The organism is Cellulomonas sp. NPDC058312 (assembly GCF_042880135.1).
GTDB lineage: Bacteria > Actinomycetota > Actinomycetes > Actinomycetales > Cellulomonadaceae > Cellulomonas.
Genome location: NZ_JBHVZE010000003.1, coordinates 1 through 111,978, shown reverse-complemented (window position 1 = coordinate 111,978; position 111,978 = coordinate 1). Strand labels below are relative to the sequence as shown.

Below are 111,978 nucleotides of genomic sequence, written 5' to 3'. Positions count from 1 at the left end.
GGACTTCTCCGGGCTGCGCCGGCCCACCGCCGACAAGCACTCCACCGGGGGCGTCGGCGACAAGATCACCCTGCCGCTCGCGCCGCTGGTCGCGGTGTTCGACGTCGCGGTGCCGCAGCTGTCCGGCCGCGGCCTCGGCCACACCGGCGGCACCCTGGACAAGCTGGAGTCGATCGCCGGCTGGCGCGCGGCGTTGTCGAACGAGGAGATGATGGCGCAGCTCGACGGCGTCGGGGCCGTCATCTGCCAGGCCGGCTCCGGCCTCGCGCCCGCCGACCGCAAGCTCTACGCGCTGCGCGACGTCACCGGCACGGTCGAGGCCATCCCGCTGATCGCGTCGTCCATCATGAGCAAGAAGATCGCCGAGGGCACCGGCGCGCTGGTGCTCGACGTCAAGGTCGGCTCCGGCGCCTTCATGAAGGACCTGGACCGCGCCCGCGAGCTCGCGCGCACGATGGTCGACCTCGGCACGGACGCGGGGGTCAACACCGTCGCGCTGCTCACCGACATGTCGACGCCGCTGGGCCTCACCGCGGGCAACGCGCTCGAGGTCCGCGAGTCCGTCGAGGTCCTCGCCGGCGGCGGCCCCGCGGACGTCGTCGAGCTCACCGTCGCCCTGGCCCGCGAGATGCTCGCCGGCGCCGGGAAGACGGACGTCGACGTCGAGGCGGCGCTCCGCGACGGGCGCGCGATGGACGCCTGGCGCCGGATGATCGCGGCCCAGGGCGGCGACCCCGACGCCACGCTGCCGGTCGCGCAGCACACCGAGCAGGTGCTCGCGCCCGCCGACGGCGTGCTCAGCCGGCTCGACGCGTACGCGGTGGGCATCGCGGCGTGGCGCCTCGGCGCCGGTCGCGCCCGCAAGGAGGACCCGGTGCAGGCCGGCGCCGGCGTCGAGCTGCACGCCAAGCCGGGCCAGACGGTCCGCAAGGGCGAGCCGCTGATGACGCTGCACACCGACACCCCGGAGCGCTTCGCCCGCGCGCTGGACGCCCTGGAGGGCGGCTACGAGGTCGGCGGCGCGTACGAGGCGACCCCGCTGCTGCTGGACCGCGTCGACGCGCACTGACCGCGCCCGCCCTAGCCCGCGGCGCCGCCCGACCCGGCGGCCCCGCGGGCTCGCGCGCGTCCCGCCATACTGACGAGCGGTCACGACTCGCGGGCTCCCACGGACCGCGACCAGCGTGTCGTGACCACTCGACCACCCGAGGAGCAGACGTGAGCAGCAGCACGACGTGGCGGACGGGGCAGCTGACGTCGCTGCTGCGGGTCGTGCGCGGGCGGACGGTGCCGGCGGCCCCGGCCCCGGCCCCGCGTGCGGCGGCGGGTGCGGGGGCCGGAGAGCTCGCCGATCCGGCGTCGCTGCCCGCCGCGCCCGTGCCTGCCGGGCTGGACGCGCTGGTCGACGGCCTCGACCCGGCCCGGCGCCGGCAGGTTGTCGCACCGCTCGACCTGCGGGCCGGTCGCACCGTCCGGTGGGGGACCGCCGCCGCGCGCCAGGTGGACGGGACCACGTGCGGCGCGGCCGTGCTCGGCGTGCTCGCCGCCGCCGGGGACCCGGTCCTCGCGGCGTGGCTGGTCACCGGGCGGCTGCCCGACGGGGTCGTCCCGCCGGAGCTCGACGGCCTGGTGCTGCCGGAGCCCGCGGACCCCACCGACCCCGACGCGCCGGTGTGGTTCCGGTCGCCCGACGACCGGGTGGTGCACGCCGCCGCCACCGGCACCGAGGCGTCCGCGACCCGGTGGGCGCTGCTCCAGGCGGCCCTGCACCGGCGGAGCACGACGCGCGCCGTCGCGGGCGTGCTGCCCTGGCCGCGGAGCCTCGGCACCCCGCCGTGGGGCGCGGCCCGGGTGGCCCGGTTCGGCCGGGTCCCGGGCCTCCGGTACCGCGCGGTGATGGTCGACGACACCCGGACCGACGAGGTCGCCGACCTGCTCGCGCGCGTGGACGCGGCCCTCGACCGCGGGGTGCCCGTCCCGCTGTACTCCGGCGGCGACCTCCGCGACGGCATCGCCGCCGCGCTGCCCCGGCACGTGGTGCTCGCGGTCGGCCGCACCGCCGACGACTACCGGGTCTACGAGCCCGGCGCGGGGGCCGTGCTGCCGCTGCCCCGCGCGGCGCTGCTCGCCCCGGACGGCCCCGTGCCGGCGCTCGGCGCGTGGACGCACCTCACCTGGGCCCTGCTGCCGGTACGCGCCTGCTGACGGGTCCGGGCCGGTGGCGCCCGGCGGCCTCCCGCGTGACGATGGAGGCGTCCTGCCCCGTCGACGTCGAGGAGCCGACATGAGCACGGTGCCCGGTGACCCCAGCTGGACCGACGCGGGCCTCGCGGAGCCCGCGCTGACCGACCTCCCCGAGGTCGAGCCCGACGACGACGCGGACGCCCGCGAGGGTGGTTACGCGCCCGACGAGCCGCGCCCCGACCTGGTGGGCGAGGCGGACCCCGGGGACGTGGCCGAGCAGTCCGCGCCGGTCCCGGACGACGAGCGCGACGACTACCCCTGAGCGGCGCCCGCGATGCGGGGATATCGGACCCCGGGAAGTAGCGTTGCCCCCATGACCGTGACCTTCGAGCAGATCGTCGCGCTGCCCAAGGTCCTGCTGCACGACCACCTCGACGGCGGCGTGCGCGCCGCGACCGTCGTCGACCTCGCCGCGCAGACCGGGCACGCCCTGCCCACCACCGACGTCGACGCCCTCGCGGCCTGGTTCCACGACCAGGCGCACAGCGGCTCCCTCGAGGCGTACATCGACACGTTCGTGCACACCGCCGGGGTCATGCAGACCGCCGACGCGCTGCGCCGGGTCGCCCGCGAGGCCGTCGAGGACCTGGCCGCCGACGGCGTCGTCTACGCCGAGGAGCGGTTCGCCCCCGAGCTGCACCAGTCCGGCGGGCTGTCCCTGCAGCAGGCCGTGGACGCCGTCCGCGAGGGCCTGGCCGAGGGCGAGGCCGCCGCCGCCGCGCAGGGCCGCACCATCCGCACCGGGCTGCTGCTGTGCGCCATGCGCCAGTCGGACCGCGCGGACGAGATCGCGGCGCTGGCCCTGGCCAACCGGGACCGCGGCGTCGTCGGCTTCGACATCGCCGGGCCCGAGGCCGGGTTCCCCGCCAGCGGCATGGGCGCGGCGTTCGCCCAGCTGCGCGGCGCCCGGTTCCCCGTGACCGTGCACGCGGGGGAGGCGGCGGGCGCCGAGTCCGTCGAGCAGGCCGTCGACGTCGGCGCGCTGCGGCTCGGGCACGGCATCCGGCTGACGGACGACATCCGCACCGGCGAGGACGGCGAGCCCCGTCTCGGCCGCCTCGCCCACTGGGTGCGGGACCGGCGGATCCCGCTCGAGGTCTGTCCCTCGTCGAACATCCAGACCGGCGGCGCGACGTCCGTCGCCGACCACCCCGTCACGACCCTGCTGCGGCTCGGGTTCGCGGTCACCGTGAACACCGACAACCGCCTGCAGTCCCGCACCAGCCTGAGCCGCGAGCTGCATCTGCTCGTCACCGAGGCCGGCTGGACCGCGGACGACCTCCGGACGGTCACCCTGACCGCCGCGAAGCACGCGTTCCTCCACGAGGACGCGCGCACCGACCTCGTCGACCGGGTCATCCTGCCCGGCCACGCCCCGCACGGAACAGGAAGGCACCGCGCATGACCGCCTCGTTGGACGCCGCAGGACTCGCGAAGTTCGTCGACCACACGCTGCTCAAGCCGGAGGCGACCGTCGCGGACGTCGAGGCGCTGATCGCGGAGGGCGTCGAGCTCGGCGTCTACTCCGTGTGCGTCTCGCCGTCGTTCCTGCCGCTGGACGCGAAGGGCCTCAAGGTCGCCACGGTCTGCGGGTTCCCGTCGGGCAAGCACCACAGCGACGTCAAGGCCGCCGAGGCCGCGCGCTCCGTCGCCGACGGCGCGGACGAGGTCGACATGGTCATCGACGTCGGCGCCGCGAAGGCGGGCCGGTTCGAGGCCGTGCAGGCGGACATCGCCGCCGTCCGGGCCGCGGCCCCCGCGCCGACCGTCCTCAAGGTCATCATCGAGTCCGCCGCGCTGACGGACCACGAGATCGTCGAGGTCTGCAAGGCAGCCGAGGCCGCGGGCGCCGACTTCGTCAAGACCTCCACGGGCTTCCACCCCGCCGGCGGGGCGTCCGTGCACGCCGTCGAGATCATGGCCGCGACCGTCGGCGGCCGCCTCGGCGTCAAGGCGTCCGGCGCGATCCGGTCGACGGCCGACGCGCTGGCGATGATCGAGGCCGGCGCGACGCGCCTGGGCCTGTCCGGCACCGCCGCCGTCCTGGGCGGCTTCGAGGCCGACGGCGGGTACTGAGCCGCCCGGCCCGTGCACGACGACGGCCCGCCTCCCGCTCGCTGCGGGGGGCGGGCCGTCGTCGTGCGGCGTGTGCGGGGCAGTCAGAGCCCCAGCGCCGCCGCGACGTCCGCGCGGACCTGGTTCAGCCGCGCGCGGGCCGCGCGGCGGGCCTCGCCGACCGACTCCGGCGACGCGTGCTCCTCGACCGGGATCACGACCTCGAGGTAGCACTTCACCTTCGGCTCGGTGCCGGAGGGGCGCACGATGACGCGGGTGTCGTCCTGGGTCAGCAGCCGGATGCCGTCGGTCGGCGGCAGTCCGTCGCGGTCCGCGTCGGAGCCGGCGGCGAGGTCGACGACCTGCATCACGGGCGACCCGGCCAGCAGCACCGGCGGGTGCTCGCGCAGGCGCTGCATCGTCTCGGGGATCTGCGACAGGTCCGTGAACCGGGCCGACAGCTGGTCGGTCAGGTGCAGGCCGTGCCGGCGGGCCAGGTCGTCGAGGACGTCCGTGGTGGTGCGGCCCTCGACCTTGAGCCGCGCGGCGAGCCCGGCGAGCGTGAGGGCGGCGGAGATGCCGTCCTTGTCGCGGACGAACGCGGGGTCGACGCAGTAGCCGAGCGCCTCCTCGTAGCCGAACACCAGGCCGTCGACGCGCGAGATCCACTTGAAACCGGTGAGGGTCTGCGCGTGCCGCAGGCCGGCGTGCGCAGCGATCCGGCCGAGCAGGCGGGACGACACGATCGAGTTCGCCAGCACGGGGGCGTCGTCCGCGCCCGGGGCGCCGGGGGTGCCGAACTTCTCCGCGACGACGCTGCCGAGCAGGGCGCCGGTCTCGTCGCCGTGCAGCATCCGCCAGCCGTCCGACGCCGCGGACTCCGTGCCGGTGTGGGTGCGGGCGCGCAGGTCGATGATCGCGGCGCCGCAGCGGTCCGCGTCGGGGTCGAGCGCGATGACCAGGTCGGCCCGGACCTGCGCGGCGAGCGCGACGGCGAGGTCGATCGCGCCGGGCTCCTCGGGGTTCGGGAACGCGACGGTCGGGAAGTCGGGGTCCGGCTCGGCCTGCTCGGCGACCACGTGCACGTCGGTGAAGCCGGCCTCCGCGAGGACGCGCTGCGCGGTCGCGCCGCCGACGCCGTGCATCGGGGTCAGGACGATCCGCAGGCCGGCGGCGGCGGCACGGGCCGCGTCCGAGGTGTCCGCGAGGGCGCCGACCTGGGCGACGTACGCGTCGACGATCTCGGGACCGGCCGTGGTCCAGCCGTCGGTGGCGCGCGGGACCGCGGCGACCGACGGCACGCGGGCGATCTCGGCGGCGATGGCGCCGTCCATCGGCGGGACGATCTGCGCGCCCTGGCCGGAGTCGGACACCACGCGGCCGCCGAGGTAGACCTTGTAGCCGTTGTCCTGCGGCGGGTTGTGGCTCGCGGTGACCATGACGCCTGCGTCGGCGTCGAGGTGCCGCACGGCGAACGCGAGGACCGGGGTCGGCAGGTACGGCGGCAGCACGACGACGTCGATGCCGACGGCGGTGAGCACCGCGGCGGTGTCCCGGGCGAAGTCGACCGAGCCGTGCCGGGCGTCGTGCCCGACGACCACGCGGGGCGCCGGCGTGACGCCCTCGAGCTCGCCCAGCAGGTAGGCGCCCAGACCGGACGCCGCGCGGATCACCACGGCGCGGTTCATCCGGTGCGGACCGCCGCCGACGGCGCCGCGCAGGCCCGCGGTGCCGAACTGCAGCAGCCCCTGGAACCGGTCGGCGAGCTCGTCGCGCGCGGCCTGCACCTCGGTGGCGACGTACTGGTCCGCGAGGCTGTCGCCCGGGTCGTCGGGGACCGGCTCGGCCTCGGCGCGCTGCAGGAGCGCGGTCAGCTCGGCCGCGGTGCGGGGGTCGGGGTCGTCGGCGATCCAGGTCCGGACCTGTGCGGCCAGCGCGGCCCAGGCGTCCTGCTCGGTGGACTGGCTCATCGGATCGGGTCTCCCTCCGGGGCGCGGCGGCCCCGACCTGTGGTGCGGCGTTCGGGTGGTGCGGCTGCCGCGGCCCCGCGGGTGGGCGGGGCCGCGGCGACGGTCAGATGCGGCCGACGATGTCCGCGAGCAGACGGCTGATCCGCGGGCCGGCGGCCTTGCCGGCCTCGATCACCTCGGCGTGGGACAGCGGCTCGTCGCCGACGCCGGCGGCGAGGTTCGTCACCAGGGAGATGCCGAGCACCTCCATGCCGACGTGGCGCGCGGCGATGGCCTCGATCGTGGTGGACATGCCGACCAGGTCGCCGCCGAGCACGCCGGCCATCTTCACCTCGGCCGGGGTCTCGTAGTGCGGGCCGCGGAACTGCACGTAGACGCCCTCGTCCAGGCTGGCGTCGACCTCGCGGGCCACGCCGCGCAGCCGCGCGGAGTACAGGTCGGTCAGGTCGACGAACGTGGCGCCCTCCAGCGGGGACACGGTCGTCAGGTTGATGTGGTCGTTGATGAGGACCGGCGTGCCCGGGCCCCACGACGGGTTCAGCCCGCCGCAGCCGTTCGTCAGCACGACCGTCGAGCAGCCCGCGGCGGCGGCGGTGCGGACGCCGTGCACGACCCGGCGGACGCCCTTGCCCTCGTACAGGTGGGTGCGCGAGCCGAGCACCAGCGCGTGCTTGTCGGTCGCGGCGATCCGCACCGAGCGGATCGTGCCGACGTGGCCGACGACCACGGGGGCCGCGAAGCCGGGGACGTCGGTCGCGGCGATCTCCGCGACGGTCTCGCCCAGCAGGTCGGCGGCGCCGCCCCAGCCGGAGCCGAGCACGAGCGCGACGTCGTGCTGCGCGACACCGGTGGCCTGCGCGAGGTACGCGGCGGCGTCGGCGGCGACGGCCAGCGGGTCGGTGGTGAGGTCGTCGAGGCGGGCGTCGTCGGCCATGCGGGTGCTCCTCCTGGGGGCGGCTGCTGCGGTGTCGAGCCTGCACCCGGGCGCACGAGGGCGTGTGCGGGCGCAGCAGTCGAGCCTACCGGCCCGCGCCCCGCGCCCACCTCCCCCGGAGGTCCCGCCCGCGCCCGCGCCGCCCCGCCCCGCCGCCCCCCGCGCCCCCGCGTCCGCCGAGATGGCAGTCCTCGCCTGTGGCGACCCGCGGCAGCAGACGCGCGGACTGCCATCTCGGCGAGCTGGGGACCGGGGACGCGCGGACGGGCGGCGCGGCGCGGCGTGGTGGGGGTGCGGTGGCGCGGGGAACGGGGAGGATGGGAGGCGTGACGCAGCCGACCCCCACGCCCGCGCCCGCCGACCCCGACGCCACCGCGGCCGAGACCGTCGCCTCCGGTGCCGAGGCCCCCGCCACCCCAGCCGCCGGGCCCGCCACCGGCCCCACGGCCCCCGCCGCCGCGCCCTCGACCCCCGTCGGCGGCCTGCCCGACCGGACCGCCCCGCGGGTGGTCGTCGTCGGCGGCGGTCCGGGTGGCTACGAGGCCGCGCTGGTGGCCCGCCGCCTCGGCGCGCAGGTCACGGTCGTCGAGCGGGCGGGCCTCGGCGGCGCCGCGGTGCTGACCGACGTGGTGCCGTCCAAGACGCTGATCGCGACCGCGGAGTGGATGACCATCGCCGAGCGCGCGCCGGACCTGGGCATCCGCCTGGACGTCCCGGCCGGCCCGACGGAGGAGGAGACCCCCGGCCCCGACGGCGACGGGGGGCGGCGCCGCCGGCACAGCATCGACATGGCGGTGGTGAACGCCCGGGTCCGGGACCTCGCGCTCGCGCAGTCGCAGGACATCCGCGGCCGCCTGGAGCGGGAGGGCGTGCGCACGGTCATCGGCCACGGCCGGCTGGACGGTCCGGAGCGGGTCGTGGTGACCGGTGACGACGGCACGGAGGCGCTGGAGGCCGACGTCGTCCTGCTCGCCACCGGCGCGACCCCGCGCACGCTGCCGGACGCCCCGCCGGACGGCGAGCGCATCCTCACCTGGACGCAGCTGTACCACCTGGACGAGCTCCCCGAGCGGCTGATCGTGGTCGGCTCGGGCGTGACGGGCGCGGAGTTCGCGGGCGCGTACGTGTCGCTGGGCTCGCAGGTGGTGCTGGTCTCGAGCCGGGACCGGGTGCTGCCGGGGGAGGACGCCGACGCCGCGACGATGCTGGAGGAGGTGTTCCGGTCCCGCGGGATGGAGGTCGTCGGGCGCTCGCGGGCGGTGGCGGCACGACGGACGCCGGACGGCGTGGTCGTCACCCTCGCGGACGGCCGGGAGATCGAGGGCTCGCACGTGCTGATGGCCGTCGGGTCGGTGCCGAGCACGGGCGACCTGGGGCTGGCCGAGTCCGGCGTGCGGACGACGCCGTCGGGGCACATCGAGGTCGACCGGGTGTCGCGGACGTCGGCCCGCGGGGTCTACGCCGCGGGGGACGTCACGGGCGTGCTGCCGCTGGCGTCGGTCGCGGCGATGCAGGGCCGGATCGCGATGTCGCACGCGCTGGGCGACGCGGTCGCACCGCTGAAGGTCAAGGGCGTCGCGGCGAACATCTTCACCGCCCCGGAGATCGCGACGGTCGGGCTGTCCGAGCAGGCGCTGATCGAGCGCAGCGCGCACTTCGTCACGCACACCCTGCCGCTGGCCCGGAACCCGCGGGCGAAGATGCTGGGCGTCCGCGACGGCTTCGTGAAGCTGTTCGCGCACTCGACGGCGGGGACGGTGCTCGGCGGGGTCGTGGTGGCACCGCGGGCGTCCGAGCTGATCTTCCCGATCACCCTGGCGGTGTCGCACAGCCTGACGGTCGACGACGTGGCGAGCGCGTTCACGGTCTACCCGTCGCTGTCGGGCAGCATCGCCGAGGTCGCCCGGGTGCTGCACCAGACCGAGTAGCCGGGCGGGCGGGTCGGGTCCCGGGGCGGGGGGTCAGTCCCCGAGGCGCACGGTGGTGACCACCGCGCGGTGGTCCGAGGACGTGTCGTCCAGCACCCGCGCCTCGCCGAACGTCACGCCGCGCCCGAGCACCCAGTCGATCCGGACGTCGGGCGCGTCGCTCGGGTGGGTGCGCACGTCCGGGTCGCCCGCGGTGTCGACGGCGCTGGACCACCCGGCGGCGTCGAGGGCGTCGAGCTCGGGGGAGCCGGGCTCGGCGTTGAGGTCCCCGGCGAGCACCGACGGGCCGTCGTCCGGCACGGCGGCGTCCAGCGCGGCGAGCTGGTCGAGGCGGGTCGGGGTGTTCGACTCCCGGTGCTGGAGGTGCACGGACGTGACCCGCACCGGGGTGCCGTCCGGGCCGACGGCGAGCGCGGTGAGCGCCGAGCGCTGCTGCGGTCCGGCGCCGTACGGCAGGTCGACGACCCGGACGTCGGTCAGCGGCTCGCGGGACAGCAGCGCGTTCCCGAACTGCCGGTCCGCGGCGGGCGCGAACGCCACGTGCATGCCGAGCCGGTCGCCGAGCCAGGTCGCCATGTCGGCCCCGCCGCCCAGCACCCAGCCGCGCGCGACCTCCTGGAGGGCGACGACGTCGGGCTGCTCGGCCTCGATGGTCCGGGCGATCTGCTCGAGGTCGACGGCGGTGTCCGCGGCGACGCCGTAGTGCAGGTTCCAGTCGAGGACGACGAACGTGCCGGCGTCCCGGTCCACCGCGGGCGCGGGGGTGAGCACGACGCCCTGCCACCAGCCGACCGCGAGCAGCGCGACGGACGGCAGCACCAGGAACCGGAGCGCGTTGGCGCGCAGGGGCGGGGCGGGCTCGTGCGCGGGCGGCGCGGCGGGGCTCCACCAGCGCAGGCCGCCGGCGGTGACCAGCGCGGCCGCGACCACGACGACCCAGGCGTTGTCGACCCCGAGGGGGACGTCGTAGTCGAGCAGGTAGACCAGCAGCACCCCGATGAGGCTCAGCCCCACGCCGGCGGTGGCGAGGGCGGTGCGCGGGACGCCGGGGGGTGCCGGGCGCCGGGTCTTCAGCGCGACGGCCAGCACGACCCCGGCGGCGGCCTCGGCGAGCACGAGCGCGACCAGCGCGACGACGCCGGAGGTGAGCATCGTGACCGCCACGGCGACGGGCAGCACCGCCGCCGAGGTCCAGCGCGCGGGGCGCCCGAGCGCCCCGGGGAGCAGCAGCAGCCACGCCGTGAGCGCCGACGCCAGGACCACGGCGGTGCCGGCGACGGGCAGCGGCAGCCCGGACTGGGAGGCGGCGAACGCGGGGTTGGCGAGCACCATGACGACCAGCGCGAGCGCCGGCCCGAGCACCCAGGTGCGGCGGGCGCGGCCCGTGGGCTCCTGACGGCGGGCGACCGCAGCCAGCGCGACCGCGACCCCGACGAGCGCCACGGCCACGGCGGTCCCGACCACGCCGCCGCGCCACAGCGGGTCCCAGGTGCCGAGGGCGAGCTGCAGCGCCGCGGACAGCCCGGTGCCGAGCGTCAGCCCGAGCGCGGCCTGCCGCCCGCCGGTGGCTCGGCCCGCGACCAGGGTGGTCGCCAGCACCAGCGCGGCGACCGCGAGCGAGGCGGTGACCAGCCCCGCGGCGAACCGGGCGCCGTCGTGCACGGCCTGCGTGACCAGGCGGGCGAGGCCCAGGGCGACGACGACCGCGAGCACGGTGCGGCCGGACGCGCTCCCGGGGACCCGCCGCCCGGTCGCGAGCAGGGCGACCGCGGTGACCAGCCCGGCGGCGGCGAACGTCACGAGCGCGGTCAGCGCGACGGTGACCGTGCCGACGGTGAACGCCCGGTCGAGCACCGGCCCGGCGGCGCGCACGGCGTCCACGGCGAGCACGGTGACCAGCGCGAGCAGCGAGACGCGGGTGGCGACGCCCGCGTCCGGGGGGAGGGGGCTCCCCGTGGGCGGCGTGGCGGGCGGCGCGGACGCGGGGACGCTCATCCGGTCAACCTACGACCCGGCGCACCGCGGGGGCGAACCCGCCCTCGGGCGGCTCAGCGCCCCGCGGGGTCCTCGACCTCCGGCGGGAGCCCGGCGCGCAGCACGGGCCAGGCCTCGGCGAACGCCGGCAGCAGCGGCAGGTCGGCGACGTCGTCGAGCGGTACCCAGTCGACCGCGAGGCTCTCGTCGTCGGTCGGTCGCGCGTCCACCGGCCCGTCGGCCACGGCGACCACCGTGGTGTACGACCAGTCGGTGTGGTCCAGCACGTGCTCGCCGACGACCCGCACGGACGCGGGCTCGATGCCGGCCTCCTCCGCGGACTCCCGGAGCGCGCCGTCGACCGCGGACTCCCCGGTGTGCCGCGCGCCGCCCGGCAGCGCCCAGGTGCCACCCTGGTCGCTCCACAGGGCGCGGTGCTGCAGGACGACGGCCGCGGGGGCGTCGCCCGTCGCGGGTCGGGCGAGCAGCAGCCCGGCGGCGCCGGCGGTGCCCCAGTGCCGACGGCCGCAGCGGCACTCGACCCAGCCGTCGCCGGGGTGCCGGGGGCGGTGCCGCAGGCGGTCCGCCGAGGCGCCCCCGACGGCGGGCTGGTCGGTCACCGGGTCAGTCGACGATCTCGCAGATGGCCGAGCCGGCCGCGACCATCCCGCCGACCCCGGCGGACAGGGACGCGACGGTCCCGGCGCGGTGCGCGACGAGCGGCTGCTCCATCTTCATCGCCTCGAGCACGACCACCAGGTCGCCCTCGGCCACCTGGTCGCCCTCGCCGACGGCGACCTTGACGATCGTGCCCTGCATCGGGGAGGTGAGCGTGGTCCCCGACGGGGCGACGGCGCCGCTGCGGCCGCCGTTGCGGCGGGGGGCCGGGCGTCGCGGGCCCGCCGAGCGCCCGCGTCCCGCGCGCAGGGCCAGCGCGGCCGGCAGCACGACCTCGAGCCGCTTGCCGCCGACCTCGACGACGACGCGCTCCAGCTCGGTCGGCTCGGGGTCGTCGTCGGAGGTCTGCGTGGTGACGGCGGGGGCGCCGGTCAGCGTGGGGAGCACGTCCGCGAACTCCGTCTCGATCCACCGGGTGTGCACGGTGAACGGCTGCTCGGGGTCGGCGGGCACGAACGCGGGCGCCTCGAGGACGGCCCGGTGGAACGGGACGACCGTCGGGATGCCGGCGATCTCGAGCTCGGCGAGCGCGCGGCGGGCGCGCTCGACGGCCTGGGTGCGCGTGGCGCCGGTGACGACCAGCTTCGCGATCATCGAGTCGAACGCGCCGGAGACGGTGTCGCCCTCCACGACGCCCGAGTCGACGCGCACACCCGGGCCCGCCGGGAAGCGCAGGGTCGAGATGCGGCCGGGCGCGGGCAGGAACCCGGCGGCCGGGTCCTCGCCGTTGAGGCGGAACTCCAGGGAGTGGCCGCGGGTCTCGACGTGGTCGTAGCCCAGCGGCTCGCCGTCGGCGATGCGCAGCTGCTCCCGGACCAGGTCGATGCCGCTGATCTCCTCGGAGACCGGGTGCTCGACCTGCAGGCGGGTGTTCACCTCGAGGAACGAGATGGTGCCGTCCGCCGCGACCAGGAACTCGCAGGTCCCGGCGCCGACGTAGCCGGCCTCCTTCAGGATCGCGATCGACGCGTCGACCAGCTGCGCGCGCTGCGCGTCGGAGAGGAACGGCGCGGGGGCCTCCTCGACGAGCTTCTGGTGCCGGCGCTGCAGCGAGCAGTCGCGGGTGGAGACGACGACGACGGTGCCGTGCTCGTCGGCGAGGCACTGGGTCTCGACGTGCCGCGGGCGGTCGAGGTAGCGCTCGACGAAGCACTCGCCGCGCCCGAACGCCGCCGTGGCCTCGCGGACCGCGGAGTCGTACAGCTCGTCGATCTCCTCCGACGTGCGCGCGACCTTGAGGCCGCGGCCGCCGCCGCCGAAGGCCGCCTTGATGGCGACGGGGAGCCCGTGCTCGGCGACGAACGCGTGCACCTCCTCGGGGCCGGCGACCGGGTCGGGGGTGCCGGCGACGAGCGGCGCGCCGGCGCGCTGGGCGATGTGCCGGGCGCTGACCTTGTCGCCCAGCCCGCGGATCGCGGACGGCGGCGGGCCGACCCACACCAGGCCGGCGTCCAGCACGGCCTGCGCGAACTCGGCGTTCTCGGACAGGAACCCGTAGCCGGGGTGCACGGCGTCGGCGCCGGACCGGCGGGCGACGTCCAGCAGCTTCGCGATGTCGAGGTACGTCTCGGCGGCGCGGGCGCCGTCCAGGGCGTACGCCTCGTCCGCGACGCGCACGTGCAGCGCCTCGCGGTCGGGGTCGGCGTAGACGGCGACGGAGCCGAGACCGGCGTCCCGGCAGGCTCGGGCGATGCGGACGGCGATCTCGCCGCGGTTGGCGACGAGGACCTTCGAGATGCGGGGCACGGCTCACGGTAACGCGAGGGTCCCCCGCGGGACACGCTCGCGGGGGTGTGCGCCGCGAAGACTGCGGAACCGGCTCAACCAGCGCGTGGTGCGTTGGAGGTTTCGTCAACCCATACCGGCACGAGGTCCCGCAAGGCGGGCGCGCCCTTGTCCGGAGCGGACAACCCCCGCGGCGCCGCGGTCAGGACGGCAGCAGGGTCCACAGCGCCGTGACCGTCACGTCGCGCCGGGCCAGGAGGTCGCGCAGCAGCGGCAGGCTGAGGCCGACGACGCCGTGGTGGTCGCCCTCGACGCCGCGGACGAACGACCCGCCGAGCCCGTCGATCGTGAACGCCCCCGCGACCCACAGCGGCTCTCCGGTCGCGACGTAGGCGTCGATCTCGGCGTCGGTGACGTCCGCGAAGTGCACGACGGTCGTGGACGTCGCACCGACCTCGACGGGCTCGCCGCCGACGTCCCGGCCGTCGTCGCGCGCGTCCACCAGCCAGTGCCCGGTGTGCAGTCGGCCCGACCGCCCGCGCATCGCGCGCCACCGGTCGGCGGCCTCGGCGGCGTCGGCGGGCTTGCCCAGCACCTCGCCGTCCAGCTCGAGCATCGAGTCGCAGCCGAGCACGAGGGTGCCCGGGTGGCCGGGCGCGACGTCCCGGGCCTTGGCCTGGGCCAGCAGCAGCACGGCCTGCGCGGGCGGCACGGCGCCGGCCGCGCGCAGCACCGCGGGCTCGTCGACGGCGGACACCGCGACGCGGGGCTCGATGCCCGCGGACCGCAGCGTGGCGAGCCGGGCGGGGGAGGCGGAGGCGAGGACGAGGGTGGTCACGCCGCGAGCCTAGGCGGGCCGAGCGGCGCAGGGGTCGGCGGACCGGTCGGTCGGGACCTGCGTCCCGGGCTCCGGGCGGTCGCCCTGCCGATGATGTCCGGGAAGCTCCCAGGGGAGGATGCGACGATGACAGGCGTGACGCAGCACAGCGCCCCGGACGCCCGCGCGGCCGGAGACCTCGACGACCACGACGGCCCGGACGACCTGCTCGACGCCGACCCCACGGCCGGAGAGCTGGACGACCCGGACTCCGCGCCCCGGCGGGCCTGGCGGCGCCGCACCGCGATCGAGATGGTCGTCTCGGGGGTGCTCGGGCTGTACACGTCGTTCGTGCTGTCGATCGAGGCGTGGCACCTCGCGGCGAACCCGCAGGCGACGTTCAGCTGCGACCTCAGCTCCGTGGTCTCGTGCGGCACGGTGGCGCGGTCGTGGCAGGCGCAGCTGCTGGGGTTCCCGAACGCGTTCCTCGGCATCGCGTTCGAGGTCGTGGTCATCACGATCTCGGTCGCGGCGATCGGCGGCGTCCGGTTCCCGCGCTGGTTCATGCTCGGCACGCAGGCGCTCTACACGGTCGCCCTGCTGTTCGCCTACTGGCTGTTCCACCAGTCGTACTTCGACATCGGCGCCCTGTGCCCCTGGTGCCTGCTCATCACCGTCACCACCACGCTGGTGTGGGCCGGGCTCACCCGGTGGAACGTCCGCGACGGCCACCTGCGGCTGCCGGGTCGGGCAGGGCCGTGGGCGCGCGACTTCGTGGCCGCCGGGACCGACTGGTACATCACGGTCGCCTGGCTGGTCCTGCTCGCCGCGGCGGTGCTGCTGAAGTACGGCCCGTCGCTCCTGCCCGCCTGACTCCACCCCGTGCCGATGACGACGGCCCCGGACCTGGTGGTCCGGGGCCGTCGTCGTGCGGGCTCCGCCCGTCAGGACAGGGCGCCGCGCAGGACGTCCAGGGGCAGCGCGCCCATGCCGAGCGCGCGGGCGTGGAACTCCCGCAGGTCGAACGCCTCGCCGCGGGCCTGGGCAGAGGCCGACGCGCCGTCGCGCACCTGCTCCCAGATGCGCTGGCCGATCTTGTACGACGGCGCCTGGCCCGGCCAGCCCAGGTAGCGGTTCAGCTCGAACCGGATGAACTGCTCCGGCATGTTCACGTTGGCGCGCAGGAACTCCCACGCCTTGTCCGCGTCCCAGGTGCCGCCGCCCCAGCGCGCGGGGGCGGGCAGGCCCAGGTGCACGCCGAGGTCCAGCACGACGCGGGCGGCGCGCATCCGCTGCCCGTCGAGCATGCCGAGCCGGTCGCCCGGGTCGTCCATGAAGCCGAGGTCGGCCATCAGGCGCTCGGCGTACAGGGCCCAGCCCTCGCCGTGCCCGGAGACCCAGCACGCCAGCCGGCGCCACGAGTTGAGGGTCGCCCGCTGGTAGACGGCCTGGCCGATCTGCAGGTGGTGGCCCGGGACGCCCTCGTGGTAGACGGTCGTCTTCTCGCGCCAGGTGTTGAACGTGGTGACCTCCGGCGGCACGGACCACCACATGCGGCCCGGGCGGCTGAAGTCGTCGGACGGGCCCGTGTAGTAGATGCCGCCGTTCTGCGTCGGGGCGATCTTGCACTCGAGGGTGCGGATGGCGTCCGGGATGCTGAAGTGCACGCCGTCGAGCGCGGTGATCGCGGCGTCCGACGTCGCCTGCATCCACTCCTGCAGGGCGGCGGTGCCCTCGAGGCGGCGGCCCGGGTCGGCGTCGAGCGCGGCCACGGCCTGCTCGACCGTCGCGCCGGGGCCGGCGATCTCGGCGGCCACGCGCTCCTGCTCGGCGACGACGCGGTCGAGCTCCTCGAGGCCCCACTGGTAGGTCTCGTCGAGGTCGACCGTCGCGCCGAGGAAGTACCGGGACCACAGGGCGTAGCGGTCGCGCCCGGCGGCGTCGGCCTGCGGGGCCTGCGGGGCGAGCTCGTCCTGGAGGAACGTCACCAGGCCGGCGTACGTCGCGCGGGCGGCCTCGGCGCCGCGCTCGAGGTCGGCGCGCAGCGCGTCGCCGCCGCCGGCCGCGACGGCGGCGCGGGCCTCGGGGCCGTCGACGAACGAGGTGAAGAACGAGGAGGCCGGGTCGGCGAGCTCCTTCGCCTGGACCAGGGCCTCGCGGACCTGGCGGATAGCGGGGGTGCGGCCGCGCGAGGCGGCGAGCCGCAGCGACTCCGCGTAGCCGGCGCCGGCCTCGGGGAGCGCGTTCAGCCGCTGGGCGATCGTCGACCAGGCGTCGGGGCCGTCGGTGGCCATCAGGTCGAACACGTCGCGCATGCTCTGCAGCGGCGAGGCGATCACGTTGAGGTCGGCCAGCGTCTCGCCGGCGTCGTGCAGCTCGACCTGCAGGCCGAGCCGCTCGCGCATCGCGGCCAGCGTGACCTCGTCGACCTCGTCGGCGGGGGCGGTGCCGTCGAGCGCGAGCAGCGTCGCGCGCGCGGCGTCGGCCCGGGCGTCGTGGCCCACGGGGGAGAAGTCCGTCATCTCGTGGTCGTGGCCCGGGATGCCGAGGACGGTGGCGTCCATCGGGTCCAGGGTCGCCAGCGTGGCGACGTAGGAGTCGGCGATCGCGTCGATCGGGGTCGCGGGACGCTCGGGCGCGCCGCCGTCGGGGGTGGGTGCAGTGGTCACCCGGACGACCTTACCCAAGGCCCCCAGCGGCCCGGCGCCCCCGGGCACGCACGTTCAGCCGCGCAGGCTGCTGCGCCACGCGTCGGGCCCGGGACGCCAGGTGGCGCCCGCGCCGGGGACGGTGCGGGCGCGGTCGGACCACGCCGCGCGCGGCTCCGCGTCGTCCGCGGCGTCGTCGTCCGCGGGGCCGGACGCGGCGACCAGCCCCGCCACGAGCGCGGCGAGCTCCACGTCGTCGGGCGTGCCCCGCACCACCTGGACGTGCGGGGCGGCGACGGGCACCGCGGACCCGTCGCGCCCGGTCACGCCTGCTCCTCGTCGGTGCCGTCGTCGGCGTCGTCGTCGTCGAACGAGACCGGGCCGCCGCGGGACGCGCCCCAGCCCTCGACCGTGAACCCGCTGCTCAGCAGCCGCTCGACGATCTCGGCGCCGCCGTTGTCGACGATGCCCAGCACGGCGTCGATGGTCTGGTCGCTCGGGTCCCCGGGGACGCTCACGACGAACCCCAGGTGGAACTCGTCGGTGTCCTCGTCGGCGAGCGGCTCCGTCGCGGGGCGCGGCTCGTCCTCCCACGTCATGCCGGTGAGCTCGGAGTGCATCCCGAGGTGCGCGTGCAGCAGGTCGTACAGGCGCGCGTTCAGGCCGGAGACGCGGGTCTCCAGGGCCAGCACGCGGGGGTCCTCGTCGGCCTCGGAGGCACCGAACTCCGCCCGGACGCCCGCGGCGGTGTCGACGTAGTCGTGCAGCGCCGCGGCGAGCGCGTCCACGGTCGCGTGCATCGCGGACGTGTCGACGTCGGGCAGAGGGTCGGGGCCGTGGGCGCCGTCGCCGTGGTCGTGTCCGTCGTGCCCGTGGCCGTCGTGCGCGTCGTGGTCGTGGCCGTCGCCGGGCACGGTCGGGTCGCCGGTCACAGCGGGATGTTCCCGTGCTTCTTGGGCGGCAGCGCGGCGCGCTTGGTGCGCAGCACGCGCAGCGCCCGCACGATCTGCGACCGGGTCTGCGCGGGCGCGATGACCGCGTCCACGTAGCCGCGGTCGGCGGCGTCCCAGGGGTTCACGATGGCCTCCTCGTACTCGCTGGTCAGGCGGGCGCGCTCGGCGTCGACGTCCCCGCCCGCGTCGGCGACCTGCTTGAGGGCCCCGCGCTGCAGGATGTTCACCGCGCCCCCGGCGCCCATGACCGCGATCTGGGCGGTCGGCCACGCGAGGTTCACGTCGGCACCCAGCTGCTTGGACCCCATGACGATGTACGCGCCACCGTACGCCTTGCGGGTGATGACGGTGACGAGCGGGACGGTCGCCTCCGCGTACGCGTAGATGAGCTTCGCGCCGCGGCGGATGATGCCGTTCCACTCCTGGTCGGTGCCGGGCAGGAACCCGGGCACGTCCACGAACGTCAGCACCGGCAGCCCGAACGCGTCGCAGGTCCGCACGAACCGGGCGGCCTTCTCGGCGGCGTCGATGTCCAGCGTGCCGGCCATCGTCAGCGGCTGGTTCGCGACGACGCCGACCGGCCGGCCCTCGACGCGGCCGAACCCGACCAGGACGTTGCGCGCGAACAGCGGCTGCACCTCGAGGAGCTCGCCGTCGTCGAGCACGTGCTCCACGACGGTGCGCATGTCGTACGGCTGGTTGTCCGAGTCCGGGACGAGCGTGTCGAGCTCGAGGTCCTCGTCGGTGACGTCGAGCTCCGCCTCGTGCGGGTACGCCGGCGGGTCGGTGAGGTTGTTCTGCGGCAGGTAGGACAGCAGCTGGCGCACGTAGTCCAGCGCGTCGTCCTCGTCGGAGGCCAGGTAGTGCGCGACGCCCGAGCGGGTGTTGTGCGTGGTCGCGCCGCCGAGCTCCTCGAAGCCGACGTCCTCGCCGGTCACCGCGCGGATCACGTCCGGGCCGGTGATGAACATGTTGGAGGTGCCGTCGGCCATGACGATGAAGTCGGTCAGCGCGGGGGAGTACACCGCGCCGCCGGCCGACGGGCCGAGGATCAGGCTGATCTGCGGGATGACGCCCGAGGCCGCGACGTTCCGGCGGAAGATCTCCGCGAACTGCGTGAGCCCGGCGACGCCCTCCTGGATCCGCGCGCCGCCACCGTCGCTGATCCCGACCAGGGGCATCCCGGTGCGCAGCGCGAGGTCCATCACCTTGGTGATCTTCTGGCCGTGCACCTCGCCCAGGCTGCCGCCGAACACCGTGAAGTCCTGGGAGTAGACGGCGACCGGCCGGCCGTCGACCGTGCCGTGGCCGACCACGACGCCGTCGCCGGGCACCCGCTTGCGGTCCAGGCCGAAGTTCTGCGAGCGGTGCCGGACGAACGCGTCGAGCTCGGTGAACGAGCCCGGGTCGAGGAGCGCCTCGATGCGCTCGCGGGCGGTGCGCTTGCCGCGGGCGTGCTGCTTGTCCTGCGCGGCGAGCTCGGGCTCGGTCACCGCGCGGCGGTACCGGTCGGCGAGGTCGGCGACCTTGGCGGCGGTGCCGGCGGGGAGCCCGGGCGCCGCGGGCGTCGTGGTCGAGTCATCAGTCACCCGGTGAAGGCTAGTGCTCCCGGCCCGCTGACGGCCCTGGTCGACGGGCACGGACCTCGGCGCGCCGCGTCGTGCGGATGCCACAACCGCCCGCGCGCGGCGGCCGGGGAGGATGGGCCCGTGGACGACACGACGCACGACTCCCCGGCCCCGCTGCGCGCCGACGAGGTGCGCTCGGCCCTGCTCGCACCCGCCGGCCCCCTCGCGCGGTGCGCCGTGGTGCCGCGGGCGGGCTCGACCAGCACCGACCTGCTCGCGCTGCTCGCCGCCGACCCCGCGTGGGCCGACGGGGGTCTGCTCGCCGCCGAGCACCAGGACGCCGGGCGCGGCCGCGCGGGCCACACCTGGACGACGCCGCCCGGCTCGGCGCTGACGTTCTCGCTCGCGCTGCGCCCCGGCGTGCCTCCGACGCACTGGGGCTGGCTGCCGCTGCTCGCGGGGCTCGCGGTCGCCCGCGCCGTCCGGTCGACCACGGGCCTGGCGGCCGGGGTGAAGTGGCCGAACGACGTGCTGGTCCCGGCGGCCGACGGCGCCGACCTGCCCGGGTGGGGCCGGTACCGCAAGGCGGTCGGCGTGCTGGCGGAGGTCGCGCCCGGGGGCGGGGCGGGTACGGCGGGAGCCGCCGTCGTGCTCGGCATCGGCGTCAACGTCGGCCAGGCGCCGGAGGAGCTGCCGGTCCCGAGCGCCACATCGCTGCGCGCGGCCGGCGCCCCGCACGCGGACCGGACGACCGTGCTGGTCGCGGTCGTGCGCGAGCTCGCGACCCTGGTCGACCGGTGGCGCGCGGCGGCCGGTGACGCGGCGCTCGCGGGGCTCGACGCCGAGGTCGCGACGGTCTGCCTGACGCTGGGCGAGGTCGTCCGCGCGACGCTGCCCGACGGCGCCGAGCTGCGGGGGACGGCCGAGCGGATCGCGGCCGACGGCGCCCTCGTGGTGCGCGACGCCGCGGGGGTCGCGCACGTGCTGCTGGCCGGTGATGTGCGTCACGTGCGGCCCGTCGGTGAACTAGGGTCGCAGGCGTGACGGACGCGGTGCAGGACGAGCAGCACGACGGGGCGCAGGCGCTGGACGCGCTGCTGCTCGGCGGTCCCCGCACCCTGTCGCTGCGCGACCTCGCCGACCGCGCCGGGCTCGACCTGGAGCTCGTCCGGCTGTACTGGCGGACGCTCGGGCTGCCGCACCCGGACGCCGACGACGTCGCGTTCACCTGCCGGGACGCCGAGGCCGTCGAGCGCGTCGCCGGGCTGCTGCACGAGGACCACCTGGGCAGCCGCACGATGATCTCGCTGACCCGCGCGCTCGGGCACACCAGCGACCGCCTCGCCCTGTGGCAGGTCGAGGCCCTCGTGGAGGACATGGCCACCCGGCACCACCTCGACGACCCGGCCGCCCGCCGCGCGGTGCTGGACGAGCTCCCCGGCCTCGCCCCCGTGCTCGAGGCCCAGCTGCTGCACGCCTACCGCCGGCACCTGGCCGCGATCGCGTCGCGGTACTCGGTCGAGTTCGCCGCCGGGCAGGACGTCGGCGGGGACCCGGCCGCGCTGCCGCTCGCGCGCGCCGTCGGGTTCGCGGACATGGTGTCGTTCACTCGCCGCACCGCGGGCCTCGGCTCCACGGACCTGTCGGACTTCGTGCAGCGGTTCGAGACGGCCGCGCGCGACGTCGTCACCCAGGGCGGCGGCCGGGTGGTGAAGACGATCGGCGACGCGGTCCTCTTCGTCGCCGACGACGTGCGGACCGGCGCCCGGGTGGCCCTGGAGCTCGCGCGGGTGCTCGGCGGTGACCTCGACGTGGAGCGGGAGAAGGGCGCGGGCGGGATCGCCGAGGGCGCTCGCGGCGTCACGCCGGTCCGGGTCGGGGTGGTCTGGGGCCGGGTGCTGTCGCGGTTCGGCGACGTGTTCGGGCCGTCGGTCAACGTCGCCGCGCGGCTCACCGACGTCGCCGACCCGAGCACGGTCCTCACCGACCCCGCGACCGCGCGGCTGCTCGTCGACACCCCCGGGCTGCTCCTCGAGCCGCTCCCGGCCCGCGAGCTCGAGGGCATCGGCACCCTGGCCCCGGTCCGCCTCCGCACCACCTGACCCACCCCCACCCCACCACCCACCCTCCGCGCGTCCCGCGAGGGCGGGGCGGGAGCGGGGCGGGGTCGAATCGATTCGCTGGCTGCGCGGGTCGCGTGGGAACATCGGACAACATGAGCACCGGCGAGCCACCCACCCCGGGTACCCCCAGCACCACCGAGCCGGTCTTCCGCCCGAACGCGAAGTACGTCCTGCTGCTCGGCGTGATGACCGCGCTGCCCGCGGTGACCACCGACATCTACCTGCCGTCGCTGCCCGACGTCGCGCGCGAGCTCGACACGAGTCCTGCGGCCGCGCAGCTCACGATGACCGCCATGCTGATCGGCGGCGCCGTCGGGCAGCTCGTGATCGGGCCGCTGTCGGACCGGTTCGGCCGGCGCAAGCCCGTGCTCGTGGGCGTCGCCCTGCACGTCGTGACCTCGCTGCTGTGCGCGATCGCCCCGGCGATCATCCCGCTGATCGCGCTGCGCACCCTGCAGGGGTTCTTCAACGCGTCCGCGTCGGTGATCGCGATGGCGGTGATCCGGGACCGGTTCGTCGGCCCCGACGCGTCCCGGCTGCTGTCCCGGCTGATGCTGGTCATCGGCGTCGCGCCGCTGTTCGCCCCGAGCGTCGGCGGGCTGATCGCGGGGGAGTTCGGGTGGCGCGGGGTGTTCGTCGCCCTGGCGCTGTACGGCGCGGCGCTGTGGGTGGTGGTGTTCTTCCGGCTGCCCGAGACGCTGCCCGCGAGCCGGCGGATCGCCTCGACCGGCGGCGCGTGGCGCGGGTACCGGGTGCTGCTGCGGGACCGGCACTTCGTGGCGCTGGCGGTGCTGCCCGGCCTCGGCCAGGCGGTGCTGATGAGCTACGTCGTCGGGTCGCCGTTCGTGCTGCGCGAGGGGTTCGGGCTGAGCGCCAACCAGTTCGCGCTGGTGTTCGCGGTGAACGGCATCGGGCTGGTCGGGGGCGCGCAGGTCAACGCCGCCCTGGTGCGGAAGTTCGCGCCCATCCAGATCATCCGCACCGCCCTGCCCGTGTCGTTCGCGTGCACCGTCCTGCTGCTGGTGCTCGCGGTGACCGGCGCGGGCGGGCTGCCGGCGCTGCTGGTCGCGCTGTTCCTCATCATGTCGCTGGTCAGCTTCACGCCGCCGAACGCCTCGGCGATCGCCCTGTCCCGGCACGGCGAGCGCGCGGGCACCGCCGCGGCGTTCATCGGGTCGCTGCAGGCCGGCGTCGCGGGCGTGGTCAGCCCGCTGGTGGGCGTGCTCGGCGAGGACGCGGTGGCGATGTCGACCGTGATGGCCGGTGCGGCAGCCGGTGCGCTGCTGGTGCTGGCGCTGGCGACCCCCGCGTACCGCCGCGGCGGCTGGACCCAGGCGGAGCACACCCGGCGCTGACCGGTGCCCACCGGCGTTGACCGGCGCGGGCGGGCGGGCCTGCGGTCAGACGGTGAGCGCCGCCAGCCGGTCCACGGCCGCGCGCAGCACCGGCTCCTGCTTGACGTAGGTGAACCGCACCGCGGTGCGCAGGGCCGCGTCGGCGGCGGAGCCGGGGTGCGTGAACGCCCCGACCGGCACGCCGACCACGCCCGCGAGCCCGGGCAGCGCCCGGCAGAGGTCCGCGGCGTCCCGCAGCCCGTGCCCGGCGAGCGGCCCGGACAGCAGCGCCGCGGCGTCCGCGACGACGAAGTACGTGCCCTGCGGCCGCACCACGGTGAACCCCGCCGCGGACAGTCCCGCGCTCAGCAGGTCGCGCCGCGCGGCGAGCGAGTCGCGCAGCCCGCGCACGTAGCCCGCGTCGGGACCGTCGGTGGTCTCCAGGTCCAGCGCGTGCGCGACGGCCGGCTGGAAGGGGGCGCCCGAGGTGTAGGTCAGGAACTGCTTGACCGCGCGCACGGCGTCGACCAGCGGCGCCGGGCCCGTGACCCAGCCGATCTTCCAGCCGGTGAACGAGAACGTCTTGCCCGCGGACGAGATCGTCAGCGTGCGCCCGGCGGCGCCCGGCAGCGTGGCGAACGGCACGTGCTCGGCGCCGTCGTAGGTGAGGTGCTCGTAGACCTCGTCGGTGACGACCAGCACGTCGTGCCGCTCGGCGACCTCCGCCACGGCCGCCAGCTCCTCGCGGGTCAGCACCGCGCCGGTCGGGTTGTGCGGGGTGTTTAGCAGGATCACGCGGGTGCGGTCGGTGACGGCGGCCCGCAGCGCGTCGGTGTCCAGCCGGAACCCGCCTGCGGTCGCGACCAGCGGCGCGGTGGTGTGCCGCGCGCCGGCCAGCGCGATCACCGCGGCGTACGAGTCGTAGAACGGCTCCAGGGTCAGCACCTCGTCGCCCGGCTCGGTCAGTGCCAGGAGCGCGGCGGCGACGGCCTCCGTCGCCCCGGTGGTGACCAGCACCTCCGTGCCCGGGTCGACGGCGAGGCCGTAGTGCCGCAGCTGGTGGGCGGCCACGGCGGCGCGCAGCTCCGGCGCCCCCGGCCCCGGCGGGTACTGGTTGACGCCCGCGGCGATCGCCTCGGCGGCCACGCGCTTGACGGACTCCGGGCCGTCGACGTCGGGGAAGCCCTGGCCGAGGTTCACGGCCCCGGTGCGCGCGGCGAGCGCGGACATCTCGGCGAAGATCGTCGGCCGCGGCACGCCGTCCGCGCCGAGCAGCCCGGTGGCCCGGGCGGCGTCGCGCCACCGCCCCGCGGGCGCGGCCGGGGCGGGGGCGTGGGGGCTGGTGCTGCTCATCGCGGTCCGTTCTCCAGGAGACCCGAGGAGCCTACCCACCCACCCGCTCCGCCCCCTCCCGTCCCACGAGAGGTCACGACACGCGGGAGCGCGGATCCCCGGGCCCGCGTGTCGTGACCACTCGTGGGGGTGTGGGACGCGCGCGGGGGTGGGGCGCGCGGTGGGGTGCGGCGCGGGCGCGGGGCGCGCGCGGTGGGGGGCAGGTCAGAGGGCGCCGGAGGCCGCGGCGAGGCCGCCGAGGACCAGGAGGGCCAGCGAGCCCCACGCGCACGCGATCCACCACGGCACGTGGTGCCGGGTGCGGGTGCGCGGGTGCTGCGTGGTCATGCTTGTGTGATCGGCAGCACGTCGCGCGGCTTGAACCCTGCCGGGGTCGCTCCTGCGGGTGACGTCTGCGCGGGGCGCCCGCGCCCGACTCGCCCGCGCCGGACTCGCCTGCGTGGTCTGTGCGCGGCCCCGGTCAGCCCTGCTCGGCCTGCTGCACCTGGTCGGACAGCTCCTGGACCTGCTGCGCGAGGCGGTCGAGCCCCTCGGCGGTGGTCGCGTCGACCTGCCCGGACGCCTGGTCGAGGGCCGCGCGCGCGGTGTCGAGCGAGCTGCGGGCGGCGTCGAGCTGCTCCTGGGTGGCGGCGCCGCCCTCGGTGCGGGCCTGCTCGAGGGCCGCGGTGGCGTCGGTCATCGCGGTGCTCGCCTGGTCGAGGGCACCCTGGGTCGCCGTGCGGGCGGTGGCGTCCAGCTCGCCGAGGCGGGCGGAGACGTCGTCGACGGTGGCGCGGGCGCTCTCGACGCTCGCGCGGGCGGAGTCGGCGAGCTCGCCCAGCCGGTCGGCGGCGTCGCGGGCCGAGTCGACGGCGGACTGCGCCTGGGACGTCGCCTCCTGGACCTCGGCACACGCGCCGAGGAGGGCCGTGGCGGCGAGCAGCGCGGGGACGGCCAGGGCGGCGCGGGCGCGGCGGGACGGCGACGTCCGGGCGTGCGGGGTGCGGGTCGGCAGGGCGGTGCGGCGGGTGGTCATCTCCAGGCCTCCTCGTCGGGGACGGTCAGTGTGGCAGGTGCACCTGGGAGCACGCAGAAGAGCGCCCCGCCCGCGGTGGTCCGCGGGCGGGGCGCTCGGCGAGCAGCGACCCTCAGGGGGTCAGGAGGCGCTGGTGGCGCCGTCCTCGGCCGGGGCCCCCGCCCCGGCGGGCGCGGCGACCGCGCCCTGCTGCTCGCGGCGGCCCCGGACCTCGGTGACGGAGGTGCCGTAGTAGGCCGCAGTCATGATGTCCTTCATGTCCGCACGCATCGGCATGCGGGGGTTCGCGGGAGCGCACTGGTCCTCGTACGCGCCCATCGCGACCTCGTCGAGCCGGGACAGGAAGTCCTGCTCGTCGACGCCCTGCGCCTGGAAGGACGACGGGATGCCGACCTTCGCGCGCAGCGCCTCGATGGCCAGGGCGTAGGACTCGACGCCCTGCTCCGGGGTCTCGGCCGGCAGGCCCAGCATCTGGGCGATCTGCTGGAACCGCTCCGGCGCGACGTAGTGCTCGTACTTCGGCCAGCTGGTGAGCTTGGTCGGGATCTTGCCGTTGTACCGGATGACGTGCGGCAGCAGCGTGGCGTTCGTCCGGCCGTGGACCAGGTGGAACGTCGAGCCGATGACGTGCGCCATCGCGTGCACGATGCCCAGGAACGCGTTCCCGAACGCCATGCCGGCGATGGTGCCCGCGTTGTGCATCTTCTCGCGGGCGTCCTTGGTGGCCGGGTCGGCCGGGTCGCCGTTCACCGACTGCGCCAGGTTGTCGAAGATCAGGCGGATCGCCTGGAGCGCCATGCCGTCGGTGAAGTCGTTCGCGTAGACCGCGACGAACGCCTCGGTGGCGTGGGTCAGGGCGTCGAAGCCCGAGTCGGCGGCGAGCGAGCGGGGCATCTTCGCGGTGAGCACCGGGTCGATGATCGCGACGGTCGGCGTCAGGGCGTAGTCGGCCAGCGGGTACTTCTTGCCGGCGTCGGGGTCGGAGATGACCGCGAACGGCGTGACCTCGGCGCCGGTGCCCGAGGTGGTCGGGATGCAGACGAGCTTGGCGAGCTCGCCCAGCGTCGGGAACTTGAAGGCGCGCTTGCGGACGTCGAAGAACTTCTGCTTGAGGTCCGAGAACACGATCTCGGGGTGCTCGTACAGCAGCCACATGACCTTGGCGGCGTCCATCGGCGAGCCGCCGCCGAGCGCGATGATCGTGTCGGGACGGAAGTGGCGCATCTGCGCGGCACCGGCCTGGACGGTCTTCACGGAGGGCTCGGGCTCGACCTGGTCGATGATCTGCAGCGCGACCTTGTTGGTGCGCCGGCCGAGCACGTCGATGATCTTGTCGACGAAGCCCAGCGTGGTCATCGTGGCGTCGGTGACGATGGTGACGCGCTCGACGTCGGCCATGTCGGACAGGTAGCGGATGGCGTTCGGCTCGAAGTACGTCTTGGCCGGGACCTTGAACCACTGCAAGTTGTTGTTCCTCCGGCCCACGCGCTTGATGTTGACGAGGTTGATCGCCGACACGTTGTTCGACACCGAGTTGTGGCCGTAGGAGCCGCAGCCGAGGGTGAGGGACGGGATGAAGGCGTTGTAGATGTCGCCGATGCCGCCGAGCGAGGACGGGGCGTTCGCGATGACGCGGATGGCCTTGACGCGGTTGCCGTACTCCTCGGTGAGCGCGTCGTCCTGGGTGTGGATGGCGGCGGAGTGGCCGAGGCCGTCGAACTCCACCATCTGCTCGGCGAGCTGGATGCCGTGCTCGGTGGACGTGGCGCGCAGCACCGCGAGGACCGGGCAGAGCTTCTCGCGGGTGAGCGGCTCGGCGGGGCCGACGCCGGAGACCTCGGCCAGGATGATCGAGGTGTCGGCGGGGACGGTGAAGCCGGCCTGCTCGGCGATCCACTGCGGCGACTTGCCGACGACGGTGGGGTTCAGCTTGGCGTCGGCGCAGTTCTTGCCCTTGGCCTCGACGCCGAAGATGAACTTCTCGAGGAGCGCCTTCTCCTTCTTGGACGCGCGGTACGCGTGCAGGACCGCGAACTCGTCGAGCGCGGTGTCGTAGATGACGTCGTCGATGATGACGGCCTGCTCGGAGGCGCAGATCATGCCGTTGTCGAACGACTTGGACAGCACCACGTCGTTGACCGCGCGCTTGAGCTTGGCCGACTTCTCGATGTAGGCGGGGACGTTGCCGGCGCCGACGCCGAGGGCGGGCTTGCCGCAGGAGTAGGCCGCGCGGACCATCGCGTTGCCGCCGGTCGCGAGGATGGTGGAGACGCCGGGGTGGTTCATGAGGAGGCCGGTGGCCTCCATCGACGGGGTCTCGACCCACTGGATGCAGTGCTCGGGGGCGCCGGCGGCGACCGCGGCGTCGCGCACGACGCGGGCGGCGGCGACGGACGACTGCTGCGCGTTCGGGTGGAACGCGAAGATGATCGGGTTGCGGGTCTTCAGCGCGATGAGCGACTTGAAGATCGCGGTGGACGTCGGGTTGGTCACCGGGGTCATCGCGCAGATGACGCCGACGGGCTCGGCGATCTCGGTGATGCCGTTGATCTCGTCGCGGCTGATGACGCCGACCGTCTTGAGGGCGGCCATCGAGTTGGTGACGTGCTCGCAGGCGAAGATGTTCTTGACGGCCTTGTCCTCGAAGACACCGCGACCGGTCTCCTCGACGGCGAGCTCGGCCAGGTGGCCGTGCTGGTCCAGGGCGGCGACGGCGGCCTTCTTGACCAGGCGGTCGACGTCCTCCTGGGTGAAGTGCGCGTACTCCGCCAGCGCCTTGGTGGCGCCGGCGACCAGCTGGTCGATGGCGGCGGCTGTGCCGGTGTCGGTGCTCGTGGTGCTCACGGGGGCTCTCCCGAGGGTTCCGATGGGGTGGGGTGGAGGGCTCCGTCGACCTCACGAGAAGACCGTATCGAGAAACTTTTCACAAAGTCTGGGACCGGAGTCCTGCGGACGTAGGTCCCGGGGTGCGGTCGGGCCCGCGGGGTCGCGCGACCGGTCGCCCGACGCCCGACGGCCGGCGCGCCGGATCGTCCGCTTGTGAGATGAAATGGCACGTCCGTGGCTTTTGCGGCATTGGTGAACATGGTCATCCGGCGCATTGCGGGAATGTCCCGGAATGCCGCTAGGGTGCTCGGGTCCCCGCCCGTGACCAGGAGGAACCCGTGCCCAGCCTGCAGGAGTCCGCGCAGAGCCTCATGTCCCTGGACGGCGCCGTCGCCTTCGCCGTCGTCGACCACACCAGCGGCATGACGCTCACCACCGTGAATGCCGTGCCGTTCGACATCGAGCTCGCCGCCGCGGTCGCGACCGAGGTCGTCCGGGCCCAGATGCGCGCGATCGACCAGCTCGGGGGTGAGCAGCTCGTGGACGACATCCTCATCACCCTGTCCGGCCAGCTGCACCTCGTCGTGATGAGCCGCGACCCCCGCTTCGCCGGGCTGTTCTCCTACCTCGTGCTCGACCGGGAGCGGGGCAACCTCGCGCTCGCCCGGCACCGGCTGCGCGCCGCGGCGGCCGACGTCGAGCTGTGACCCGGGCCGTGTCCGGCGTCGACGGCCTGCTCCGCGCGCTGGACGGCGTGCTGCCGCTGGACGCGCGCGTCGCCTGGGTCCCGGCGGACGGGCACGCGACGGCAGGCGCGCGGCTTCCCGCCCCGGTCGCCGACCTGCTGCCCGGGCTCGCGCAGATGCTGCGTCGCGCGGACGGCGTCGCGCCCGACGGCCGGGCGCGGCTGCTCCTCGAGACCGCCGACCGCACCCTGCTGGTCTGGGGCCTCGGTGAGGACGGGATCCTGGCGGTCGACCTGCGGCCGGACAGCAACGTGGCGCTGCTGCGCCGGGGGGTCGAGCCCGCGCTCGCCGCGTTCGTCGCCGACCGGCCGGCGCCCACCCGGCACCGGCGCGCGGTCCGGGCCGCCGGAGCCGTGCCCGACGCGAGTCCCGGCACCGCGGGCGAGCGCCCGGACGACCCCGACGCGCCCCCGGCCGACCTGCCCGGCACGATCTCGCTGCGGTACCTGGTCCAGGTCACCTGAGGTCCCGCGCGACGAGGCCCGCCGACCCCGGACGGGGTGGCGGGCCTCGGTCGTGCAGTCCGAACGGGTCGGTCCGGTGGGGTCAGTCGTGCGCGCCCGGCGGGGGCGTCAGCACCGTGGGGTGGTCCGGCACGGTCGCGGTCATCAGCGTGCCGTCGGCGCGCCGGGTGCCCTCGATGTCCCGGACCGTCGGGGTGCCGATCAGTCGCGGTGCGGGCGCGAGGGCCACGACGACGGGCTCGCCGGCGGTGACCGTCACCGGCTCGCCGCGCACGACCAGCCGGGCGGAGTCGCCCTCCTCGACCGTGAGCCGCAGCTCGGTGTGCCGCACGTCCACCCGGACGCGGGTGCCCCGCAGGGTGAGGCGGAACGTCAGCCCGTCCCAGACCTCCGGCAGCCGCGGGTCGAGGGACACGACGCCCTCGTGGTCGCGCATGCCGCCGAACCCGCAGGCCAGCGCGCTCCACACGCCGCCCGCCGACGCGACGTGCACGCCGTCCGCGGTGTTGTGGTGCAGGTCCGCCAGGTCCACGTACAGCGCGGACGTGAAGTACCGCAGCGCGAGCTCCTGGTACCCGACCTCGGACGCGACGATCGACTGCACGACGGCCGACAGGGTGGAGTCCCCGGTGGTCAGCGGGTCGTAGTAGTCGAAGTCCGCGAGCTTCTCCTCCGGCGTGAACTGGTCGCCCTGCAGGAACAGCGCGAGCACCACGTCGGCCTGCTTGAGCACCTGGAACCGGTAGATCACCAGCGGGTGGTAGTAGAGCAGCAGCGGGCGCTTGCTCGGGTCGGTGTTCGCCAGGTCCCACAGCTCCTTCTCGAGGAACTGCGCGTCCTGCGGGTGGATGCCGAGCCGCTCGTCGAACGGGATGTGCATCCGCTCGGCGGCGTGCGCCCACTCGTCGAGCTCGGTCTGCGTGAGGTGCAGCCGGGCCAGCAGCGCGGCGTGGTCGGCGGGGCGCTCGCGGGCGAGGCGGTCGACGGCCTCGACGGCGCCGCGCAGGTTCGCGCGGGCCATGACGTTGGTGAACAGGTTGTCGTTCACGACGGTCGTGTACTCGTCGGGCCCGGTGACGCCGTGGATGTGGAACGACGAGTCGCCGTTCGTACCGCGCCAGAACCCCAGGTCCGCCCACATGCGCGCCGTCTCCACCAGGATGTCGACGGCCTCGCGGGCGAGGAACCCGTCGTCCCCGGTCGCCGCCACGTACTGCCGCACGGCGTGGGCGATGTCCGCGTCGATGTGGTACTGCGCGGTGCCGGCGGCGTAGTAGGCCGAGGCCTCCTCGCCGTTGATGGTCCGCCACGGGAACAGGGCGCCGTGCTGGTTGAGCTCGGCGGCCCGCGCGCGGGCGTGGTCGAGCATCGTGTACCGGAACCGCAGGGCGTTCCGGGCGACCCGCGGCGACGTGTAGGTCAGGAACGGCAGGACGTAGATCTCGGTGTCCCAGAAGTAGTGCCCGCTGTACCCGGAACCGGTCAGGCCCTTCGCGGCGATGCCGTTGCCCTCGGCGCGGGCCGTGGCCTGCGCGATCTGGAACAGGTTCCACCGGACGGCCTGCTGCAGCTCGGGCTGGCCGTGCACCTCGACGTCGCTGCGGGCCCAGAAGTCGTCGAGCCACGCGCGCTGCTCGGTGAGCTGCTGCTCGACGCCCGTCGCCTGCACCCGGTCCAGGGTCCGGCGGCAGCGGTCCGCGAGCTCGCGCGCCGGCACGCCCCGCGACGAGTGGTAGGTGACGACCTTGGTGATGAGCACCGGCCGGCCGCGCTTGGCGTCCACCCGGTACACGTGCTTGGCGAGGTCCGGCTCGACGGCCGAGAGCTCCTCGTAGGAGTTCTCGGTCTCGATCGCGTGGTCCGCGGCGACGGACAGCGTCATGCCCGAGTCCGCGGCCCGGTACGACAGCACGTACCGGCCGTCGGCGCCCCAGTGGCTGCGGGGCTCCAGCACGCGGTCGGTCAGCGTCTCCGACTTGCGGGGGTCGAAGCCCTCGCCCATCGCGGCCGAGCGCACGTGGTACTCGTCCTGGCCGTCCTGGCGGTTGAGGATCTGGCTGCTGACCACGACCGGCGCGTCGGCGTCGAGCATCGTGACCTCGTAGGTCATGACCGCCAGGTGCCGCTCCGCGAACGACACCATGCGGCGCGACCGGACCCGGACCTTCTTGCCGGACGGGGTCTGCCACACCAGGTCGCGCTTGAGCACGCCGTCGCGGAAGTCGAGGCTGCGCTCGTACTCGTGCAGGTCGGCGACGGTGAGCAGCAGCGGCTCGTCGTCGACGTACAGCCGCAGGATCTTCGCGTCCGGGACGTTGACGATGGTCTGCCCGACGCGGGCGAAGCCGTACGCCTCCTCGGCGTGCCGGATCGGCCAGGTCTCGTGGAACCCGTTGATGAAGGTCCCGTGACTGTGGCTGTCGCGACCCTCCTCGACGTTGCCGCGCATGCCGAGGTAGCCGTTGCCGACGGCGAACAGCGTCTCCGTGCGACCCAGGTCGGACGCGTCGTGCTGCGTCTCGCGCAGGGCCCACGGGTCGCGGCCCCAGCGGTGCCGGTCGAGGGGGTCGGGGGTGAACAGGGAGGTCGCGTTCACGGCAGGGTGGTCTCCGCGTCGTCGGGGGCGGCGAGGAGCTCGGCGAGGTCCTCCACCACCAGGTCGGCCCCCTGCTCCATCAGCACTTCGGCGCCCGCACCGCGGTCCACGCCGACGACGAGCCCGAAGTCCCCGGCACGGCCGGAGGCGACGCCGGACTCGGCGTCCTCCACGACGACCGCGCGCTCGCGGGGCACGCCCAGCTGCGCGGCGGCGTCGAGGTACGTCGCGGGGTCGGGCTTGCCCCGCAGCCCGCGCGCGGCGGCGACGAGGCCGTCGACCACCACGGGGAACCGGTCGGTCAGGCCGGCCGCCGCGAGCACCGGGACGGCGTTGCGGCTGCTCGACACGACGGCGACCTTCCGGCCGGCGGCGATCAGCGCGTCCACCAGACGCACGGACCCCGGGTAGGGCGTCACGCCCTCGGTCTCGAGCACCTGGGTGAACACGGCGTTCTTCCGGTTGCCGAGGCCGCACACGGTCTCGGTGTCCGGGGAGTCGGCGGGGTCGCCCCACGGCAGCTCGATCCCCCGGGAGGCGAGCAGCGAGGCCACGCCGTCGTACCGGGGCTTGCCGTCGATGTGCGCGAAGTAGTCGGCGTCGGCGTACGGCTCGACCCCGCGGGCGTCGAGCAGCGGGGCGAACAGGCGCGCCCACGCGTGCATGTGGACGACGGCGGTCGGCGTGAGGACGCCGTCGAGGTCGAACAGGACGGCGTCGAGGCCGTCGAGGACCGCGGCGGGACGGTCGGGGGCGGGTGCCACGGGAGCTGCTCCAGGTGCGTGTCGGTGTCGGGCTCGGGCGGGCAGGCGGTCGGCGGACGACAGGCTGGTCCGTGCCGCGACCAGCGCCTTCGCACCCAGTCTGGTCGCTCCTGCCCGGCTCGCCAGTCCGGCGCGCCCGGGGGCGGCCGGATCGCGCCCGTCGTCGCGCACCACGTCGCGGAGGGCGGGGGTGGAGCACGGGGCAGCGCGAGGTCCGTCGGGACGGGGGTGTGCACCGGCCGGGCAGAGCCGCGTCGTTCGACCGGACCGTGGTCGATCCTCCCGCCGTGCGCGTGGCGGTGTCAAAGGTGCTGGACGAGTCGGACGAACCCGGCAGACCCCGTCCCGCCAGGGCGTTCACGGGTGCCGGAGGGGGGTCGGGTGTGACTAGGGTGACACCCATGACGTGGCTGACGACGCCCGCGCACGCCCGCTGGCTGGAGACCGAGACCGACCGCCTGCTCGCCTTCGGGAGGGCCTCCGCGGTGCCCACCGGCGGGTTCCTCCGGCTGGACGACGTGGGCCGCCCGCTGCCGGGTCCCGCCGAGCTGTGGATCACCTGCCGGATGACGCACGTGTACGCGCTCGCGCACCTGCTCGGCCGCCCGGGCAGCGCCGCCCTGGTCGACCACGGGCTCGCCGCGCTCGACGGGCTGTTCCGGGACGCCGAGCACGGCGGCTGGTTCGCCGAGGTGAACGCCGACGGCACCCCGCGCGACGCCGAGAAGGCCGCCTACCCGCACGCGTTCGTGGTGCTGGCGACCTCGTCGGCGGCGGCCGCGGGCCGGCCCGGTGCGCAGGCGCTGCTCCGCGAGGCCCTCGAGGTCTCCGAGCGGCGCTTCTGGGACGACGAGGCCGGCATGGCCGTCGAGTCCTGGGACCGCACCTTCACGCACCTCGACGGCTACCGCGGGGTGAACGCCAACATGCACACGGTCGAGGCGTACCTCGCGGCGCACGGGGTCACCGGGGAGCGCGTGTGGCTCGACCGTGCGGTCCGCGTGCTGAGGCGCGTGGTCGACGGCTTCGCGAAGGACAACGCCTGGCGGATCCCCGAGCACTTCGACGCCGACTGGGTCGCGGACCTGGAGTACAACGCCGACACCCCGGCGCACCCGTTCCGTCCCTACGGCGCGACGATCGGCCACTGGCTCGAGTGGGCGCGCCTGACCCTGCACGCCCGGGCCGCGCTGACCGCCGCCGGGGACGTCGCGCCCGCCTGGATGCTCGAGGACGCGGTCGCGCTGTTCGACGCCGCCGTGCGCGAGGGCTGGGACGTCGACGGCGCACCCGGGTTCGTCTACACGGTCGACTGGTCCGGCGCGCCCGTCGTCCGCGAGCGGATGCACTGGGTCGCCGCCGAGGGGATCGCCGCGGCCGCGACGCTGCACGCCGCCACCGGCGACCAGCGGTTCGACGACTGGTACGCGACCTGGTGGGACTACGCGCAGGAGCACCTGGTCGACCGCGACGGCGGCTCGTGGTGGCACGAGCTCGGCACGGACAACACCGTGTCGCGGACCGTCTGGGAGGGCAAGGCCGACCTCTACCACGTGGTGCAGGCGACGCTGATCCCGCGGCTGCCGCTGACGCCCGTCCTCGCGCCCGCGCTGGCGGCGGGGCTGCTGGACTGACCTCGGCGTCCTTCCGGGCGGTCCTGCCGGGCGCGGGGGACGCGGCGGTCCTAGAGTGCCGCCGTGTCCCGGCGTCGACGTGCTGTCCCGTGGTGGGCGGTCGCCGTCGTGGCGGGCGCCGCTCTGGTGCTGTCCGGGGCCCTGCCCGGCCACGACGCGGCGGCCCTGGCCGAGCGGGTCGGGCCGGTGCTGCTGTTCGTCGCCGCGCTGACCGTCGTCGCCGAGCTCTGCGGCGCGGCGGGCCTGTTCGACGCGGCGACCGACGCCGCCGCCCGGGCCGCCGGCGGGCGCCGCTGGGTGCTGTGGCTGCTGGTCGTCCTGATCGCGGTCGCCTCGACGGTGCTGCTGTCGCTGGACACGACCGCGGTGCTGCTGACCCCGCTCGCGATCGCGCTCGCCCGGCGCACCGGGACGTCGCCGCTGCTGCTGGTGCTGACCGTGGTGGCCCTCGCGAACACCGCGTCGTTGCTGCTGCCGGTGTCCAACCTGACCAACCTCCTGGCCGACCACCGGTTCGTCGAGCAGGACGTCGGGTACGTCGCCCTGATGTGGGCGCCCGCGCTGGCGGCGGTGCTGGCGACGGTGCTGGTGCTGGGTGTGCGGGGCCGCGCGGCCCTGCGCGGGCGGTTCGAGCCGGGCCCGCGGTACGTCGCGCCGGACCGGGTGCTGCTGCTCGCGACCGGAGCCGTGACCGCGGTGATGGCGGTCGGGTTCGTCGTGGGGCTGCCCGTGTGGGCGGTGGCGCTCGCGGCCGCGGTGCTGCTGCTCGTGGTCTTCGGGGTGCGCCGACGGGCCCTGCCGGGGCGGGCGCGCGACCTCGTGCCGTGGCGGATGCTGCTGATCGTCGGCGCGCTGTTCGTGGGGGTGGAGACCCTGCACGTGCGCGGCCTGGGGGACTGGCTGGTCGACGTCGCGCCGGCCGGCGGGTCGACGGCCGCGCTGCTGGGGGTCGCCGGGCTGTCCGCGGGTGCCGCGAACGTGGTGAACAACCTGCCCGCCTACCTGGTGCTGGAGCCGGTCGCGGGCGGCGACCCGCTGCGGCTCGCCGCGGTGCTGATCGGGACGGGCGTCGGGCCGCTGCTCACGCCCTGGGCGTCCCTGGCGACGGTCCTGTGGTGGCAGCGGTGCCGGCAGGCGCTGGTGCACGTGCCGGTGCGGGCGTTCGTCGTGCAGGGGCTGTGGCTGACGCCTCTGGCGGTCGGGGCGGCCGTGCTCGCGCTCGTCGCCGTCGCCTGAGGGCTACTCCGGGGTGCCGCGGCGGGTCGGCCGGGCGCGGACGTGCATCCGCTCGCCCTGGGGCCCGAACAGGCTCAGCGCCTCCGCCGGACCCGGCCCGGCGTTCGTGATCCAGTGCGGCACCCGGGTGTCGAACTCCGCCACCTCACCGGCCTCGAGGACGACGTCGTGCTCCCCGAGCAGCAGCCGGACGCGCCCGGACAGCACGTAGATCCACTCGTAGCCCTCGTGCGTGCGGGGGTCGGGCGGGCCCGCGTGGTAGCCCGCGGGGAACACCTGCTTGTACGCCTGGAGGCCGCCCGGGCGCCGGGTCAGCGGGACGTAGGTGACGCCGTGCCGCTCGAACGAGGACAGGTGCACGCGCGGGTCGCCCGTCTCCGGGGCGCCGACCAGCTCGTCCAGCGGGACCTGGTGGGCCCGGGCCAGGGGGAGCAGCAGCTCCAGCGTGGGGCGGCGGCCGCCCGACTCGAGCCGGGACAGGGTGCTCACCGAGATGCCGGTGCTGCGGGACAGGTCGGCGAGCGTCGCCCCCCGGCGCTGGCGCAGGTCGCGCAGCCGGGGGCCGACGGCATCGAGCACGGGGTCGAGGTCCGGCTGGTCGGTCACCGGGCCAGTTTGCCGGTCTGGCAACAAGGTTTGTCAACCCGGGGTCGACGGCGGAAGGTGGTGTCACCCCGACGACAGGAGAGCCCCGATGGACGCGCAGGACCGCTACGACGTGCTGGTGATCGGCGGCGGGGCCGCGGGCCTCAGCGGCGCCCTCACGCTCGCCCGGGCCCGCAAGCGGGTGCTCGTCGTCCACGACGGTGCGCCCCGCAACGCCCCCGCGGCGCACATGCACGCGTACCTCGGCCTCGACGGCCTGCCCCCCGCCGAGCTGCTCGCCCGCGGCCGCGCCGAGGTCACCGGCTACGGCGCCGAGGTCGTCGAGGGTCGGGTCGCGGACGTCCGGCGCGCCGACGAGGGGTTCCGGGCGGCGCTCGCGGACGGCCGCGTCGTGCACGCCCGCCGGGTGCTGGTCGCCACCGGCCTCGTCGACGTGCGGCCCGACGTCGAGGGCGTCGCCGAGCGCTGGGGCCGAGACGTGCTGCACTGCCCGTTCTGCCACGGCTGGGAGGTGCGGGACCGGCCGGTCGCCGTGCTCGGCACCGGGCCGCTCGCCGTGCACCAGGCGCTGATGTGGCGCGGGTGGACCGACGACGTGACGCTGCTGCTGCACACCGCCCCCGAGCCGACCGACGACGAGTGGGAGCAGCTCGCGGCACGGGACGTCCGGGTCGTCGACGGGCGGGTCGGCGGGCTGCTGGTCCGCGACGACGCGGTCACGGGCGTCCGGCTCGCGTCGGGGGTCGAGCTGCCGTGCGCCGCGGTCGTGGTCGCGACCGGGCTCGAGGCGCGGCTGGACGGTCTGGGCTGGCTCGGTCTGGCGGTCGAGTCCGTCGAGATGGCCGGGCACGTGGTCGGGCACCGGGTGGTCGCCGGCGCGGACGGGGTCACGGAGGTGCCCGGGGTGCGGGTGGCCGGCAACGCGACCGACCTGCGGGCCCAGGTGCAGGTCGCCGCGGCCGCCGGGCTCGCCGCGGGGGCGGCTCTGGTGGGCGAGCTCGCGGCGGAGGACCTGGCCGCCGCGGTCGCGCGCCGTCGGGCCGAGGAGGCCGCGCCGTTCTCCGCCCGGGCGGAGCGGGAGGTCGCCGAGCTGGTCGCGACCGCTGCTCGGCACGGGCACGGCGCCGACCACACGCCGGCGCACGGTCCGCACGGGCACCCACCGGTGGGCGAGGAGCGGCACGACCGGGAGTTCTGGGAGGAGCGCTACCGCGCGCGGCCGCGGATCTGGAGCGGCCGGCCGAACCCCCAGCTGGTCGACGAGGTCGCGGACCTGCCGCCCGGTACCGCGGTCGACATCGCGTGCGGCGAGGGCGGGGACGCCCTCTGGCTGGCCGGCCGCGGGTGGACGGTCACCGGGGTGGACCTGGCGCAGACGGCGCTGGACCGGCTCGCGGACGCGGCGACCCAGGCCGGACCCGAGGTCGCCGCCCGGGTGCGCACCGTGCGCGCGGACCTCGGCGACTGGGACCCGGGCGCCCAGCGCTACGACCTGGTGACGTCGCACTTCCTACACCTGCCGCCCGCGGCGCGGGCCGCGGGCTTCCGGCGGATGGCCGCGGCGGTCGCGCCCGGGGGGACGCTGCTGGTCGTGGCCCACCACGCGAGCGACCTCGCCACCACGATCGGGCGCCCGGACCTGCCCGACCTGTTCTTCGAGCCGGCGGACGTCGTCGCCGCCCTCGACCCCGCCGGCTGGGACGTGCTGGTCGCGGAGGCCCGGCCCCGCACCGCGACCGACCCCGACGGGAACGAGATCACCATCCGGGACACGGTCGTGCGGGCCCGCCGGCACGGCTGAGCCCGGCCGGGCCGGGCCGGTGGCACGGCTGGGCCGGGCCGGTGGCAGGATGCTCAGGCATGAGCGACGACCTCGACCTCACGGCCCAGATCACCGCGGTGGAGCGTCAGGAGCGCGAGCTCCGGTTCGCCACGTTCACCCACGACGACGCCTGGGAGCTCGGCACCCTGCTGGTGCGCCTCGCGGTCGAGCGCGACCTGCCCGTGACGGTCGACATCCGCCGCGGCACGCAGCAGCTCTTCCACGCCGCGCGCCCGGGCACCGTCGCCGACAACGACACGTGGGTGGAGCGCAAGGTCCGGGTCGTCGAGCGGTTCGGGACGTCGTCGTTCCTGCAGGGGCTGCGCGCCCGGGCGAAGGGCACGACGTTCGCCGAGGTGCACGACCTGCCGCTCCAGCAGTACGCCGCGCACGGCGGGGCGTTCCCGGTGCACGTCGACGGCGTCGGGGTCGTCGGCGTCGTCACCGTCTCCGGCCTGCCGCAGGCCGACGACCACGCGCTGGTCACCGAGGCGATCCGCACGTTCCTCGCCGGCTGACCCGCTCCCGCCGCCGTCGAGGTCGAGGGTTTCCCGCGAGGTCGAGGGTTTCCGAGGCCGCCCGGCGGCGAAACCCTCGACCTCAGCGGCCGGGGGGTGAGGGGAGGGGGAGCGTGGCGCGGAGCCAGGGGAGGACGGCGGCCGTCACCGCGGCGAGGTCGCGGCGCAGGGCGTGGTCGCCGGGGACCGTGACCACCGTGCGGCCGGCGGCCGGCGGCGGGGTGCCGTAGGGGTCGCGGTCGCCCTGGACGACCAGGACCGGCGCGTCGACAGCGTCGAGCTCGGGGAGCCGGCTCGGCGCGTCCGGGCGGCCCGGCGGCCGCGTCGGGAACGCCAGGCACAGCACCCCCGCCGCTCCGGTGTCGGACGCGGTGCGGCAGGCGGTCCGCGCGCCCGCCGACCGGCCGCCGGTGACCAGTGGTCCGTCGAGCACGTGCGCCCGCAGGTGCGCCACGACCGCCGCCCACGCGGAGTCGAGCGCCGGTCCGCGGGGCCCGACGCGGCGCCCCGCGACCCGGTACGGCTGCTCGACCAGCACGACCGCCAGGCCCAGCTCCGTCGCCGCGGCGGTCACCGCGACGAGGTCCGGGGCACCGATGCCACCCCCCGCGCCGTGCCCGAGCACCAGCGCGCCCGGGACCGAGACGCGGGCGTCCGGGCCGAGTGCGCCAGGGCGGGATGGGTCGTGGCGGGGCGCGAGGCCGGCGGGCAGGAACAGGTGCCCGCGGGCGAGCCCCTGCGGCGTCTCGACGTCGACCACCCGGTCCGGCACGGCCAGCTCATCCGTCACCCCCGCCACGCTACCCACCCACCCGCGCGCGCCGTTCGCCGAGGGCGGTGGAGACACCACGAGGGCGCAACCCGCAGGTTGCGCCCTCGTGGTGTCGGTTGCGCCCTCGCGGGCAGCGGTGCGGCGGGAGCGGGTGGGTGGGATGGGTCAGGTGGGGTCGACGAGGCCGCGCTCGATCGCGCGGGCCAGGCGGCGGGGGGCGTCGACCACGCGGCCGTCGGGGGTGCGGACCGGGGTCAGCGGGACGGGCGTCGCCTTCCACCGGCTGCGGCGCGACCGGGTGTTGCTGCGGGAGAGCTTCCGCTTCGGGACGGCCATCAGCCCTGCCTCGCCTTCCAGCGCGGGTTCTTCTTGTTGATGACGAAGGTCTTCCCGTGGCGGCGCACCACGATCGACCCCTCCTTCTGCTTCAGCGAGCGCAGGGACGCGCGGACCTTCATCGGGTCTCCTCGGGGGTGGTCTGGCCGTAGCGGCGGCGGAACTTCTCGACGCGGCCGGCGGTGTCCAGGACGCGCGAGCGGCCCGTGTAGAACGGGTGGCTCGCGGAGGAGACCTCGACGTCGACGACGGGGTAGGCGTTCCCGTCGGTCCAGAGGACGGTCGCGTCGGACGTCGCGGTCGACCGCGTGAGGAACGCGAAGTCCGCGGAGGCGTCACGGAACACGACGGGGTGGTACTCGGGGTGGATACCGGGCTTCATGGGGTGCTCCTCACCAGCTCGACTTCGTGACACCGGGCAGCTCGCCGCGGTGGGCCATCGCGCGCATCCGGACGCGGGACAGGCCGAACTTCCCCACGTAGCCGCGGGGTCGGCCGTCGGCGACGTCGCGGTTGCGCACGCGGGTGGGCGAGGCGTCGCGGGGCAGGGCCTGCAGCGCGGTGCGGGCGGCGACGCGCTCCGCCTCGCTCCGGTGCGGGTCGACGGACGCGGCCTTGAGCTCGAGGCGGCGTTCGGCGTACCGGGCGACGACCTCCTTGCGCTGCTCGTTGCGGGCGATCTTGCTCTTCTTGGCCATCTCTCAGCGCTCCTCGCGGAAGTCGACGTGCCGGCGGACGACAGGGTCGTACTTCTTCAGCACGAGGCGCTCGGGGTCGTTGCGGCGGTTCTTGCGGGTGACGTAGGTGGATCCGGTCCCGGCGGTCGAGCGGAGCTTGATGACCGGGCGCAGGTCGGCGGTGCGGGCCATCAGACCTTCTCCCCGCGGGCGAGGATCCGGGCGACGACGACCTCGATGCCGAGCCGGTCGATCGTCTTGATGCCGCGGGCGCTGACGGTCAGCCGGACGTGCCGGCCGAGCGAGGGCACCCAGTAGCGCTTGTGCTGGATGTTCGGGTCGAACCGGCGCTTGGTCCGGCGGTGGGAGTGGGAGATGGAGTGGCCGAATCCGGGGGAGGTGCCCAGGACCTGGCAGTGAGCGGACATGCGACGACTATACGTAATGAGAATCAGTCCCGACAAGCGCTAGAGTGCCACCATGCGCGTGCTCCGTGACCCCAAGCCCCTGGTGGTGCTCGCCACCGTCGACCCCCTGCTGCGCGACGCCGTCGCGTTCGGCGTCGTGATGGACCGGCCCCGGACCGTCGTCCTGCGGCACGACATCGTGGACGGCCCCGACGGCGGCGGGATCCGCCGCGTCGTCGCCGACGCCGGTGGCGTCATCGAGGACGTGCTCGTCCCGCTGGAGCACGCCTGCCTCAGCTGCTCGGTGCGCGAGGACGCGGTGCCGACGCTCGAGCGCCTCGCCCGCGACCCCCGGTGGGACGCCGTGGTCCTGGCGCTCCCGGTGTCGGCCGAGTCGCTGCCGGTCACGCGCGCGCTCGGGTGGGCCACGCGGCGCGGCGGCGGGCTGCGCAGCCTGCGGCTCTCCCGGGTGGTGGCCGCGCTGGACCTCGCGACCTTCGCCGACGACCTGCTCGGCGACGACCTGCTGGACGAGCGCGGGCTCGCGCTCACCCAGGACGACGGTCGCGCGGTCGGCGAGGCGCTCGCGGCCCAGGTCGGGCACGCCGACGTCGTGCTGGTCGCGGGCGACCCCGCGGAGCACCCGGTCGCGTCCGACCTGCTCGACCACGTCCGTGCCGCCGACGGCGCCCGCGTCGACGGCATCTACGCCGCCGACGCCGACGCGCTGTTCGCCGCCGCGCACGACGTCCGCGCGGGCGACCGCCGGCTCGACCCCCTGCACGTCGCCCCCGTGCCCGGCGCCCCGACCGGCAACGGCGTGTGGACTCTCGAGCTCGCCGCCGACCGGCCGATGCACCCCGAGCGGCTGGTCGAGGACGCCGCCAGGCTCGGCCAGGGCGCCTGCCGCAGCCGAGGGCACTTCTGGGTGCCGAGCCGCCCGGACTCGGTCTGCGTCTGGGACGGCGCGGGCGGGCAGCTCAGCGTCGGCGCGCTCGGCACCTGGGGTCGGCGGACGCCGGGCACGCGGCTCGTGCTCACCGGGGTCGAGGACGTCCGGGCCGACCTGCTCGCGGCGTTCGAGGACCTGCTGCTCACGCCCCAGGAGCACGCCCGCGGCCTCGCCCCGTGGCTCGGCGCCCCGGACGCCCTGGCCCCCTGGCTCGGCGACCGCGCGGCCTGACCGCGTCCGTTCCCCTCCCGGGGTGGATCCATCCGGTGCGGCGCGCCGAAGCGTGGCGGCAGCCTCGTGCCACGGCGGCCCCGGGTGGATCCACCCCGGCGGTGGTTCGGGATGCGCGGGCCGAGGGGTGCGGGCAACCTCAGGGGGACGGGCGTGTCGAGACGAGGAGGGCGTCGTGCCGCAGCGAGACCCCGGTCCCAGCGTGAAGGACGCGGAGCTCTACGAGGAGCTCCGCGACGAGGGCAACAGCAAGGAGAAGTCCGCGCGGATCGCCAACGCGGCGGCGGCGCGCGGTCGGTCGGCGGTCGGGCGCGCGGGCGGGGAGTCCGGGTCGTACGAGGACTGGACCGTCGCGGACCTGCGCCGCCGGGCCGCCGAGATCGGGGTCGAGGGCCGGTCGACGATGCGCAAGGCCGCCCTGATCGACGCGCTCCGGAACCACTGACGCCGACGCTTCACCCCGCAGGGATCAGGGGGTGCAGGTGAGGCCGGTGGTGAGGGCGTCGAGGTTCGCGCGCATGATCGCGAGGTAGTCGCGGTCGTCGTCCTCGGTCAGGCCCTCGAGGGGGTCGAGGACGGCGGTGGCGACGCCGAGCTCGTCGGCGAGGGTCCGGGTGACCTTCGGGCTGGCGAGCACCTCGAAGAACAGGGTCCGCACACCCTCGGCCTCGACGGTGGCGGCGACGTCGCGCAGCCGGGCGGGGGACGGTTCGACCTCGGGGTCGATGCCGCTGATCCCGACCTGGTGCAGGCCGTAGCGCTGCGCGAGGTAGCCGAACGCCTCGTGCGAGGCGACCAGGGTGGCGCCCGCGCAGGCCGCGAGACCGTCGGCGAGCTCGGCGTCGAGCGCGTCCAGGTCGGCGGCGAGGTCGTCGGCGGACGCGGCGAACTCCGCGGCGTGCTCCGGGTCGACCTCGGCGAGCGCGTCCGCGACCTGGTGCGCGACGGCGGCCAGGCGGGTGGGGTCCAGCCAGAAGTGCGGGTCGAGGGCGTCGGAGCCGCCAGAGCCCGGGTCCACGCCGTCGGGGCCGGCCTCGAGCGCGGCGGCCTCCGCGGCGTCGACGACGTGGTCCGGCCCGGTGGACGCGACGGCCTCGTCGGTCGCGGCCTGGAACCCCGAGAGGTAGACGACGAGGTCCGCGTCGCCGAGGCCCGCGACCGCGCTCGGGGACAGCTCGAGGTCGTGGGACTCGCCACCGGGCGGGGTCAGCGAGCGGACGTCGACGTGCTCGCCGCCGACCCGCTCGGCGACGAACTGCAGGGGGTAGAACGCGGCGACGACGTCGTGGGTGCCGTCGTCGCCGCTGCTGCTGCCGGGAGAGCAGGCCGCGACTCCGGTGACGACGAGGGCGGTCAGCGCTGCGGCGGCGATGCGGGCGGTGCGGGGCACGGGAGTTCCTTCCGGGGTGGGACGACGCCCCGGGTGGATCCACCGGCCCGACACGCATCGGCGTGTCCGACCGGGTGGATCCACCCGGGGCTGAGAGGGAGCGGGAGGGGGAGGGGGGAGTTCCGGGGGGATGGAGGGGTCAGTGGGTGTGGGCGCCGTGCTCGGGGGCCGCGCCGGAGACGCTGGTGAGCTCGTTCGGGGTGACCTCGAGGGTGGTGGACAGCCAGACCTCGCCGGTCGCGATGTCGACCGCGTGCACGGACGCCGTGGCGGGGTCGGTGATGTAGGCGGAGCCGTCGAGCACGGTGATCGCCGGGCGCGGGTCCTGCCACGTCTCGGACTCCTCCCACGCGTCGATCACGGGGATCGAGCGGACGAGGGTGCCGGACTCGGGGTCGATGACGTGCAGGGCGCCGTCGGTGCCGAGCACCAGCGCCTCGCCGGCGTCGCCGCGGGCGAGCGAGCGGAACGTGTACGACGACGGCAGGTCGACGAGCCGCAGGGACGCGTCGCGGGTGTCGATCAGGGACACGCGGGTCGGACGCTCGAGGTCGGCGTCGGGGTCGGACTTGTAGTCGCCGAGCACGATCGGGGAGGACTCGGTGCCGGCCTGGTTGCCGATGCGGCCGTAGGCGTCGGGCGCGGCGACCTTGGCGATGCTGCCGCCGGCGTAGACGACGGCGCCGTCCTCGCAGCCGATGACGACGGCCTCGTCGGCGGCGACGGCCTCGCCGTGCACGCCGGGGCAGGTGTCGTTCGCGGCGATCTCGGCGCCCTCGGCGTCGAGGACGCGGATGCCGGTGCGGGCGTCCTCGGTGCCCTCGGAGACGACGAGCGTGCCGTCGGTGAGCTCGACCGCGACGCCGTGGTGCGCGGCGGGCAGCGTGACGTCGCGGGTGTCGGCGTCCGGGTCGGCGAGGTCGCCGGAGTCGAGGACGGTGACCGTGCCGGTGCCGTCGTCGAACAGCGCGGTGCGGCCCTCGTGCACGACGACGTGGCCGGGCTTCTCGGCGGCCCAGGTGACGTCGGTGAGCACCGGGTCGCTGGTGTACGAGTGCGTGTGGTCGCCGTGCGGCTCGGTCCAGGTGCCCGCGTCGAGGATCTGGAAGCCGCCGGTGGTCGACACGGCGACGTGCCGGTTGTCGCCGACGCCGTTGAGCCGGTTGAAGCCGTCGAGCGGGATGTCCGCGACGAGCTCGAGGGTGGACGCGTCGAGCACCTGGATGCCGCCGTCGTAGGTGAGCGCGAGGCGCGGCTTGGCGGTGGCGACCTCGGTCGCGGCGGGGGCGGCGGCCGTCTCGTCGGCGGTGGCGGACGGCGCGGCGGACGTGCCGTTCTGGGCGCACGCGGCGAGGAGGGTGACGGACAGCCCGAGGCCGAGGGCCGCGGCGACGCGGGGTCGGGGGCGGGTGGTGGCGTTCATGGCGGTGACGCTAGCACAACTGATTCTCAGTCTCAGTAAGCGATCCGCACAGCGGACCGGGGTGAGGTCGCTGGTGGCGGGCCCGGAGCACGTAGCCTCGACCCGGAGGAGGCGGCGCCCGCGGCGCCGTCGGACGCAGCGGCGACGACAGGAGCGCGGGCGATGGACCTGCTGATGATCGGGGTGATCGCCGCCGTCGCGGTGGTGACGGTGACGGCGCTCGCGCCGCGGGTCGGGGTGTCGGCGCCGCTGCTGCTCGTGGTGCTCGGCGTGCTCATCAGCCTGGTGCCGGCGGTGCCCGCGGTCGAGATCGAGCCCGAGTGGATCCTCGGCGTGGTGCTGCCGCCGCTGCTGTACGCGACCTCGGTGTCGATGCCGACGATGGACTTCCGGCGCGACCTGACGGCGATCAGCGGGCTGTCGGTGCTGCTGGTCGTCGTGACGTCGGTGGCCCTCGGCCTGCTGTTCTCCTGGTTGATCCCCGGGGTCTCGCTGGCGACCGGCATCGCGCTCGGCGCCGTCATCAGCCCGACGGACGCGGTCGCGACGTCGATCGTCCGCCGGTCCGGGGTCAGTCCCCGGGTGGTCACCGTGCTCGAGGGCGAGAGCCTGCTCAACGACGCCTCCGCCCTCGTGCTGCTGCGGTCCGCGATCGTCGCCACCGCGGCGTCCGTGACGCTCTGGGAGGTGGCCACGGACTTCGTGTTCGCGGTGGCGGTCGCGGTGCTGATCGGCGCCGTGGTCGGCAAGCTCAGCCTGTGGGTCCGTGCCCGGGTGGCCGACCCGCACCTGACCACCGCGATCTCGTTCATCGTGCCCTTCGTCGCGTACATCCCCGCCGAGCACCTGGACGCGTCCGGGCTGGTCGCGACCGTCGCCGCCGGGCTGGTCGCGGGCACCGGCAGCGTCCGGCTGCGGCCGCAGGACCGCATCGCGGAGGCGGCGAACTGGCGCACGCTGGAGCTGCTGCTCGAGGGCGCGGTGTTCCTGCTGATGGGGCTCGAGCTGTACGGCCTGGTCGTCGAGGTCCGCGACGACCACGGCAGCCTGTGGGTGGCGCTCGGGCTCGGGGCGCTGGCGGCCACGGTCGTGCTGCTGGTGCGGACCGGGTACGTCGCGTTCCTGCTCGCGACGCTGTCCCGGCGGGCGCGGCGCGGCGAGTCGGCGCGCGGGTTCCTCACGGCGATCAACGACCGGGTCGACGCGATCGGCGACCTGCGGCGCGAGGACCTGGCGGCGCTGCGCCTCCCGGGACGGCCGCCGGGCGACGAGGGCGGGCGGGGCCCGCGCGCCGCGGGGCGGACCGAGCGCCTGCGCACCCGGATCACCCGCCGGATCGCTGACCTCGACTACCTGCGGGCCGAGCCGCTGGGTCCGCGCGAGGGCGCGGTGCTGGTGTGGGCGGGGATGCGGGGCGTCGTCACCCTGGCCGCCGCGCAGTCGCTGCCGTCCGACACCCCGCACCGGGCACTGCTCGTGCTGGTGGCGTTCGTGGTCGCGGCCGGCACCCTGCTGGTCCAGGGCGGGACGCTGGGCTGGCTGGTGCGCCGGCTCGGGCTCGCGCGCGACGGCGCCGAGGACCGCGCGGACCTGGACCGCCTGGTGGGGGAGATGGCGCGGGCCGCGGGCGACCTGCTCGGCAGCGCGGACCTGCGCCGGCCGGACGGCAGCCCGTACTCCCCGGACGTGCTGGACAAGGCCCGCCGCCTGACGGTCCGCCAGGGCGCGGAGGTCGACGAGGACGCCGACGCCGAGGCGGACCGCACGTCCGTGGCCGCGCAGTACCGGGAGCTGCGGCTCGCGGTGCTCGAGGCGCAGCGCGCGGCCCTGCTGCGGGTGCGCGACCTCGGCACCGCGAGCTCCGGGGCGCTGACCGAGGCGCTGAAGGTGCTGGACGCCGACCAGATCAGCCTGGAGCTGCGCACCCGCGAGTGACGCCCGGTGCCTGCGCGCCCCCGGCGGCCTGCGCGCCCCCCGCGACCCGCGCGCCCCCCGCGGCCCGCGCCCCGCGGGTCACGGCAGCGGGCCGCCCCGCGCGTCGAGCATGTCGTGCAGCACCCGCAGCTCGCGCTCCTGCGCGGTCACGATGCCGCGGGCGAGCGCGACCACCTGCGGTCGCTGCGCGTGGTCGACGGCGTACTGCGCCATCTCCACGCCGCCCTCGTGGTGCGGGATCATCAGCTCGAGGAACAGCCGGTCGGCGTCGGTGCCGGTCGCGGCGGTGAGCCGGGCCAGGTCCGCGCGGGACACCCACCCGGGCATCGCGGCGTAGCCGGCGTCGCCCGCCCCGGGGGTGGCGGCCCCTCCGGCGTGCCCGTGCTCGCCGTCCATCCAGGCCATCACGGGCGCGGACGAGGCCGCGGGCAGGCCCCAGGTCGCGAGCCAGCCGGCCATCTGGCCGATCTGGTTCTGCTGGGTGAGCAGGATGTCGAGCGCGACGGTGCGCACCTCCTCGTCGGTGCTCCGGTCGCGGACCAGCACGGCGAGCTCGACGGCCTGCGCGTGGTGCGCCTGCATGTCCCGGGCGAACCCGGCGTCGACGGAGGCCTCGGACGCGGCGGTCAGCGCGGGCTGGCGCGCGAGCACCGCGCCGCCCAACCCGCCGAGCACGAGGGCCGCCACCGCGACGACCACGAGCACGCCGCGCCCGGGGAGGCCGGTGCCGGTGCGGTCGGTCACGCCGGGACGCCCACGCCGTTCGAGCAGGGCGCGCCGACCTCGGCGAGCTCGGGGTTCAGCAGGTACTTCTGGACGAACACCGGCAGGCGCTCGTCGTCGGCGGAGTCGAGCTGCAGCTGGTAGCCCCAGGCGCTCACCGCGACGGGCGAGCCGAGGCCCTCGTACGGGGACACCAGGACGTAGGACTGGTTCGCGGCCAGGGCCTCGAGGGTGGCGACCTGGTCGGCGGGCAGCGACGGGTCGTAGGTGATCCACACCGCGCCGTGCTCGAGGGAGTGCACGGCGTTCTCGTTCGGCACCGGCTCGGTGTAGACGCCGCAGTTCAGCCACGCCGCGGCGTGGTCCCCGCCGACGGGCGGCGTCTGCGGGTAGTCGACCGTCGTGGTCACGTGGTTGAACGTGAGGCCGTCGAACTGCTCGACGCCCTCGATGTCCGCGTCCGCCTGCGCCTGCACCGCGGCGCGGTCGCGCGCGGCACCCACCAGGACGAAGCCGGCGATCCCGACGAGGGCGAGCACGAGCACCCCGGCGACGGAGCCGATCACGATCGTGCGGCGGCGCTCGGACCGACGCTGCTCGGCGCGGACGGCGGCCAGGCGGGCCTGGCGCTCGGCCGCGGAGGGCTTGCGGTCGGGCATGGGAACTCCTCGGGTGGGGCGGCGCGGCGCGGTCGCGCCGGTCGGTTCGCAGAGATTACTTGAAGAATCTACTAATGCCCAGGCTCGCGGGCAGCCGGGGCGCCCCCGGCGCGCGCCGACGCGCTGCGGACCCGACCCGTCGGTAGGGTCGCGCGGGGGACGACGTCGCGGGACCCCGCCGCGGCGCCGGGGGAGGAGAACGCATGAGGCAGCAGCTCGTGCTGCGGATCGTCGTCACGGTGACGCTGGTCCTCGGGCTGAACTACGTGGTCTGGCGCTGGCTGGACTCGGTCAACTGGTCGGCCTGGTGGATCGCCGTGCCGCTCGTGATCGCCGAGACCTACTCGTTCATCGACGTCGGCCTGTTCGGCATGACGATGTGGCGGGCCCGTCGGCGCGAGGCCCCGCCCGCCCCGCCCGAGGACCTGACCGTCGACGTGTTCGTCACCACGTACGACGAGCCCGTGGACCTGGTGATGGCCACGGCCGTCGCGGCCCGGGACATCCGCTACCCGCACCGCACGTGGGTGCTGGACGACGGCGGCCGGCCGGAGCTCGCCGCGGCGGCCCGCGCCGCGGGGGTCGGCTACATCGAGCGCTCCGAGGACTGGGTCGACCGTCCCCGGCACGCGAAGGCCGGCAACCTCAACAACGCGCTGTTCGTCACCGAGGGCGAGTTCCTGCTCATCCTCGACGCCGACCAGATCCCCGACCCCGCGATCCTCGACCGCACGCTCGGCTACTTCGAGGACGACCGGGTCGCGCTCGTCCAGACCCCCCAGTTCTTCACCAACGTCACCGAGGCCGACCCGCTCGGCAGCCAGGCGCCGCTGTTCTACGGCCCAATCCAGCAGGGCAAGGACGGCTGGAACGCCGCGTTCTTCTGCGGGTCCAACGCCGTGCTGCGCCGGGACGCCCTCATGCAGCTCGGCCTGGTCGGCTACGTCCGCGAGACGGAGCGGTCGGTCCGTGAGGCGCTGCACGCGTCGCGCCGGCTGCTCGCGCAGGCGCAGAGGACCGCCCCGGACGCGACCCAGGCCGCGGTCCTGCACGAGGTCCAGGAGGCCGCGGCGCAGGCGCTCGGCGCGCTGGACGCCGGCGAGCCGCTGTCGGACGTGACCTACGGGTTCCAGCGCCGGGTGGACGCGATCTCCGCCTCGGTCGTCGCCCAGGACGTCGCGAGCATCGAGGCGGACCTCGCGGCCATCGCGGCGCTGCCGATCGCCCGGGACGACCAGATCGGCGCCGTCGTGGTGGACGAGCCCGCGCTGGCCCGGCTCGCGGACCGCGAGTGGTCGCCGATCGGCGCGATCGAGTCGGTGCAGGCGCTGGTGCGGGCGGTCGACGTCGACCGGTCCGGCGAGGCGCAGGCCGTGATGCCGGTGGCGACGCTGTCGGTCACCGAGGACATGGCGACCGCGATGCGGCTGCACGCCCTCGGCTGGCGGACCGTCTACCACCACGAGTCGCTCGCGCACGGCCTCGCGCCCGAGGACCTGGGCACGATGATGACCCAGCGGCTCCGGTGGGCCCAGGGGACCATGCAGGTGATGCTCAAGGAGAACCCCCTGGGCGTCCGCGGCCTCAAGGTCGGCCAGAAGCTCATGTACTTCGCGACGATGTGGTCGTACCTGTCGGGGTTCGCTGCGCTGGTGTACCTGGCGGCGCCGATCATCTTCCTGTGCTTCGGCGTGCTGCCGGTCACGGCGTGGACCGTCGACTTCTTCGTGCGGTTCATCCCGTTCTTCCTCGCGAGCCAGGTGCTGTTCCTGGTGGCGGCGCGCGGCGTGCGCACCTGGCGCGGGCAGCAGTACGCGCTGGCCCTGTTCCCGGTGTGGATCAAGGCGGTGTGGACGGCCGCGGCGAACGTGTGGTTCGGTCGGCCCCTGGGCTTCGCGGTCACCCCGAAGGTGCGGCCCTCGGGGTCCACCGCCTCGTGGCGTCTCGTGTGGCCGCAGCTGCTCGCGATGGTGCTGCTGGTCGTCGCCGCGGTCGTCGGGGTCGTCCGGGCCTCGCTCGGGCTGTCCTGGTGGGTCGGCACGGCCGTCAACCTGGTCTGGGTGGTGTACGACCTGGTCGTGCTCAGCGTGGTGGTCCAGGCGCTGCGGTACCGCGGCTACACCGGCGCGGGCGCCACGCCCCCCGACCTGAGCGAGAACGCGGCGCGCACGCGCCGCGGGAACTGAGAGGACGACGCATGGAGCTGGTGACGGAGCAGGTCGGGACCGCGGGGGTGCTGCGGGTGCAGGGCCGGCTGACGATGGCCGCGGCGGGGGAGCTCAAGGCCGCGGTCGACGCCGAGATCGCGGCGGGCCGCCCGCTCGTCGTGGTCGACCTCGCCGGGACGACGTTCCTGGACTCGTCCGGGCTGGGCGCCCTGGTCGGCGGGCTGCGGGCCGCCCGCGCGGCCGGCGGCGACCTGCGGATCGCGCACGTCGGGCCCCAGGTCCGCACGGTCCTCGAGCTCACCACGATGGACCGGGTGCTCCGGCCCTACGACACGGTCGAGGACGCGGTCGGTGACGGCCGCTGACGGGGCCGTCGAGCTCCGGGTCGACGGGACCGCGGAGCCGGCGTGGCTCGACGACGTGCACGGCGCCCTCGCGCGCCTGTGGTCGGCCGCGCCCGACGTGCCGGAGCTCGACCGGCTGCGGTTCGAGACGGCGGTGATCGAGATCGCCACGAACATCGTCCGGCACACGGTTCCCGGCGCGGCGACGCCCGGTTCGACGACCCCCGCGGTCATCCGCGCGACCGCCGTGCTGCGGGCCGTCCCGGGCCTGGTCGAGGCCGTGCTGTCCGACGACGGTGCCGAGGTGGAGGTCGACCTCGACCCCGCGCCCGTGGACGACCTGGCCGAGAGCGGCCGCGGCATCGCCCTGGTGCAGCGCGCGGTCGACACCCTCGAGCTCCGGCGGGTCGACGACCGGAACACCTGGCGGCTGACGCGGGTGCTGCCCGGGTGACACGCCGGTGCCGGGGGACGGGTCGCGGCCTGGCTTAGGGTCGGAGGTGATGGGAACGACGACGACAGCACCAGCACCCCGCGAGCAGGACCGCCTCGCGGCGCTCCACCGGCTCGGGGTGCTCGACACCCCCGCGGAGGCCCGGTTCGACCGGGTGGTCCGCCTGGCCCGCCAGCTGTTCGGCGTGTCCACGGCGATGGTGTCGCTCGTGGACCGCGAGGTCGTGGTGCACAAGGCGATGGCCGGGTTCGACGAGCGGGTGGTGCGGCGCGAGGACTCGTTCTGCAGCTCCGCGATCCAGGGCGCCGGCACGTTCGTCGTCGAGGACGCGTCGGTCGACCCGCGGTTCTCCGCGAGCCCCTTCGTGACCCCGGTCGACGGCATCCGGTTCTACGCCGGGCAGCCGCTCGTGGCGCCGGGCGGGTTCCGCGTCGGGACGCTGTGCATCGCCGACGAGACGCCGCGGGCGTTCGAGGCCGAGAGCGCGTCGCTGCTGCGCGACCTCGCGTCCTGGGTCGAGAAGGAGCTCGTGATCGACTCCGAGCTCGCGCGCGCCGCCGAGGTCCAGGCCGGGCTGCTGCCGCGCTCCGCCCCCGCGGTCCCGGGTTACCAGGTGTCGGGTGCCTGCCTGCCGAGCCTCGCGGTCGGCGGGGACTTCTACGACTGGGCGACGACGCCCGACGGCGGGCTGGTGCTGAGCCTGGTCGACGTGATGGGCAAGGGCGCCGCGGCCGGCATCCTCGCGGCGGCGGTCCGGGCGGTGCTGCGCGGGTCCGCGTTCGGGGCCGACGTGGCGCAGTCGCTGCTGCACGCCGGTGCGATCCTGCACTCCGACCTGTCGGGCGCGGGGGTGTTCGCCACCGCGTTCCACGCCGCTCTCGACCCCCGCACGGGCGAGGTCCGGTACGCGGACGCCGGGCACGGCCTCACCGTGCTGGTCCGGGCCGACGGCACCGACGAACGGCTCGAGGCGACCGGCCTGCCGCTCGGCGTGCTGGACGAGCCGGCGCGCGAGCAGCGCACCGTGCACCTCGGCCCGGGGGACCTGCTGGTGACGTTCAGCGACGGGGTCCTGGACCTGGTGGACGGCACGCTCGGCGCGGTGCCGCGGGTGGTCGACGCCCTGCGCGGCGCGACGTCCGCCGACGCGGCCGTGGAGGCGGTGCTGCGGATGTCGGTGGGCGTGGGCGACCGACCGGACGACCTGACGGTGGTGGCGGTCCGCCGGGACGGCTGACGCGCGGGCTGCCGGACCGGGTGGTGCCGACCACCCGAGGGCTCAGGCCGCCCGGCGCAGCGTCACGACCGTGAGGTCGTCGTCGAGGTGCCGGGTGTCCTGCACCAGGGACACCACCGCCTGGGCCGCCTCGTCGGCGGTGTCGGTGCCCCGGATCGCGTCCTGCACCCGGTCCAGGTCCCGCATGGAGCCGCCCAGGGCGTCCAGCACCCCGTCGCTGAACGTCACCAGCAGGTCCCCGGGCGCCAGCCGGTCGCGCGCCGACGTCCGCGCCGGACCCGTGGCGATGCCGAGCGGCAGCCCGGTGGCACCCAGCCGCCGGGAGGTGCCGTCCTGGCCGATGATGAGCGACAGCCCGTGCCCCGCGTCGGTGTACTGGATGCTGCCGTCCGAGGAGTCGACGAACGCGCGGAACATCGTGACGAACGCGCCGGCGTTCACCAGGTCGGCGTCCATCGCGAGCTCGGTGGCCGACAGGGTGCCCGCGACGTCGTGCAGGCCGATCTGGGCGTGCAGGACGGACCGCGTGGTCGCCGCGAGGATGGCCGCGGCGGGGCCCTTGCCCATCACGTCGGCGAGCGTGAGCACGAGCCCGTCGGGGACGAGCTCCCAGTCGTAGAAGTCGCCGCCGACCGACCCGGCGGGGACGAACCTCGCCGCCAGGTCGAACCCGGGGACGTCGAGCCCGCGCGACGGCAGCAGGCTGGCCTGGACCTGCGCGGCGCGGCGCAGCTCGGTGCGCTCGGCGGTGACGTCCCGCAGGACGGTGACCACCCCGCCCCCGGACGCGACGGGGATCGGGCGCGCGGAGAACGTCACGATCCGGGGTTCGGGGGAGCCCGGCACCCGGACCAGCAGGTCCTGGTCCTCGACCTCCTCCCCGCTGAGCGCCCGGCGGAACGGCAGCTCGTCGGGCGGCAGCGGCGAGCCGTCCAGGCGGGTCAGCCCGTCCAGGTCCGAGGTGCTGTCGCCGAGCGGCAGGTGCGGGGTCCCGGTGAGCAGCAGCGACGCCCGCGGGTTGCGCACCACGACCCGGCCGCGCGCGTCGACCACCCGCAGGCCCTCGCTCATCGTGTCGACCACGGTGCCCAGCAGGGCCGCCTGGGCGACCGCCCGGTCCCGCGCGGCGGCGAGCTCGGCCACCAGCACCGCGCGCTCGTCGCGGGCCAGTGCGAGCGCCAGCCCGATCAAGGTCACCAGCCCCACGTACAGCTGGGCGATCACGACCTGGGCGGCGACGCCGGGGAGGTCGACGAACGGCCCGATGCCGGCGAGCGTCAGCTGGATGACGAGCGTCCCGCAGACCAGGGTGTGCAGCACCACCGAGGGGGTCGGCAGGCGCGAGCCGGCCCACACGGTCAGGCCGATCAGCGGGAACACGACGGCGATCTCGGACAGCCCCACGAACCACAGCAGGTAGAGCAGCGGCGCGAGCACCAGTGCGGCGAGGTAGGCCGCGCCGTGGTCCTCGGTCCACCAGGCCAGCCGCTCGTGCGTGCCGCGGGCCCGGCGCCCGCGCCACCACGCGCCCAGCGCGAGGCCCATCGTGACGACGCCGAGCACGGCGACGGTGTTCCGGACCGCCCACAGCACGGCGGGCTGCCACGCCCAGGTGCCGCCGTCGAGCCGGAGGGCCAGCGTCACGACCGGGGCGGAGACGACCGAGCCCCCGACCGCGCCGAGCACGAACCACCACAGGTCGGTGACCCGACGCAGCTGCCGGGTCCCGCGGGCCGCCCAGACCTCGGGGACCCACCGCGCGAGCACGACCGCCCCGGCGAGCGCCTGCACCGTGGCGGCCACGCCGCCGAGCACGGCGACGGTCCCGGACCCGCCGGTCAGCCGCACCACGACCGCCGTGACGGCGGCCAGCACCACCGCGTCGAGCCAGGGCCAGGGCCGCTGCGCGCGGGCCACGAGCCACAGCACGGACACGCCCGCGGCGGGCCAGACGAGGCTCACGGTGCCGCCCTCGACGACCGTGCTGCGCCCGAAGAAGCACGCTGCGGCGTACAGCGCGGCGTAGGCGACCACCAGGCGGACGTCGCGGACGCCGGGGCGTCGGCGGCGCACCACCCGGGGCGGGGTCGGGGGGACCGGCGGGGTCGTCGGGGCGAGCGGGCCCGGGGGCGTCGGGGCCCCCGTGGTCTGCGGTCCTGCCGTCACCGCACGCCTCCTGTCACCGTCGGTCGTCCTTGCAGGCTACGGGGCGCGGCCGGGGGGCGCAGGCCGCGCGGTCGGACCGGGTGACCAGCGGGTGATCCGGTGCGCTCGCCGGGACCTTCGTCCCGGGCGGCCGGTACCGTCGACCTCATGGACACGGCCCCGCTGCTGCGCGCGCTCGCCGCGTGGCGGGTGCTGGCGGTGGCGACCACGGTGCTCGCGCTGGGTTCCGGCGCGCACGTGCTGGGCGGCGGGCACGCCCCGAGCCCCGCCGTCGCCGCCCTGCTGGGCGCGCTCGTGCTGCTCGGCGCGGCGGCCCTGGCCCGGCGCCCGCTGTCGGTGCGCGTGCTGCTGCCCGTGGCCCTGCTGGGTCAGCTCGGCGTGCACGTCGCGCTGACGTGGCTGGGGTCGGGTGCCGGGGCCGGGCCGGTCGTCGAGGGCCACCACGGTGCGCTGCCCGCGCTGCCCGCCGGGGTCCTGGTGCCCGGTGGCGCGGTGGACCCGGTCGGCGTGCTCGGCCACGCGCACCCGGGGGCCGGGCCGATGCTCGCCGCCCACGTCGTCGCGATGGTCGCCACCGTGCTGCTGCTGGTCGCGACGGAGCGGGGCGTGCTCGGCCTCGTCCGGCGCTGGTCCACCCTGCTGCCCGCGCTCGCCGGGCCCGCCCCGGTCGTCGGTCCCGGACGTCCCCGCCGGGCCCTCGGCCTGGTCCCGCCGCTGCGCCGGCTGGTCGCCCACCGGGGCGGTGCCGCACGGCGCGGGCCACCGGCCGTGCCGCGCCCCCGCACGGCCGCCGCCTGACCGACGCCCCCCCGGGTGCTCGGACGGCCCCGGTCGTGCCGTCCTGCGCCGCCCCGCGCCGTCCCGCCGTGCCCGTGCCCCTGCCGGGCCGCACGTCGGACACGCCGCGCGGTGCTCCCGCTGCACCCCCGGAGGTACCCCTGTGTCCACGACCCCTGTCCGCCCGCTCGTCCGTCTCGCGACCGGCGCGGTCCTCGCCGGCGCCCTCGCGCTCGGCACCGCCGCGGCGGCGTCCGCGCACGTCCGCGTCGTCCCCGAGACCACGGCCGCCGGCGCGTACGCCCTGCTGACGTTCCGCGTCCCGAACGAGTCCACCACCGCCAGCACCACCGCGGTGGCGGTCGACCTGCCCACCGACCACCCGCTGACCTACGTCGGCGTCGAGCCCGTGCCGGGCTGGACCGCGACCGTCGAGGAGGGCGACCTCCCCGAGCCCGTCGAGGTCGACGGCGCCACGATCACCCGCGCACCGGTGCGGGTGGTGTGGACCGCGGACGACGGCGTCGGCATCGGCGACGGCACGTTCCAGCGGTTCGTCGTCTCCGCCGGGCCGCTGCCCGAGGCCGGCACCGACCTGGTGCTGCCGGCGCACCAGACCTACTCCGACGGCACGGTCGTCGACTGGGACGAGGTCGCGGAGGGCGACGCCGAGCCGGAGAGCCCCGCGCCGGCGTTCACCACGACGGCCGCCGAGCCCGACGCCGCGCACGCGACCGACGAGGCGGCCGATGCCGGGGCCGGGACGCCCGGTGGCACCCCGGAGGCGTCGGACGACGGCGCCCTGCCGGTGGTGCTCGGCGCTGCCGGCCTGGTGGCGGGTCTCGTGGCGCTGGTGCTGGCCGTGCTGGCGTGGCGTCGCGCGGGGGCTGAGCGCCGCTGACCACCCGCTCGTCGCGCACAACACCGCCGCCGGCCCCGGGACGTCCGGGACCGGCGGCGGTGCCGTGCGGTCAGCCCTCGACGGTGCGCTCGACCAGGTAGGACGACCCGTCCGGCCCGACCACGCGGACGAACTCGGTGCGCAGGGCGCGGTCGCGCTCCCGGTCGGCGTCGGCGACCTCGCGGTCGGGGGCGAGGGGGTCGCCGACCTGCGCGGGTCCGAACACGCTGAGCAGCGCCGCCTCGCGCCGGTCGTGCGCCCTGCCGATCCTGGCCATGTCCCGCTCCCGTGGTCGATGAGTGCCCTCATCGTATGCGCACGAACGGATCGTCGGTACCATCGCGGACGTGCCCGATCCCACCGTCCCCGCTGCCGACCCGGCTCGCGACGAGCCCGATGCCGACCCGGCCGCCCTCGACCCGCTCGCGCTCGAGGCGCAGGTCTGCCTCGCGATGTCGGCGGCCTCGCGGGCGCTCGTCGCGTTCTACCGGCCGCTGCTGGAGCCGCTCGGGCTCACGCACCCGCAGTACCTCGCCATGCTCGCGCTCTGGCAGCACGGCGACCTGACCCTCAAGGCCCTCGCCGGCCTGCTGCACCTGGAGCCGGCGACCACCTCGCCGCTGGTCCGGCGCCTGGAGCAGCTCGGCTACGTGGACCGTGCCCGCCGCGGCGACGACGAGCGCGCGCTGGCCATCCGGGTCACCCCCGCGGGTCGCGCGCTGCGTGCCCGGGCGGTCGGCGTGCCCGCGGCGATGCTCGACGGCTTGGCCCTCACCCCCGACCAGGCCGCCACGATCCGCGACGCCGCCGACCTCCTCCTGGCGGCCTGCACGCGCAGCACCGCCTCCTGACGCCGAGGTCGAGGGTTCGTCACCGCGAGGGGCGTTGGAACCCTCGACCTCGCGTGGAACCCTCGACCTCGACCTCGACCTCGGGGAGGGGCCGGGTCAGCGACCGAGCGCGTGCTCGACGACCGTGCACGGGTCGCCGGGGTCGGCGTCGCGGTACTCGCACGCGGCGCGGCGCAGCAGGAGGCCGACGGTGCGGCGGTCGTCGGGGGCGAGGGCGGCGAGCACCACGTCCTCCGCGGCGTCGACGCGGTGCTCCAGGTCCCCGAGCCGGGCCGTCCCGTCGGCCGTCGGGACCACGCGGCGCTGCCGGCGGTCGGCCTCGGCGACCCGGCGCTCGACCAGGCCCGCGGCGACCAGGTCGTCGATCAGGTAGGTCATCACGGTGCGGTCGATGCCGAGGTGCCCGGCGAGCGCGAGCTGGCTGGGCTGGCTGCCGCGCACGACCTCGCGGAGCAGCTGGTACCCGCGGTAGCCGTGCGGCAGGTCGCCGAGCGCCGAGGTGAGCGCCCGCTCGTAGGCCCGCAGCAGCACGCCGAGCGACCAGCCCAGGTCGGAGTCGTGCTGCTCGGTGGTCGCGCTCATGCGCGGAATGCTAACCCCGGACCCGGGGTTGAGCCAATCATCTGCACAACATACGATCGGTGGCACCACCGGTCTTCGCGAGAGGCGCACCATGACGGACTACGGCCACGACCTGCTGTTCGGGTCGTTCATCACGCCGACGCACGCGGCACCGGAGCGTGTCGTCGGGCTCGCCCAGGTGTCCGAGCGGGCCGGGCTCGACCTCGCGACGTTCCAGGACCACCCCTACCAGCCGTCGTTCCTGGACACCTGGACGCTGCTGTCGTGGGTCGCCGCGCGCACCGAGCGCATCCGGCTCGCGCCGAACGTCGCCAACCTGCCGCTGCGACCGCCGGCGGTGCTGGCCCGGGCCGTGGCCAGCCTCGACCTGCTCTCCGGCGGCCGGGTGGAGCTCGGGCTCGGCTCCGGCGCGTTCTGGGACGGCATCGAGGCGATGGGCGGCACCCGCCTCACGCCGGGGCAGGGCGTCGACGCGCTGTCCGAGGGCATCGACGTGATCCGCGCGCTCTGGGACACCACGGACCGCAGCCGCGTGGACGTCCGCGGCCGGCACTGGTCCGCCGTCGGCGCGAAGCGCGGCCCGGCCCCCGCGCACCCGGTCGGCATCTGGGTCGGCGCCTACAAGCCACGGATGCTGCGCCTCACCGGGGCGAAGGCCGACGGGTGGCTGCCCTCGCTGTCGTACCTGTCCGGCCCGGCGGACCTCGACGCGGGCAACGCGCGGATCGACGACGCGGCGCACGCGGCCGGCCGCGCACCCGCCGCCGTCCGCCGCCTGCTCAACGTCGGTGGGCGTCTCGACGCGCGGCGCGGCGACGCGCTGCTGTCCGGGCCGCCGGAGCAGTGGGTCGAGCAGCTGGCCGCCCTCGCGCTCGACCACGGGACCAGCGCGTTCATCGTCAGCGGCGACGACCCGACGCTGCTCGCCGTGGTCGGGCAGGAGATCGCGCCCGCCGTCCGCGAGGTGGTGGCCGCGGAGCGCGCGCGCCGCGGCACGGCACCGGTGGACCCGACGACGGCGGGGGAGTGACCGTGGACCTCGGGCACCCGCTGCAGATCGGCGTCGAGCTCCCCGTCGACGCCGCCGCCCCCGACGCCGGACCGGACCGTGCCGCCGCGGCCGAGGCGCTCGGGCTGGACCTCGTGGTGGTCCCCGGCGACCGCGGCGCCGACGCGCTCGACCCGTGGACCGCTCTCACCTGGGCCGCCGGCAGCACCGACCGGGTCGCGCTCACCACCCGCGGGCTGCGGCTCGCGGGGCCGGCGGCGGTGCTCGGCCGGGCCGTGGCCGGGCTCGACCACCTGACCGACGGCCGCGTGCAGCTGGGGCTGGCCCTCGACGCCGACGACGACGGGGTGGACGCGCTCGCGGAGGGCGTCGCCGTGGTCCGCGGGATGTGGTCCGCGACCGACCCCGGCCCGCTGGTGCTCGACGGCCGGCACCACCGGGCGCTCGGCGCGCAGCGCGGCCCGGCGCCGCGGCACGACCTCGTCCTCTGGCTGGGCGGGGCGGGCGGCGCGGGGGCTGAGGCCGGCGCGGGCACGGGCGCCGGGAGCGACGACGCGCTCGCGCTCGCGGCGCGGGTCGCCGACGGCTGGTGGCTCGCCGCGCCGTCCGCCGACCTCGTGCGGGTGCGGGCCGAGCAGGCGGCGCTGGACGCCGCGCTGGCCGCCGTCGGGCGGGACCCGCGCGAGGTCCGGCGCGGCGTCGTGCTCGACCCGGGGACCGCAATGGTCCCGGGCGCGCTCGTCGAGCTCGTCGTGGCGGCCGGCATCGCCACGCTCGTGCTCGCCGCGGACGCGGGTGACGACGACCTGGCGGCGTTCGTGGCACTGCTCCCGGAGGTGCGCGCGCGGGTCGCCGCGGTCCGGGCGGAGCGCGGGACCGTCGTCGGCACGGTCCGGCCCGCGGCGGTGCTGGCGGCGCGGCGCCCGGGCATCGACTACGCGGGCGTCCCGGCGTCCCTGGTGGGCAGCGCCGTCGAGCCGGGTGACGCGGCGTACGCCTCCGTGCGCTCGACCTACATGCGCGGCGGCCGGCCCGGTCTGGTGCTGCGGCCGTCCAGCACCGCCGAGGTCGTCGAGGCGCTGGCCTTCGCCCGGGCGCAGGACGTCCCGCTCGCGGTCCGCAGCGGCGGCCACGGCATCAGCGGCCGGTCCACGAACGACGGCGGGATCGTCATCGACCTGGGGCGGATGGCCGCCGTCGAGGTGCTGGACGTCGCCACCCGCCGGGTCCGGGTCGAGCCCGGCGCGCGCTGGGGCGACGTGGCGCAGGCGCTGCACCCGTACGGGTGGGCGATCACCTCCGGCGACTCCGGGGGTGTGGGGGTCGGCGGGCTCGCGACGGCCGGGGGCATCGGCTTCCTGGTGCGGCAGCACGGTCTGACCATCGACCACCTGCGCGCGGCCGAGGTCGTGCTCGCGGACGGCACCGTGCTGCGCGCGTCGGCGGACGAGAACCCGGACCTGTTCTGGGGCGTGCGCGGCGCCGGGGCCAACCTCGGGATCGTCACGTCCTTCGAGCTCGAGGCCGACGAGGTCGGCGACGTCGGCTTCGCGCAGCTCGTGTTCGACGCGTCCGACACCGCGCAGTTCCTCGAGGACTGGGGCGCGACCGTCGAGGCCGCACCGCGGGACACCACGGCGTTCCTCATCATGGGTCCGCCGCGCGGCGGGGCGGTCACCGCCCACGTGATGGCGATGGTCGACTCCGACGACCCGGACACGATCATCGACCGCCTGCAGCCGTTCGCGCGGATCGCGCCGCTGGTCCAGCAGCAGGTCCAGGTGCTGCCGTACCCGGCGGTCGTGCAGGCGCCCGCGGTGCAGCACACCTCGGACGGTGAGCCCGTGACCCGGACGGCGATGGCCGAGCACCTCACCCCGGCGCTCGCGGCCGACCTCGCCCGGCTGGTCCGCAGCGGCGTCACGCCGTTCTTCCAGATCCGGGCCGCCGGGGGAGCGGTGCACGACGTGCCCGCGGGCGCCACGGCCTACGCCCACCGGTCCGCGCACTTCAGTCTGCTGGCGATGGGCAGCAGCCGGCGGCGGCTGGACGCCGTGTGGGACGCGATGGCCGAGCACTTCGACGGGCTCTACGTGTCCTTCGAGACCGACCGCCGGCCGGAGCGGGTCGCCGACGCGTACCCCGGCGCGACCCTGGAGCGGCTGCGCGGGCTGAAGCGGCGGTACGACCCGCAGGACGTGTTCCGGCACAACTTCTCCGTGGCGGAGCCGCCCGCCGTCGTCGGCTGACCTCCCCCGCCAGGGGGACGGTCGTCCGTCTGGAGGACGACGCCGTACCCCCTGGGCGGTACCGGAAGATACGACGCCCGGCCGATCCGCTGCGGGGGTCGGGTCGAGCAGGATGGAACCTGTCAGCGGATGAGGGTCGGACACCGGCCCGGGAACAGCCAGGAGCAGCAGATGTCGTCGCAGGTGCTGATCGTCGTCGCCGGCCTCACGGCCGTGATCGTCGTCGTGGGCCTGGGCGACCTGGTGCAGCGGTTCCTCCAGACGCGCGGACGCGTTCCCCGCTGACCTGACGGCGCACCGGCGCCCGTGCCTGGAGGGGACACGGGCGTCGGTGGGGCCGGTCCTGCGTCGCGGGTGTCAGCCCGCGCCGTGCGCCTCGGTGCACAGGATCCCGGCGACGTCGGACGACGCCTGCGCCACCACGGTCCGGGCGGCGTCGCCGAGCGCGGCGAACCCGGCCGGGCCGAGCGCGTCCACCACCAGCCGACGCACCTCGCGGACGTGCCCGGGCGCGGCGGTGCGCAGCCGGTCCCACCCGTCCGGCGTCAGGTGCGCGCCCGTGCGCTTGCCCGCCTCCGTGCACTCGGCCCGCGCGACCCAGCCGGACCGCTCCAGCCGGGCCACGGCGTGGGACAGCCGGGACGGCGAGCCCTGCGTCATGCGCGCGAGGTCCGACATCGGCAGCGCGCCCTGGTCGTGCTCGGACAGCGCGACGAGCACCTGGTACTCGTACAGGTTCATCCCGGCGTCCCGCTTGAGCTGGGCGTCGAGGGCGGCGGGGAGCGTCCCGAGCAGGCCGACGAGCGCCTTCCAGTCCTCGATCTGCGCGGCGTCGAGCCACGGCACGGGGACCTGCGGGGGCGCGTCCATGAGCTCAGCCTACCGGTGTTGAATGTTCAACACGCGTCCTCTATCGTCCGTATTGAACATTCAACACCCGACTTCGCTGGAGGACTTCCCATGACCGTGCTGCGCGTCGACGCCACCATCCAGGGCGACCGGTCCGCGAGCGCCGCGCTCGCCGACCTCGTCACCGCCGAGCTCACCGCCGCCCGCCCGGGGGAGACCGTCGTGCACCGGCACCTCGGCGCCGACCCGCTGCCCGCCGACGCCTGGGCGACCGCCGTGGGCGCGGGCTTCGTCCCTGAGGCCGACCGCAGCCCCGCGCAGGTCGAGGCGCTGGCCCTGGCCGGGCGCGTCGCCGACGAGCTGCGCACCGCCGACGCCGCCGTCCTGGCCCTGCCCCTGTACAACTGGGGCGTCTCCCAGCACGTGAAGACCTGGATCGACCTGGTCGTCGCCGGCGGCACCCCCGGCGAGCCCGTGCTCGCGGGCAAGCCGGTCGTCCTCATCACCACCCGCGGCGGCTCGTACGCCCCCGGCACCCCCAAGGAGGGCTGGGACCACGGCATCGGCTACCTGCGCCGCATCGTCGGCGACGTCTGGCAGGCCGACCTCACGGTCATCGAGCGGGAGCTGACGCTCGTCGGCGTCAACCCGGCCCTGGACGCGTTCGCCGAGCCGGCCGCGCTGATGAAGAAGGAGGCCGAGGAGGCCGCCGCCGCTGCCGGTCGGGCCCTCGCGAGCCGCTGACCGGTCCGTCGGCCGGCGGTCAACGGGCGTAGAAGACGGTGCTGGCGAGCAGCAGCACGAGCGCGACGCCCAGGCCGCCGGCCACCCGGGCCGATGCCCGTCGGTCGCGGGCCGAGCGGTCGAACCGCGCGAGCGTGTCGGACGCCGCGAACGCGGCCAGCAGCGACAGGGCGGCCGCCCCGAGCGGCCACCAGGACCCCCGGTCGACGGCCACGACCACGGCGAGGACCGCCAGCGCGCCGGCGACCGGGGCGACCGCGCGGGCCCGCCAGCCCCACGCACCAGAGGCGTCCGCGCACCGGCGCAGCCCGCGCGGGTCGGCCGGGTCCACGTGGGCCTCGCCCGGGGCGAGGGGCTCGACGCGGGTGACCAGGCCAGGCACCGCGGGAGGGCGTCGACGGGGCACGCGCCGACGCTACCCGACGGCCGGGCGGCGCTGGTCGACAGCCGTCGGCCCGGTCGTCGTCGCCGCGCGGTCGCCCCGCGTTCACCGGGCCCGCGCAGACTCGCGTCCACCGCCACGACGAGGAGGACGACCATGCAGACGGTGCGCGACGTGGGCACGCGGTACACGGGGGTGCAGGTCGACGCCCCGACCTACCTCGTCGAGTTCGCCGCCGGACGCGGCGCCCCCGCCGAGCGGTGGCGGCTGGTCGACGTGGACGACGCGCTCGAGGTGTTCGAGTGGGTCGCCCGCCACCAGCGCGGGCGGAGCGCCTCGGTGGGCGTCGAGCTGTCCGACGCGCTCGGGTCGACCCTGGTGCGGCTCACGCCGTCGCACGGGCTGCGGAACGTCGCGGGCTGGTAGCGGCAGACGCCCTCGCGGAGGACGACGAAGGCCCGGCACCTCGTGGGTGCCGGGCCTTCGTGCGTACGTGCCCTCGATAGGATTCGAACCTACGACCTTCTGCTCCGGAGGCAGACGCTCTATCCACTGAGCTACGAGGGCGGACCGCACCGCTCGACCGTGACCGATCGGCGCGAGGCACGAGACTACCAGCCCTTCAGTCCTCCCCGAGCAGCCCGGACAGGTACGACGTCGTCTCCTCGACCGCGCGGCGGTCGTCGCCGGCGACGATGGCCTCCACGAGCGCGTCGTGGTTGTCGCCGTCCTGCAGGATCTGCGCGAAGTTGAACCGGATGTTGTCGGTGATCGCGCCGACCAGGTTCTCGTACATCGACAGCAGCACGGGGTTGCGGGCGGCGCGGGCGATGGCGCGGTGCAGCGCCAGGTCGGCGGCGACCATCCGGTCCAGCGCCCCGGAGCGGTACGCCTCGGCGCGCTCGTCGCGCAGCGTCGTGATCGTCGCCACGTCGCTCGTGGTGCGGCGCCGGGCGGCGAGCCGGGCGGCCTCGACCTCCAGGCTGCGTCGGACCTCGATGACGTCGCGCTGCCGGGCGTCGGCGATCTGCCGGCCCATGCTCACCGCGAGCTCGGACGCGGACAGCACGTAGGTGCCGGAGCCCTGCCGCCGCTCGACCAGACCCGCGTGCACCAGGGACTGCACGGCCTCGCGCACGGTGTTGCGGCCGACGCCGAGCAGCTCGACCAGCCGGGGCTCCGGCGGGATGCGGGTGCCGACGGGCCACTCCCCGGACGTGATGCGCGTGCGGAGCTGCGCCACCGTCGCGTCGATGAGGCCGGTGCGTCGCGTCATGCGGAGTAGTCTCCCTGGTCAGTTGTGCCGCGATTCAACACGAACCCGGCACCCGTCCGCCAGCGCCCACCGCCGCGCGCCCTCGCCACCCCCGTCCCCGAGGTCGCATGTCGTCTGCATCCCCGTCCGCCGCCCTGCCCGCACCGTGGCGGGGCCGCCGCGTCGTCCTGCTCGGGGTGGTGCTGGTCGCGCTGAACCTGCGGATCGCGGTCGCGTCGGTGTCGCCGATCCTCGACCTGGTGCGGGCGGACGTGGCGCTGTCCGCGACCGAGGCCGGGCTGCTGGGGACCATCCCGGTCGTCTCGTTCGCGGTGTTCGGGTCGCTGACGCCGGTGCTCGCGCGGCGGGTGGGCCTGGAGCCGCTGCTGATCGCGGCGATGCTGCTGTCCGTCACGGGCGAGATCGTGCGCTCCGGCACGTCGACCGCCGTGGGGTTCCTCGGCTGGTCGGTGATCGCGCTGGCCGGGATGGGCATGGGCAACGTGCTGCTGCCGCCGGTGGTGAAGCGGTACTTCCCGGACCGGATCGGCGTGGTCACGTCGATCTACTCGGTGACGATGTCGTTCAGCACCGCGCTGCCCGCCCTGCTCGCCGTCCCGGTCGCCGAGCGGCTGGGGTGGCGGACGTCGCTGTCGATCTGGGCCGTCGTCGGCGTCCTGGCGGCGGCGCCGTGGCTGGTCGTCGTCGTGCGGTCCGCGGCGGCGCGCACGCAGCTGTCCGGCCTGCTGCGGAGGGCGCCGGCGACCACGCCCGCGCTGACGTCCCGGCACCGCGCCGGCGGCCGGGTGTGGCGCAGCCCGCTGGCGTGGGGGATGGCGGTGACCTTCGCGATGAACTCGCTCGACTCGTACGCGATGTTCGCGTGGCTGCCGCAGATCCTCATCGACGGCGGCACGTCGGCGCACGACGCCGGGATCTGGCTGTCGGTGTTCGCGATCCTCGGGCTGCCGCCCGCGCTGGTGGCGCCGATCGCGGCGGCCCGGATGCGCAACCCGATCGGGCTCGTCGTGTTCTTCGTCGCGTGCTTCGCGGCGTCCTACGTCGGTCTGCTGCTCGCCCCGGGCGGCCCTGTGTGGCTGTGGATCCTGCTCGGCGGGTTCGGGCCCGGCGCGTTCCCCGTGCTGCTCGCCCTCATCAACCTGCGCACCCGCACCGCGGCCGGCGCGGCCTCGCTGTCCGGGTTCACGCAGGGCGTCGGGTACGCGATCGCCGGCACCGGCCCGCTGCTGATCGGCGTCCTGTACGACGCGACCGGCGGCTGGACCGCGGCCCTGCTGTTCCTGCTCGGCACGCTCGTGGTGCTCCTGGGCGCGGCGACCGTGGCCTGCCGGCCGGTGATGCTCGAGGACACCTGGGGTCCGCGGGCCCCGCGCGAGGTCTGAGGCACGGGCGCGGTCTCGCTACGCTTGTCCGGTGACCCCCGCTGAGCTCTCCGAGTCCCTGCGCGCCGCCCTCGCGGGCGCCGTCGCCGACGGGACCTTCGCCCTGGACGCCGCCGACCTGCCCGCCACCGTGCACGTGGAGCGACCCCGGCAGCGCGAGCACGGCGACTGGGCCACCAACGTCGCGCTGCAGCTCGCCAAGAAGGCCGGCACCAGCCCGCGGGCCTTCGCCGAGGAGCTCGCGCGCCGTCTCGCCGACGCCCCGGGCGTCGCGAAGGTCGACGTCGCCGGCCCCGGGTTCCTCAACATCACGCTCGACGCGGCCGCCGCGGGCGAGCTCGCGCGCTCCGTCGTCGAGGCCGGCGCCACGTACGGCCACGGCACGTCGCTCGCGGGTCAGAGCATCAACCTCGAGTTCGTGTCCGCGAACCCCACCGGCCCGATCCACATCGGCGGCGTCCGCTGGGCCGCGGTCGGCGACAGCCTCGCGCGCGTGCTCGAGGCGTCCGGCGCCCGGGTCGGCCGCGAGTACTACTTCAACGACCACGGCGCGCAGATCGACCGGTTCGCCCGCTCCCTGCTCGCCCGCGCGAAGGGCGAGGAGGCGCCGGAGGACGGCTACGGCGGCCAGTACATCGCCGACATCGCCGACGCCGTGATCGAGCAGGCCGTCGCCGCCGGCGAGCCCGACCCCCGCACGCTGCCCGATGCCGAGGCGCAGGAGGCGTTCCGCGCCCGCGGCGTCGAGCTGATGTTCGGCGAGATCAAGCAGGCGCTGCACGAGTTCGGCGTCGACTTCGACGTCTACTTCCACGAGGACACGCTGCACGAGACCGGTGCCGTCGACCGCGCGGTCGCCCGCCTGCGCGAGAACGGGCACATCTTCGAGGCCGACGGCGCGACCTGGCTGCGGACCACCGACTTCGGCGACGACAAGGACCGCGTCATCGTCAAGTCCGACGGCGAGGCCGCGTACATCGCGGGCGACCTGGCCTACTACCTGGACAAGCGCGAGCGCGGGTTCGACCGCGTCATCATCATGCTCGGCGCCGACCACCACGGGTACATCGGCCGGATGATGGCGATGTGCGCCGCGTTCGGCGACACCCCGGGCGTCAACCTCGAGATCCTGATCGGCCAGATGGTCAACCTGGTCCGCGACGGCCAGCCGATGCGGATGAGCAAGCGCGCGGGCACGGTCGTCACCCTCGAGGACCTGGTGGACGCCGTGGGCGTCGACGCCGCGCGGTACGCCCTGGCGCGGTCCTCGGCGGACTCGTCCATCGACCTGGACCTCGACCTGCTGGCCAGCGCCACCAACGAGAACCCGGTCCACTACGTGCAGTACGCGCACGCCCGGACCTGCTCGGTCGCGCGCAACGCCGCCGAGGCCGGGGTGCGCCGCGAGGACGGGTTCGACGCGTCGCTGCTCGACCACCCGACCGAGGCCGCGCTGCTCGGGCAGATCGCCGAGCTGCCGCGGATCGTGGCCCAGGCCGCGGAGCTGCGCGAGCCGCACCGCGTCGCCCGGTACCTCGAGGAGCTCGCCGGTGCCTACCAGAAGTGGTACGAGCAGCGCCGCGTCATGCCGTTCGGCGACGAGGAGGTCTCGGACGTGCACCGCACGCGCCTGTGGCTGAACGACGCCACCCGGCAGGTGCTCGCCAACGGTCTCGCGATGCTCGGGGTCAGCGCGCCGGAGCGGAAGTGACCGTCGCCTCGCCGCTCGGGAGCCCGTGGCCCGCGCACGCGGTCCGGGGCGCCGACGGGGCCGTGCGGGTCGCGGGCGTGGACGTCCGCGACCTCGCCTCGGCGCAGGGGACCCCGGCCTACGTGCTGGACGAGGCCGACTTCCGGGCACGGGCGCGCGCCTGGCGCACCGCGCTGGCGGGCGCCTTCGCGGGGATCGGGGCCGAGACCGACGTCTACTACGCCGGCAAGGCGTTCCTGTCCGTCGCGGTCGCCCGCTGGGCGCACGAGGAGGGGCTGCGCGTCGACACGGCCACCGGCGGGGAGCTCGCCGTCGCGCTGCGCGCCGGGGTCCCCGGCGCCGACATCGGCCTGCACGGCAACAACAAGTCCGACGCCGAGATCGCCCGCGCGCTCGACGCCGGAGTCGGGCGGCTGATCGTCGACTCGCTCGGCGAGGTCGACCGCGTCGTCGCGGCCGTCCGTGCCCGCGGGGACGGCGCGCCCCCCGCACCCGTGATGGTCCGCGTGACCACGGGCGTGCACGCCGGCGGCCACGAGTACATCTCCACGGCGCACGAGGACCAGAAGTTCGGCCTGTCCGTCGCCGCACCGGCCACCGGCGGCGACAGCCCCGCGATGACCGCGCTCACGGCCGTGCTCGACCACCCCGAGCTGCGCCTGCTCGGCATCCACTCGCACATCGGGTCGCAGATCCTCGACCCCGCCGGGTTCGCCGTCGCCGCCCGCAGCGTCCTCGGCCTGCGCGCCGACCTCGCCGCGCGCACCGGGTACCTCGTGCCCGAGGTCGACCTGGGCGGCGGCTTCGGCATCGCGTACCTGCCGGGGGAGGTGCCGCTCGACCCCGAGCGCGTCGCGAAGGACCTCGCAGCGGCCGTCGACGAGGCGTGCGCGACGCTCGGCACGCCCGTGCCGCGGCTGTCGTTCGAGCCCGGCCGCGCGGTCGTCGGCCCGACCACGCTGACGCTCTACACCGTCGGCACCGTCAAGCCGGTCACCACCGAGGACGGCCGGACCCGGCTGTACGTCGCGGTGGACGGCGGCATGAGCGACAACATCCGGCCCGCGCTCTACGGCGCGCACTACCACGCGGCCCTCGTCGGCCGACCGGGCGCGGGGCGGACCGTGCTCGCCCGGGTGGTCGGCAAGCACTGCGAGAGCGGCGACATCGTCGTGCACGAGGTGCAGCTGCCCGCCGACGTCGCGCCCGGCGACCTGCTGGCCGTCGCGGCGACCGGCGCCTACGGGCGGTCGATGGCCTCGACCTACAACCACGTGCCGCGCCCGCCGGTCGTGGCCGTGCGCGACGGGTCGACGCGCGTGCTGGTGCGCCGCGAGACCGAGGACGACCTGCTGGCGCTCGACCTCGGCTGACGCGGCGCGCGACGACGTCCGACCGACGCAGCCCCCGGGTGGATCCACCCGGGGGCTGCGTCGTCCCCAGGCGCAGAAGTGGGGGTTCCCGTCGGCGACCAGCGCCGACAGCATGTGCTCTCACGGCGCGGACGGGGCGTCGTGACGGGACGGAGGTCGACGTGGTGGACGGTGACGGGTCGGACGGGGTCGAGGCGAACGGGGTAGAGGCAGACGGGGTCGAGGCGGACGGTGGCGGGCCGGGCGACCGGGTGGACGACGGGCCGACGCCGGGCGGGACGCCCCCGGGCTCCCCGGTCGAGCAGGCGTTCGGCGCCTACCTGGCGGACACGGCCGCACGCGCGGACCGGCTGCGGGCCGAGGCGTCGCGGTCGCTCGTGACCGCCGCGCGGCAGGCGGCCGGACTGGGCTGGAGCCAGCGCCGGATCGCCGCCGCGCTCGGCCGCAGCCAGCCGGAGGTCGGTCGGCTGCTGCGCCGGGTGGACCTCGTCCACGCGCCCGGTGACGTCGAGCTCGCGGACGGGGGTCCGCACGCGCCCACCGACGCACCTGCCCCGGAGACGATGCTCAGCCGGGTCCTCGGACGCCACCGGGACGCGATCGTCGCCACGGCCGCGCGCAACGGCGGGACCAACGTGCGGGTGTTCGGGTCCGTGGCGCGAGGGGAGGACGGGCCGGAGTCGGACGTCGACCTGCTGGTCGACCTCGACCCGGGGACGAGCCTGTTCGACCTCGGGCGGATGGAGGTCGCGCTCGTGGAGATCCTGGGACGCCCCGTCGACGTCGTCCCGGCGCGGATGCTCAAGCCGCGGGTGGCACGCACGGTCGAGGCGATCGCGCTGTGAGGCGGACTGCGGCGGACCTGGCGGACGAGGCGCTGGAGCACCTGGACGTGCTGCGGGAGCACGTCTGGCTCGCAGGGGTGGAGTCGCGCACGGCGATCGACGCGATCTCCCTGCGTCGGTCGAGCGCTCTCGACTGCATCGGCCAGCTGCCGCCGGACGTGCGCGACGCGGTGTGCGACCAGGAGTGGCCGGCGGTGCGCTCGACCCGGAACCGGATCGCGCACGGCTACTCCGTCGTCGACGCCGACGTGATCCGTGCGGCGGTGGCGACCCGGCTCGACGCGCTGGAGGAGCGACTGCGCGTCGTCGCCGCGTCCGGGACGGGGTCGTCGTGACGCGCGCGTCCCCTCCGCCCAGGGTGTGGATGAGGCACGGGTGCGACGGGGGCGACCCCTATCCTGTGGTCCGGCCCGGCCTCGTGCCCGGCCCGAGCACCCAGGACCCGGACCGACCGGGCGTGATCGAGAGGCGTACGCGGTGACTGCACGCGACGAGACCGTCCGACCCGCCACGCCTTCCGGCGACCGACCCGCCGTGCGCGTGGCCCTGCTCGGCTGCGGCGTCGTCGGGACCGAGGTCGTCCGGCTGCTCACGACGCAGGCGCAGGACCTCGCGGCCCGCGTGGGAGCGCCGCTGGAGCTCGTCGGCGTCGCCGTCCGCGACGTGGACGCCCCGCGCGACCCCGTCGTCGACCGGGCGCTGCTGACCTCCGACGCGGACGGCCTGGTGGCGCGCGCGGACGTCGTCGTCGAGGTCGTCGGCGGGATCGAGCCCGCCCGGTCCCTGCTGCTCCGGGCGATCGAGCACGGCGCGGCGGTCGTGACCGCGAACAAGGCCCTGCTCGCCGAGGACGGCCCGACGCTCTACCAGGCGGCCGACGCCGCCGGGGTCGACCTCTACTTCGAGGCCGCGGTCGCGGGTGCCATCCCCCTGGTCCGACCGGTCCGCGAGTCGCTCACGGGCGACCGCGTGCACCGCGTGCTCGGCATCGTCAACGGCACCACCAACTACGTGCTCGACCGGATGGCGACCGAGGGCATGGAGCTCGCGGACGCGGTGGCCGAGGCGCAGGCGCTCGGGTACGCGGAGGCCGACCCGACCGCCGACGTCGAGGGCTACGACGCCGCCGCGAAGGCCGCGATCCTCGCCTCGCTCGCGTTCCACACCCGGGTGTCGATCGACGACGTCGACCGCCAGGGGATCATGTCCGTCACCGCGGACGACGTCGCGTGGGCCGCGCGCACCGGGCACGTCATCAAGCTGCTCGCCATCGCCGACCGGCGCACAGCCGACGACGGCCGGGACGGCGTCCAGGTCCGTGTCCACCCGGCGCTCGTGCCGCTGACCCACCCGCTCGCGGGCGTGCGCGGCGCGTTCAACGCCGTGTTCGTCGAGGCCGAGGCCGCCGGCGAGCTCATGTTCTACGGCCGCGGGGCCGGTGGTGCGCCGACGGCGTCCGCGGTGCTCGGCGACGTCGTGTCCGCCGCGCGGCACCGGGTGCACGGGGGCCGCGGTCCCGCGGAGTCCTGGTACGCGGCGCTGCCCGTGCTGCCCGCCGAGTCGGCGCGGACCCGCTACCAGGTGCGGCTCGACGTCGACGACCGGCCGGGCGTGCTCGCCCAGGTGTCCGCGGTGCTCGCCGAGCACGGCGTGTCGATCGAGGCGGTGCGCCAGTCGCCCGCCGACGGCGCCAGCACCGACGAGGCCCCGGGCGTCGCCCGCCTCGTCATCACCACGCACGAGGCGCCGGAGGCCGCGCTGGCCGCCACCGTCGCCGCGATCGACGACCTCGCCTCCGTGCGCGCGGTCGTGTCCGTCCTGCGAGTCGAGGGAGCCTGATGGCACACCAGTGGCGCGGCGTGATCCGCGAGTACGCCGACCGGCTGCCCGCCCACGTGCAGCAGCACGTCGTGACGCTGGGGGAGGGCGGCACGCCGCTCGTCGAGGCGCCCGCGCTCTCGGCCCTCACCGGCGCGGAGGTGTTCGTCAAGGTCGAGGGGATGAACCCGACGGGGTCGTTCAAGGACCGCGGCATGACCACCGCGATCTCGGCGGCCGCCGGCCGCGGGGCGAAGGCCGTCGTGTGCGCGTCCACCGGCAACACGTCGGCGTCCGCCGCCGCCTACGCCACCGCGGCGGGCATGGTCTGCGCCGTGCTGGTGCCGGACGGCAAGATCGCGATGGGCAAGCTCAGCCAGGCCGTCGCGCACGGCGCGCGCCTGCTCCAGGTCGACGGGAACTTCGACGACTGCCTGGTCGCCGCGCGCAAGCTCGCGGAGGCGTACCCGGTGGAGCTCGTGAACTCGGTCAACCCCGACCGCATCGAGGGCCAGAAGACGGGCGCGTTCGAGATCGTCGACGCCCTCGGCGACGCCCCGGACATCCACGCGCTGCCCGTCGGCAACGCGGGCAACATCACCGCGTACTGGAAGGGCTTCCGCGAGTACGCGGGCCTCGACGCGGGCGCCGAGCACGACGCCGTCGCCACGCACACCCCGATCATGTGGGGCTTCCAGGCGGCCGGCGCCGCGCCGATCGTCGCGGGCTACCCGATCACCGAGCCGGAGACCATCGCGACGGCCATCCGGATCGGCAACCCGGCGTCGTGGACGCAGGCCGAGGCCGCGCGCGACCTGTCCGGCGGCCTGATCGAGGCCGTGACCGACGACGAGATCCTCGCGGCGCACCGCGTGCTGTCCTCCCAGGTCGGCGTGTTCGTCGAGCCGGCGTCCGCCGCGGGCGTGGCGGGCATCCTCAAGCTCGCCGAGCAGGGTCGGGTCCCCGCGGGCGCGCGCATCGTCGTCACCGTCACGGGCCACGGGCTCAAGGACCCGCAGTGGGCGCTGCGCACCGCCGACGGCTCCGACGTCGAGACGACGCGCGTCCGACCGGACGTGGTGGAGATCGCCGCCGCGCTCGGCCTGGGCTGAGCCCGCGATGCGACTGGGATCCGACCGGGCGCGCGTCCGCGTCCCCGCGACGAGCGCCAACCTCGGGCCGGGGTTCGACGCGCTCGGCCTGGCGCTCGCCCTGTACGACGACGTCGAGGTCCGGGCTCTCGGGTCGGCGGACGTCGTCGTGGACGTCGTCGGCGAGGGCGCGGACGAGGTGCCGGGCGGCGAGGACCACCTCGTGGTCCGGGCGCTGCGGCACGCCCTCGACCACGTCGGCGCCCCGCAGACCGGCCTGCACCTGACCTGCCGGAACCGCATCCCGCACGGCCGGGGCCTGGGGTCGTCCGCGGCCGCGGTCGTCGCCGGGCTGCTCGCGGCGCGGGCGCTGGTGTCCGAGCCGGAGTCGCTCGACGACGACGTGGTCCTGCGCCTGGCGACGGAGCTCGAGGGGCACCCCGACAACGCCGCCCCCGCGCTGCTCGGCGGCGCGACGGTGGCCTGGTCGGACACGGAGCCGGCCGGCTCCGGCGTGCACGCGGCACGGCTGCCGGTCGACCCGACGGTGCTGCCGATCGCGGTGGTCCCCGGCACCCGCCTCGCGACGTCGCACGCCCGCGGGGTGCTCCCCGCCCAGGTGCCGCACGGCGACGCGGCGTTCCAGGCGGGCCGGTCGGCGCTGCTCGTCGAGGCGCTCGGCAGGCGTCCCGACCTGCTGCTGCCCGCGACCGAGGACCGGCTCCACCAGGGGTACCGGCGCCCGGTGATGGCCGAGAGCATGGCCCTCGTGGACGCGCTGCGCGCCCGTGGCGTGGCCGCCGTCGTGTCCGGGGCGGGGCCCACGGTCCTCGTGCTGGCGCGGGCAGCGGGTGAGATCGCGGACCCCGCCACCACCCCGACGGACGCGGACGACGCGCTGGAGCGGGTGTTCGGCGGGGCGATGGGCGGCTGGCGCATCGTGCACCTGGGGATCGACCCCACCGGGGCGACCTGGCGCCGCCTGGCCTGAACCCCCGCGGTGCTATGCTGCGGGGGTTCCCCGGACCTCGTCCTGATATCCGCTCAGCCTTCTTCCGGTGCAGCGCCGCTCAGGTGCCCCGCCCCGCGGAAAGGGCCCGGGTCCCACGTGATCCGAGACCGGGAACGTCCAGCCCACCCACGTCGACGCTCCTGCGCGACCGGTGCGGCCACACCAGACGTGCCGGACCCGTTCGAGGGCCGGACACGGATCGCGCCCCCCAACGCGGGTGCCGGTCCCTGACGAGGGGGAAGGGTCCTTCGTGACAGAAACCATCGAGCCCGCCGTGAGCACGGTCTCCGGCGGCTCCACCCGGAGCGGCGCCATCGCGGCGATGCGGATGCCCGAGCTCCAGGCCCTGGCCGCGCAGCTCGGCGTGACCGGGACGTCCCGGATGCGCAAGAGCGACCTGGTCGAGGCCATCACGGCCAAGGACGGCGCCGGCACCGGACGCGCCCGCCGCTCCGCGACCCGCGACGCCGGCCGACCCGAGGGCGACGCCGCCCCCGCCGCCGCGCCGACGTCCTCGGCCTCGACGAGCACCGCGCCGGCGACGGCCCCGTCCGTCCCCGCCGGCGAGGACGCCCCGCGCGCAGGTCGACGCCGCTCCGCGCGCGCCGAGTCCGCGGCGCCGCCCGCCGAGGCCCGCGGCTCCGAGACCCCCGCCTCCGAGACCCCCGCCTCCGAGGCCCGTGGCACCGAGGCGCGCGGCACCGAGGCACGCGGCCGCGCGGTCGACGTGCTCGCCGGGCTGGAGGCCGCTCTCGACAGCCGGCAGCACGCCCAGCCCGCCGAGGACCGGCCCGCCCGCGGGTCGGACGGCGCCGGCGAGCGCCGCTCCCGGCGTGCCGGTCGCGGCGCCGGGGCGCCGACCGTGGACGTCACCCTCCCCGAGGGCCCGACGTCCGGCGGCGACCGCGAGGGCCGCGGCGCGCGCGACGGCCAGCGCCAGCAGCGCACGCAGGACCAGTCGCGGGGGCAGGCCGACGGCGGCCAGCAGCGCGGTCCCGAGCAGCGCACGCAGGACCAGCGCACCGCCGACCAGCGAGCTGACCAGCGCACCCCCGACCAGCGCCCGCAGGACCAGCAGCCGCAGGAGCAGCGCGGCCAGGACCAGCAGGACGACGAGGAGCGCGGCGGTCGTCGCCGGCGCTCCCGCGACCGGTACCGCGACCGGGACGGCCGCAAGCAGCGCGGTCGCGGCCAGCGCGGCACGCTCGCGGGTGACGCGGGCGCCTACGAGGAGATCGAGATCGACGAGGACGACGTCCTGGTCCCGATCGCGGGCATCCTCGACGTCCTCGAGTCGTACGCGTTCGTGCGCACCACCGGCTACCTGCCCGGTGCCACGGACGTCTACCTGCCGCTCGGCCAGGTCCGCAAGGCCGGGCTGCGGCGCGGCGACGCGATCACCGGTGCCGTGCGCGCGCCGCGCGAGGGGGAGGCCCAGCCGCAGGGCCAGGGCGGACGGCCGAACAAGGCCAACGCCCTCGTGCGCCTCGACACGGTGAACGGTATGTCGCCGGACCAGGCGCGTCAGCGCCCGGAGTTCTCCAAGCTCACGCCGCTGTACCCGCAGGACCGGCTGCGCCTCGAGAACGACCCGCACCAGCTGACGCCGCGCGTCATCGACATCGTCGCCCCGATCGGCAAGGGCCAGCGCGGCCTCATCGTCGCGCCCCCGAAGGCCGGCAAGACGATCATCATGCAGCAGATCGCCAACGCGATCACCGCGAACAACCCCGAGGTCCACCTCATGGTCGTGCTCGTCGACGAGCGCCCCGAGGAGGTCACCGACATGGAGCGGACCGTGAAGGGCGAGGTCATCGCCTCGACCTTCGACCGGCCCGCGTCGGACCACACGATGGTCGCGGAGCTGGCGATCGAGCGGGCCAAGCGGCTGGTCGAGCTCGGCCAGGACGTCGTGGTGCTGCTCGACTCGCTGACCCGGCTGTCCCGCGCGTACAACCTGGCGGCCCCGGCCTCCGGGCGGATCCTGTCCGGTGGCGTGGACGCGTCCGCGCTGTACCCGCCGAAGCGGTTCTTCGGTGCGGCGCGCAACATCGAGAACGGCGGCTCGCTGACGATCCTCGCCTCGGCGCTGGTGGAGACCGGCTCCAAGATGGACGAGGTCATCTTCGAGGAGTTCAAGGGCACCGGGAACATGGAGCTGCGGCTGTCCCGGTCGCTGGCGGACAAGCGGATCTTCCCGGCCGTGGACGTCAACCAGTCCGGCACCCGGCGCGAGGAGATCCTCATCGCCCCGGACGAGCTCAAGATCGTCTGGAAGCTCCGTCGGGTCCTCGGCGGCCTCGACCAGCAGCAGGCGATCGAGCTGCTGCTCGGCAAGCTGCGGGACACGCGGAGCAACGTCGAGTTCCTGCTCCAGGTCCAGAAGACCTCGCCCGGCACGGGCGGCAAGAACGACGACTGACGCAGTCGGACGCGGCGGGGCGGTACCTCCACGGGGGTGCCGCCCCGCGGCACGTCCGGGCCCCGGTCAGCGGCGGCGCGTCCGGGCCCGGGTCAGCCGCGGCGCCGCGCCAGCGCCTCGTCGTACCAGGTGAGCGTCTGCCGGGTGATCTCGTCGGCGTCGAACCGCCGCGCCGCCGCGCGCTGCGGCGCCACCGCCGCGACCCGCGCGTCCGCGTCGTCGACCCAGCGCGCCAGCGTGCGGGCGAACGCCGCGGTGTCGCGCGGGTCCACGAGCTGGTCCTCGAGCCCGGCCATCGGCGTGCGGTAGCCGGGGTTGTCGCCGGCGAGCACCACCCCGCCCGCGTCGGCCAGCGCCTCGACCACCGACATCCCGAAGCTCTCGCCGCCGGTGGACGGCAGCGCGACCACGTCGGCACCCGCGAGCAGCGCGGCCTTGTCCTCCTCGGCGACGAACCCGGGGAAGTCGACCCGGTCGGCGATCCCCGCGGCGGCGGCCCGGGCGCGCAGGTCGGCCAGCAGCGGCCCGCGGCCGGCGAGCGTCAGCGTCCAGGGACGGGTGCGCGGCATCGCGGCGGCGGCGTCGAGCAGCTCGCGCGGCCCCTTGCGCTCGACCAGCCGGCCGAGGAACACGATCCGCACGGGCGCGTCCGGGTCGGGCGTGCGCGCGGGTGCGGTGCCGGCGCCGAGCTCGACGGGGCCGCCGATCACCGGCACGTCGCGGCCGTACGCCTCGCGCACCGAGCCGCGCGCGGCCTCCGACAGGGCGCTGATCGCGTCGAACCGCCGCAGCCGCCGTCGCTCCAGGCGGCCGAGCACGCGGATGCCCCACCGGGTCGCCGCGTCCTGCGGGTAGATGACGAACGACCCGACCACCGCGGTCCGCGGACCGGCCGCGGACACCACCCGGCCGGCGAGCACCGGGCTGTACGGCATCGTCACGTGCAGGACGTCGAACGGGACGTCGGCGAGCAGGCGCCGGATCCGGGCGCGGGACGCGGGCAGCGGGGTGCCCAGCCGGTTGCCGTTGAACTTCACCGACACCGTGCGTCCGAGCACGTGCAGGTGCGGCAGGTCGGTGCGGGTCGTGGCGGAGGTCAGGTAGTGCACCTCGTGGCCCAGGGCGGTCAGCCGCCGGCCGAGCGTGAGCACGATCTGCTGCACCCCGTCCGGTCGGTCGAGGCCGTCGTCGATCACCAGGCCGATACGGAGCATGGCGCCCAGCGTAGGGGCGTCGGCGGCGGACTCCGGACCGCCGGGAAGATTTCGCGCCCGGCCGCTGTTCTGGCAGACTGTTCCGTCGGTCTGCGGTTCACGTGTCACGGCTCACGTGCACGACCCGGAGGCCCTTCCCCGAGGAGAACACCTGTGAAGACTGACATCCACCCCGAGTACGTGGTGACCCAGGTGACCTGCACCTGTGGCAACACGTTCACCACGCGCTCCACCTCGACCTCCGGTGAGATCCGGGCCGACGTGTGCAGCGCCTGCCACCCGTTCTACACGGGCAAGCAGAAGATCCTCGACACCGGTGGCCGCGTGGCCCGGTTCGAGGCGCGCTACGGCAAGAAGTCGGCCAACTAGCGACCTCGACGCCGGTGACCGGCGGTCCCTCGCGGACCGCGGTCACCGGCGTCTTCGCATGTCCGGGGCCCTTCCCGCCCCGGTGGGTCGAGGGTGCGTCCCGGCTGCGGCCGGCGGCGCCCGACAGGAGACAGCGATGAGCGACCCGTTCGCCGCAGCACGTCCGTTGCTGGACGAGCACGCCCGGATCGAGCAGCAGCTCGCGGACCCGGCGGTGCACGCGGACCAGGCGCTGGCCCGGAACCTGGGCCGCCGGTACGCCGAGCTCGGCCGGGTCGCGCAGGCGCACGGGGCGTGGCGGGCGGCCGCCGACGACCTGGCCGACGCCCGCGAGCTCGCGCAGGAGGACGAGGCGTTCGCCGCCGAGCTGCCGTCGCTCGCCGCCGCGGAGGAGCAGGCCGCCGAGCGGCTGCGCCGCGTCCTGGTGCCGCGCGACCCCGACGACGCGCGCGACGTCATCCTGGAGATCAAGGCGGGCGAGGGCGGCGAGGAGTCGGCGCTGTTCGCCGGCGACCTGCTGCGGATGTACCTGCGGTACGCCGAGCGCCGGGGGTGGCGGACCGAGACGATCGAGGCGACCGAGTCCGACCTCGGCGGCTTCAAGGACGTCCAGGTCGCCGTGAAGGCGCGCGGGTCGGTCACCGACCCCGCCGACGGCGTCTGGGCGAGCCTGAAGTACGAGGGCGGCGTGCACCGCGTCCAGCGGGTGCCCGTCACGGAGTCCCAGGGCCGGATCCACACCTCGGCCGCGGGCGTGCTCGTGTTCCCCGAGGTCGACGACCCGGGCGAGGTCGAGATCGACCCGAACGACCTGCGGATCGACGTCTACCGGTCGTCCGGGCCGGGCGGCCAGTCGGTGAACACCACCGACTCCGCGGTCCGGATCACCCACCTGCCGACCGGCATCGTCGTGTCGATGCAGAACGAGAAGTCCCAGCTGCAGAACCGCGAGCAGGCGATGCGCGTGCTGCGGGCCCGGATCCTCGCGGCGCGCCAGGAGGAGGCCGCGGCCGCCGCCAGCGCCGCCCGCCGGTCGCAGGTGCGCACCGTCGACCGCTCCGAGCGGATCCGGACGTACAACTACCCGGAGAACCGGATCGCGGACCACCGCACCGGCTACAAGGCGTACAACCTCGACGCCGTGCTGGACGGCGACCTCGGCCCGGTCGTCCAGTCGGCCGTCGACGCGGACGAGGCGGCGCAGCTCGCGGCGGCGGGGGAGCAGGCGTGACGGCGACGGACGCGCCCTCGCTGCGCGCGCTCGTCGAGGGCGCGACCCGGGTGCTCGCCGACGCCGGCGTGGGCTCGCCGCGGCACGACGCGACCGCGCTGGCGGCGTACGCGCTCGGGCTGCCCCGCGTCGACCTCGTGCTGCCGCCCCCGGTGCCGGACGGGTTCACCGAGGAGTTCGCGGACCTCGTGGACCGGCGTCGCCGGCGCGAGCCGCTGCAGCACATCGTCGGGTCGACCGTGTTCCGGTACCTGACGCTGCGGGTCGAGCCCGGGGTGTTCGTCCCGCGGCCCGAGACCGAGGTCGTCGCGCAGGTCGCCGTGGACGAGGCCGCGCGCCTGGCCACCGAGGGCCGCACCCCGCTGGTCGTGGACCTGTGCTGCGGCGCCGGCGGCATCGCCCTGTCGGTGGACACGGAGGTGCCCGGCGCGCGCGTCGTCGCCGTGGACGCCTCCCCGGAGGCCGTCGCGCTGACCCGGCACAACAGCGGCGCCTCCGGCTCGCTCACGATGCGCGTCGAGCTCGGCGACGTCACCGACCCGACCCTGCTGGCCGACCTGGACGGCACCGTCGACGTGGTCGTGTCGAACCCGCCGTACATCCCGCCGGACGCGGTGCCGGTGGACCCCGAGGTCCGCGACCACGACCCCGACCTCGCGCTGTACGGCGGGGGAGCGGACGGCCTGGCGGTGCCACGCGCCGTGCTGGCCGCCGCGGCCCGGCTGCTCGTGCCGGGCGGCCTGCTGGTGATGGAGCACGCGGAGGTGCAGGACGCCGCTGCCCGGGAGGCCGCCGAGGCGACGGGGGCGTTCGAGGCCGTCGAGTCGCGGCCGGACCTGACCGGCCGCCCCCGGATGCTCGTCGCCCGCCGCCGCGCCACGACCCGCCCCGACCCCGGCCCGGGCGAGCCGCGACCGACCGCCCAGCCGGGCGTGGGACACTCGCAGCCGTGACTGCCGCCGCCGCGCTCGACGCCACCGACCCCGCGACCTGGGGCCCGGCCCTCGACGCCGCCGTGCACACCGTCTCGCGCGGTGGGCTCGTCGTGCTGCCGACCGACACCGTCTACGGCATCGGGGCGGACGCGTTCACGCCCGAGGCCGTCGCCGCGCTGCTGGCCGCCAAGGGCCGCGGCCGCCAGATGCCCCCGCCGGTGCTGATGCCGGACGTGCGGACGCTGGACGGCCTGGCGATGGGCGTGCCCGCCGCCGCGCGCGACCTCGCCGAGGCGTTCTGGCCGGGCGGGCTCACGATCATCTGCGTCGCGCAGCCCTCGCTGATGTGGGACCTGGGCGACACGCACGGCACCGTCGCGCTGCGCGTGCCCGACCACCCCGCGGCCCTGGCGCTGCTGAGCCGGACCGGCCCGATGGCCGTGTCCAGCGCGAACCGGACGGGCCAGCCGTCGGCGCTGGAGGTCGAGGAGGCCCGCGAGCAGCTCGGCGACCGCGTCCAGGTGTACCTCGACGGCGGGCGCACGCCGGGGCAGGTCGCCTCGACGATCGTGGACGCGACGGGTGACGGGCTCCGCGTGGTCCGCCAGGGCGCGATCAGCCTCGAGCGGCTCCGTGAGGTCGTGCCGTCGGTGGTGGGTGACCCCGGCCGGTGAGGGCGTACCTGCTGCTGCTGCTCATCGCCGCGGCGGCCACCTACCTGATGACGCCGGTCGCCCGGTGGTGCGCCCTGCGCTGGGGTGCCATCACCGCGGTGCGGTCGCGGGACGTGCACTCGATCCCGACGCCGCGGCTCGGCGGGTTGGCGATGTGGGCCGGGATCATGGTGGGCCTGCTGATGGCCAGCCGGCTGCCGTTCCTGCAGGACGTGTTCGACAACCCGCGCCCGATCATCGGCATCGCCGCCGCCGCCACGATGGTGTGCGCGCTCGGCGTGGCGGACGACATCTGGGACCTCGACTGGATGACCAAGCTGGTCGGCCAGGTGCTCGCCGCGTTCGTGATGGCCTGGCAGGGCCTGACGCTCTACCAGCTGCCGATCGACGGCGTGATCGTCGGGTCCAGCCGGGTGTGGCTCGGCCTCACCGTGCTGACCGTGGTGGTCGCGATGAACGCGGTGAACTTCGTCGACGGGCTGGACGGGCTCGCGGCCGGGCTGATCGCGATCGGCGGCACCGGGTTCTTCCTCTACTCCTACCAGCTGACCCGCGAGGGCTCGCCCGGCGACTACTCGAGCCTGGCGACGCTGATCATCGCGCTGCTGGTGGGCGCGTGCATCGGGTTCCTGCCGCACAACTTCAACCCCGCGCGCATCTTCATGGGCGACTCCGGGTCGATGCTGATCGGCCTGGTCATCGCCGCCGCGGGCATCCAGGTCACCGGGCAGATCGACCTGGCCGTGGTGAACACGCGCCAGTCGTTCCCGGCGTTCCTGCCGATCCTGCTGCCGCTGGCGGTGCTGCTGCTGCCCCTGCTCGACATGGGCCTCGCGGTGATCCGCCGCGTGGGGTCGGGCAAGTCGCCGTTCCACCCGGACCGGATGCACCTGCACCACCGGATGCTCGCCCTCGGCCACTCCCACCGGCGCGCGGTCGTCATCCTGTACGTGTGGACCGCGGTGTTCACCGGCGCCGCGACCGCGCTCGTGTGGTTCTCCACCACCGCCGTGCTGGTGGGCCTGGGCCTCGGCGTCGTCGCGGCGCTGCTGCTGACGCTCGGCCCGCTGCGCGGGCGCACGCCCGGACCACCCGAGACCCCGCGGCACGCCTCCGGGCCGCACCCCCTGCCCGACCACGGACCGAGGACGGACCTGCGATGACGACGACCCCCGAGCCCACCCCCCGACCGGGTGACAGCCCCGAGGCCGCCGCGGTGTTCCGCCGGGCCCTGCGCGACATGGTCGTGCTGGTGGTCGGCGTCGCCGTCCTCGGCTCCCTCGTCGGCTACCTCGTCGCCGGCCTGCCCGGCGTGTGGGGCGCGCTGATCGGCGCGGGCATCGCGCTGGTGTTCTCCGGCGCGACCACGCTGTCGATGCTGAAGACGTCGGGCACCGCCCCGGGCACGATGATGGCCGTCATCATGGGCACCTGGCTCGGCAAGCTGGCCGTGGTCATCGTCCTGCTCGCGGTGCTGCGGGGCATGGACTTCTACGACCGGTACGTGCTCGCCGTCGTCGTGGCGGTGGCCGTGATCGGCTCCGCCCTGCTCGACTACCGGGCGGTCGCGCGCGGCAGGGTGCCCTACGTGACGCCCGCCGGGTCTGGGACCGAGGTCCCGAATACGGACGACCCGGACAGGACCATCTGATTCCGTAGGCTAGGCTTCCAGCCGAACCACCCACGACGGCCGGGTCCCGGTGGCGTGACCCTTCCTGGGAACGCCCGCCGGAGCCTTCGACCTACAGGAGACTGCTCTGTCCAGCCTTGCGACGATCCTGCCGCTCGCAGCCGAAGGCGAGTCCGGGTTCCACCAGCCGTCGATCGCGGAGTTCTTCCCCCCGGCCATCTGGTTCGAGGACACGTTCTACGAGATCAACCGACTCCAGGTCGTGCGCTTCGTCGCCGTGGCCGTGCTGCTCGTGCTCATGGTCGTCGCGGCCCGCCGCGCGCGGCTCGTGCCGCGCCGCGGTCAGAACGTCGCCGAGCTGCTGCTCGACTTCGTCCGCGTCAACGTCGCCGAGGACATCATCGGCAAGGAGAAGGCGCACAAGTACGTCGCCTTCCTCACGACGCTGTTCTTCGCGGTCCTCGCGTTCAACATCACCGGCGTGATCCCGGGCCTGAACATCGCGGGCACCTCGCTGATCGGCCTGCCGATCATGCTGGCCCTCTGGGTCTACGCGATGTACCTCGGCGCCGGCGTCCGCGCCCACGGCCTCGGCGGGTTCCTCAAGAGCTCGCTGTTCCCGCCCGGCGTCCCGTGGCCGCTGTACGTGCTGCTGACGCCGGTGGAGTTCCTCCAGGTGTTCGTGATGCGACCCGCCACGCTGGCCATCCGGCTCATGGCGAACATGGTCGCCGGCCACCTGATGCTGGTCCTCTGCTTCGCGGCCACGCAGTTCCTGCTGATCGACTCGGGCAGCGGCGCGCTGATGCCGTTCGGTGCCCTCACGCTCGTCGGCGGCTTCGCCATCACCCTGTTCGAGGTGTTCGTCGCCGCGCTGCAGGCCTACATCTTCGTCGTCCTGACGGCTGTGTACCTCAGCCAGTCGGTCGAAGAGGAGCACTGACCCAGCACCACCCCGCGCAGGGCCCTCGTGGCCCGGCGCCCCTTGAGACGACCGCCGCCCGACCGGACGGCGGCCAAACGGAAGGAACGAGCACAGCGTGTCTCTTCTCGCGGACCCCAGCGTCATCCTTGCGGCCGAGAACGCCATCTCGGGCAACATCGCGACCGTCGGCTACGGCCTCGCGGTGCTCGGCCCGGGCATCGGCCTCGGCATCCTGATCGGCAAGACCGTCGAGGGCATGGCGCGCCAGCCCGAGGTCGCCGGCCAGCTCCGGACCACCATGTTCATCGGTGTGGCCTTCGTCGAGGTCCTCGGCCTCCTCGGCCTCATCACCGGCTTCCTCTTCACGTGATCGTCGCCGCGCTCCCCGCGGCGAGCATCCAGGCCGCGGAGACCGAGACGGTCGAGGGCTGGCGTCTGCTGGTCCCGGCCAGCTACGACCTCTTCTGGTCGTTCGTCGTCCTCGTCGTCATCGCCGCCGTCTTCTACAAGCTCGTGCTGCCGAAGTTCCAGGCGGTGCTCGACGAGCGCACGGAGAAGATCGAGGGCGGGCTCGCCCAGGCGGCCCACGCCCAGGAGGAGGCTGCCGCGGCGAAGGCCGAGTACGAGCAGCAGCTCCAGGACGCCCGCACCGAGGCCGCGCGCATCCGCGAGGACGCGCGCACCGAGGCCACGGCGATCGTCGCGGAGGCCCGCGACAAGGCGACCACCGAGCAGGCGCGCATCGCCGAGACCGCGCGTGCGCAGATCGAGGCCGAGCGCCAGCAGGCGTCCGTCCAGCTGCGCGCGGACGTCGGCTCGCTCGCCACGGAGCTCGCCTCCAAGATCGTCGGCGAGTCGCTCGCGGACGAGGCGCGTCGGTCGCGCGTCGTGGAGCGGTTCCTCGACGACCTCGACGCCCAGACCACGGCGACCGCGGGTAAGGGGAACTGATGCGCGGGACGAGCCGGGCGTCGCTGGTCGCCGCGGAGGGCCGGTTCGAGCCGGTGCTGCGCGAGGCCGGCACGCAGGGTCGGCTGCTCGGCGAGCAGCTGTTCACGCTGGTCGACGCGCTGGACTCGTCCGGCTCGTTGCGACGCACCCTGACCGACCCGTCGGCGCAGGCCGCCGCGAAGACCGCGCTCGTCACGCGGCTGCTCACCGGCGCGGACCCCCGCGTCGTGGCCGCCGCGGGCGACCTGGTCGCCGCGCGGTGGTCCGCCGAGGCCGACCTCGCGGACGCCGTCGAGCAGCTGGCCTTCTCGGCCGTGCTCGCGTCGGCGGAGGCGGACGGCGACCTGGACCAGGTCCAGGTCGAGCTGTTCCGGCTCGGTCGTGCGCTCGCCGGCCAGCGCGAGGTCCGTCGGCTGCTCTACACCGACACGGTCCACGCCGACGCGCGGGGCGTCCTCGTCGACAAGCTGCTGAACGGCTCCGGGGCCGCAGCGACCCAGGTGCTCGCGCGCCGGGCCGCCGTGGCGCCGCGCGGCCGCCGGTACGTGGCGACGCTGGGTCACCTCGACGACCTCATCGCCGAGCGGCGCAACCGCACGGTCGCGACCGTGACGAGCGCCGCGGAGCTCGACGCCGCCCAGCAGCAGCGGCTCGCCGAGATCCTCGGCCGCGCCTACGGGCGCGACATGCAGGTGCAGGTCCTGGTGGACCCGCACGTGCTCGGCGGCCTGCGCGTGCAGGTCGGCCCCGAGGTGATCGACGCGACGGTGCTCGCCCGGCTGGCCGACGCCCGCCGACGACTTGCCAGCTGACGGCTCCCGCCGGGCCGGCGCACTGACCCAGACCACGTGGGAAGCGCACGCAGGACGCGTGCGACACGACAGGAGAGATGCCATGAGCGAGCTGCAGATCCGGCCGGAGGACATCCGCGCCGCGCTGGACAGCTTCGTCACGACGTACGAGCCGACCGGCGCCGCCGCCGAGGAGGTCGGTCGCGTCACGCTGGCCGGCGACGGGATCGCGCGGGTCGAGGGCCTGCCCGGCGCGATGGCCAACGAGCTGCTGCGCTTCGAGGACGGGACGCTGGGCCTCGCGCTCAACCTCGACGTCCGCGAGATCGGCGTGATCGTGCTCGGCGAGTTCACCGGCATCGAGGAGGGCCAGGAGGTCCGCCGGACCGGCGAGGTCCTGTCCGTCCCGATCGGTGACGCGTTCCTCGGTCGTGTGGTCGACCCGCTCGGCCAGCCGATCGACGGCCTCGGCGAGATCGTCGCGGAGGGCCGCCGCGCCCTCGAGCTGCAGGCCCCCGGCGTCATGGCCCGCAAGTCGGTCCATGAGCCGCTGCAGACCGGCATCAAGGCCATCGACTCGATGATCCCGATCGGCCGCGGCCAGCGGCAGCTCGTCATCGGCGACCGCCAGACCGGCAAGACCGCGATCGCGATCGACACGATCCTCAACCAGAAGGCCAACTGGGAGACGGGCGACCCGGACAAGCAGGTCCGCTGCATCTACGTCGCCATCGGCCAGAAGGGCTCCACGATCGCCGCCGTCCGCGGCGCGCTCGAGGAGGCCGGCGCCCTGGAGTACACGACGATCGTCGCGTCCCCCGCGTCCGACCCGGCCGGCTTCAAGTACCTCGCGCCCTACACCGGCTCGGCCATCGGCCAGCACTGGATGTACGGCGGCAAGCACGTCCTCATCGTGTTCGACGACCTGTCGAAGCAGGCCGAGGCCTACCGCGCCGTGTCGCTGCTGCTGCGCCGCCCGCCGGGCCGCGAGGCGTACCCGGGCGACGTGTTCTACCTGCACTCCCGCCTGCTGGAGCGTTGCGCGAAGCTGTCCGACGAGCTCGGTGGCGGCTCGATGACCGGTCTGCCGTTCATCGAGACCAAGGCCAACGACGTCTCGGCGTACATCCCGACCAACGTCATCTCCATCACCGACGGGCAGATCTTCCTGCAGTCGGACCTGTTCAACGCGGACCAGCGCCCGGCCGTCGACGTGGGCATCTCGGTGTCCCGCGTCGGTGGTGCCGCGCAGGTCAAGGCGATGAAGCAGGTCTCCGGCACGCTGAAGCTGGACCTCGCGCAGTACCGGTCGCTCGAGGCGTTCGCGATGTTCGCGTCCGACCTGGACGCCGCGTCCCGCGCCCAGCTGACCCGGGGTGCGCGCCTGATGGAGCTGCTCAAGCAGCCCCAGTACTCGCCGTTCGCGGTCGAGGACCAGGTCGCCTCCATCTGGACGGGCACCAAGGGCAAGCTCGACGACGTGCCGGTGGAGGACGTCCGCCGGTTCGAGTCCGAGCTGCTCGACCACCTGCGCCGCAACACCTCGGTCCTGACGACCATCGCGGAGACCGGCAAGCTCGGCGACGACCTCGAGGCCGAGCTGGCCGCCGCGGTCGACGCGTTCCGGTCGAACTTCCTCAAGCACGACGGCTCGCCGCTCATCGGCGGGGAGTCGGACGACGAGGAGACCGTGGTCGAGCAGGAGCAGATCGTCCGCCAGAAGAAGGCCTGAGCATGGCCGGACAGCAGCGGGTCTACCGGCAGCGGATCAAGTCGACCCAGGCGCTGAAGAAGATGTTCCGCGCCCAGGAGCTGATCGCCGCCTCGCGCATCGGTCGTGCGCGCGCCCGGATGGCCTCCGCGGCGCCGTACGCCCGGGCGATCACCCGCGCGGTGTCGGCCGTGGCGACGCACTCCGACGTGCGGCACCCGCTGCTCGCGGAGCGTCACGACACGAACCGCGTCGCGGTGCTGCTCATCGCCTCCGACCGCGGCATGGCCGGCGCCTACTCGGCGTCGGTCATCCGCGAGACCGAGCGGCTCGTCGAGAAGCTCGAGCAGGAGGGTAAGGAGGTCGCGCTCTACGTGAGCGGCCGCCGTGCCGAGTCGTACTACCGGTTCCGGAACCGCGAGCTCGCGGCCGCCTGGACCGGCCAGTCCGACGCCCCGACCTCGGACCTGGCGGAGGAGGTCGCGGACACGCTGCTCGCGGCCTTCGACGCGGCGCCCGAGGACGGTGGCGTGGGGGAGCTGCACATCGTGTACACGCAGTTCGTGAACATGGTCAGCCAGCGCCCCCAGGTCATCCGGATGCTGCCGCTCGAGGTCGTGGAGGGGGTGGCACCGGCCGGTGACCACGAGGCCCTGCCGCTGTACGACTTCGAGCCGAACGCCGCCGAGGTCCTGGACGCCCTGCTGCCGCGGTACGTCCGCAGCCGCATCTTCTCCTGCCTGCTGCAGGCCGCCGCGTCGGAGCTCGCCTCCCGCCAGCGCGCCATGCACACGGCCACGGAGAACGCCGAGGACCTGATCCGCATGTACACGCGACTGGCGAACCAGGCCCGCCAGGCCGAGATCACCCAGGAGATCAGCGAGATCGTGTCGGGCGCCGACGCGCTCGCCTCCTGACCCGCACGCACGACCCGAACCAGCCCGCCGGCTCCCCGGCGGACGACCGAAGGCAGGCAGACATGACCGCGACCACCGTCGACGCGAAGGACACCACCGCCACGCCGGGCGTGGGCCGCGTCGCCCGTGTGATCGGGCCCGTCGTGGACATCGAGTTCCCCGCGGACCAGATCCCCGACATCTACAACGCGCTGACCGTGCACATCGACATGTCCGGTCAGGGCGAGGGCGAGACCCAGGGCGGCTTCACCATGACGCTCGAGGTCGCCCAGCACCTCGGCGACTCGCTCGTGCGCGCCATCGCGCTCAAGCCCACCGACGGCCTCGTCCGCGGCGCCCAGGTGCAGGACACCGGCGCGCCGATCAGCGTGCCCGTCGGCGACATCACCAAGGGCCACGTCTTCAACGTGACCGGTGAGGTGCTGAACCTCGCCGAGGGCGAGAAGTTCGAGGTCACCGAGCGCTGGCCGATCCACCGCAAGCCCCCGGCCTTCGACCAGCTGGAGTCGAAGACCCAGATGTTCGAGACCGGCATCAAGGTCATCGACCTGCTCACGCCGTACGTGCTCGGCGGGAAGATCGGCCTGTTCGGCGGTGCGGGCGTCGGCAAGACGGTCCTCATCCAGGAGATGATCCAGCGCGTCGCGCAGGACCACGGCGGTGTGTCGGTGTTCGCCGGTGTCGGCGAGCGCACCCGTGAGGGCAACGACCTCATCGTCGAGATGGAGGAGGCGGGCGTCTTCGACAAGACCGCCCTCGTCTTCGGCCAGATGGACGAGCCGCCGGGCACGCGTCTGCGCGTCGCCCTGTCCGCCCTGACGATGGCGGAGTACTTCCGCGACGTGCAGAAGCAGGACGTGCTGCTGTTCATCGACAACATCTTCCGGTTCACCCAGGCCGGCTCCGAGGTGTCGACCCTGCTCGGCCGCATGCCGTCCGCCGTGGGCTACCAGCCCAACCTGGCCGACGAGATGGGCCTCCTGCAGGAGCGCATCACCTCGACCCGCGGTCACTCGATCACCTCGCTGCAGGCGATCTACGTCCCCGCGGACGACTACACCGACCCGGCCCCGGCCACGACGTTCGCGCACCTGGACGCCACCACGGAGCTCTCCCGCGAGATCGCGTCGCGCGGTCTGTACCCCGCGGTGGACCCGCTGGCGTCGACCTCGCGCATCCTCGACCCGCGGTACGTGGGCCAGGAGCACTACGACGTCGCCACCCGCGTGAAGTCGATCCTGCAGCGCAACAAGGAGCTCCAGGACATCATCGCGATCCTCGGTGTGGACGAGCTGTCGGAGGAGGACAAGACGGTCGTCGGCCGTGCGCGTCGCATCCAGCAGTTCCTGTCGCAGAACACCTACATGGCCGAGAAGTTCACGGGCGTCGTGGGCTCGACCGTCCCGGTGTCCGAGACGGTCGAGGCGTTCCAGAAGATCGCCGACGGCGAGTTCGACCACATCGCCGAGCAGGCCTTCTTCAACATCGGCGGCCTCGAGGACCTCGAGCGCAACTGGGCCCGCATCCAGAAGGAGTACGGCGTCTGACGACGTCCGCTCCGCCCGTCCCGACCCGCCCCGCAGCAGGAGGAACCCGTCTCATGGCCCAGCTCGAGGTCGACCTCGTCGACACCGACGGCACCATCTGGTCCGGTGAGGCGCGCCAGGTGAGCGCGCCCGCCTCCGACGGGGAGATCGGCATCCTGGTCGGGCACTCCCCGGTCCTCTCCGTGCTCCGGCACGGGGAGGTCCGGGTGCTCGAGGCCGGTGGCACCGTGCACCGGTGGACCGTCGAGGGCGGCTTCCTGTCCGTCGACGGCGACCAGGTCACGGTCGTGGTGGACTCCGCCGAGGCGGCGACCGCCGGCACGTCCGCGCACTGACGGGAGCGGCGGCGGCGATGAGCGGGCAGGTCGTGCTGATCGCGCTGCTGCTCGTCGTCGCCCTGCTCGTCGTCGCGGGCCTCGCGTTCTCCCGCTGGCACTCGCTCACCAGCCGGGTCGGCTCGTTCCGCTGCTCGCGGCGGGTCGGGGGCCGGTGGGTCCGCGGCATCGCGCACTACGGCGCCCGCCAGCTCTACTGGTGGCGGCTGCGCTCCCTCGCCCCGCGCCCGGAGCAGGTCTGGCCGCGCGGCCAGATCGCCGTGCTGGAGCGCCGGTCCGCCGTCGAGGGCGCGGCCCCCGGGGGCCCGCTGCTCGTCACCTGCCGGGTCGCCCCCGGTGAGGAGGTCGAGCTGCTCATGACCCCCGAGGCCTACGCCGGCCTCACCTCGTGGCTGGAAGCCGCGCCGCCCGTGGCGCGCACCGTCATCTGACCGTCCCGGAGGACCCCCGATGCGCCTGCTCGTCGCGCGCTGCTCCGCGCGGTACAGCGGCCGGCTGAACGCCCACCTGCCGCTCGCCACCCGCCTGGTCGTGGTGAAGGCGGACGGCTCGGTGCTGCTGCACTCCGACGGCGGCTCGTACAAGCCGCTGAACTGGATGAGCCCGCCCTGCACCCTCAAGACGCAGGACGCGACCGGCGAGGCCGTCGAGCGCGGCGTCGCCCAGGTGTGGACCGTCCAGCACACCAAGTCCGACGACCGCCTGGTCATCGAGGTGCACGAGGTCCTGCACGACTCCGCCCACGACCTCGGCGTCGACCCCGGGCTCGTCAAGGACGGCGTCGAGGCGCACCTCCAGGAGCTGATGGCCGCGCAGATCGAGGTGCTCGGCTCCGGCCACACGCTGGTCCGCCGCGAGTTCCCGACCGCGATCGGGCCTGTCGACATCCTCGCGAAGGACGCCGCCGGTGCGACGGTCGCGGTGGAGATCAAGCGCCGCGGGGACATCGACGGTGTCGAGCAGCTGACCCGCTACCTCGAGCTGCTCAACCGCGACCCGCTGCTGGCTCCCGTGCGCGGCGTGTTCGCCGCGCAGGAGATCAAGCCCCAGGCGCGCGTCCTCGCGACCGACCGGGGGATCGCCTGCCTCGTGCTCGACTACGACGCCATGCGCGGCGTCGACGACGTGGACTCGCGGCTGTTCTGACCCCCCCCCGGGGTGGATCCACCCCGCGCGGGTGGACGATTCCGGTGCGCCACGCCGTGCGTGTCGTGCCGGGTGGATCCACACCGGGCCCCGCAGCGCCACCTCTCCCTGCCAGAATGTCCGCGTGAGCTCACCTGCCGACCTGCCGCTGCCGCCCGTCGTCCTGCGCGGGGAGGTGGTGACCCCGACCGAGGTGCTGACCGACGGGGCCGTCGTCCTCGCCGAGGGCCGCATCGTGTGGGTGGGACCGGCGGCGCAGGTGCCGGCGCGCTGGGCCGACGAGGTGCCCGGCGACCCGACCCCGGGCACCACGCTGCTGCCGGGGCTGGTGGACCTGCACGACCACGGCGGCGGCGGGTCGAGCTTCCCCGACGCGACGACGCGCGAGGAGGCGCTGGTCGCCGCGACGGAGCACCTGCGGCACGGGACGACGAGCCTCGTCGCGTCGCTGGTCACGGCGCCGCGTGATGTGCTGCTGGCCCGCGCCGCGCTGCTGGCCGACCTGGTGGAGTCGGGCGACCTGGTGGGCATCCACGCGGAGGGGCCGTTCCTGTCCGCCGACCGGTGCGGCGCGCAGAACCCCGCCGACATGCTCGCCGGCGATCCGGCGCTGGTGGCCGACCTGGCCGCGGCGGCGCGTGGGCACCTGGTGACGATGACCGTCGCCCCGGAGGTGCCCGGGGTCGCCGACGGCGGCGACGGGCGCGACGACGCCCTGGCGGCGCTCGTCCGGTCGGGAGCCGTGCCGTCGGTCGGGCACACCGACGCCGCGGCGGAGCAGGTCGACGCGGCGGTGCAGCGCGCCCGGGCGCTCCTGGGTGGCGGCCGGCGCGCGGCGGCCGCCGGCGGGGGACCGGGGCGCGGCCGTTCCGCGCGCCCCACGGCGACGCACCTGTTCAACGGCATGCGCCCCCTGCACCACCGGGACCCGGGGCCGATCGCGGCGTGCCTAGCCGCTGCGGCACGCGGCGACCTCGTGGTCGAGCTGATCGCCGACGGCACGCACCTCGCCGACGGGACGGTGCGTGCGGTGTTCGACCTGGTCGGGCCCGGATCGATCGCCCTGATCACCGACGCGATGGCTGCGGCGGGCATGGCCGACGGGGACTACCGGCTCGGGCCGATGGCGGTCCGTGTGGGCGACGGCGTCGCCAGGATCGTCGAGCCGGACGGCACCGCGGGCGCGATCGCGGGCGGCACCGCGCACCTGCTCGACGTGGTGCGCACGGTCGTCGGCGCGGGGATCGGGCTGGTCGCCGCGGTGCGGGCGGCGGCGACGACGCCCGCGGAGGTGCTCGGTCGCCCGGACCTGGGCGCGCTGGCGGTCGGACGGCGCGCCGACGTCGTGGTGACCGACGGGGACCTGGGCTGCGTCGCGGTCTACCGCGCGGGACGGCTCGTCAGGGGCTGAGCCTCAGCAGAGCCCGGAGCGGCGGACGGCGCGTCGTCGGCGCACTCGTCGATCACCGCGGTCTCCATCCGCGCCTCGACGGCCAGGGCGTAGCGGCGCAGCGTCGACAGGGTCGGGTTCGCGTCGTAGCGCTCGAACGCGGCCACCGTCGGCTGGCTCACACCCATCCGCTCGGCGACCTCCGCCTGCGTCAGGCCGTGCGCAGCCCGCATCGCGACGAGGTCCCGCAGCAGGCGTGCGTGGCCGTCGACGAGTGCATCGGCGCGACGGTCGAGCGTGTCCAGGTCGGGAATCATAGATCGAAATCTATTCCCCGCGTCGGGGTCGAGGCAACCCCGACGAGCGACGCAGGCCCCAGAGCGACCCGACACCCGCGTGGTAGCGGTCGAGCGCGACCCTGATCTCCGCGTCCTGCCGGGCGCGGGCCGTCGCGTCGTCCTGTCCGTGCGGCTTCTCGTGCGCGTGCAGCCCGACTGCGCACACCGACAGCGCCAGGGGTTCCGCGTGCAGGAGGCGCGCGCCGGTCGTGGAGTGCCGGGAGCTCCCGTCCGGGGCGACCTCCGTGACCGGGATGTCGAGCCACCGGATTTCGAACAGGGCGTCTCCCTCGCCGATGGGCTTCACCTGGTCCACCGGTCGCAGCTCGCCCCGGGCCGCGGCCCGGAGCCGCCCGCGGATCTCGGCGAGCACCATGCGTTCCGCGAACGGGTTCCAACGCCGCCCCGGGCGTCCAAGGGCGCGGAACACCGCCGCGGTCGCCGCGGCGACGTGGTCCTCGGGCTCCACGCACGCGTGCCAGTAGAGGTCCACGGGCACGCCGAGGCTGCAGTTCGACGTCCGTCGGGTGGTCGGCACTCTTCGAACGTACGGTGCCGTGCGAGGGTGGTCCGCGCGGCCGCACCACCTACACGCGCGCGACGCTCCCGTGGTCGGTGTACGCGGGGGCGACGAGGCGGGTCTCGGCGAGGTCCTCGCCGGCGAGGCGGGCCATCACCATCTCGACGGCGATCCGGCCGATGCGCGCGCCGGGGACCTCGATGATCGAGACCGGCACGGGGAGTGCGGCCGCGAGGTCGGCCGGGCTGATCGCGACGATCGACAGGTCCTGCGGCACCCGGAGCCCGCGCTCGGCCGCGCGGGCCAGCAGCCCGCCGAGCGCGGCCTCGTTGTGCACGACCAGACCGGTGGTGCCGGGGTGGTCGGCGAGCACCCGGTCGAGGGCCTGGGCGCCGCCGGTGAACGTGGGCTCGGCGGGCACGACGGCGGCGGACACCCCGCTGGTCGCGGCCTGCTCCTGGACGCCGTGCCGCATCCGGACCGCGTAGTTCGCGCGGTGGTCGAGGCGGTCCTGCGAGGCGCCGACGAGCACCAGGTGCTCGTGCCCGTGGGCAGCGAGCTCCCGGACGGCGAGCCGGCCGGCGCCGGCGAAGTCGAGGTCGACGCAGCTGAGGCCGGTGGTGTCGTCGGGGACACCGATGAGGATGCTGGGCAGCGCGAGCGCGCGCAGGGCGGGCAGCCGGGCGTCGTCCGCCTCGATGTCCATGACGATCAGCGCGTCCGCGGTGGAGCTCGCGGCGACCCGGGTCATGCCGGCGGGGTCGTCCTGGGTGAGGACGAGGACGTCGTGGTCGTGCTCGCGGGCGGTGGTCACCACGCCGGCGACGAACTGCATGATGATCTGCACGTTGATCCCCGGCCGGAACGGGACCATCAGGGCGATCACGTTGCTCCGGCTGGACGCGAGCGCGCGGGCGCCGGCGTGCGGCCGGTACCCGAGGTCGGCGATCGCCCGCTGCACCCGCTCGCGGGTGGGGGCGGAGATGGTGCGCTTGCCGCTCAGCACGTAGCTGACGGTCGACACCGAGACGCCCGCCGCGCGGGCCACGTCGCCGATCGTCGCCATCGGCCCAGGGTAGTGGGGCGATCGCCCTGGTGGGTGCAGGTCCGCGGTCCGGGTCGACGTGCGCGCGCCGGGCCCCCGCGGCGGCGGTGCGCATGCTCCAGCAGGCACGCGATAGTGTGCAAGCGCTTCGACAGTGAGTGTGCAGGCCACGCCGCATTCCGGGGTGTGCGATGCACGAGCTGGCGTCGCGATCGGGATCAAGCGGGACATCCGACCCCTCCAGGCGGTCGAATCGCTTCGACCAGTGTCGTGATCGTTTCGATACCTGCGGCCCTGGACAGCACCCCGCGACCCGGTCTAGGTTGGCGGCGCGCGAAGCGCTTCGACACCTCATCGCGGAGGGTCGGGAAGCCGTCGAGGAGGAGGGCACGTGGTGGTGACCATGCAGGACGTCGCACGTCGTGCCGGCGTCGCGCTCTCCACGGTGTCGGCCACCCTCACCACCTCCCGCCCGGTGTCGGCCGCGACCCGCGCCCGCGTCGAGGCCGCGATGGTCGAGCTCGGCTACCGCCGCAACGCCCTCGCCCGCGGCCTGGCGACCCGGCGCAGCCACGTGCTCGCGCTGACCCACCCGGTCGGTCCCGCGGGCCTCAGCCGCACGTCGGCCGAGTTCCTGCTGAGCGCGGCCGCCGTCGCCCAGGAGCGCGGCTACCAGCTGGTGCTGTGGCCGTTCGCCGCGGACGACGCCGACGGCGTCCTCGAGGTCGCCCGCCAGGGACTCGCGGACGGCGTGCTCGTGATGGAGGTGCACCGCGACGACGTGCGGGTGCGCCGGCTGCGTGAGGCGGGCGTGCCGGTCGCGCTGATCGGCCGCACCGACGCGCCCGACGACGCGGCGCTGCCGAGCGTGGACGTGGACTTCGACGCGACGCTCGTCGAGGCGGTCGAGCACCTGGTCGCGCTCGGCCACCACCGGATCGCGTTCGTCAACCACGCGCAGCACCGCCTCGCCGACGGCCACGGCCCGACCGTGCGCGCCGCCGCCGCGTTCGAGCGGACGGCCGCCCTGCACGACCTGGTGTCCACGCAGGTGTTCGCCGACGAGTCGGTGGCCGGCGGCCGGACGGCCACGGCGCGGCTGCTCGACGGCCCCGGCCCGGCGCCCACCGCCGTGGTGACCATGAACGAGGACGCGACCTTCGGCGTCGTCGCCGAGCTCGCCGCCCGGCGGGTCGACGTGCCCGGCGCGGTGTCGGTGCTCGCCGTCGTGTCGTCGCCCGCCGTGACCGGCCAGACCGTGCCGCCCCTGACCACACTGCACGCCCCCGGCGCGCGGCTCGGCCGGGCGGGCGTGGACGCGCTGCTCGCCCTGATCGAGACCGGCAGCGCACCGCTGCCCGCGCTCGAGCGGTGCCGGTTCGTCGACTGCGGCAGCACCGCGGCGCCCCCCGTCGGCACCGGCCGGCACCCCCAGACCCCCTAGCGGGACCCACGGGGCGGCGCGCACCGGCGCACCGCCCACCGGACAGCACAGCAGGAACTCGACGAGGAGGACGTGTGATGGCAGTTCAGCGGAAGCGGAAGGTGGCTGCGGCCGGAGCGTTCGTGCTCGCCGGCGTGCTCGCCCTGACGGCGTGCGGCGGCGACAGCGGCGGCGGTGGCGGGGACGGCGGCGACGCCGACACCCTGACCATCTGGCACTACGAGAACGACGACTCGGCGATGGGCCAGGCCTGGGCGCGCGCCGTCGAGATCTTCGAGGAGGAGAACCCGGACGTCGACGTCGTCGTCGAGAACCAGACCTTCGAGCAGATCCAGAAGAACGCCAAGATCTTCCTCACCGGCGACGACGTCCCGGACGTCATGGAGTACAACAAGGGCAACGCCACCGCCGGCCAGCTCGCGTCGCAGGGCCTCATCACCCCGCTGACCGACGAGGCCGAGTCCCGCGGCTGGACCGACACCCTCCCGGCGTCGATCCAGACCACCGCGATGTACGACGAGCAGGGCCTGATGGGCTCCGGCGACTGGTACGGGGTGCCGAACTACGGCGAGTTCGTCGGCGTCTACTACAACCAGGACATGCTCGACGTGCAGGGCCTGACCCAGCCGACGACGTTCGACGAGTTCGAGGCCGCTCTCGCCACGTTCAAGGCCGCGGGCATCACGCCGCTGGCCGAGGCCGGCGCCGAGTACCCGATGGGCCAGCTCTGGTACGAGCTCGTGCTGCACTACGCGGACCGCGACCTGGTCGACGCGTACCAGCTGTTCACCGAGGACGTCGACTTCCAGGACGAGGCGTTCACCCAGGCCACCGAGAAGCTCGACGAGTGGATCAAGGCCGGCTACGTGGCCTCCGACTCCGCGGCGCTGACCGCCGAGGACATGGGCGTCTCCTTCATCAACGGCACCTACCCGATCATGGTCTCCGGCTCCTGGTGGTTCGGCCGCCTGACCGAGGAGATCCCGTTCACGTGGAGCCAGGCGCTGTTCCCGGAGAACACGATGCACCCGGGCTCGTCCGGCAACCTGTGGGTCGTCCCGGAGAACGCCACCGCCAAGGACCTCGCCTACGAGTTCATCGACATCACGCTGCGCCCCGAGGTGCAGGAGATCCTCGGCCAGGCCGGTGGCCTGCCCGTCGCGGGTGACTCGTCCGCCATCACGGACGAGAAGACCAAGGAGATGACCGAGAACTTCGAGTCGATCCTCGCCGAGGACGGTCTGGCGTACTACCCCGACTGGCCGGTGCCGGGCTTCTACGACGTGATCGTCAGCGAGCTCCAGTCGCTGATCAACCAGTCGAAGACCCCGTCCGAGGTGCTCGACGGCCTGTCCTCCGCGTACGAGGACGGCAAGACGGACCTGCTCGAGGGCTGACCGCCCGACGGGCCCGGCCGGCGACCGCACGCCGCCGGCCGGGCCCGGACACCCGCACCGCACCTCGAGGAGCCGTATGACCACCGTCGACCGCGCCGCGCCGCCCACCCGGCGTCGCAGCCGTCGCTCGCGCGACTGGGTCGGGTACCTGCCCTACCTGCTGCCCGGGCTGATCGCCTTCGCCGTCGTCATCCTGATCCCGTTCGGGATGAACATCTGGTACAGCCTGCACAAGTGGAAGGGCGGCAACGCGCCGCTGCGCTGGTACGGGCTGGGCAACTACACCGACCTGCTCGCCGACGAGCAGTTCTGGACGTCGTTCCGGAACTCGATCGCGATGATCCTGGCGATGGTGGTGGTGCCGACCCTGGTCGGCCTGCTGCTCGCGACCACGCTGTTCGACGTGCTCGGCAAGCGGTTCGGGCCGCGCGTGGCCTCGGTGCTGCGCGCCACCTACTACCTGCCGCAGATCCTGCCGGTCGCCGTCGCCGGCGTGCTGTGGAACTGGATCCTCAACTCCCAGACCGGCGCCGTGAACGTGGTGCTGCGGGAGATCGGGGTCGCCAACCCGCCGAACTGGCTCGGCTCGACGGACACCGCGCTGCCCACGGTGATGCTGGTGCTGATCTGGATCCAGATCGGCTACCCCGTCGTGATCTTCATGTCCGCGCTCCAGCGGGTGGACCCCGAGCTGTACGAGGCCGCCGAGCTGGACGGCGCGGGCTGGTGGCACCGGTTCCGCGCGATCACGATCCCGCAGATCAAGCCGGAGACCTTCGTCATCACCCTGACCTGCACCGTCGCCGCGCTGAAGGTGTTCGGCCCGATCTACGTGCTGACCCGCGGCGGCCCCGAGTCCTCGACGCTGGTGCCGAGCTACTACTCGTACCTGAACTTCTTCGACAAGTCGAAGGTCGGCTACGGCGCTGCCATCGCGAACGTCCTGACGGTCCTGATCATCCTCATCGCCGTCGTCATCATGGTGCTGCAGGCCCGCAGCGCCCGCCGTGAGGAGGAGGGTCGCTGATGGCCACCCCGATCGAGACGCTGCCGGCGTCCAGCACCGTCGGGGCGGGCGTCCCGCCCCGCACCCCGCGCCGCCCCCGCCGCCCGCGCACCGCCGCCGTCGACGCCCGGCACCGCCGCGGCGCCGCCCGCTGGTTCGTGCTCGCCGGCGCGGTGCTGGTGGCCGTCGTCATGATGGTGCCGTTCGTCATCATGGTGCTGAACGCGTTCAAGGCACCCGCGGACTACTCGCAGAACGGCCCGCTGTCGTTCCCGGTGGAGTTCTACACCGACGGGCTGCGCACGTTCTGGGACCGCGTGAACTTCCCGGAGAAGCTGGTCAACTCCATCTGGATCTCCGGCGCCGTGGCCGTCTTCGGCGTGACGCTGTCGCTGTTCAGCGCGTACGCGCTGGGCGTCGGCAAGGTCAAGGGCCGGATGTCGATCGTCACGCTGTTCCTGCTCGCGAACATGCTGCCGCAGGAGGTGCTGGTCTACCCGCTGTTCCAGATGGCGCAGCAGGTCGGCCTCTCGAACAACCAGTGGTCGGTCATCATCATCTTCACCGTCATCCAGGCGGCGTTCGGCACCTACCTGCTGTCGTCGGTGCTCGGGACGTTCCCGAAGGCCCTGCTCGAGGCCGCGTCGCTGGACGGCGCCGGCCGGTGGCGGACCCTGTGGGGCGTCGTGTTCCCGGTGGTCCGGCCGACCCTGTCGGTCCTGGTGATCTTCTTCTTCATCTGGACCTGGAACGAGTTCTTCATCCCGCTGGTCATGCTCACGACCAACGCCACCCAGACGATCCCCGTCGCCCTCGCGTCGTTGCAGGGCGACCGGATGATGGACGCCCCGACCACCAACGCGGGCGCGCTCGTCTCGATGATCCCGGCGATCGTCTTCTTCCTCATCTTCCAGCGCACGCTGACCCGCGGCATCACCGCGGGTGCGGTCAAGTAGGAGCCCCACCCATGAAGTTCACCGACGGCTACTGGCAGAACCTCCCCGGCGTCACCGTCCTGCGCCCGCGCGCGGTCGACGAGGTGGTGCTCGGCGAGCGGTCGCTGACCGCGTACGCGGGCACCGGCCGCCTCGAGACCCGGGGCGACACCCTCAACCACCCGCTCATCACGATCACGCTGGACTCGCCGGCCGAGGGCGTGCTCGGGGTCACCGTGGAGCACCACCAGGGCGCGGCGCCCGCCGGCCCCGCGTTCGAGCTGCACGACACCCGCCCGGACGTGACCGTGGCCGGTCCGACCGCGGGCGACGGCCGCGCGTCGCTCACCACCGGCAACCTCACCGCCCGCGTCGCGACGTCGGGGGAGTGGGCGCTGGAGATCGAGGTCGACGGCCGCGTCGTCACCGGGTCCTCGGCGCGCGGAGTCGGCGTGGTCACCGACGCGCAGGGCCGGCCGTTCGTCCGCGAGCAGCTCGCGCTGGGCGTCGCCGACCACGTCTACGGGCTCGGCGAGCGGTTCACCGCGTTCGTCAAGAACGGGCAGACCGTCGACGTCTGGAACGCCGACGGCGGCACCTCGTCCGAGCAGGCGTACAAGAACGTGCCGTTCTACCTGACCGACGCGGGCTACGGCGTGCTGGTCGACCACCCCGGCCACGTGTCGTTCGAGGTCGGGTCCGAGGTCGTGTCGCGGACCCAGTTCAGCGTCCCCGGCGAGCGGCTGCGGTACTACGTCGTCGCCGGCCCGACGCCGAAGGACGTGCTGCGGCGCTACACCGCGCTGACCGGCCGCCCCGCGAGGGTGCCGGACTGGTCGTACGGCCTGTGGCTGTCCACGTCGTTCACCACCTCGTACGACGAGGAGACGGTGATGTCGTTCATCGACGGCATGGCCGAGCGCGGGCTCCCGCTGTCGGTGTTCCACTTCGACTGCTTCTGGATGCGCCAGTTCCACTGGTGCGACTTCGTGTGGGACCCGGCGACGTTCCCGGACCCCGAGGGCCTGCTGAAGCGGCTGCACGATCGGGACCTGCAGGTGTGCGTGTGGATCAACCCGTACATCGCGCAGCGCTCGCACCTGTTCGAGGAGGGTCGCGCGCTCGGCTACCTGGTGCAGCGCGCCGACGGCTCGGTGTGGCAGTGGGACCTGTGGCAGTCCGGGATGGCGCTGGTCGACTTCACCAACCCCGACGCGACCGCCTGGTACCAGGGCAAGCTGCGCGCGCTGCTCGACATGGGCGTCGACGCCTTCAAGACCGACTTCGGCGAGCGGATCCCGACCGACGTCGTCTGGCACGACGGCTCCGACCCCGAGCGGATGCACAACTACTACACGCAGCTCTACAACAAGGCCGTCTTCGAGCTGCTCGAGGACGTCAAGGGCGAGGGCGAGGCCGTGCTGTTCGCCCGGTCCGCGACCGCGGGCGGCCAGCAGTTCCCGGTGCACTGGGGCGGTGACTGCGAGTCGACGTTCGTCTCGATGGCGGAGTCGCTGCGTGGCGGCCTGTCGCTCGCGTCGTCCGGGTTCGGCTACTGGTCGCACGACATCGGCGGGTTCGAGGGCACGCCCGACGCCGCCGTGTTCAAGCGCTGGCTGGCGTTCGGCCTGCTGTCGTCGCACTCGCGCCTGCACGGGTCCAGCTCGTACCGGGTGCCGTGGGCGTTCGACGACGAGTCGGTCGAGGTGACGCGGCAGTTCACCGAGCTCAAGCTGTCGCTGATGCCGTACCTGTCGGCGGTCGGCCGGGAGGCGCACACCGACGGCCTGCCGGTGATGCGGCCGATGGTCGTCGAGTTCCCCGACGAGCCCGGTGCGGCGTCGGTGGACACCCAGTACATGCTGGGCGAGTCGCTGCTGGTCGCGCCGGTGTTCACCGCCGACGGAGACGTCGACGTCTACGTGCCCGAGGGCGAGTGGACGTCGCTGCTCGACGGCTCGACGGTGTCCGGACCGCGGTGGCACCGGCAGCGGCACGGGTTCGCCTCGCTGCCGCTGCTCGTGCGGCCCGGCACCGTGCTCCCCGTCGGAGCACGCACGGACCGCCCGGACTACGACCACGCCGAGGGCGTCACCCTGCGGCTGTTCGGCCTGGCCGACGGCCACGACTCGACGACCACGGTCGCGCGTCCGGACGGCGAGGCCGCGTTCCGGGTGACCCGCTCCGGCGGGACCGTGCGGGTCGCGGTGACCGGTGCCGTGCCGTCGGCGTGGTCCGCCGCCCACGGGCTCGGCTCGCCGGTCGCGGCCGAGGGCGACACGCTGGAGCTGCCCGCCGTGTGAGCGTCGCGCTCCCGCTCCGCCCGCCGCCCGCGCGGCAGGGGGAGCGGGAGCGCTTCCACGGTCCTGTATCGTATCGATTCGACACCGCCGTCAGACCGACCCGAGCACCCCGAGGAACCCTGATGACCACCTCTCGTCCCTCCGGACGCCAGTTCCCCGCCGACTTCCTCTGGGGGTCGGCCACCGCGTCGTACCAGATCGAGGGCGCGGCCACCGAGGGCGGCCGCGGGCCGTCCATCTGGGACACGTTCTCCGCGAAGCCCGGCGCCGTCCTCAACGGCGACACCGGCGCCGTCGCCGCCGACCACTACCACCGCGTCCCCGAGGACGTCGCCCTGATGCAGAGCCTCGGCCTGCAGGCCTACCGGCTGTCGATCGCCTGGCCGCGCGTCCAGCCGACCGGCTCGGGGGAGTGGAACGCCGAGGGCATCGCGTTCTACGCCGACCTCGTCGACCGCCTCACCGCCGCCGGCATCAAGCCCGTCGTCACGCTCTACCACTGGGACCTCCCGCAGCCGCTCGAGGACGCCGGCGGCTGGGCGAACCGCGACACCGCCTACCGGTTCGCCGACTACGCCCGCAAGCTCGCCGAGGAGCTCGGCGACAAGGTCACCGTGTGGACCACCCTCAACGAGCCGTGGTGCTCCGCGTACCTGGGCTACGCGTCCGGCGTGCACGCGCCCGGCCGCACCGAGCCCGCCGCGTCGCTCGCCGCCGTGCACCACCTCAACCTCGCGCACGGCCTCGCCGCCCGCGCGATCCGCGAGGTGCTCGGCGACGCCGCGCAGATCTCGATCACCCTCAACCTGCACGTGACCCGCGCCGCGTCCGACGCCCCGCAGGACGTCGCCGCCAAGCGCCAGGTCGACGTCGTCGCCAACGAGGTGTTCCTGCAGCCGCTGCTCGAGGGCCGCTACCCCGCCGAGGTCGCAGCTCAGACCGCCGCCGTCTCCGACTGGTCGTTCGTCCAGGACGGCGACCTCGAGCTGATCCGGGTCCCCATCGACCTGCTCGGTGTGAACTACTACTCCACCGGCCGGGTGCAGCGCCTGCAGGGCGAACCCGTCGTCGGGGACGGCAGCCCCGGCGTCGACGGCCACAAGTCGTCCGAGGTCAGCCCCTGGGTCGGCTGCGACGACGTCGAGTGGCTGCCCCAGCCCGGCCCGCACACCGCGATGGGCTGGAACATCGAGCCCGCCGGACTCACCGAGCTGCTGGTCGAGCTGCACGAGCGCTACCCGACGCTGCCGCTCGCCGTCACCGAGAACGGCGCCGCGTTCGACGACGAGGTGTCCGCCGACGGCCGCGTGCACGACGTGCCGCGCGTCGAGTACCTGCACGACCACATCGACGCCGTGGGCGCCGCGATGGACGCCGGCGCCGACGTGCGCGGGTACTTCGTCTGGTCGCTGATGGACAACTTCGAGTGGGCCTACGGCTACGACCGCCGGTTCGGCGTCGTCCGCGTCGACTACGACACCCTGGAGCGCACGCCGAAGGACTCGGCGCTCTGGTACCGGGAGCTCATCGCCACCCGCACCATCGCGCCCGCGGAGTCGGCGGCCACGCTGTCCTGACTCCCCGTCACCGCCGGAGGGCGGCCGCCGCACGCCGGTGGCCGCCCTCCGGCGCGTCCCGGACCTGCCGCACCCGCGCGGGCGGGGGAGAATCGGGACGTGCCGTCCTCCCGCCGCTCTAGCAAGCGCCCGTACGCCGCGGGGCACGTGCCCCTCGACGCCGAGCGGGTCCGCGGCGGCCGGACCTCCGAGGAGGGCCCCGACGGCAGCTGGACCGTGCAGCGCGTCGGCGGCTCGGAGCGCACCTACCGATGCCCGGGCTGCGACCAGGAGATCCTGCCCGGCACGCCCCACGTCGTCGCCTGGGCCGCCGACGGGCTGTTCGGCCCCGACGCCGCCCTCGCCGACCGACGGCACTGGCACAGCGTGTGCTGGACCGCCCGGCTGCGGCGGGGCCCGACCCGGCGCTGACCTCCCGCGGGGCCGGGTCCGGGACTACCCTCGACGGCGATGACCACCGACGCCGCGCCGACCTCGGCCACCCCGATCCGCTCCCTCACCGTCCTGCCCGCGCACCGCGAGGACGTCGAGCTGCACACCGCCGACGGCCTGACGCTCGTGGGCGAGCTCGCGCTCCCGGTGCACCCGGACGGCACGCCGAGGACGCCCGCGGCGACGCTGGTCACCCTGCACCCGCTGCCCACGCACGGCGGCTACATGGACTCGCACGTGCTGCGCAAGGCCGCGTGGCGGCTCCCCGCCCTGGCCGACATCGCGGTGCTCCGGTTCAACACCCGGGGCACCAGCAGCCCGCGCGGCACCAGCGAGGGCGCGTTCGACGAGGGGCGCTCCGAGAAGCTCGACGTGCACGCCGCGATCGAGCTCGCCGAGTTCCGCGACCTGCCGCACCCGTGGCTCGTCGGCTGGTCGTTCGGCACCGAGCTCGCGCTGATGCACGGCCTGGACCCGGTCGTCGAGGGCGCCGTCCTGCTGTCCCCGCCGCTGCACCGTGCCACCGACGCGGACCTCGACGCGTGGGACGCCGACGGCAAGCCGCTGGTCGTCCTCGTCCCGGAGCACGACGACTACCTGCGCCCCGACGCCGCCCGGGAGCGGTTCGCGCGCGTCCACCAGGCCGAGGTCATCGGCGTCGACGGCGCCAAGCACCTGTGGGTCGGCGAGCCGTACGTCCGGCGGGTGCTCGACGAGATCGTCCGGCACGTCCGGCCCGACGTCGCGACGCCGCTGCCGACCACCTGGGACGGGCCCAGCGAGCAGGCCGACGCGCCCGCCGTGCCGCAGTCGGTCGAGGACACCGGGTTCGCCGGCTCGGAGCAGGAGGACGCATGACGCACACCCCGACGGCCACCGCCGTCCTGCACGAGCTGCGCCCCGGCACCGGCACGCCGCTGGTGCTGCTGCACGCGTTCCCGCTCGACGCCCGGATGTGGGCGGACGTCGCGGCGCTGCTGCCCGGCGACGAGCCCGTCCTCGCCGTGGACCTGCCCGGGCTCGGCGCCGCGGCCGCGCACCCGCTGCCGGAGCCGTCGCTCGAGGCGGCCGCCGACGCCGTCGCCGACGCCCTGACCCGGGCCGGGCACCGGCGCGCGGTCGTCGCCGGGCTGTCGATGGGCGGCTACGTCGCCCTCGCGCTCGCCGAGCGGCACCCCGACCTGGTGGTCGGCCTCGGGCTGCTCGACACCAAGGCCGTGGCCGACGCCGACGAGGCGCGGGCCAACCGGCTGCGCGTCGCCGACACCGTGGAGGCCGCGGGCACCGTCGACGCCGTGCTGCCGATGGCCGCGGACCTGCTCGGGGCGGCAGCCCGCACCCGCGTCGGCGTCGTCGCCCGCGTCGAGGGCTGGATCGCCGCGCAGCCGCCCGCCGGGGTCGCGTGGTCGCAGCGGGCGATGGCGGCCCGGCCGGACCGGCTCGCGGTGCTCGAGGCGTTCCGCGGCCGGCCCGCGCTGGTGCTCGTGGGGGAGGAGGACCGCCCGACGCCGGTGGCCGAAGCCCGCCGCACCGCCGACGCGCTCGGCGTCGAACCGGTGGTCGTCCCCGGGGCCGGGCACCTCACGGCCGTCGAGGACCCGGCCGCGGTCGCCGAGGCGCTGGGCGTGCTGGTCGCGCAGGCCTGACCGGCGGCGTCGGCCCGCGCTGGACCGGCGGTGTCAGCCCGCGGCGGGCGCGTCGCCGAGCGCCCGCGCCAGTGCGACGGGGAGGTCGAGCGACTCGCCGTCCTTGCCGCCCGCCCCGATCACGAGCGGCGGGTCCTGCGGCTCCGGACGCACGCCGCGCAGCCGGCCGGCGAGCGACGGCGGCACCGTCAGCACGTAGAAGCCGCCGTCGGTGCCGACCGCCACGGTGCGGTCCCGGCGCAGGTACCAGCCGGTCAGCGGCGTGCGGTACCGACCGCGCCCGCCGTAGCCCTGCGCGTGCAGCGGCTCGGGCGCGACCCCCCGCGCCCCGGCGTCCGCGACGAACCGCGCGATCAGCTCGCGGGCCCGTGCGGACTCCGCCTGCCGCCGGGCGCGCAGCGCCGCCTCGTGCGCGTCGGCCGCCTCGCGGCGCCGGGAGCGCCAGTCGCCCGCCGGGTCCGTGGGCGCAGCGGCCGGGTCCGAGGGCGCGGCGTCGTCCGCCGCGCCCACGGACTCGTGGTCCGTCACTTGTCGGCCGACGCCGCGGCCACCTCGTCGGCGGGCGCGTCACCCTCGCCGGCGTCGCCCTGACCGCTCGCGGCCGGGGCCGTCGGGGTCTGGCCGACGGCACCGGCGCGCTGCTGGGCGGCCGGGGTGCCGCGCTCGGGCGTCGGGGCGGGCGACGTGGCGCCGTCGCCCGCGTCGGCCGAGGGCGCGGCGTCGGCTGTCGGCTCGGCGCCCTTCGGCTCGACGGCCTTCGGCTCCGCGGCCTTCGGCTCGGCCGCGCCCGCCGGCTCCGGGGCGGCCGGCTGGGCCACCGCGGGCGTCGCGGCGGACACCGGCGCGGGCCGGCCCTTGCCGCCCTTCGCCGGCCGAGCGGCCGGCCGGGCCGCCTGCTTCTCGAACTGCGCCTGCGCCGCGTCCGCCCGCTCCAGCGTCTGCTTGTTCGGGACCGGGTCGTGGCCCAGGAGGTTGCGGAGCTCGTCCAGGTACGAGGTGATCGACTCGCGCTGCCGGTTCAGGTCCTCGACCTGGCGCGTGGCGGTCGTGCGCTCCCGCTCGGACTCGGCCATCGCCTCCGAGAGCGTCTTCTCGGCGTGCTCGCGGGCCTCGGCCACCACGCGGTCGGCGTTCTGCCGGGCGTTCGACAGCAGCGACTTGCTCTGCTCCTGGGAGTCGACGCGGATCTTCTCCGCCTGCTCCAGCGCCTTCGCGACCCGCTGCTCCGCGTCCGCGGCGTGCGCCTCGGCGTCCTGGACCAGCTTCTCGGTCTCGGCGCGGGCCGTCGCGTACCGCTCGGCGTCGGCGCGCTCGGCGGCCTCCCGCTGCGCGGCGATCGCGAGCTCCGCGTCCGCCAGCTGCTGGCGCGCCTGCGCCACCAGTGCGTCGGCCTCCGTGCGGGCCCGGGCCCGCAGGTCGTCTGCGGTCCGCGACGCGTCGGTCACCTGCCGCTCGACGTCCAGGCGGGTCGCCTCGCGCAGCTCGGCCACCTCGCGGTCCGTGCGCTCGCGCAGCTCGGTCGTCTCCCGCTCCGTCGTGGAGCGCAGCTCGGTCGTCTCGCGCTCGGCGAGGGCCCGCAGCGTCGTGGTCTCGTGCCGGGCACGGTCGCGCAGCTCGGCGGACTCGCGCTCGGCGCCGGCGCGCAGCTCGGACGCGTACTGCTCGGCCTCGGCCCGCAGGGCGGTCAGCGCCTGCTCGGCCTCCTGCCGCGCGGCGGCGACCTCGTCGGCCACCGCGGCCCGCAGCTCGCCGGTCTCGCGGTCGGCGGTCGCGCGGACGAAGCCGGAGTACTGCTCGGCCTCCGTCCGCAGTGCGGTCGTCTCCGCGGCGACCCGCTGCTGGAGCTCGGCCGCGGCGCGCTCGGCGGCGGACCGCACGCCGTCCGCGTACGCCTGGGCGTCCGCCCGCAGCGTGGTGACCTCGTCGCCCACCGCCTGCCGCGCCTCGGCGATCTCGGTCGCGGCCAGCGAGCGCTGCAACGCCGCCCAGCGCTCGGCCTCGGTGCGCAGCTCGGCGAGCTCCGCCGTCACGCGCTGCCGCAGCGCCGTGGTGTCGGCGTCCGCCTGCTGGCGCAGGTCCTGGTCGTAGCGCTCGGCGTCCGCCCGCATCGCGGTCGTCTCGGCCTCGGTCGAGGACCGCAGCGCGGCGGCGGCCTGCTCGGTGCTGATCCGCAGCTCGGTGGTCTCGCGCTCGACCGTCGCGCGCAGGGTGCCGAGCTCGCGCTCCAGGCCCGAGCGGCGCTCGCTCTCCTCGGTCGCGATGGCGGTCTGGATGCGGGCGGCCTCGCGCTCCGCGGAGCCGACCAGCTCCTCGGCGCGGCGCTGCGCGCCGGTGAGGGCGCTCTCCGCCTCGGCGTGCGCGGTCGTGCGCTCCTCCGTCGCCTCGCGCTTCGCGGTCGCCAGCATCTCCGCGACCTCGTTCTCGGCCCGTGCGCGCAGCTGGCCCGCGGCGAGCCGCGCCCGCGCCAGCGCGTCCGACGCCTGCGCGTTGGCCTGCTGCACCACGTCCGACGACTGCTCCTCCGCGGACCGCATCAGCATCTCGATGCGCGAACCCAGCCCCGAGTACGTCGGACGCTCGGCCTCGCGCAGCTGCCGGTGCGCCTCCGACAGCTCGCCGGAGATCTGCAGCACGCGCTCGTCGAGCGAGGCGACCTGACCACGGGCATCCTGGAGCGCGCGGTCGAGCTCGTCCATGCGGGCGTCGACCGGCGCGCGGTCGTAGCCACGGAAGTTGACCACCGGGAAGGTCGAACGGTCTTCTGCCACGAAGTTCCTCCTGCGGGCGCGCGAGCGCTTGTGAGGACGGCCTCCGGGCGGGAGGCTCAGGGCGTCGGTCGGCCCGCGTCCGCCGTCCAGGGTATCGGGACGAACCCGGCACGGGACACCGTCCTGCGCGAGGTCGTCCGGGGGCGTCGGGACCGGCCCGGTGCCGGGTGTGCCAGGCACCTCGCCTATCCTGGGCCGTCACGTTCGAGAGGAATCCGTGTGCTCCAGCGACTGATCGCCGCCCTGCTCGGGCTGCTCGGCGTCGCCTCGGTGGGACTCGGCGTCGCGTCGGCCACCGCCTGGCGCGCCGACGACCCCCTGATCGCCACCGCCGCGCCCGGGGGCGACGTCCGCACCCTGGTGACCGACCCCGGGGTGCTCGAGCTCGCCGGGGACCCGGTCACCGTCACCGTCCGCGCCGAGGGCTCGCCCGTCGTGCTCGCGATCGGACGGGACACCGACGTGACCGGCTGGGTCGGCTCCGACCCGTACACCCGTGTCACCGGGCTGTCCGACTGGCACACGCTGGCGACGACCGCGGGGGAGCCCGCGACCGACGCACCGTCCACCGACCCCAGCGCCGACGCCGCCGCCGCGACCCCGGTGCCGGAGCCCAGCGCCTCGGCGCCGGCCGCCGACGGGTCCGCGGCGACGGCCGCCGACCCGACCGGCTCGGACATGTGGGTCGTCGAGACGTCCGGCGACGGCTCGGCGTCGCTCGAGTGGCCCGCGCAGGACGGCCGCTGGTCGCTGATCGCGGTCAGCCTCGGCGACACCGCCCCGACGCTCGACCTCTCCTGGCCCCAGACCGTCACCACGCCCTGGCTCTGGCCGGGCGTGGCACTCGGCGTCCTCCTGCTCGCGGTCGCGGCGATCCTCCTGGTGCGTATCGTGCGGCACCGCCACGACGGCGACGAGGCCGAGTGGCACTCCGTCGCCACCGGGACCTTCGCGACCGTCACCGCGCCGCCGGGGAGCCTGGCCGCGGCCGCACGTCCCGGGGCGCCCGGCACCGCGGACGGCGGCCACGCCGCGACGGCCCCGTCGAGCACCGGCGCTGCGGGTGGGGAGGGCGCGGGTACGGGCGCGTCGGGTGCGGTGCCGCTGGGCACCGTGACGCCGACCACCGGCCCGCTCACCCGGCGTCAGATCCGCGAGGCCGAGGCCGCGGCGGCCGCGCAGCGCAAGGGCCGTCGGCCCGGCACCGGCGCGATCCCGGTGGTGACCGGTGCGACCCCGGTCCTCACCGGTGCGACGCCGGTGGTGACCGGTGCGACGCCGGTGCCCGGTCCCACGCCGGTGCCTGGTTCGACGCCGACGCCCGACGGCGGCTCCGCCGAGCGCCCGCCCGCCGCCCCGCGCGAGGGTGGTCCCGGCCCGACCACGTCGGCGGCCGACCGCCCCACCGGCGTCGTGCCGGCGGTCGCCCCCGTCGCCGCTCCCGGTGCGCCGTCGCCGACGGACCAGCCCGTGCCGGCCGACGAGACCCCGGACGCCGGACGGCGCCGGGGACTCGGTGCCCGGATGCCGTGGAGCCGCACCCCCCGGTCGGCCACGCGCGGACCGGACCAGCCCGGCACCCCCGACGAGCCCCCCGCCCGGACGGCTCCGGCCACCGGCACGGCGTCGGCAGCAGGGGCGTGGGCCCCCGCACCCGGTGCGGCACCCGCGACGTCGCCGGGGTCCTGGCGCCCCACCCCCCAGCCGGACCAGTCCGCGCCCGGGGGCGCCGCCCCCGCCCGCCCCGGCGGTCGACCCGCCCCCTCGGCGGCACCCTCGGCGGCACCGGGAGCCACGGCCGCCGCGTCGGCCCCGGGCGGACCGGGAGCCGCCGGCGACGAGGAGGCCTCGCGCGCCCAGCGCGCCGACGCCTGGCGTCGCATGTGGGGCTTCCCGGCGGACGGAGAGCCGCAGGCCGAGGACGCGAGCACGCAGCAGGGGACGGAGGAGGACCGGTGACCGCACGCATCCACGGGGGTCGCACCCCTCGTCGCCGCACCGCCGGTGCCACCGTCGCGCTCGTCGCGCTGCTCGGGCTCGCCGCCTGCGCGAACCCCGTGCCGGAGCCCGTCCCCGACGCGGCCCCGGCGGTCCCCCCGCCGGTCATGGACGTCGCCCGGTCGACCCGGGTGCTCGACCAGGTCGGTGCGGTGCTGGCCGAGCGCGACGCCGCACTGGACCCGGCCGGGCTCGAGGCGCGCCTGAGCGGCCCGGCCCTGGCGATCCGGAGCGCCGAGTACGTGCGCGCCGTCGCCACCAACGGCGAGCGTCCCCCGGTGACGCTGCCCATGACGGCGCAGACGACGATCGTCCCCGACACGGACACGTGGCCGCGCACCCAGATGGTCGTGACCGAGCAGCCCGCCGACCTCCAGGCCCCGCTGCTGCTCGTGCTGCAGCAGGACGGACCGCGCGAGCCCTACCGGCTGTGGAGCTGGGCGCGGCTGGGCCCGTCGGTCCAGATGCCGGCGACGGCGGACCCCTCGGTCGGCAGCGAGCCCGTCGCCGCGGACGACGACACGCTCCTGCTGACTCCGGCAGAGGCGCTCGGGCAGTACGCCGACGTCCTGACGAACGGCGACGCCTCGGCCGCCGCCGCCACGTTCCCGCCGGACTTCTTCCGCACCGCGCTCGGCGAGGCCCGGAACCAGACGGCGGCGAGTCTCCAGGCGGTCGCGACGGTCGCCGAGACGGTCGCCCCGGTCGAGGGGGCGGTGACCGCGCTGCGCACGGCGGACGGGGGAGCGATCGTGGTGGGCCAGCTGAACACCGTCACGACCGTGACCCTCAGCCAGGGCAGCATCACCCTGAACGACCCGTTCGACGCCGCGCTCGCCGGTAAGGGGAGCGTCACCAGCAACCTGGTGCGCACCTGGACCGACGTCGTGGCGCTGTACGTCCCGCCGGCGGGCGCCGCGACGCAGGTGCAGGTCCTGGCCGCGGAGCACGCCCGCACCGCGGTGTCCGGCGAGTGACCACGACAGTCCACGCGAGATCAGGAGCGACACGAGCATGAGCCAGAACCCGGGACCGCAGCCGCGCCTCGACGCGCGCGGCGCGGTGGACCTCTCCGCGCTCGGCCGTCCGGCCACCCCGCCGCCCGGGACCCCGGGCGGGCTGCCGACGCCGGGCCCATACGTGGTGGACGTCGACACCGAGGGCTTCGCCGCGATGGTCCAGTCCTCGACCGAGCACCCGGTCGTCGTCCTGCTGTGGGCCTCGTGGAGCGAGACGAGCATCAACCTCGCCCGTGACCTCGGGACTCTCGCGGACGAGTACGCCGGGCGCCTGCTGCTCGCGCGAATCGACTCGGAGGCCAACCCGCAGATCGCGCAGGCGTTCCAGTCGCAGTCCGTCCCCGCGGTGCTGGCGGTGCTCGCCGGTCAGCCGCTGCCCCTGTTCCAGGGTGCGCCGCAGCTGGACCAGGTCCGCGGCGTGCTCGACCAGGTGCTGGAGGCAGCGGCCGCGAACGGGGTGACCGGCACGGTCGCCCCGCGGGACGTCGCGCCCGAGGCGGTGGCCGAGCCGGAGGAGCCGCCCCTGCCCCCGCTGCACCAGGCGGCGTACGACGCGATCGAGGCCGACGACCTCCCGGCTGCGGCCGCCGCCTACGAGCAGGCCCTGCGGGAGAACCCCCGCGACGACATGGCCCGGGCCGGTCTCGCCCAGGTGGGTCTGCTCACCCGGACGCGCGATGCCGACCTGGCCCAGGTGCGCAAGGCGGCAGCCGACGCGCCGCACGACGTCGACGCCCAGCTGGCCGTCGCGGACGTGGACGTCCTGGGCGGTCAGGTCGAGGACGCGTTCGCCCGGCTCGTCGACACGGTGCGCGTGACCGCCGGCCCCGAGCGGGAGCGGGTGCGGGTGCGGCTCGTGGAGCTGTTCGAGGTCGTCGGCAACGACGACCCGCGCGTCGCCGCCGCTCGTCGCGCGCTCGCCAGCGCGCTGTACTGACCGCACCCCCGGTCGCTGACCGCACCTCCCGTCGGGGTGGCTCCGGACTCCGGAGCCACCCCGATCCGCGTGAACACGCGGGTGACCGCGATCACGTCCTGCGAAGTTGACGCTCCGGTCCGGCCTGCGTAATGTTCTACGACGTCGCCCGGCAGGGAGGAACGGACACCGGAGAGCATCCGGTGGCTGGTCCCGCGGACGACAAGCCCCTCAGCTCGACCGGTACGGGTACTTCGGTTCCCGAATCTCGTCGCGCCGAGGATCGATCTGCCTGGTCAGATGGTCCGCACGGACTTGACGGGCCGGAGCGGGTCGGATAAGTTTGAACGGTTGCCTCCGGTCAGGAGCCCGCAAGGGTGAGTGAGGGATGCGCGTCTGTTCTTTGAGAACTCAACAGTGTGCCTAGTAGTTGATGCCAAGATGGTTCATCGGCTCGGGTGGTCGCCTCGTTCGGGGTGGTTGCGTGAGATCGGTGAGTCTTGGTTGACGTGGGATCGGCCCTGCTCCGTCTGGGTCGGACCACAAAGCCAAATTTAACTGATGCCTTGCTCGCCAGCGAGTGGGGTGTCGTTCGTGTGTCGGTGGACTGCTGCTTTCGGGTGGTGGTTGCCATGTAGACATCTACGGAGAGTTTGATTCTGGCTCAGGACGAACGCTGGCGGCGTGCTTAACACATGCAAGTCGAACGGTGAAGCCCAGCTTGCTGGGTGGATCAGTGGCGAACGGGTGAGTAACACGTGAGTAACCTGCCCCTGACTCTGGGATAAGCCTTGGAAACGAGGTCTAATACCGGATACGAGACGCTCGGGCATCCGAAGTGTCTGGAAAGATTTATCGGTCAGGGATGGACTCGCGGCCTATCAGCTTGTTGGTGGGGTAGTGGCCCACCAAGGCGACGACGGGTAGCCGGCCTGAGAGGGCGACCGGCCACACTGGGACTGAGACACGGCCCAGACTCCTACGGGAGGCAGCAGTGGGGAATATTGCACAATGGGCGCAAGCCTGATGCAGCGACGCCGCGTGAGGGATGAAGGCCTTCGGGTTGTAAACCTCTTTCAGCAGGGAAGAAGCGCAAGTGACGGTACCTGCAGAAGAAGCGCCGGCTAACTACGTGCCAGCAGCCGCGGTAATACGTAGGGCGCAAGCGTTGTCCGGAATTATTGGGCGT

The 111,978-nt window shown here is 75.2% G+C and carries 109 protein-coding genes, 1 tRNA gene and 1 rRNA gene (1 of these 111 only partly in view); 70 read left to right on the top strand and 41 right to left on the bottom strand.

The genetic code is table 11. The annotated features are described in order from the left end of the window. The 5 genes from ACFVXN_RS09455 to deoC all read left to right on the top strand — a co-directional run. Nucleotides 1-1,069, top strand: partial view of a thymidine phosphorylase gene (locus tag ACFVXN_RS09455; RefSeq protein WP_389230865.1) — the 3' portion only. The gene continues 221 nt to the left of window position 1, outside the view; the window shows 1,069 of its 1,290 coding nt (coding positions 222-1,290); its start codon lies beyond the left edge, outside the window; it ends in the stop codon at nt 1,067-1,069. Nucleotides 1,070-1,218: 149 nt separating this feature from the next. Further along, entirely contained in the window at nt 1,219-2,205 is a 987-nt protein-coding gene (locus ACFVXN_RS09450) for a hypothetical protein (RefSeq protein WP_389230862.1), read from the top strand. A gap of 79 nt (nt 2,206-2,284) precedes the next feature. After that, nucleotides 2,285-2,506 carry a hypothetical protein gene (locus ACFVXN_RS09445; protein ID WP_389230859.1) on the top strand — a complete coding sequence of 74 codons (222 nt, stop codon included), beginning with the start codon at nt 2,285-2,287 and terminating at the stop codon, nt 2,504-2,506. A 51-nt stretch (nt 2,507-2,557) separates the two neighbouring features. Continuing rightward, on the top strand, nt 2,558-3,649 hold the full coding sequence (locus ACFVXN_RS09440) for an adenosine deaminase (protein ID WP_389230856.1): 1,092 nt from the start codon (nt 2,558-2,560) through the stop codon (nt 3,647-3,649). Next, nucleotides 3,646-4,320, top strand: coding sequence for a deoxyribose-phosphate aldolase (deoC, locus tag ACFVXN_RS09435; RefSeq protein ID WP_389230853.1), 675 nt, complete (start codon nt 3,646-3,648; stop codon nt 4,318-4,320). The genes ACFVXN_RS09440 and deoC overlap by 4 nt, the downstream gene beginning before the upstream one ends. Nucleotides 4,321-4,403: 83 nt before the next feature. On the opposite strand, the gene ACFVXN_RS09430 is transcribed toward deoC, so the two are convergent. Continuing rightward, entirely contained in the window at nt 4,404-6,269 is a 1,866-nt protein-coding gene (locus ACFVXN_RS09430; RefSeq protein ID WP_389230850.1) for a phospho-sugar mutase, read from the bottom strand. Nucleotides 6,270-6,372: 103 nt separating this feature from the next. Continuing rightward, a complete protein-coding gene (locus ACFVXN_RS09425; protein WP_389230847.1) occupies nt 6,373-7,203 on the bottom strand; it encodes a purine-nucleoside phosphorylase in 831 nt (276 codons plus the stop codon). A 506-nt stretch (nt 7,204-7,709) separates the two neighbouring features. Between ACFVXN_RS09425 and ACFVXN_RS09420 the strand changes: the two genes are divergently transcribed. Continuing rightward, a complete protein-coding gene (locus ACFVXN_RS09420; RefSeq protein ID WP_389232559.1) occupies nt 7,710-9,131 on the top strand; it encodes an NAD(P)H-quinone dehydrogenase in 1,422 nt (473 codons plus the stop codon). A gap of 33 nt (nt 9,132-9,164) precedes the next feature. Here the strand turns inward: ACFVXN_RS09420 and ACFVXN_RS09415 are convergent, their stop codons facing one another. From ACFVXN_RS09415 to ACFVXN_RS09400, 4 genes are all read right to left on the bottom strand, one after another. Beyond that, entirely contained in the window at nt 9,165-11,126 is a 1,962-nt protein-coding gene (locus tag ACFVXN_RS09415; protein WP_389230844.1) for an endonuclease/exonuclease/phosphatase family protein, read from the bottom strand. A gap of 53 nt (nt 11,127-11,179) precedes the next feature. After that, on the bottom strand, nt 11,180-11,725 hold the full coding sequence (locus ACFVXN_RS09410; RefSeq protein ID WP_389230841.1) for an NUDIX domain-containing protein: 546 nt from the start codon (nt 11,723-11,725) through the stop codon (nt 11,180-11,182). Between the two features lie 4 nt (nt 11,726-11,729). Continuing rightward, the gene (locus ACFVXN_RS09405) at nt 11,730-13,529 is read right to left on the bottom strand and encodes an acetyl/propionyl/methylcrotonyl-CoA carboxylase subunit alpha (protein WP_389230838.1); all 1,800 of its coding nucleotides are present in this window, start codon (nt 13,527-13,529) and stop codon (nt 11,730-11,732) included. Between the two features lie 181 nt (nt 13,530-13,710). Next, nucleotides 13,711-14,346: a Maf family protein gene (locus ACFVXN_RS09400; protein WP_389230835.1), complete on the bottom strand. Its 636-nt coding sequence runs from the start codon at nt 14,344-14,346 to the stop codon at nt 13,711-13,713. Between the two features lie 126 nt (nt 14,347-14,472). Between ACFVXN_RS09400 and ACFVXN_RS09395 the strand changes: the two genes are divergently transcribed. Beyond that, entirely contained in the window at nt 14,473-15,198 is a 726-nt protein-coding gene (locus tag ACFVXN_RS09395) for a vitamin K epoxide reductase family protein (RefSeq protein ID WP_389230832.1), read from the top strand. Between the two features lie 71 nt (nt 15,199-15,269). On the opposite strand, the gene ACFVXN_RS09390 is transcribed toward ACFVXN_RS09395, so the two are convergent. From ACFVXN_RS09390 to ACFVXN_RS09375, 4 genes are read right to left on the bottom strand one after another with little or no spacing between them, the layout of a single operon-like run. After that, nucleotides 15,270-16,994: a DUF885 domain-containing protein gene (locus ACFVXN_RS09390; protein WP_389230829.1), complete on the bottom strand. Its 1,725-nt coding sequence runs from the start codon at nt 16,992-16,994 to the stop codon at nt 15,270-15,272. Between the two features lie 54 nt (nt 16,995-17,048). Beyond that, nucleotides 17,049-17,300 carry an acyl-CoA carboxylase epsilon subunit gene (locus ACFVXN_RS09385; protein ID WP_389230826.1) on the bottom strand — a complete coding sequence of 84 codons (252 nt, stop codon included), beginning with the start codon at nt 17,298-17,300 and terminating at the stop codon, nt 17,049-17,051. Then, on the bottom strand, nt 17,297-17,905 hold the full coding sequence (locus ACFVXN_RS09380) for a hypothetical protein (protein WP_389230823.1): 609 nt from the start codon (nt 17,903-17,905) through the stop codon (nt 17,297-17,299). Before ACFVXN_RS09380 ends, ACFVXN_RS09385 begins: the two co-directional genes overlap by 4 nt. Beyond that, nucleotides 17,902-19,515 carry an acyl-CoA carboxylase subunit beta gene (locus tag ACFVXN_RS09375; RefSeq protein WP_389230819.1) on the bottom strand — a complete coding sequence of 538 codons (1,614 nt, stop codon included), beginning with the start codon at nt 19,513-19,515 and terminating at the stop codon, nt 17,902-17,904. The genes ACFVXN_RS09380 and ACFVXN_RS09375 overlap by 4 nt, the downstream gene beginning before the upstream one ends. A gap of 120 nt (nt 19,516-19,635) precedes the next feature. Between ACFVXN_RS09375 and ACFVXN_RS09370 the strand changes: the two genes are divergently transcribed. The 3 genes from ACFVXN_RS09370 (at nt 19,636) to ACFVXN_RS09360 (ending at nt 22,972) form a co-directional block, all read left to right on the top strand. Next, on the top strand, nt 19,636-20,538 hold the full coding sequence (locus ACFVXN_RS09370; protein ID WP_389230816.1) for a biotin--[acetyl-CoA-carboxylase] ligase: 903 nt from the start codon (nt 19,636-19,638) through the stop codon (nt 20,536-20,538). Continuing rightward, entirely contained in the window at nt 20,535-21,596 is a 1,062-nt protein-coding gene (locus ACFVXN_RS09365; protein ID WP_389230813.1) for an adenylate/guanylate cyclase domain-containing protein, read from the top strand. Before ACFVXN_RS09370 ends, ACFVXN_RS09365 begins: the two co-directional genes overlap by 4 nt. A 113-nt stretch (nt 21,597-21,709) precedes the next feature. Next, the gene (locus ACFVXN_RS09360) at nt 21,710-22,972 is read left to right on the top strand and encodes a multidrug effflux MFS transporter (protein WP_389230810.1); all 1,263 of its coding nucleotides are present in this window, start codon (nt 21,710-21,712) and stop codon (nt 22,970-22,972) included. A 45-nt stretch (nt 22,973-23,017) separates the two neighbouring features. On the opposite strand, the gene ACFVXN_RS09355 is transcribed toward ACFVXN_RS09360, so the two are convergent. The 4 genes from ACFVXN_RS09355 to adhE all read right to left on the bottom strand — a co-directional run bounded on the left by ACFVXN_RS09355 (nt 23,018) and on the right by adhE (nt 28,163). After that, a complete protein-coding gene (locus ACFVXN_RS09355) occupies nt 23,018-24,304 on the bottom strand; it encodes a pyridoxal phosphate-dependent aminotransferase (protein ID WP_389230807.1) in 1,287 nt (428 codons plus the stop codon). A gap of 204 nt (nt 24,305-24,508) precedes the next feature. After that, complete coding sequence (locus tag ACFVXN_RS09350; protein ID WP_389230804.1) at nt 24,509-24,631, bottom strand: molybdopterin oxidoreductase; 123 nt, start codon at nt 24,629-24,631, stop codon at nt 24,509-24,511. Nucleotides 24,632-24,764: 133 nt separating this feature from the next. Further along, on the bottom strand, nt 24,765-25,319 hold the full coding sequence (locus tag ACFVXN_RS09345; protein ID WP_389230801.1) for a hypothetical protein: 555 nt from the start codon (nt 25,317-25,319) through the stop codon (nt 24,765-24,767). Between the two features lie 120 nt (nt 25,320-25,439). Next, nucleotides 25,440-28,163: a bifunctional acetaldehyde-CoA/alcohol dehydrogenase gene (gene adhE, locus ACFVXN_RS09340; protein ID WP_389230798.1), complete on the bottom strand. Its 2,724-nt coding sequence runs from the start codon at nt 28,161-28,163 to the stop codon at nt 25,440-25,442. 320 nt (nt 28,164-28,483) lie between these two features. On the opposite strand from adhE, the gene ACFVXN_RS09335 reads away from it, so the two are divergent. Then, a complete protein-coding gene (locus ACFVXN_RS09335; RefSeq protein WP_389230795.1) occupies nt 28,484-28,852 on the top strand; it encodes a hypothetical protein in 369 nt (122 codons plus the stop codon). Continuing rightward, the gene (locus ACFVXN_RS09330; RefSeq protein WP_389230792.1) at nt 28,849-29,355 is read left to right on the top strand and encodes a hypothetical protein; all 507 of its coding nucleotides are present in this window, start codon (nt 28,849-28,851) and stop codon (nt 29,353-29,355) included. The genes ACFVXN_RS09335 and ACFVXN_RS09330 overlap by 4 nt, the downstream gene beginning before the upstream one ends. An 82-nt stretch (nt 29,356-29,437) precedes the next feature. On the opposite strand, the gene ACFVXN_RS09325 is transcribed toward ACFVXN_RS09330, so the two are convergent. Next, nucleotides 29,438-31,951 (bottom strand): glycoside hydrolase family 65 protein, encoded by a 2,514-nt coding sequence (locus tag ACFVXN_RS09325; RefSeq protein ID WP_389230789.1) that lies wholly within the window; start codon nt 31,949-31,951, stop codon nt 29,438-29,440. After that, complete coding sequence (locus ACFVXN_RS09320; RefSeq protein WP_389230786.1) at nt 31,948-32,715, bottom strand: HAD family hydrolase; 768 nt, start codon at nt 32,713-32,715, stop codon at nt 31,948-31,950. Before ACFVXN_RS09320 ends, ACFVXN_RS09325 begins: the two co-directional genes overlap by 4 nt. A 401-nt stretch (nt 32,716-33,116) precedes the next feature. Here ACFVXN_RS09320 and ACFVXN_RS09315 point away from each other — a divergent pair, with 401 nt between their 5' ends. Both ACFVXN_RS09315 and ACFVXN_RS09310 read left to right on the top strand, forming a co-directional pair. After that, the gene (locus tag ACFVXN_RS09315; protein WP_389230783.1) at nt 33,117-34,349 is read left to right on the top strand and encodes an AGE family epimerase/isomerase; all 1,233 of its coding nucleotides are present in this window, start codon (nt 33,117-33,119) and stop codon (nt 34,347-34,349) included. 63 nt (nt 34,350-34,412) lie between these two features. Then, nucleotides 34,413-35,585, top strand: a complete 1,173-nt coding sequence (locus ACFVXN_RS09310) for an SLC13 family permease (protein WP_389230780.1) — start codon at nt 34,413-34,415, stop codon at nt 35,583-35,585. Between the two features lie 3 nt (nt 35,586-35,588). On the opposite strand, the gene ACFVXN_RS09305 is transcribed toward ACFVXN_RS09310, so the two are convergent. Next, nucleotides 35,589-36,191: a helix-turn-helix domain-containing protein gene (locus ACFVXN_RS09305; protein ID WP_389230777.1), complete on the bottom strand. Its 603-nt coding sequence runs from the start codon at nt 36,189-36,191 to the stop codon at nt 35,589-35,591. Between the two features lie 88 nt (nt 36,192-36,279). Between ACFVXN_RS09305 and ACFVXN_RS09300 the strand changes: the two genes are divergently transcribed. Both ACFVXN_RS09300 and ACFVXN_RS09295 read left to right on the top strand, forming a co-directional pair. Then, the gene (locus tag ACFVXN_RS09300) at nt 36,280-37,992 is read left to right on the top strand and encodes an FAD-dependent oxidoreductase (protein ID WP_389230774.1); all 1,713 of its coding nucleotides are present in this window, start codon (nt 36,280-36,282) and stop codon (nt 37,990-37,992) included. Between the two features lie 59 nt (nt 37,993-38,051). Beyond that, on the top strand, nt 38,052-38,531 hold the full coding sequence (locus tag ACFVXN_RS09295; protein ID WP_389230771.1) for a heme-degrading domain-containing protein: 480 nt from the start codon (nt 38,052-38,054) through the stop codon (nt 38,529-38,531). 82 nt (nt 38,532-38,613) lie between these two features. On the opposite strand, the gene ACFVXN_RS09290 is transcribed toward ACFVXN_RS09295, so the two are convergent. The 7 genes from ACFVXN_RS09290 to rpmB all read right to left on the bottom strand — a co-directional run bounded on the left by ACFVXN_RS09290 (nt 38,614) and on the right by rpmB (nt 40,744). Further along, nucleotides 38,614-39,321: an alpha/beta family hydrolase gene (locus tag ACFVXN_RS09290; RefSeq protein ID WP_389230768.1), complete on the bottom strand. Its 708-nt coding sequence runs from the start codon at nt 39,319-39,321 to the stop codon at nt 38,614-38,616. Nucleotides 39,322-39,468: 147 nt separating this feature from the next. Then, nucleotides 39,469-39,639, bottom strand: a complete 171-nt coding sequence (gene rpmF, locus ACFVXN_RS09285; RefSeq protein ID WP_389230765.1) for a 50S ribosomal protein L32 — start codon at nt 39,637-39,639, stop codon at nt 39,469-39,471. Next, nucleotides 39,639-39,761: a type B 50S ribosomal protein L36 gene (gene ykgO / locus ACFVXN_RS09280; protein ID WP_389230762.1), complete on the bottom strand. Its 123-nt coding sequence runs from the start codon at nt 39,759-39,761 to the stop codon at nt 39,639-39,641. Before ykgO ends, rpmF begins: the two co-directional genes overlap by 1 nt. Continuing rightward, nucleotides 39,758-40,021 carry a type B 50S ribosomal protein L31 gene (locus ACFVXN_RS09275; RefSeq protein WP_389230759.1) on the bottom strand — a complete coding sequence of 88 codons (264 nt, stop codon included), beginning with the start codon at nt 40,019-40,021 and terminating at the stop codon, nt 39,758-39,760. Before ACFVXN_RS09275 ends, ykgO begins: the two co-directional genes overlap by 4 nt. A 10-nt stretch (nt 40,022-40,031) precedes the next feature. Next, nucleotides 40,032-40,337 carry a 30S ribosomal protein S14 gene (rpsN, locus tag ACFVXN_RS09270; RefSeq protein WP_389230756.1) on the bottom strand — a complete coding sequence of 102 codons (306 nt, stop codon included), beginning with the start codon at nt 40,335-40,337 and terminating at the stop codon, nt 40,032-40,034. Nucleotides 40,338-40,340: 3 nt separating this feature from the next. Further along, the gene (gene rpmG / locus ACFVXN_RS09265) at nt 40,341-40,508 is read right to left on the bottom strand and encodes a 50S ribosomal protein L33 (RefSeq protein ID WP_389230753.1); all 168 of its coding nucleotides are present in this window, start codon (nt 40,506-40,508) and stop codon (nt 40,341-40,343) included. Continuing rightward, on the bottom strand, nt 40,508-40,744 hold the full coding sequence (gene rpmB / locus ACFVXN_RS09260) for a 50S ribosomal protein L28 (RefSeq protein ID WP_389230750.1): 237 nt from the start codon (nt 40,742-40,744) through the stop codon (nt 40,508-40,510). The genes rpmG and rpmB overlap by 1 nt, the downstream gene beginning before the upstream one ends. 52 nt (nt 40,745-40,796) lie before the next feature. Here rpmB and ACFVXN_RS09255 point away from each other — a divergent pair, with 52 nt between their 5' ends. Both ACFVXN_RS09255 and ACFVXN_RS09250 read left to right on the top strand, forming a co-directional pair. Continuing rightward, on the top strand, nt 40,797-41,906 hold the full coding sequence (locus tag ACFVXN_RS09255; protein WP_389230747.1) for a GTP-binding protein: 1,110 nt from the start codon (nt 40,797-40,799) through the stop codon (nt 41,904-41,906). A gap of 175 nt (nt 41,907-42,081) precedes the next feature. Next, the gene (locus tag ACFVXN_RS09250) at nt 42,082-42,351 is read left to right on the top strand and encodes a Rho termination factor N-terminal domain-containing protein (protein ID WP_389230744.1); all 270 of its coding nucleotides are present in this window, start codon (nt 42,082-42,084) and stop codon (nt 42,349-42,351) included. A gap of 24 nt (nt 42,352-42,375) precedes the next feature. On the opposite strand, the gene ACFVXN_RS09245 is transcribed toward ACFVXN_RS09250, so the two are convergent. Together ACFVXN_RS09245 and aztD are read right to left on the bottom strand one after the other, a co-directional pair. Further along, entirely contained in the window at nt 42,376-43,296 is a 921-nt protein-coding gene (locus ACFVXN_RS09245; RefSeq protein ID WP_389230740.1) for a metal ABC transporter substrate-binding protein, read from the bottom strand. Nucleotides 43,297-43,435: 139 nt separating this feature from the next. After that, a complete protein-coding gene (gene aztD, locus ACFVXN_RS09240; RefSeq protein ID WP_389230737.1) occupies nt 43,436-44,719 on the bottom strand; it encodes a zinc metallochaperone AztD in 1,284 nt (427 codons plus the stop codon). A gap of 162 nt (nt 44,720-44,881) precedes the next feature. On the opposite strand from aztD, the gene ACFVXN_RS09235 reads away from it, so the two are divergent. Beyond that, the gene (locus ACFVXN_RS09235; RefSeq protein WP_389230734.1) at nt 44,882-46,654 is read left to right on the top strand and encodes a cation:proton antiporter; all 1,773 of its coding nucleotides are present in this window, start codon (nt 44,882-44,884) and stop codon (nt 46,652-46,654) included. A gap of 78 nt (nt 46,655-46,732) precedes the next feature. Here the strand turns inward: ACFVXN_RS09235 and ACFVXN_RS09230 are convergent, their stop codons facing one another. Both ACFVXN_RS09230 and ACFVXN_RS09225 read right to left on the bottom strand, forming a co-directional pair. Further along, entirely contained in the window at nt 46,733-47,398 is a 666-nt protein-coding gene (locus tag ACFVXN_RS09230) for a DUF305 domain-containing protein (protein ID WP_389230732.1), read from the bottom strand. After that, on the bottom strand, nt 47,395-48,036 hold the full coding sequence (locus ACFVXN_RS09225; RefSeq protein ID WP_389230729.1) for a DUF3105 domain-containing protein: 642 nt from the start codon (nt 48,034-48,036) through the stop codon (nt 47,395-47,397). Before ACFVXN_RS09225 ends, ACFVXN_RS09230 begins: the two co-directional genes overlap by 4 nt. A gap of 203 nt (nt 48,037-48,239) precedes the next feature. On the opposite strand from ACFVXN_RS09225, the gene ACFVXN_RS09220 reads away from it, so the two are divergent. The 4 genes from ACFVXN_RS09220 to ACFVXN_RS09205 are packed head-to-tail and all read left to right on the top strand — an operon-like array spanning nt 48,240 to nt 52,239. Further along, nucleotides 48,240-50,222: a glycosyltransferase family 2 protein gene (locus ACFVXN_RS09220; protein ID WP_389230726.1), complete on the top strand. Its 1,983-nt coding sequence runs from the start codon at nt 48,240-48,242 to the stop codon at nt 50,220-50,222. Between the two features lie 11 nt (nt 50,223-50,233). After that, a complete protein-coding gene (locus tag ACFVXN_RS09215; protein ID WP_389230723.1) occupies nt 50,234-50,569 on the top strand; it encodes an STAS domain-containing protein in 336 nt (111 codons plus the stop codon). After that, nucleotides 50,556-51,002 carry an ATP-binding protein gene (locus ACFVXN_RS09210; protein WP_389230720.1) on the top strand — a complete coding sequence of 149 codons (447 nt, stop codon included), beginning with the start codon at nt 50,556-50,558 and terminating at the stop codon, nt 51,000-51,002. The genes ACFVXN_RS09215 and ACFVXN_RS09210 overlap by 14 nt, the downstream gene beginning before the upstream one ends. Before the next feature lie 49 nt (nt 51,003-51,051). Continuing rightward, a complete protein-coding gene (locus ACFVXN_RS09205) occupies nt 51,052-52,239 on the top strand; it encodes a PP2C family protein-serine/threonine phosphatase (protein WP_389230717.1) in 1,188 nt (395 codons plus the stop codon). A gap of 42 nt (nt 52,240-52,281) precedes the next feature. Here the strand turns inward: ACFVXN_RS09205 and ACFVXN_RS09200 are convergent, their stop codons facing one another. Next, nucleotides 52,282-54,405, bottom strand: a complete 2,124-nt coding sequence (locus tag ACFVXN_RS09200) for a SpoIIE family protein phosphatase (RefSeq protein WP_389230714.1) — start codon at nt 54,403-54,405, stop codon at nt 52,282-52,284. 147 nt (nt 54,406-54,552) lie between these two features. Here ACFVXN_RS09200 and ACFVXN_RS09195 point away from each other — a divergent pair, with 147 nt between their 5' ends. Beyond that, entirely contained in the window at nt 54,553-55,203 is a 651-nt protein-coding gene (locus tag ACFVXN_RS09195; RefSeq protein ID WP_389230711.1) for a hypothetical protein, read from the top strand. Between the two features lie 142 nt (nt 55,204-55,345). Then, nucleotides 55,346-56,083, top strand: coding sequence for a YcnI family protein (locus ACFVXN_RS09190; RefSeq protein ID WP_389230708.1), 738 nt, complete (start codon nt 55,346-55,348; stop codon nt 56,081-56,083). A 70-nt stretch (nt 56,084-56,153) separates the two neighbouring features. Here the strand turns inward: ACFVXN_RS09190 and ACFVXN_RS09185 are convergent, their stop codons facing one another. Continuing rightward, on the bottom strand, nt 56,154-56,360 hold the full coding sequence (locus ACFVXN_RS09185; RefSeq protein WP_389230705.1) for a hypothetical protein: 207 nt from the start codon (nt 56,358-56,360) through the stop codon (nt 56,154-56,156). A 70-nt stretch (nt 56,361-56,430) separates the two neighbouring features. Between ACFVXN_RS09185 and ACFVXN_RS09180 the strand changes: the two genes are divergently transcribed. Beyond that, nucleotides 56,431-56,934 carry a MarR family winged helix-turn-helix transcriptional regulator gene (locus tag ACFVXN_RS09180; RefSeq protein ID WP_389230702.1) on the top strand — a complete coding sequence of 168 codons (504 nt, stop codon included), beginning with the start codon at nt 56,431-56,433 and terminating at the stop codon, nt 56,932-56,934. A 96-nt stretch (nt 56,935-57,030) separates the two neighbouring features. Here the strand turns inward: ACFVXN_RS09180 and ACFVXN_RS09175 are convergent, their stop codons facing one another. Then, nucleotides 57,031-57,516, bottom strand: a complete 486-nt coding sequence (locus tag ACFVXN_RS09175; RefSeq protein ID WP_389230699.1) for a MarR family winged helix-turn-helix transcriptional regulator — start codon at nt 57,514-57,516, stop codon at nt 57,031-57,033. Nucleotides 57,517-57,607: 91 nt separating this feature from the next. On the opposite strand from ACFVXN_RS09175, the gene ACFVXN_RS09170 reads away from it, so the two are divergent. The 3 genes from ACFVXN_RS09170 to ACFVXN_RS09160 all read left to right on the top strand — a co-directional run bounded on the left by ACFVXN_RS09170 (nt 57,608) and on the right by ACFVXN_RS09160 (nt 61,059). Continuing rightward, a complete protein-coding gene (locus tag ACFVXN_RS09170) occupies nt 57,608-58,546 on the top strand; it encodes an LLM class flavin-dependent oxidoreductase (RefSeq protein ID WP_389230696.1) in 939 nt (312 codons plus the stop codon). A gap of 2 nt (nt 58,547-58,548) precedes the next feature. Beyond that, on the top strand, nt 58,549-60,774 hold the full coding sequence (locus tag ACFVXN_RS09165) for an LLM class flavin-dependent oxidoreductase (RefSeq protein WP_389230693.1): 2,226 nt from the start codon (nt 58,549-58,551) through the stop codon (nt 60,772-60,774). Nucleotides 60,775-60,903: 129 nt separating this feature from the next. Then, complete coding sequence (locus tag ACFVXN_RS09160) at nt 60,904-61,059, top strand: hypothetical protein (RefSeq protein ID WP_389230690.1); 156 nt, start codon at nt 60,904-60,906, stop codon at nt 61,057-61,059. Between the two features lie 72 nt (nt 61,060-61,131). Here the strand turns inward: ACFVXN_RS09160 and ACFVXN_RS09155 are convergent, their stop codons facing one another. Beyond that, nucleotides 61,132-61,644, bottom strand: coding sequence for a MarR family winged helix-turn-helix transcriptional regulator (locus ACFVXN_RS09155; RefSeq protein ID WP_389230687.1), 513 nt, complete (start codon nt 61,642-61,644; stop codon nt 61,132-61,134). A 90-nt stretch (nt 61,645-61,734) separates the two neighbouring features. Here ACFVXN_RS09155 and ACFVXN_RS09150 point away from each other — a divergent pair, with 90 nt between their 5' ends. Beyond that, a complete protein-coding gene (locus tag ACFVXN_RS09150; RefSeq protein WP_389230684.1) occupies nt 61,735-62,367 on the top strand; it encodes an FMN-dependent NADH-azoreductase in 633 nt (210 codons plus the stop codon). 19 nt (nt 62,368-62,386) lie between these two features. On the opposite strand, the gene ACFVXN_RS09145 is transcribed toward ACFVXN_RS09150, so the two are convergent. Continuing rightward, nucleotides 62,387-62,773 carry a hypothetical protein gene (locus ACFVXN_RS09145; protein ID WP_389230681.1) on the bottom strand — a complete coding sequence of 129 codons (387 nt, stop codon included), beginning with the start codon at nt 62,771-62,773 and terminating at the stop codon, nt 62,387-62,389. A gap of 132 nt (nt 62,774-62,905) precedes the next feature. Here ACFVXN_RS09145 and ACFVXN_RS09140 point away from each other — a divergent pair, with 132 nt between their 5' ends. Further along, a complete protein-coding gene (locus tag ACFVXN_RS09140; protein WP_389230678.1) occupies nt 62,906-63,175 on the top strand; it encodes a hypothetical protein in 270 nt (89 codons plus the stop codon). A 68-nt stretch (nt 63,176-63,243) separates the two neighbouring features. Here ACFVXN_RS09140 and ACFVXN_RS09135 read toward each other — a convergent pair. Beyond that, nucleotides 63,244-63,316, bottom strand: a tRNA-Arg gene (locus tag ACFVXN_RS09135). Between the two features lie 55 nt (nt 63,317-63,371). Then, complete coding sequence (locus ACFVXN_RS09130) at nt 63,372-64,025, bottom strand: FadR/GntR family transcriptional regulator (protein WP_389230675.1); 654 nt, start codon at nt 64,023-64,025, stop codon at nt 63,372-63,374. Nucleotides 64,026-64,132: 107 nt separating this feature from the next. On the opposite strand from ACFVXN_RS09130, the gene ACFVXN_RS09125 reads away from it, so the two are divergent. From ACFVXN_RS09125 to rho, 9 genes are all read left to right on the top strand, one after another. Beyond that, on the top strand, nt 64,133-65,407 hold the full coding sequence (locus ACFVXN_RS09125; RefSeq protein ID WP_389230672.1) for an MFS transporter: 1,275 nt from the start codon (nt 64,133-64,135) through the stop codon (nt 65,405-65,407). A gap of 31 nt (nt 65,408-65,438) precedes the next feature. Continuing rightward, nucleotides 65,439-67,118: an arginine--tRNA ligase gene (gene argS / locus ACFVXN_RS09120; RefSeq protein ID WP_389230669.1), complete on the top strand. Its 1,680-nt coding sequence runs from the start codon at nt 65,439-65,441 to the stop codon at nt 67,116-67,118. Continuing rightward, nucleotides 67,115-68,491, top strand: coding sequence for a diaminopimelate decarboxylase (lysA, locus tag ACFVXN_RS09115; RefSeq protein WP_389230665.1), 1,377 nt, complete (start codon nt 67,115-67,117; stop codon nt 68,489-68,491). The genes argS and lysA overlap by 4 nt, the downstream gene beginning before the upstream one ends. Before the next feature lie 161 nt (nt 68,492-68,652). After that, nucleotides 68,653-69,336 carry a nucleotidyltransferase domain-containing protein gene (locus tag ACFVXN_RS09110; protein ID WP_389230662.1) on the top strand — a complete coding sequence of 228 codons (684 nt, stop codon included), beginning with the start codon at nt 68,653-68,655 and terminating at the stop codon, nt 69,334-69,336. Further along, the gene (locus ACFVXN_RS09105) at nt 69,333-69,671 is read left to right on the top strand and encodes a HepT-like ribonuclease domain-containing protein (protein ID WP_389230659.1); all 339 of its coding nucleotides are present in this window, start codon (nt 69,333-69,335) and stop codon (nt 69,669-69,671) included. The genes ACFVXN_RS09110 and ACFVXN_RS09105 overlap by 4 nt, the downstream gene beginning before the upstream one ends. Nucleotides 69,672-69,813: 142 nt before the next feature. Then, on the top strand, nt 69,814-71,175 hold the full coding sequence (locus tag ACFVXN_RS09100) for a homoserine dehydrogenase (protein WP_389230655.1): 1,362 nt from the start codon (nt 69,814-69,816) through the stop codon (nt 71,173-71,175). Beyond that, nucleotides 71,175-72,266 carry a threonine synthase gene (gene thrC / locus ACFVXN_RS09095; RefSeq protein WP_389230652.1) on the top strand — a complete coding sequence of 364 codons (1,092 nt, stop codon included), beginning with the start codon at nt 71,175-71,177 and terminating at the stop codon, nt 72,264-72,266. Before ACFVXN_RS09100 ends, thrC begins: the two co-directional genes overlap by 1 nt. Nucleotides 72,267-72,273: 7 nt before the next feature. Then, nucleotides 72,274-73,236, top strand: a complete 963-nt coding sequence (gene thrB / locus ACFVXN_RS09090) for a homoserine kinase (RefSeq protein WP_389230649.1) — start codon at nt 72,274-72,276, stop codon at nt 73,234-73,236. Nucleotides 73,237-73,507: 271 nt separating this feature from the next. Further along, nucleotides 73,508-75,679: a transcription termination factor Rho gene (gene rho, locus ACFVXN_RS09085; protein WP_389230646.1), complete on the top strand. Its 2,172-nt coding sequence runs from the start codon at nt 73,508-73,510 to the stop codon at nt 75,677-75,679. A gap of 92 nt (nt 75,680-75,771) precedes the next feature. Here the strand turns inward: rho and ACFVXN_RS09080 are convergent, their stop codons facing one another. Beyond that, the gene (locus ACFVXN_RS09080; RefSeq protein ID WP_389230643.1) at nt 75,772-76,893 is read right to left on the bottom strand and encodes a glycosyltransferase family 4 protein; all 1,122 of its coding nucleotides are present in this window, start codon (nt 76,891-76,893) and stop codon (nt 75,772-75,774) included. Between the two features lie 153 nt (nt 76,894-77,046). Here ACFVXN_RS09080 and rpmE point away from each other — a divergent pair, with 153 nt between their 5' ends. The 17 genes from rpmE (at nt 77,047) to ACFVXN_RS08995 (ending at nt 91,466) form a co-directional block, all read left to right on the top strand. Then, complete coding sequence (gene rpmE, locus ACFVXN_RS09075) at nt 77,047-77,262, top strand: 50S ribosomal protein L31 (protein ID WP_389230640.1); 216 nt, start codon at nt 77,047-77,049, stop codon at nt 77,260-77,262. A gap of 136 nt (nt 77,263-77,398) precedes the next feature. Further along, a complete protein-coding gene (gene prfA / locus ACFVXN_RS09070; protein ID WP_389230637.1) occupies nt 77,399-78,493 on the top strand; it encodes a peptide chain release factor 1 in 1,095 nt (364 codons plus the stop codon). Beyond that, on the top strand, nt 78,490-79,446 hold the full coding sequence (gene prmC / locus ACFVXN_RS09065; RefSeq protein WP_389230634.1) for a peptide chain release factor N(5)-glutamine methyltransferase: 957 nt from the start codon (nt 78,490-78,492) through the stop codon (nt 79,444-79,446). The genes prfA and prmC overlap by 4 nt, the downstream gene beginning before the upstream one ends. Further along, entirely contained in the window at nt 79,443-80,102 is a 660-nt protein-coding gene (locus ACFVXN_RS09060; RefSeq protein WP_389230631.1) for an L-threonylcarbamoyladenylate synthase, read from the top strand. The genes prmC and ACFVXN_RS09060 overlap by 4 nt, the downstream gene beginning before the upstream one ends. After that, complete coding sequence (locus ACFVXN_RS09055) at nt 80,099-81,265, top strand: MraY family glycosyltransferase (RefSeq protein WP_389230628.1); 1,167 nt, start codon at nt 80,099-80,101, stop codon at nt 81,263-81,265. The genes ACFVXN_RS09060 and ACFVXN_RS09055 overlap by 4 nt, the downstream gene beginning before the upstream one ends. Beyond that, the gene (locus ACFVXN_RS09050) at nt 81,262-81,753 is read left to right on the top strand and encodes a hypothetical protein (protein WP_389230625.1); all 492 of its coding nucleotides are present in this window, start codon (nt 81,262-81,264) and stop codon (nt 81,751-81,753) included. Before ACFVXN_RS09055 ends, ACFVXN_RS09050 begins: the two co-directional genes overlap by 4 nt. 64 nt (nt 81,754-81,817) lie before the next feature. Continuing rightward, nucleotides 81,818-82,675, top strand: a complete 858-nt coding sequence (atpB, locus tag ACFVXN_RS09045; RefSeq protein ID WP_389232556.1) for a F0F1 ATP synthase subunit A — start codon at nt 81,818-81,820, stop codon at nt 82,673-82,675. A gap of 97 nt (nt 82,676-82,772) precedes the next feature. After that, nucleotides 82,773-83,027, top strand: coding sequence for an ATP synthase F0 subunit C (gene atpE / locus ACFVXN_RS09040; protein ID WP_275406264.1), 255 nt, complete (start codon nt 82,773-82,775; stop codon nt 83,025-83,027). Continuing rightward, a complete protein-coding gene (locus ACFVXN_RS09035; protein WP_389230622.1) occupies nt 83,024-83,608 on the top strand; it encodes a F0F1 ATP synthase subunit B in 585 nt (194 codons plus the stop codon). Before atpE ends, ACFVXN_RS09035 begins: the two co-directional genes overlap by 4 nt. Then, nucleotides 83,608-84,420: a F0F1 ATP synthase subunit delta gene (locus ACFVXN_RS09030; protein ID WP_389230619.1), complete on the top strand. Its 813-nt coding sequence runs from the start codon at nt 83,608-83,610 to the stop codon at nt 84,418-84,420. Before ACFVXN_RS09035 ends, ACFVXN_RS09030 begins: the two co-directional genes overlap by 1 nt. A gap of 82 nt (nt 84,421-84,502) precedes the next feature. After that, the gene (atpA, locus tag ACFVXN_RS09025) at nt 84,503-86,131 is read left to right on the top strand and encodes a F0F1 ATP synthase subunit alpha (RefSeq protein WP_389230616.1); all 1,629 of its coding nucleotides are present in this window, start codon (nt 84,503-84,505) and stop codon (nt 86,129-86,131) included. Between the two features lie 2 nt (nt 86,132-86,133). Beyond that, nucleotides 86,134-87,027 (top strand): F0F1 ATP synthase subunit gamma, encoded by an 894-nt coding sequence (locus tag ACFVXN_RS09020; protein ID WP_389230613.1) that lies wholly within the window; start codon nt 86,134-86,136, stop codon nt 87,025-87,027. A gap of 62 nt (nt 87,028-87,089) precedes the next feature. Further along, complete coding sequence (gene atpD, locus ACFVXN_RS09015; protein ID WP_389230610.1) at nt 87,090-88,574, top strand: F0F1 ATP synthase subunit beta; 1,485 nt, start codon at nt 87,090-87,092, stop codon at nt 88,572-88,574. Nucleotides 88,575-88,627: 53 nt separating this feature from the next. Further along, the gene (locus ACFVXN_RS09010; RefSeq protein ID WP_389230607.1) at nt 88,628-88,909 is read left to right on the top strand and encodes a F0F1 ATP synthase subunit epsilon; all 282 of its coding nucleotides are present in this window, start codon (nt 88,628-88,630) and stop codon (nt 88,907-88,909) included. Between the two features lie 17 nt (nt 88,910-88,926). After that, nucleotides 88,927-89,340: a DUF2550 family protein gene (locus tag ACFVXN_RS09005; RefSeq protein ID WP_389230604.1), complete on the top strand. Its 414-nt coding sequence runs from the start codon at nt 88,927-88,929 to the stop codon at nt 89,338-89,340. A 19-nt stretch (nt 89,341-89,359) separates the two neighbouring features. After that, nucleotides 89,360-90,055, top strand: a complete 696-nt coding sequence (gene nucS / locus ACFVXN_RS09000) for an endonuclease NucS (RefSeq protein ID WP_389230601.1) — start codon at nt 89,360-89,362, stop codon at nt 90,053-90,055. A gap of 124 nt (nt 90,056-90,179) precedes the next feature. Further along, nucleotides 90,180-91,466, top strand: a complete 1,287-nt coding sequence (locus ACFVXN_RS08995) for an N-acetylglucosamine-6-phosphate deacetylase (RefSeq protein ID WP_389230598.1) — start codon at nt 90,180-90,182, stop codon at nt 91,464-91,466. Here the strand turns inward: ACFVXN_RS08995 and ACFVXN_RS08990 are convergent. Genes ACFVXN_RS08990 through ACFVXN_RS08980 form a run of 3 tightly spaced genes read right to left on the bottom strand, consistent with a single transcriptional unit; the run spans nt 91,436 to nt 93,369 of the window. Further along, the gene (locus tag ACFVXN_RS08990; protein ID WP_389230595.1) at nt 91,436-91,762 is read right to left on the bottom strand and encodes a helix-turn-helix domain-containing protein; all 327 of its coding nucleotides are present in this window, start codon (nt 91,760-91,762) and stop codon (nt 91,436-91,438) included. The genes ACFVXN_RS08995 and ACFVXN_RS08990 overlap by 31 nt on opposite strands. Nucleotides 91,763-91,772: 10 nt before the next feature. Beyond that, nucleotides 91,773-92,321, bottom strand: coding sequence for a hypothetical protein (locus tag ACFVXN_RS08985; protein WP_389230592.1), 549 nt, complete (start codon nt 92,319-92,321; stop codon nt 91,773-91,775). 49 nt (nt 92,322-92,370) lie between these two features. Then, nucleotides 92,371-93,369 carry a LacI family DNA-binding transcriptional regulator gene (locus tag ACFVXN_RS08980; RefSeq protein WP_389230589.1) on the bottom strand — a complete coding sequence of 333 codons (999 nt, stop codon included), beginning with the start codon at nt 93,367-93,369 and terminating at the stop codon, nt 92,371-92,373. A 370-nt stretch (nt 93,370-93,739) separates the two neighbouring features. Here ACFVXN_RS08980 and ACFVXN_RS08975 point away from each other — a divergent pair, with 370 nt between their 5' ends. The 9 genes from ACFVXN_RS08975 to ACFVXN_RS08935 all read left to right on the top strand — a co-directional run bounded on the left by ACFVXN_RS08975 (nt 93,740) and on the right by ACFVXN_RS08935 (nt 104,088). After that, the gene (locus tag ACFVXN_RS08975) at nt 93,740-94,792 is read left to right on the top strand and encodes a LacI family DNA-binding transcriptional regulator (RefSeq protein ID WP_389230586.1); all 1,053 of its coding nucleotides are present in this window, start codon (nt 93,740-93,742) and stop codon (nt 94,790-94,792) included. 77 nt (nt 94,793-94,869) lie between these two features. After that, on the top strand, nt 94,870-96,189 hold the full coding sequence (locus tag ACFVXN_RS08970; RefSeq protein ID WP_389230583.1) for an ABC transporter substrate-binding protein: 1,320 nt from the start codon (nt 94,870-94,872) through the stop codon (nt 96,187-96,189). Between the two features lie 76 nt (nt 96,190-96,265). Beyond that, on the top strand, nt 96,266-97,216 hold the full coding sequence (locus ACFVXN_RS08965; protein ID WP_389230580.1) for a carbohydrate ABC transporter permease: 951 nt from the start codon (nt 96,266-96,268) through the stop codon (nt 97,214-97,216). After that, nucleotides 97,216-98,151 (top strand): carbohydrate ABC transporter permease, encoded by a 936-nt coding sequence (locus ACFVXN_RS08960; RefSeq protein ID WP_389230577.1) that lies wholly within the window; start codon nt 97,216-97,218, stop codon nt 98,149-98,151. The genes ACFVXN_RS08965 and ACFVXN_RS08960 overlap by 1 nt, the downstream gene beginning before the upstream one ends. An 11-nt stretch (nt 98,152-98,162) precedes the next feature. Further along, nucleotides 98,163-100,433, top strand: coding sequence for an alpha-xylosidase (gene yicI / locus ACFVXN_RS08955; RefSeq protein ID WP_389230574.1), 2,271 nt, complete (start codon nt 98,163-98,165; stop codon nt 100,431-100,433). A 122-nt stretch (nt 100,434-100,555) separates the two neighbouring features. Then, nucleotides 100,556-102,010: a glycoside hydrolase family 1 protein gene (locus tag ACFVXN_RS08950; protein WP_389230571.1), complete on the top strand. Its 1,455-nt coding sequence runs from the start codon at nt 100,556-100,558 to the stop codon at nt 102,008-102,010. A 99-nt stretch (nt 102,011-102,109) separates the two neighbouring features. Next, nucleotides 102,110-102,421 carry a hypothetical protein gene (locus ACFVXN_RS08945; protein WP_389230569.1) on the top strand — a complete coding sequence of 104 codons (312 nt, stop codon included), beginning with the start codon at nt 102,110-102,112 and terminating at the stop codon, nt 102,419-102,421. Between the two features lie 39 nt (nt 102,422-102,460). Continuing rightward, nucleotides 102,461-103,300: an alpha/beta hydrolase gene (locus ACFVXN_RS08940; protein ID WP_389230566.1), complete on the top strand. Its 840-nt coding sequence runs from the start codon at nt 102,461-102,463 to the stop codon at nt 103,298-103,300. After that, on the top strand, nt 103,297-104,088 hold the full coding sequence (locus ACFVXN_RS08935) for an alpha/beta fold hydrolase (protein WP_389230563.1): 792 nt from the start codon (nt 103,297-103,299) through the stop codon (nt 104,086-104,088). Before ACFVXN_RS08940 ends, ACFVXN_RS08935 begins: the two co-directional genes overlap by 4 nt. 33 nt (nt 104,089-104,121) lie before the next feature. Here ACFVXN_RS08935 and ACFVXN_RS08930 read toward each other — a convergent pair whose 3' ends face one another. Together ACFVXN_RS08930 and ACFVXN_RS08925 are read right to left on the bottom strand one after the other, a co-directional pair. Continuing rightward, complete coding sequence (locus tag ACFVXN_RS08930; protein WP_389230560.1) at nt 104,122-104,616, bottom strand: hypothetical protein; 495 nt, start codon at nt 104,614-104,616, stop codon at nt 104,122-104,124. Next, nucleotides 104,613-106,856 carry a hypothetical protein gene (locus tag ACFVXN_RS08925; RefSeq protein WP_389230557.1) on the bottom strand — a complete coding sequence of 748 codons (2,244 nt, stop codon included), beginning with the start codon at nt 106,854-106,856 and terminating at the stop codon, nt 104,613-104,615. The genes ACFVXN_RS08930 and ACFVXN_RS08925 overlap by 4 nt, the downstream gene beginning before the upstream one ends. 219 nt (nt 106,857-107,075) lie before the next feature. On the opposite strand from ACFVXN_RS08925, the gene ACFVXN_RS08920 reads away from it, so the two are divergent. From ACFVXN_RS08920 to ACFVXN_RS08905, 4 genes are all read left to right on the top strand, one after another. Beyond that, a complete protein-coding gene (locus ACFVXN_RS08920) occupies nt 107,076-108,815 on the top strand; it encodes a hypothetical protein (RefSeq protein WP_389230555.1) in 1,740 nt (579 codons plus the stop codon). After that, nucleotides 108,812-109,831 (top strand): hypothetical protein, encoded by a 1,020-nt coding sequence (locus ACFVXN_RS08915; protein WP_389230552.1) that lies wholly within the window; start codon nt 108,812-108,814, stop codon nt 109,829-109,831. Before ACFVXN_RS08920 ends, ACFVXN_RS08915 begins: the two co-directional genes overlap by 4 nt. Before the next feature lie 37 nt (nt 109,832-109,868). Beyond that, on the top strand, nt 109,869-110,810 hold the full coding sequence (locus ACFVXN_RS08910) for a co-chaperone YbbN (RefSeq protein WP_389230549.1): 942 nt from the start codon (nt 109,869-109,871) through the stop codon (nt 110,808-110,810). Between the two features lie 620 nt (nt 110,811-111,430). Further along, a 16S ribosomal RNA gene (locus ACFVXN_RS08905) occupies nt 111,431-111,978 on the top strand; the annotation flags it as partial.

What these genes read in the sequence shown, in the direction of transcription:
- ACFVXN_RS09235 (WP_389230734.1), top strand. Translation starts at nt 44,882, where the DNA reads ATGGACCTGCTGATGATCGGGGTGATCGCCGCCGTCGCGGTGGTGACG.
- ACFVXN_RS09255 (WP_389230747.1), top strand. Translation starts at nt 40,797, where the DNA reads ATGCGCGTGCTCCGTGACCCCAAGCCCCTGGTGGTGCTCGCCACCGTC.
- ACFVXN_RS09415 (WP_389230844.1), bottom strand. Translation starts at nt 11,126, where the DNA reads ATGAGCGTCCCCGCGTCCGCGCCGCCCGCCACGCCGCCCACGGGGAGC.
- prfA (WP_389230637.1), top strand. Translation starts at nt 77,399, where the DNA reads ATGAGCGACCCGTTCGCCGCAGCACGTCCGTTGCTGGACGAGCACGCC.
- thrB (WP_389230649.1), top strand. Translation starts at nt 72,274, where the DNA reads ATGCGACTGGGATCCGACCGGGCGCGCGTCCGCGTCCCCGCGACGAGC.
- ACFVXN_RS09195 (WP_389230711.1), top strand. Translation starts at nt 54,553, where the DNA reads ATGGACACGGCCCCGCTGCTGCGCGCGCTCGCCGCGTGGCGGGTGCTG.
- ACFVXN_RS09315 (WP_389230783.1), top strand. Translation starts at nt 33,117, where the DNA reads ATGACGTGGCTGACGACGCCCGCGCACGCCCGCTGGCTGGAGACCGAG.
- ACFVXN_RS09275 (WP_389230759.1), bottom strand. Translation starts at nt 40,021, where the DNA reads ATGAAGCCCGGTATCCACCCCGAGTACCACCCCGTCGTGTTCCGTGAC.
- ACFVXN_RS09205 (WP_389230717.1), top strand. Translation starts at nt 51,052, where the DNA reads ATGGGAACGACGACGACAGCACCAGCACCCCGCGAGCAGGACCGCCTC.
- ACFVXN_RS09050 (WP_389230625.1), top strand. Translation starts at nt 81,262, where the DNA reads ATGACGACGACCCCCGAGCCCACCCCCCGACCGGGTGACAGCCCCGAG.
- ACFVXN_RS08910 (WP_389230549.1), top strand. Translation starts at nt 109,869, where the DNA reads ATGAGCCAGAACCCGGGACCGCAGCCGCGCCTCGACGCGCGCGGCGCG.
- ACFVXN_RS09220 (WP_389230726.1), top strand. Translation starts at nt 48,240, where the DNA reads ATGAGGCAGCAGCTCGTGCTGCGGATCGTCGTCACGGTGACGCTGGTC.
- ykgO (WP_389230762.1), bottom strand. Translation starts at nt 39,761, where the DNA reads ATGAAGGTCCGCGCGTCCCTGCGCTCGCTGAAGCAGAAGGAGGGGTCG.
- ACFVXN_RS09125 (WP_389230672.1), top strand. Translation starts at nt 64,133, where the DNA reads ATGTCGTCTGCATCCCCGTCCGCCGCCCTGCCCGCACCGTGGCGGGGC.
- ACFVXN_RS08935 (WP_389230563.1), top strand. Translation starts at nt 103,297, where the DNA reads ATGACGCACACCCCGACGGCCACCGCCGTCCTGCACGAGCTGCGCCCC.
- ACFVXN_RS09215 (WP_389230723.1), top strand. Translation starts at nt 50,234, where the DNA reads ATGGAGCTGGTGACGGAGCAGGTCGGGACCGCGGGGGTGCTGCGGGTG.
- ACFVXN_RS09425 (WP_389230847.1), bottom strand. Translation starts at nt 7,203, where the DNA reads ATGGCCGACGACGCCCGCCTCGACGACCTCACCACCGACCCGCTGGCC.
- ACFVXN_RS08940 (WP_389230566.1), top strand. Translation starts at nt 102,461, where the DNA reads ATGACCACCGACGCCGCGCCGACCTCGGCCACCCCGATCCGCTCCCTC.
- ACFVXN_RS09350 (WP_389230804.1), bottom strand. Translation starts at nt 24,631, where the DNA reads ATGACCACGCAGCACCCGCGCACCCGCACCCGGCACCACGTGCCGTGG.
- thrC (WP_389230652.1), top strand. Translation starts at nt 71,175, where the DNA reads ATGGCACACCAGTGGCGCGGCGTGATCCGCGAGTACGCCGACCGGCTG.
- ACFVXN_RS09300 (WP_389230774.1), top strand. Translation starts at nt 36,280, where the DNA reads ATGGACGCGCAGGACCGCTACGACGTGCTGGTGATCGGCGGCGGGGCC.
- atpA (WP_389230616.1), top strand. Translation starts at nt 84,503, where the DNA reads ATGAGCGAGCTGCAGATCCGGCCGGAGGACATCCGCGCCGCGCTGGAC.
- ACFVXN_RS09395 (WP_389230832.1), top strand. Translation starts at nt 14,473, where the DNA reads ATGACAGGCGTGACGCAGCACAGCGCCCCGGACGCCCGCGCGGCCGGA.
- ACFVXN_RS09355 (WP_389230807.1), bottom strand. Translation starts at nt 24,304, where the DNA reads ATGAGCAGCACCAGCCCCCACGCCCCCGCCCCGGCCGCGCCCGCGGGG.
- ACFVXN_RS08970 (WP_389230583.1), top strand. Translation starts at nt 94,870, where the DNA reads ATGGCAGTTCAGCGGAAGCGGAAGGTGGCTGCGGCCGGAGCGTTCGTG.
- ACFVXN_RS09160 (WP_389230690.1), top strand. Translation starts at nt 60,904, where the DNA reads ATGAGGGTCGGACACCGGCCCGGGAACAGCCAGGAGCAGCAGATGTCG.
- ACFVXN_RS08960 (WP_389230577.1), top strand. Translation starts at nt 97,216, where the DNA reads ATGGCCACCCCGATCGAGACGCTGCCGGCGTCCAGCACCGTCGGGGCG.
- ACFVXN_RS09175 (WP_389230699.1), bottom strand. Translation starts at nt 57,516, where the DNA reads ATGAGCGCGACCACCGAGCAGCACGACTCCGACCTGGGCTGGTCGCTC.
- ACFVXN_RS08980 (WP_389230589.1), bottom strand. Translation starts at nt 93,369, where the DNA reads ATGGCGACGATCGGCGACGTGGCCCGCGCGGCGGGCGTCTCGGTGTCG.
- ACFVXN_RS09185 (WP_389230705.1), bottom strand. Translation starts at nt 56,360, where the DNA reads ATGGCCAGGATCGGCAGGGCGCACGACCGGCGCGAGGCGGCGCTGCTC.
- ACFVXN_RS09150 (WP_389230684.1), top strand. Translation starts at nt 61,735, where the DNA reads ATGACCGTGCTGCGCGTCGACGCCACCATCCAGGGCGACCGGTCCGCG.
- ACFVXN_RS09010 (WP_389230607.1), top strand. Translation starts at nt 88,628, where the DNA reads ATGGCCCAGCTCGAGGTCGACCTCGTCGACACCGACGGCACCATCTGG.
- nucS (WP_389230601.1), top strand. Translation starts at nt 89,360, where the DNA reads ATGCGCCTGCTCGTCGCGCGCTGCTCCGCGCGGTACAGCGGCCGGCTG.
- rpmF (WP_389230765.1), bottom strand. Translation starts at nt 39,639, where the DNA reads ATGGCCGTCCCGAAGCGGAAGCTCTCCCGCAGCAACACCCGGTCGCGC.
- ACFVXN_RS09020 (WP_389230613.1), top strand. Translation starts at nt 86,134, where the DNA reads ATGGCCGGACAGCAGCGGGTCTACCGGCAGCGGATCAAGTCGACCCAG.
- rpsN (WP_389230756.1), bottom strand. Translation starts at nt 40,337, where the DNA reads ATGGCCAAGAAGAGCAAGATCGCCCGCAACGAGCAGCGCAAGGAGGTC.
- rpmG (WP_389230753.1), bottom strand. Translation starts at nt 40,508, where the DNA reads ATGGCCCGCACCGCCGACCTGCGCCCGGTCATCAAGCTCCGCTCGACC.
- ACFVXN_RS08950 (WP_389230571.1), top strand. Translation starts at nt 100,556, where the DNA reads ATGACCACCTCTCGTCCCTCCGGACGCCAGTTCCCCGCCGACTTCCTC.
- ACFVXN_RS09295 (WP_389230771.1), top strand. Translation starts at nt 38,052, where the DNA reads ATGAGCGACGACCTCGACCTCACGGCCCAGATCACCGCGGTGGAGCGT.
- ACFVXN_RS09360 (WP_389230810.1), top strand. Translation starts at nt 21,710, where the DNA reads ATGAGCACCGGCGAGCCACCCACCCCGGGTACCCCCAGCACCACCGAG.
- ACFVXN_RS09225 (WP_389230729.1), bottom strand. Translation starts at nt 48,036, where the DNA reads ATGCCCGACCGCAAGCCCTCCGCGGCCGAGCGCCAGGCCCGCCTGGCC.
- ACFVXN_RS08990 (WP_389230595.1), bottom strand. Translation starts at nt 91,762, where the DNA reads ATGATTCCCGACCTGGACACGCTCGACCGTCGCGCCGATGCACTCGTC.
- deoC (WP_389230853.1), top strand. Translation starts at nt 3,646, where the DNA reads ATGACCGCCTCGTTGGACGCCGCAGGACTCGCGAAGTTCGTCGACCAC.
- ACFVXN_RS09130 (WP_389230675.1), bottom strand. Translation starts at nt 64,025, where the DNA reads ATGACGCGACGCACCGGCCTCATCGACGCGACGGTGGCGCAGCTCCGC.
- rpmB (WP_389230750.1), bottom strand. Translation starts at nt 40,744, where the DNA reads ATGTCCGCTCACTGCCAGGTCCTGGGCACCTCCCCCGGATTCGGCCAC.
- aztD (WP_389230737.1), bottom strand. Translation starts at nt 44,719, where the DNA reads ATGAACGCCACCACCCGCCCCCGACCCCGCGTCGCCGCGGCCCTCGGC.
- ACFVXN_RS09445 (WP_389230859.1), top strand. Translation starts at nt 2,285, where the DNA reads ATGAGCACGGTGCCCGGTGACCCCAGCTGGACCGACGCGGGCCTCGCG.
- ACFVXN_RS09155 (WP_389230687.1), bottom strand. Translation starts at nt 61,644, where the DNA reads ATGGACGCGCCCCCGCAGGTCCCCGTGCCGTGGCTCGACGCCGCGCAG.
- atpD (WP_389230610.1), top strand. Translation starts at nt 87,090, where the DNA reads ATGACCGCGACCACCGTCGACGCGAAGGACACCACCGCCACGCCGGGC.
- yicI (WP_389230574.1), top strand. Translation starts at nt 98,163, where the DNA reads ATGAAGTTCACCGACGGCTACTGGCAGAACCTCCCCGGCGTCACCGTC.
- ACFVXN_RS09440 (WP_389230856.1), top strand. Translation starts at nt 2,558, where the DNA reads ATGACCGTGACCTTCGAGCAGATCGTCGCGCTGCCCAAGGTCCTGCTG.
- ACFVXN_RS09170 (WP_389230696.1), top strand. Translation starts at nt 57,608, where the DNA reads ATGACGGACTACGGCCACGACCTGCTGTTCGGGTCGTTCATCACGCCG.
- ACFVXN_RS09080 (WP_389230643.1), bottom strand. Translation starts at nt 76,893, where the DNA reads ATGCTCCGTATCGGCCTGGTGATCGACGACGGCCTCGACCGACCGGAC.
- ACFVXN_RS09005 (WP_389230604.1), top strand. Translation starts at nt 88,927, where the DNA reads ATGAGCGGGCAGGTCGTGCTGATCGCGCTGCTGCTCGTCGTCGCCCTG.
- ACFVXN_RS09430 (WP_389230850.1), bottom strand. Translation starts at nt 6,269, where the DNA reads ATGAGCCAGTCCACCGAGCAGGACGCCTGGGCCGCGCTGGCCGCACAG.
- ACFVXN_RS08965 (WP_389230580.1), top strand. Translation starts at nt 96,266, where the DNA reads ATGACCACCGTCGACCGCGCCGCGCCGCCCACCCGGCGTCGCAGCCGT.
- ACFVXN_RS09345 (WP_389230801.1), bottom strand. Translation starts at nt 25,319, where the DNA reads ATGACCACCCGCCGCACCGCCCTGCCGACCCGCACCCCGCACGCCCGG.
- ACFVXN_RS09140 (WP_389230678.1), top strand. Translation starts at nt 62,906, where the DNA reads ATGCAGACGGTGCGCGACGTGGGCACGCGGTACACGGGGGTGCAGGTC.
- ACFVXN_RS09030 (WP_389230619.1), top strand. Translation starts at nt 83,608, where the DNA reads ATGCGCGGGACGAGCCGGGCGTCGCTGGTCGCCGCGGAGGGCCGGTTC.